The 113153-nt window shown below is 70.1% G+C and carries 98 protein-coding genes and 2 tRNA genes (2 of these 100 cut by a window edge); 58 read left to right on the top strand and 42 right to left on the bottom strand.

Going from position 1 to position 113153, the window contains the following annotated elements:
* On the top strand, positions 1 to 373 hold the final stretch of the coding sequence (locus tag ACT3T9_RS02060) for a phosphoglycerate dehydrogenase (protein WP_444605858.1). 569 nt of this gene lie to the left of the window's left edge; the window shows 373 of its 942 coding nt (coding positions 570-942); its start codon lies off the left edge, out of view; its stop codon occupies positions 371 to 373.
* A gap of 25 nt (positions 374 to 398) precedes the next feature.
* On the opposite strand, the gene ACT3T9_RS02055 is transcribed toward ACT3T9_RS02060, so the two are convergent.
* Together ACT3T9_RS02055 and mtnN are read right to left on the bottom strand one after the other, a co-directional pair.
* Positions 399 to 2228, bottom strand: a complete 1830-nt coding sequence (locus ACT3T9_RS02055; RefSeq protein WP_444605857.1) for a BCCT family transporter — start codon at positions 2226 to 2228, stop codon at positions 399 to 401.
* Between the two features lie 197 nt (positions 2229 to 2425).
* On the bottom strand, positions 2426 to 3202 hold the full coding sequence (gene mtnN, locus ACT3T9_RS02050) for a 5'-methylthioadenosine/S-adenosylhomocysteine nucleosidase (RefSeq protein WP_444605856.1): 777 nt from the start codon (positions 3200 to 3202) through the stop codon (positions 2426 to 2428).
* A 107-nt stretch (positions 3203 to 3309) separates the two neighbouring features.
* Here mtnN and ACT3T9_RS02045 point away from each other — a divergent pair, with 107 nt between their 5' ends.
* Positions 3310 to 4218: an alpha/beta hydrolase fold domain-containing protein gene (locus ACT3T9_RS02045; RefSeq protein WP_442332446.1), complete on the top strand. Its 909-nt coding sequence runs from the start codon at positions 3310 to 3312 to the stop codon at positions 4216 to 4218.
* Positions 4219 to 4239: 21 nt separating this feature from the next.
* On the opposite strand, the gene ACT3T9_RS02040 is transcribed toward ACT3T9_RS02045, so the two are convergent.
* A complete protein-coding gene (locus ACT3T9_RS02040) occupies positions 4240 to 4947 on the bottom strand; it encodes a lysoplasmalogenase family protein (protein ID WP_441445283.1) in 708 nt (235 codons plus the stop codon).
* A gap of 175 nt (positions 4948 to 5122) precedes the next feature.
* Entirely contained in the window at positions 5123 to 6904 is a 1782-nt protein-coding gene (argS, locus tag ACT3T9_RS02035) for an arginine--tRNA ligase (RefSeq protein WP_444502492.1), read from the bottom strand.
* Positions 6905 to 7044: 140 nt separating this feature from the next.
* On the opposite strand from argS, the gene ACT3T9_RS02030 reads away from it, so the two are divergent.
* The 8 genes from ACT3T9_RS02030 (at position 7045) to ACT3T9_RS01995 (ending at position 15160) form a co-directional block, all read left to right on the top strand.
* Entirely contained in the window at positions 7045 to 7464 is a 420-nt protein-coding gene (locus ACT3T9_RS02030) for a YccF domain-containing protein (protein WP_441445286.1), read from the top strand.
* A 9-nt stretch (positions 7465 to 7473) separates the two neighbouring features.
* Positions 7474 to 7962, top strand: coding sequence for a flavin reductase family protein (locus tag ACT3T9_RS02025; protein ID WP_441445287.1), 489 nt, complete (start codon positions 7474 to 7476; stop codon positions 7960 to 7962).
* 83 nt (positions 7963 to 8045) lie between these two features.
* Positions 8046 to 9017: an alpha/beta hydrolase gene (locus ACT3T9_RS02020; protein WP_441445288.1), complete on the top strand. Its 972-nt coding sequence runs from the start codon at positions 8046 to 8048 to the stop codon at positions 9015 to 9017.
* Positions 9014 to 10501 (top strand): alcohol acetyltransferase, encoded by a 1488-nt coding sequence (locus ACT3T9_RS02015; RefSeq protein ID WP_441445289.1) that lies wholly within the window; start codon positions 9014 to 9016, stop codon positions 10499 to 10501. The genes ACT3T9_RS02020 and ACT3T9_RS02015 overlap by 4 nt, the downstream gene beginning before the upstream one ends.
* Complete coding sequence (locus ACT3T9_RS02010; RefSeq protein ID WP_441445290.1) at positions 10498 to 11163, top strand: DUF6320 domain-containing protein; 666 nt, start codon at positions 10498 to 10500, stop codon at positions 11161 to 11163. The genes ACT3T9_RS02015 and ACT3T9_RS02010 overlap by 4 nt, the downstream gene beginning before the upstream one ends.
* 198 nt (positions 11164 to 11361) lie before the next feature.
* A complete protein-coding gene (locus ACT3T9_RS02005; RefSeq protein WP_441445291.1) occupies positions 11362 to 13224 on the top strand; it encodes a DUF7937 domain-containing protein in 1863 nt (620 codons plus the stop codon).
* 78 nt (positions 13225 to 13302) lie between these two features.
* The gene (locus ACT3T9_RS02000; RefSeq protein WP_442332444.1) at positions 13303 to 14601 is read left to right on the top strand and encodes a uracil-xanthine permease family protein; all 1299 of its coding nucleotides are present in this window, start codon (positions 13303 to 13305) and stop codon (positions 14599 to 14601) included.
* Between the two features lie 4 nt (positions 14602 to 14605).
* Positions 14606 to 15160 (top strand): AAA family ATPase, encoded by a 555-nt coding sequence (locus ACT3T9_RS01995; RefSeq protein ID WP_441446119.1) that lies wholly within the window; start codon positions 14606 to 14608, stop codon positions 15158 to 15160.
* On the opposite strand, the gene ACT3T9_RS01990 is transcribed toward ACT3T9_RS01995, so the two are convergent.
* A complete protein-coding gene (locus tag ACT3T9_RS01990) occupies positions 15135 to 16163 on the bottom strand; it encodes an ornithine cyclodeaminase (protein ID WP_441446118.1) in 1029 nt (342 codons plus the stop codon). The two genes, ACT3T9_RS01995 and ACT3T9_RS01990, sit on opposite strands and share 26 nt — an antisense overlap.
* A gap of 250 nt (positions 16164 to 16413) precedes the next feature.
* Between ACT3T9_RS01990 and ACT3T9_RS01985 the strand changes: the two genes are divergently transcribed.
* The 3 genes from ACT3T9_RS01985 (at position 16414) to ACT3T9_RS01975 (ending at position 20556) form a co-directional block, all read left to right on the top strand.
* Positions 16414 to 17304 (top strand): ABC transporter ATP-binding protein, encoded by an 891-nt coding sequence (locus tag ACT3T9_RS01985; protein ID WP_444605855.1) that lies wholly within the window; start codon positions 16414 to 16416, stop codon positions 17302 to 17304.
* Between the two features lie 154 nt (positions 17305 to 17458).
* The gene (locus ACT3T9_RS01980) at positions 17459 to 18502 is read left to right on the top strand and encodes an iron-siderophore ABC transporter substrate-binding protein (protein ID WP_444502494.1); all 1044 of its coding nucleotides are present in this window, start codon (positions 17459 to 17461) and stop codon (positions 18500 to 18502) included.
* Positions 18499 to 20556 carry an iron ABC transporter permease gene (locus ACT3T9_RS01975; protein WP_444605854.1) on the top strand — a complete coding sequence of 686 codons (2058 nt, stop codon included), beginning with the start codon at positions 18499 to 18501 and terminating at the stop codon, positions 20554 to 20556. The genes ACT3T9_RS01980 and ACT3T9_RS01975 overlap by 4 nt, the downstream gene beginning before the upstream one ends.
* Before the next feature lie 87 nt (positions 20557 to 20643).
* On the opposite strand, the gene exaC is transcribed toward ACT3T9_RS01975, so the two are convergent.
* From exaC to ACT3T9_RS01960, 3 genes are all read right to left on the bottom strand, one after another.
* Positions 20644 to 22167 (bottom strand): acetaldehyde dehydrogenase ExaC, encoded by a 1524-nt coding sequence (gene exaC / locus ACT3T9_RS01970; protein WP_444605853.1) that lies wholly within the window; start codon positions 22165 to 22167, stop codon positions 20644 to 20646.
* Between the two features lie 360 nt (positions 22168 to 22527).
* The gene (locus ACT3T9_RS01965) at positions 22528 to 23733 is read right to left on the bottom strand and encodes a helix-turn-helix domain-containing protein (RefSeq protein WP_444605852.1); all 1206 of its coding nucleotides are present in this window, start codon (positions 23731 to 23733) and stop codon (positions 22528 to 22530) included.
* A gap of 249 nt (positions 23734 to 23982) precedes the next feature.
* On the bottom strand, positions 23983 to 24972 hold the full coding sequence (locus tag ACT3T9_RS01960; protein WP_444605851.1) for a C2 family cysteine protease: 990 nt from the start codon (positions 24970 to 24972) through the stop codon (positions 23983 to 23985).
* Between the two features lie 297 nt (positions 24973 to 25269).
* On the opposite strand from ACT3T9_RS01960, the gene ACT3T9_RS01955 reads away from it, so the two are divergent.
* Positions 25270 to 25710, top strand: coding sequence for a hypothetical protein (locus ACT3T9_RS01955; RefSeq protein ID WP_444605850.1), 441 nt, complete (start codon positions 25270 to 25272; stop codon positions 25708 to 25710).
* Here the strand turns inward: ACT3T9_RS01955 and ctlX are convergent.
* Both ctlX and ACT3T9_RS01945 read right to left on the bottom strand, forming a co-directional pair.
* The gene (ctlX, locus tag ACT3T9_RS01950) at positions 25641 to 26624 is read right to left on the bottom strand and encodes a citrulline utilization hydrolase CtlX (RefSeq protein WP_444605849.1); all 984 of its coding nucleotides are present in this window, start codon (positions 26622 to 26624) and stop codon (positions 25641 to 25643) included. The two genes, ACT3T9_RS01955 and ctlX, sit on opposite strands and share 70 nt — an antisense overlap.
* Positions 26625 to 26626: 2 nt before the next feature.
* Positions 26627 to 27655, bottom strand: coding sequence for an ornithine cyclodeaminase (locus ACT3T9_RS01945; RefSeq protein ID WP_444605848.1), 1029 nt, complete (start codon positions 27653 to 27655; stop codon positions 26627 to 26629).
* 180 nt (positions 27656 to 27835) lie between these two features.
* On the opposite strand from ACT3T9_RS01945, the gene ACT3T9_RS01940 reads away from it, so the two are divergent.
* Positions 27836 to 28267 (top strand): Lrp/AsnC family transcriptional regulator, encoded by a 432-nt coding sequence (locus ACT3T9_RS01940; RefSeq protein WP_441446108.1) that lies wholly within the window; start codon positions 27836 to 27838, stop codon positions 28265 to 28267.
* Positions 28268 to 28271: 4 nt separating this feature from the next.
* A complete protein-coding gene (locus ACT3T9_RS01935; RefSeq protein WP_441446107.1) occupies positions 28272 to 28664 on the top strand; it encodes an NUDIX domain-containing protein in 393 nt (130 codons plus the stop codon).
* Positions 28665 to 28765: 101 nt separating this feature from the next.
* Here the strand turns inward: ACT3T9_RS01935 and pulA are convergent, their stop codons facing one another.
* From pulA to ACT3T9_RS01920, 3 genes are all read right to left on the bottom strand, one after another.
* Positions 28766 to 35065: a pullulanase-type alpha-1,6-glucosidase gene (pulA, locus tag ACT3T9_RS01930; protein ID WP_444605847.1), complete on the bottom strand. Its 6300-nt coding sequence runs from the start codon at positions 35063 to 35065 to the stop codon at positions 28766 to 28768.
* A gap of 219 nt (positions 35066 to 35284) precedes the next feature.
* The gene (locus ACT3T9_RS01925; RefSeq protein ID WP_444605846.1) at positions 35285 to 36067 is read right to left on the bottom strand and encodes a metal-dependent hydrolase; all 783 of its coding nucleotides are present in this window, start codon (positions 36065 to 36067) and stop codon (positions 35285 to 35287) included.
* Positions 36068 to 36203: 136 nt separating this feature from the next.
* Positions 36204 to 36602 carry a hypothetical protein gene (locus tag ACT3T9_RS01920; RefSeq protein ID WP_262425657.1) on the bottom strand — a complete coding sequence of 133 codons (399 nt, stop codon included), beginning with the start codon at positions 36600 to 36602 and terminating at the stop codon, positions 36204 to 36206.
* A 176-nt stretch (positions 36603 to 36778) separates the two neighbouring features.
* On the opposite strand from ACT3T9_RS01920, the gene glsA reads away from it, so the two are divergent.
* Genes glsA through ACT3T9_RS01900 form a run of 4 tightly spaced genes read left to right on the top strand, consistent with a single transcriptional unit; the run spans position 36779 to position 40856 of the window.
* The gene (gene glsA, locus ACT3T9_RS01915; RefSeq protein WP_444501806.1) at positions 36779 to 37822 is read left to right on the top strand and encodes a glutaminase A; all 1044 of its coding nucleotides are present in this window, start codon (positions 36779 to 36781) and stop codon (positions 37820 to 37822) included.
* A complete protein-coding gene (locus ACT3T9_RS01910) occupies positions 37819 to 38670 on the top strand; it encodes a GNAT family N-acetyltransferase (RefSeq protein ID WP_444605845.1) in 852 nt (283 codons plus the stop codon). The genes glsA and ACT3T9_RS01910 overlap by 4 nt, the downstream gene beginning before the upstream one ends.
* A 9-nt stretch (positions 38671 to 38679) precedes the next feature.
* The gene (locus tag ACT3T9_RS01905; protein ID WP_441446090.1) at positions 38680 to 39510 is read left to right on the top strand and encodes a DUF5926 family protein; all 831 of its coding nucleotides are present in this window, start codon (positions 38680 to 38682) and stop codon (positions 39508 to 39510) included.
* Entirely contained in the window at positions 39507 to 40856 is a 1350-nt protein-coding gene (locus ACT3T9_RS01900; RefSeq protein WP_444605844.1) for a glycosyltransferase family 2 protein, read from the top strand. Before ACT3T9_RS01905 ends, ACT3T9_RS01900 begins: the two co-directional genes overlap by 4 nt.
* Before the next feature lie 20 nt (positions 40857 to 40876).
* Here ACT3T9_RS01900 and ACT3T9_RS01895 read toward each other — a convergent pair whose 3' ends face one another.
* Positions 40877 to 42916 carry a hypothetical protein gene (locus ACT3T9_RS01895; RefSeq protein ID WP_444605843.1) on the bottom strand — a complete coding sequence of 680 codons (2040 nt, stop codon included), beginning with the start codon at positions 42914 to 42916 and terminating at the stop codon, positions 40877 to 40879.
* Between the two features lie 85 nt (positions 42917 to 43001).
* Here ACT3T9_RS01895 and ACT3T9_RS01890 point away from each other — a divergent pair, with 85 nt between their 5' ends.
* The 8 genes from ACT3T9_RS01890 (at position 43002) to ACT3T9_RS01855 (ending at position 49989) form a co-directional block, all read left to right on the top strand.
* Positions 43002 to 43436 carry a GntR family transcriptional regulator gene (locus ACT3T9_RS01890; protein ID WP_442331835.1) on the top strand — a complete coding sequence of 145 codons (435 nt, stop codon included), beginning with the start codon at positions 43002 to 43004 and terminating at the stop codon, positions 43434 to 43436.
* A gap of 23 nt (positions 43437 to 43459) precedes the next feature.
* On the top strand, positions 43460 to 43996 hold the full coding sequence (locus ACT3T9_RS01885) for a GNAT family N-acetyltransferase (protein WP_444605842.1): 537 nt from the start codon (positions 43460 to 43462) through the stop codon (positions 43994 to 43996).
* On the top strand, positions 43993 to 44508 hold the full coding sequence (locus ACT3T9_RS01880) for a GNAT family N-acetyltransferase (RefSeq protein ID WP_441446095.1): 516 nt from the start codon (positions 43993 to 43995) through the stop codon (positions 44506 to 44508). Before ACT3T9_RS01885 ends, ACT3T9_RS01880 begins: the two co-directional genes overlap by 4 nt.
* 688 nt (positions 44509 to 45196) lie before the next feature.
* Positions 45197 to 46597 (top strand): DUF222 domain-containing protein, encoded by a 1401-nt coding sequence (locus ACT3T9_RS01875; protein ID WP_442331833.1) that lies wholly within the window; start codon positions 45197 to 45199, stop codon positions 46595 to 46597.
* Positions 46598 to 46644: 47 nt separating this feature from the next.
* A complete protein-coding gene (locus ACT3T9_RS01870) occupies positions 46645 to 47190 on the top strand; it encodes a GNAT family N-acetyltransferase (protein ID WP_444605841.1) in 546 nt (181 codons plus the stop codon).
* Between the two features lie 58 nt (positions 47191 to 47248).
* Positions 47249 to 48226 carry a prephenate dehydratase gene (gene pheA / locus ACT3T9_RS01865; RefSeq protein ID WP_444605840.1) on the top strand — a complete coding sequence of 326 codons (978 nt, stop codon included), beginning with the start codon at positions 47249 to 47251 and terminating at the stop codon, positions 48224 to 48226.
* Between the two features lie 87 nt (positions 48227 to 48313).
* Positions 48314 to 48853: a YdeI/OmpD-associated family protein gene (locus tag ACT3T9_RS01860; protein WP_441443917.1), complete on the top strand. Its 540-nt coding sequence runs from the start codon at positions 48314 to 48316 to the stop codon at positions 48851 to 48853.
* 182 nt (positions 48854 to 49035) lie between these two features.
* A complete protein-coding gene (locus tag ACT3T9_RS01855; protein ID WP_444605839.1) occupies positions 49036 to 49989 on the top strand; it encodes a universal stress protein in 954 nt (317 codons plus the stop codon).
* A 16-nt stretch (positions 49990 to 50005) separates the two neighbouring features.
* On the opposite strand, the gene ACT3T9_RS01850 is transcribed toward ACT3T9_RS01855, so the two are convergent.
* Positions 50006 to 51205, bottom strand: coding sequence for a diacylglycerol/lipid kinase family protein (locus ACT3T9_RS01850; protein WP_444605838.1), 1200 nt, complete (start codon positions 51203 to 51205; stop codon positions 50006 to 50008).
* Between the two features lie 44 nt (positions 51206 to 51249).
* On the opposite strand from ACT3T9_RS01850, the gene serS reads away from it, so the two are divergent.
* Both serS and ACT3T9_RS01840 read left to right on the top strand, forming a co-directional pair.
* A complete protein-coding gene (gene serS, locus ACT3T9_RS01845; RefSeq protein ID WP_444600844.1) occupies positions 51250 to 52521 on the top strand; it encodes a serine--tRNA ligase in 1272 nt (423 codons plus the stop codon).
* 94 nt (positions 52522 to 52615) lie between these two features.
* A complete protein-coding gene (locus ACT3T9_RS01840) occupies positions 52616 to 53482 on the top strand; it encodes an HAD family hydrolase (RefSeq protein ID WP_444605837.1) in 867 nt (288 codons plus the stop codon).
* A gap of 71 nt (positions 53483 to 53553) precedes the next feature.
* Here the strand turns inward: ACT3T9_RS01840 and ACT3T9_RS01835 are convergent, their stop codons facing one another.
* The 3 genes from ACT3T9_RS01835 to ACT3T9_RS01825 form a co-directional block, all read right to left on the bottom strand.
* On the bottom strand, positions 53554 to 56157 hold the full coding sequence (locus tag ACT3T9_RS01835) for a hypothetical protein (protein ID WP_444605836.1): 2604 nt from the start codon (positions 56155 to 56157) through the stop codon (positions 53554 to 53556).
* A 145-nt stretch (positions 56158 to 56302) separates the two neighbouring features.
* Positions 56303 to 57280: an NAD(P)H-quinone oxidoreductase gene (locus ACT3T9_RS01830; protein WP_444605874.1), complete on the bottom strand. Its 978-nt coding sequence runs from the start codon at positions 57278 to 57280 to the stop codon at positions 56303 to 56305.
* 2 nt (positions 57281 to 57282) lie between these two features.
* Positions 57283 to 58278, bottom strand: a complete 996-nt coding sequence (locus tag ACT3T9_RS01825) for an MDR family oxidoreductase (RefSeq protein WP_444605835.1) — start codon at positions 58276 to 58278, stop codon at positions 57283 to 57285.
* 151 nt (positions 58279 to 58429) lie between these two features.
* Here ACT3T9_RS01825 and ACT3T9_RS01820 point away from each other — a divergent pair, with 151 nt between their 5' ends.
* From ACT3T9_RS01820 to ACT3T9_RS01795, 6 genes are all read left to right on the top strand, one after another.
* Positions 58430 to 58834 (top strand): GntR family transcriptional regulator, encoded by a 405-nt coding sequence (locus tag ACT3T9_RS01820; protein ID WP_444605834.1) that lies wholly within the window; start codon positions 58430 to 58432, stop codon positions 58832 to 58834.
* Positions 58831 to 59703 carry an ABC transporter ATP-binding protein gene (locus ACT3T9_RS01815; RefSeq protein ID WP_345078663.1) on the top strand — a complete coding sequence of 291 codons (873 nt, stop codon included), beginning with the start codon at positions 58831 to 58833 and terminating at the stop codon, positions 59701 to 59703. The genes ACT3T9_RS01820 and ACT3T9_RS01815 overlap by 4 nt, the downstream gene beginning before the upstream one ends.
* 18 nt (positions 59704 to 59721) lie before the next feature.
* Positions 59722 to 60438 (top strand): hypothetical protein, encoded by a 717-nt coding sequence (locus ACT3T9_RS01810; RefSeq protein ID WP_441443907.1) that lies wholly within the window; start codon positions 59722 to 59724, stop codon positions 60436 to 60438.
* Positions 60439 to 60524: 86 nt separating this feature from the next.
* Positions 60525 to 60950, top strand: a complete 426-nt coding sequence (locus ACT3T9_RS01805) for a PH domain-containing protein (protein ID WP_441443906.1) — start codon at positions 60525 to 60527, stop codon at positions 60948 to 60950.
* A 95-nt stretch (positions 60951 to 61045) separates the two neighbouring features.
* Positions 61046 to 63766, top strand: coding sequence for an HAD-IC family P-type ATPase (locus ACT3T9_RS01800; protein ID WP_441443905.1), 2721 nt, complete (start codon positions 61046 to 61048; stop codon positions 63764 to 63766).
* Positions 63767 to 63792: 26 nt separating this feature from the next.
* Positions 63793 to 63880, top strand: a tRNA-Ser gene (locus ACT3T9_RS01795).
* A 2-nt stretch (positions 63881 to 63882) separates the two neighbouring features.
* Here the strand turns inward: ACT3T9_RS01795 and ACT3T9_RS01790 are convergent.
* Positions 63883 to 64701 carry a DUF1684 domain-containing protein gene (locus ACT3T9_RS01790; RefSeq protein WP_441443904.1) on the bottom strand — a complete coding sequence of 273 codons (819 nt, stop codon included), beginning with the start codon at positions 64699 to 64701 and terminating at the stop codon, positions 63883 to 63885.
* 200 nt (positions 64702 to 64901) lie between these two features.
* Between ACT3T9_RS01790 and ACT3T9_RS01785 the strand changes: the two genes are divergently transcribed.
* Positions 64902 to 65459 (top strand): hypothetical protein, encoded by a 558-nt coding sequence (locus ACT3T9_RS01785; RefSeq protein ID WP_444605833.1) that lies wholly within the window; start codon positions 64902 to 64904, stop codon positions 65457 to 65459.
* A 5-nt stretch (positions 65460 to 65464) separates the two neighbouring features.
* Here the strand turns inward: ACT3T9_RS01785 and ACT3T9_RS01780 are convergent, their stop codons facing one another.
* Positions 65465 to 66373 (bottom strand): SDR family NAD(P)-dependent oxidoreductase, encoded by a 909-nt coding sequence (locus ACT3T9_RS01780; protein ID WP_345078648.1) that lies wholly within the window; start codon positions 66371 to 66373, stop codon positions 65465 to 65467.
* A gap of 90 nt (positions 66374 to 66463) precedes the next feature.
* Here ACT3T9_RS01780 and ptsP point away from each other — a divergent pair, with 90 nt between their 5' ends.
* A complete protein-coding gene (gene ptsP, locus ACT3T9_RS01775) occupies positions 66464 to 68182 on the top strand; it encodes a phosphoenolpyruvate--protein phosphotransferase (RefSeq protein WP_442331839.1) in 1719 nt (572 codons plus the stop codon).
* Between the two features lie 80 nt (positions 68183 to 68262).
* Here ptsP and ACT3T9_RS01770 read toward each other — a convergent pair whose 3' ends face one another.
* From ACT3T9_RS01770 to ACT3T9_RS01755, 4 genes are all read right to left on the bottom strand, one after another.
* Positions 68263 to 68535: an HPr family phosphocarrier protein gene (locus tag ACT3T9_RS01770; protein ID WP_441443902.1), complete on the bottom strand. Its 273-nt coding sequence runs from the start codon at positions 68533 to 68535 to the stop codon at positions 68263 to 68265.
* An 83-nt stretch (positions 68536 to 68618) separates the two neighbouring features.
* Positions 68619 to 69686 (bottom strand): mannitol-1-phosphate 5-dehydrogenase, encoded by a 1068-nt coding sequence (locus tag ACT3T9_RS01765; protein WP_441443901.1) that lies wholly within the window; start codon positions 69684 to 69686, stop codon positions 68619 to 68621.
* A gap of 46 nt (positions 69687 to 69732) precedes the next feature.
* Positions 69733 to 70497 (bottom strand): TVP38/TMEM64 family protein, encoded by a 765-nt coding sequence (locus ACT3T9_RS01760; RefSeq protein WP_345078635.1) that lies wholly within the window; start codon positions 70495 to 70497, stop codon positions 69733 to 69735.
* 28 nt (positions 70498 to 70525) lie between these two features.
* Positions 70526 to 71365 (bottom strand): DUF1684 domain-containing protein, encoded by an 840-nt coding sequence (locus ACT3T9_RS01755; RefSeq protein WP_444605832.1) that lies wholly within the window; start codon positions 71363 to 71365, stop codon positions 70526 to 70528.
* 285 nt (positions 71366 to 71650) lie between these two features.
* Here ACT3T9_RS01755 and ACT3T9_RS01750 point away from each other — a divergent pair, with 285 nt between their 5' ends.
* Positions 71651 to 72277 carry a ClpP family protease gene (locus ACT3T9_RS01750; protein WP_441443898.1) on the top strand — a complete coding sequence of 209 codons (627 nt, stop codon included), beginning with the start codon at positions 71651 to 71653 and terminating at the stop codon, positions 72275 to 72277.
* Complete coding sequence (locus tag ACT3T9_RS01745) at positions 72274 to 72873, top strand: ClpP family protease (protein WP_441443897.1); 600 nt, start codon at positions 72274 to 72276, stop codon at positions 72871 to 72873. Before ACT3T9_RS01750 ends, ACT3T9_RS01745 begins: the two co-directional genes overlap by 4 nt.
* On the opposite strand, the gene ACT3T9_RS01740 is transcribed toward ACT3T9_RS01745, so the two are convergent.
* The 4 genes from ACT3T9_RS01740 to ACT3T9_RS01725 form a co-directional block, all read right to left on the bottom strand.
* Positions 72854 to 73348: a helix-turn-helix domain-containing protein gene (locus ACT3T9_RS01740; protein ID WP_444605831.1), complete on the bottom strand. Its 495-nt coding sequence runs from the start codon at positions 73346 to 73348 to the stop codon at positions 72854 to 72856. The two genes, ACT3T9_RS01745 and ACT3T9_RS01740, sit on opposite strands and share 20 nt — an antisense overlap.
* A gap of 79 nt (positions 73349 to 73427) precedes the next feature.
* Positions 73428 to 73742, bottom strand: a complete 315-nt coding sequence (locus ACT3T9_RS01735) for a putative quinol monooxygenase (RefSeq protein WP_444605830.1) — start codon at positions 73740 to 73742, stop codon at positions 73428 to 73430.
* Positions 73743 to 73911: 169 nt separating this feature from the next.
* Positions 73912 to 74832 (bottom strand): SDR family NAD(P)-dependent oxidoreductase, encoded by a 921-nt coding sequence (locus tag ACT3T9_RS01730; protein ID WP_444605829.1) that lies wholly within the window; start codon positions 74830 to 74832, stop codon positions 73912 to 73914.
* Between the two features lie 5 nt (positions 74833 to 74837).
* Complete coding sequence (locus ACT3T9_RS01725; RefSeq protein ID WP_441443894.1) at positions 74838 to 75356, bottom strand: MarR family winged helix-turn-helix transcriptional regulator; 519 nt, start codon at positions 75354 to 75356, stop codon at positions 74838 to 74840.
* Between the two features lie 108 nt (positions 75357 to 75464).
* On the opposite strand from ACT3T9_RS01725, the gene ACT3T9_RS01720 reads away from it, so the two are divergent.
* Positions 75465 to 76406: an EamA family transporter gene (locus ACT3T9_RS01720; RefSeq protein WP_444605828.1), complete on the top strand. Its 942-nt coding sequence runs from the start codon at positions 75465 to 75467 to the stop codon at positions 76404 to 76406.
* A gap of 74 nt (positions 76407 to 76480) precedes the next feature.
* Here the strand turns inward: ACT3T9_RS01720 and ku are convergent, their stop codons facing one another.
* Complete coding sequence (ku, locus tag ACT3T9_RS01715; protein WP_444605827.1) at positions 76481 to 77599, bottom strand: non-homologous end joining protein Ku; 1119 nt, start codon at positions 77597 to 77599, stop codon at positions 76481 to 76483.
* Between the two features lie 122 nt (positions 77600 to 77721).
* Here ku and ACT3T9_RS01710 point away from each other — a divergent pair, with 122 nt between their 5' ends.
* Positions 77722 to 80316: an ATP-dependent DNA ligase gene (locus ACT3T9_RS01710; RefSeq protein WP_441443891.1), complete on the top strand. Its 2595-nt coding sequence runs from the start codon at positions 77722 to 77724 to the stop codon at positions 80314 to 80316.
* Positions 80317 to 80942: 626 nt separating this feature from the next.
* The gene (locus tag ACT3T9_RS01705; RefSeq protein WP_299300980.1) at positions 80943 to 81146 is read left to right on the top strand and encodes a cold-shock protein; all 204 of its coding nucleotides are present in this window, start codon (positions 80943 to 80945) and stop codon (positions 81144 to 81146) included.
* 85 nt (positions 81147 to 81231) lie between these two features.
* On the opposite strand, the gene ACT3T9_RS01700 is transcribed toward ACT3T9_RS01705, so the two are convergent.
* Positions 81232 to 83667: a family 78 glycoside hydrolase catalytic domain gene (locus ACT3T9_RS01700; protein WP_444592520.1), complete on the bottom strand. Its 2436-nt coding sequence runs from the start codon at positions 83665 to 83667 to the stop codon at positions 81232 to 81234.
* 95 nt (positions 83668 to 83762) lie between these two features.
* Between ACT3T9_RS01700 and ACT3T9_RS01695 the strand changes: the two genes are divergently transcribed.
* From ACT3T9_RS01695 to ACT3T9_RS01685, 3 genes are all read left to right on the top strand, one after another.
* On the top strand, positions 83763 to 84473 hold the full coding sequence (locus ACT3T9_RS01695; RefSeq protein ID WP_441443889.1) for a M50 family metallopeptidase: 711 nt from the start codon (positions 83763 to 83765) through the stop codon (positions 84471 to 84473).
* 107 nt (positions 84474 to 84580) lie between these two features.
* Positions 84581 to 86089, top strand: a complete 1509-nt coding sequence (locus ACT3T9_RS01690; RefSeq protein ID WP_444501809.1) for a lipase maturation factor family protein — start codon at positions 84581 to 84583, stop codon at positions 86087 to 86089.
* A gap of 164 nt (positions 86090 to 86253) precedes the next feature.
* The gene (locus ACT3T9_RS01685) at positions 86254 to 86871 is read left to right on the top strand and encodes a biotin transporter BioY (protein WP_441443888.1); all 618 of its coding nucleotides are present in this window, start codon (positions 86254 to 86256) and stop codon (positions 86869 to 86871) included.
* Positions 86872 to 87008: 137 nt separating this feature from the next.
* On the opposite strand, the gene ACT3T9_RS01680 is transcribed toward ACT3T9_RS01685, so the two are convergent.
* Complete coding sequence (locus tag ACT3T9_RS01680) at positions 87009 to 88025, bottom strand: YdcF family protein (protein WP_441443887.1); 1017 nt, start codon at positions 88023 to 88025, stop codon at positions 87009 to 87011.
* 82 nt (positions 88026 to 88107) lie between these two features.
* Complete coding sequence (locus ACT3T9_RS01675; RefSeq protein ID WP_073884858.1) at positions 88108 to 89394, bottom strand: ISL3 family transposase; 1287 nt, start codon at positions 89392 to 89394, stop codon at positions 88108 to 88110.
* A 190-nt stretch (positions 89395 to 89584) separates the two neighbouring features.
* Between ACT3T9_RS01675 and ACT3T9_RS01670 the strand changes: the two genes are divergently transcribed.
* Positions 89585 to 90169: a DUF6328 family protein gene (locus tag ACT3T9_RS01670; protein ID WP_444501799.1), complete on the top strand. Its 585-nt coding sequence runs from the start codon at positions 89585 to 89587 to the stop codon at positions 90167 to 90169.
* Positions 90170 to 90275: 106 nt separating this feature from the next.
* On the opposite strand, the gene ACT3T9_RS01665 is transcribed toward ACT3T9_RS01670, so the two are convergent.
* Positions 90276 to 91709, bottom strand: a complete 1434-nt coding sequence (locus tag ACT3T9_RS01665; protein ID WP_444605826.1) for a tagaturonate epimerase family protein — start codon at positions 91707 to 91709, stop codon at positions 90276 to 90278.
* A 162-nt stretch (positions 91710 to 91871) separates the two neighbouring features.
* Here ACT3T9_RS01665 and ACT3T9_RS01660 point away from each other — a divergent pair, with 162 nt between their 5' ends.
* From ACT3T9_RS01660 to ACT3T9_RS01640, 5 genes are all read left to right on the top strand, one after another.
* Positions 91872 to 92885 (top strand): LacI family DNA-binding transcriptional regulator, encoded by a 1014-nt coding sequence (locus tag ACT3T9_RS01660; RefSeq protein ID WP_441443884.1) that lies wholly within the window; start codon positions 91872 to 91874, stop codon positions 92883 to 92885.
* Positions 92886 to 92963: 78 nt separating this feature from the next.
* A complete protein-coding gene (locus ACT3T9_RS01655) occupies positions 92964 to 93635 on the top strand; it encodes a DUF1801 domain-containing protein (RefSeq protein ID WP_441443883.1) in 672 nt (223 codons plus the stop codon).
* A gap of 164 nt (positions 93636 to 93799) precedes the next feature.
* The gene (locus tag ACT3T9_RS01650) at positions 93800 to 95530 is read left to right on the top strand and encodes a potassium channel family protein (RefSeq protein WP_444605825.1); all 1731 of its coding nucleotides are present in this window, start codon (positions 93800 to 93802) and stop codon (positions 95528 to 95530) included.
* 34 nt (positions 95531 to 95564) lie between these two features.
* Positions 95565 to 96101 carry a peroxiredoxin gene (locus ACT3T9_RS01645; protein WP_441443881.1) on the top strand — a complete coding sequence of 179 codons (537 nt, stop codon included), beginning with the start codon at positions 95565 to 95567 and terminating at the stop codon, positions 96099 to 96101.
* 102 nt (positions 96102 to 96203) lie between these two features.
* Positions 96204 to 96292 (top strand) — tRNA-Ser (locus ACT3T9_RS01640).
* A gap of 130 nt (positions 96293 to 96422) precedes the next feature.
* On the opposite strand, the gene ACT3T9_RS01635 is transcribed toward ACT3T9_RS01640, so the two are convergent.
* The gene (locus ACT3T9_RS01635) at positions 96423 to 97223 is read right to left on the bottom strand and encodes a GntR family transcriptional regulator (RefSeq protein WP_444605824.1); all 801 of its coding nucleotides are present in this window, start codon (positions 97221 to 97223) and stop codon (positions 96423 to 96425) included.
* Between the two features lie 289 nt (positions 97224 to 97512).
* On the opposite strand from ACT3T9_RS01635, the gene ACT3T9_RS01630 reads away from it, so the two are divergent.
* The 5 genes from ACT3T9_RS01630 (at position 97513) to ppc (ending at position 103804) form a co-directional block, all read left to right on the top strand.
* A complete protein-coding gene (locus ACT3T9_RS01630; protein ID WP_441443879.1) occupies positions 97513 to 98442 on the top strand; it encodes a transporter substrate-binding domain-containing protein in 930 nt (309 codons plus the stop codon).
* Positions 98443 to 98526: 84 nt separating this feature from the next.
* On the top strand, positions 98527 to 99363 hold the full coding sequence (gene ehuC / locus ACT3T9_RS01625) for an ectoine/hydroxyectoine ABC transporter permease subunit EhuC (protein WP_444592522.1): 837 nt from the start codon (positions 98527 to 98529) through the stop codon (positions 99361 to 99363).
* On the top strand, positions 99360 to 100019 hold the full coding sequence (gene ehuD, locus ACT3T9_RS01620; protein ID WP_441443877.1) for an ectoine/hydroxyectoine ABC transporter permease subunit EhuD: 660 nt from the start codon (positions 99360 to 99362) through the stop codon (positions 100017 to 100019). Before ehuC ends, ehuD begins: the two co-directional genes overlap by 4 nt.
* Complete coding sequence (gene ehuA, locus ACT3T9_RS01615; protein ID WP_441443876.1) at positions 100012 to 100809, top strand: ectoine/hydroxyectoine ABC transporter ATP-binding protein EhuA; 798 nt, start codon at positions 100012 to 100014, stop codon at positions 100807 to 100809. The genes ehuD and ehuA overlap by 8 nt, the downstream gene beginning before the upstream one ends.
* Before the next feature lie 166 nt (positions 100810 to 100975).
* Positions 100976 to 103804 (top strand): phosphoenolpyruvate carboxylase, encoded by a 2829-nt coding sequence (ppc, locus tag ACT3T9_RS01610; RefSeq protein WP_444592523.1) that lies wholly within the window; start codon positions 100976 to 100978, stop codon positions 103802 to 103804.
* A gap of 235 nt (positions 103805 to 104039) precedes the next feature.
* Here ppc and ACT3T9_RS01605 read toward each other — a convergent pair whose 3' ends face one another.
* The 4 genes from ACT3T9_RS01605 to ACT3T9_RS01590 are packed head-to-tail and all read right to left on the bottom strand — an operon-like array spanning position 104040 to position 107290.
* Complete coding sequence (locus ACT3T9_RS01605; protein WP_441443874.1) at positions 104040 to 105059, bottom strand: aldo/keto reductase; 1020 nt, start codon at positions 105057 to 105059, stop codon at positions 104040 to 104042.
* Positions 105060 to 105107: 48 nt separating this feature from the next.
* Positions 105108 to 105695 carry a GNAT family N-acetyltransferase gene (locus tag ACT3T9_RS01600; RefSeq protein ID WP_441443873.1) on the bottom strand — a complete coding sequence of 196 codons (588 nt, stop codon included), beginning with the start codon at positions 105693 to 105695 and terminating at the stop codon, positions 105108 to 105110.
* The gene (locus ACT3T9_RS01595) at positions 105692 to 106798 is read right to left on the bottom strand and encodes an App1 family protein (protein WP_441443872.1); all 1107 of its coding nucleotides are present in this window, start codon (positions 106796 to 106798) and stop codon (positions 105692 to 105694) included. The genes ACT3T9_RS01600 and ACT3T9_RS01595 overlap by 4 nt, the downstream gene beginning before the upstream one ends.
* Positions 106799 to 106804: 6 nt before the next feature.
* A complete protein-coding gene (locus ACT3T9_RS01590; protein WP_441443871.1) occupies positions 106805 to 107290 on the bottom strand; it encodes a GNAT family N-acetyltransferase in 486 nt (161 codons plus the stop codon).
* 157 nt (positions 107291 to 107447) lie between these two features.
* Here ACT3T9_RS01590 and ACT3T9_RS01585 point away from each other — a divergent pair, with 157 nt between their 5' ends.
* Entirely contained in the window at positions 107448 to 107966 is a 519-nt protein-coding gene (locus ACT3T9_RS01585; RefSeq protein ID WP_441443870.1) for an arsenate reductase/protein-tyrosine-phosphatase family protein, read from the top strand.
* Positions 107967 to 108063: 97 nt separating this feature from the next.
* Here the strand turns inward: ACT3T9_RS01585 and ACT3T9_RS01580 are convergent, their stop codons facing one another.
* The 4 genes from ACT3T9_RS01580 to ACT3T9_RS01565 form a co-directional block, all read right to left on the bottom strand.
* On the bottom strand, positions 108064 to 109359 hold the full coding sequence (locus ACT3T9_RS01580; RefSeq protein ID WP_441443869.1) for a hypothetical protein: 1296 nt from the start codon (positions 109357 to 109359) through the stop codon (positions 108064 to 108066).
* A 558-nt stretch (positions 109360 to 109917) separates the two neighbouring features.
* The gene (pgm, locus tag ACT3T9_RS01575; RefSeq protein WP_441443868.1) at positions 109918 to 111555 is read right to left on the bottom strand and encodes a phosphoglucomutase (alpha-D-glucose-1,6-bisphosphate-dependent); all 1638 of its coding nucleotides are present in this window, start codon (positions 111553 to 111555) and stop codon (positions 109918 to 109920) included.
* 109 nt (positions 111556 to 111664) lie between these two features.
* On the bottom strand, positions 111665 to 112495 hold the full coding sequence (locus ACT3T9_RS01570; protein ID WP_441443867.1) for a hypothetical protein: 831 nt from the start codon (positions 112493 to 112495) through the stop codon (positions 111665 to 111667).
* Positions 112496 to 112585: 90 nt separating this feature from the next.
* On the bottom strand, positions 112586 to 113153 hold the 3' portion of the coding sequence (locus ACT3T9_RS01565; protein ID WP_442332428.1) for an anion permease. The gene runs 449 nt beyond the window's last position; only the last 568 of its 1017 coding nucleotides appear in the window; its start codon lies off the right edge, out of view; it ends in the stop codon at positions 112586 to 112588.

The raw sequence follows: 113153 nt of genomic DNA, 5'->3' as shown, positions 1-113153 counted from the left end.
GCACGCCGCGCTGCCCGAGGTGGACGTGCTGATCAACATCCTGCCCGCGACGGAGCAGACCTCCGTGATCGTGGGCCGCGAGGTGCTGGCCGCGCTCCCGGACCATGCGCTGCTGATCAACGTGGGCCGCGGCGCCACCGTGGACCAGGTCGCACTGCGCGAGGCGCTCGAGGCGGGCACCCTGGGCGGCGCCGCAGTGGACGTCACCGATCCGGAGCCGCTGCCGGCCGAGGACCCGCTGTGGGATGCCCCGCGCCTGCTGATCACCCCCCATGCAGCCGGCGGCCGTCCGGTCGGGGCCGACGCGCGGATCAGCGAGAACCTGCGCGCCCTGGTCCAGGGCGCGGAGATCCTGCACGTGGCGGCCCGCTGAACGGGATCGCCACGTGCAGCAGCGCTCAGGAACCGCGGGTGAAGGGGTTCTTCCGGCTGCGGCGACCGGGGGCGGCACCGCTCCCGGGGGCCTTGCTCGAACCATCCATCGGCGGGAGCTGCATCTCCCCGGTGAAGGTCTGCAGGTGCTCGGCGACCTGGACGTCGACCCGTGCGTCGACGCGATCGCCGATCTCCTCGGAGTAGCGCTCGATGAACTCTCGCTGACGAATCCGCAGCTCGAGCCGCTCGATGACCTCGACCTCCTTGCTCAGGGACCGCCAGAGCGAGATGCACATGCCGATCATCACGATCGAGAACGGACGTGCTGACAGCAGCGCGAGGGACTGCAGCGCCGTCATCCCCGAGGCTTCGGCATCACCGGACAGCGAGCTGACCCAGATCAGGGAGGCCGCGATGACACCGGAGGCGGAGGCCCAGAAGATCCGGGTGATCCGCGGGGGGTTCGGGTCACCCTTGTGGGCGATCATGTCCATCACGAAGGCACCGGAGTCGGCGCTGGTGATGAAGAAGATCGAGACCAGGATGATGGCGATGCCCGAGAGCAGCGCGCCGGCCGGCAGCTGGGCGAAGGTGTCGAACAGCGCGGTGTTCGCGTCGATCGACCCGTCCTCCCCGGTGAAGTCGATGCCCTCGATGACGGACTTGTACAGCGCGGTGCCGCCCATGATGGTGAACCAGAGGAACGTCAGCGCAGTCGGGACCAGCAGCACGCCGGTGACGAACTGGCGCACGGTGCGGCCCTTGGAGATGCGGGCGATGAACACGCCGACGAAGGGCGACCAGGAGATCCACCAGCCCCAGTAGAACGTGGTCCAGCCGTTGATCCAACTGGCGCCCTCCTCACCGCGGAACGGCAGGGTCTGGAAGGCGAGCTGGAGGAAGTTCTGCAGGTAGTAGCCGATGTTCGAGACCACGTCGCGCAGCAGGAACAGGGTCGGGCCGAGGATCAGCACAGCGATCAGGAGGATCGCCGCCAGGCCCATGTTCAGGTTGGACAGCAGCTTGATGCCCTTGTCGACGCCGCTGGCGGCCGAGAGGGTCGCCAGCGCCGTCACCACGAGCACGATGATGACCTGGACCGTGGTGGAGTTCGGGAGCACTCCGAGGTGGTCGAGCCCGGCAGCGATCTGGTTCACGCCGAAGCCGAGCGAGGTGGCGATGCCGAAGAGGGTGCCCACGAGGGCGATGATGTCGATGACGTCGCCGATCCAGGTATCGGTGCGCTTGCCGAGAATCGGTTCGAGCGCCCACCGGATGGAGACCGGGCGGCCCCGCCGGTGCACCGCGTAGGCGACGGCGAGGCCGACGATGACGTAGATGCCCCAGGCGTGCAGGCCCCAGTGCAGGAAGGTCTGGCCGAGCGCGCGCTCGGCCCGGTCCGGATCCGCCAGACCCGCGGCGTTCGGCGGTGCCCCGGCCTCGCTGTAGAAGGTCAGCGGTTCCGCCGCCCCCCAGAAGACCAAGCCGATGCCCATGCCGGCGGCGAAGAGCATCGCGAACCAGGAGAAGAGGCTGTACTCGGGCTCGTCGTCGTCCTTGCCGAGCTTGATATTGCCCATCCGGCTGGCCGCGACCACGATGCCGAAGCCCACGAAGGCCGTGACGATCAGGACGTAGTACCAGCCGATCGAGCTCACGACCGTCGAGTTCAGGGTCGAGATCGCTGAGTTGAAGACGTCCGGCAGCAGCAGCGCGAAGGCCACGGCGAGCAGGATGATGCCTCCGGCGGTGAAGAAGACCGGCTTCGAGAGGGAGTACCCGCCCACAGGGCGCGGCACGTCATCGGAGGGGGAGGAGGGCGGGGGAGAGTTCGGTGTCGTCGGAGTGGACACGGTGCCTCTTTCCGGAAGGGGACGGGGACAGGCCCGACCGCCGCACCGCACACCACGAGGGTGATCCAGGTCACGAAATCGACGAACCGGGCCTCTGAACCTTAACGCGGACATCGAGGGCGGGGCCCTGCAGGAGCCCTTCAGACGGCCTGCGGGTGCGCCGTCACACAGCACACCGGCCGGGGCGCGGGCCGGCGTCAGCCCTGCGACAGCAGCGCCGCGAGCTCCTCCACCGCGCGCGCAGAGATCTCCGCGACCAGGTCCAGCTCGAGATGGAACTGCTGACCGGCGGCCGGCCCGCACAGGTCCGAGACTGCGCGCAGCGCGATGAAGGGAACCCGGAGCACCGCGGCGGTGCGGGCGCTCGCCGTGGTCTCCATATCGGTGCTCACCGCTGCCGGGAACCGCGCACGCATCGGCTCGGCGATCTCGGAGGTGACGAAGGCGTCGCCGGAGAGCATCAGGCCGCGCCGCACCCCGCGGCGCTCGCCCTGGGCCGCCTGCGCGTCGGCCCGACGAGCCGCCTGCTCGGCCAGATCAGCCCAGGCCGCCTCGGCCTCGAAGCGCTCGGGACCGCCGGGGACCTGCCCCGGGGCGTAGCCGAAGGCCGTGGCATCCGCGATCGAGTAGGTGAAGGTCTCGCCCACCACCAGCGTGCCCACCTCGACGTCGGCCGCGAGACCGCCGCAGGAGCCGGCGGCGACGACCAGGGCCGGGGCAGTGCTGAGGATGCCCCAGGTGGCGGCCGCTGCGGCGGCGGCGATCCCGATCCCGGTGGTGACCACCACGGTGTCGATGCCCTGCAGGGCACCGCGCACAGCGGCGACGCCCCCGGTGAAGGGGACCTCGAGTTCGGAGGCATCATCGAGCCGGGCGACCACCGGCGACGCCTCCTCGGGCATCGCGACGAGGATCAGCAGGGGGCCGGGGAGCGGGTGGGAAGGCGCCGACGGAGACAGGGGCGATCGAGGCATGGGGGAAGGCTACCGGGGCGCGGCGGCGGCCAGGTCCCAGCTCGGTTCGTTAGTCTGGACGCATTCGCCAGCGAGGCGGCCTTCGAGGTCGCGGACAGGAGGCACTGATGGGACGCATTCGAGACGTCGTGGTGACAGGGGCACGTGCCGCGCGACGGATCCCGATTCCCGCGGTTCTGTCCCACCAGGCGCTGAGCGAGGCCCGCCGCGCCAACCCGCCCGGCCACGTGCTGAAGTCCCACGCGATCGAGCCCGAGATGATCGGCCGCACCCGCACCGTCTGGCTCGACGAGCACCGCGCCGACAACGGCATCATCATCTACCTCCACGGCGGTGCTTACGTCTCCGGCCCGTTCGCGAGCGACTGGGCCTGGCTCTCCCGTCAGGCCGAGGCCAGAGGCTGCGCCGGGCTGATGATCGACTATCGCAACGCCCCCGACCATCAGCACCCGGTGGGTCGGGATGACGTGGAATCGGTGCTCGCCGCGCTCGCCGCCGACGGCCGCCTCACGGACCGTCCCTGGGTGCTGGCCGGTCAGCACTCCGGCGGCGGCCTGGCCTTCGTCATCGCGCGGCGGCTGGGGGAGCAGAGTGACATCCCCGCCCCCGTCGCGCTGATCGCGATGTCCCCCTGGCTGGACCTCGAGCTGTCCAACGCCGGGATCACCGAGACGGATCAGACCGATCCGGTGCATGAGCGGCGCCTGCTGCGGGACGCGGCGCGCCGCTACGCGGGGCGCACCGCGCTGGACGATGCGGATCTCTCCCCGATCAACGCCCGGCTCGACGAGCTGCCGCCCATCCACCTCAGCGTCGGGATGCGGGACCTGTTCCTCTCCGATGTGCGGGTCGCGAAGCTGCAGCTCGAGGAGAACGGGGCGGACCTGTCCTATCGCGAGGTCAGCGGCCGCCTGGGCCTGCAGCTGATCGCCCGCAAGGGCGAGGACATCGAGCGGCTCCACCGCGAGCAGGCGGAGCTGTTGGAGCGGGTGCTGGCACCCTCGCCGCGGTTCTGACCGGCAGAGCCCAGGCTGGCCTCAGTTCTCGACGATCACGAGGGCTGCGGTCGGCGCGCAGGCGGTCCAGCGGCGGCGCGGCAGCGCCTGGACCATGCCGGCGATCAGGAGGGCGTGGCCCACGGTGTACGTGAGCATCACCAGCTCGGTGCTGTAGGCGATCGAAGCGCCCGGCAGGAACCAGTCCATCGCCAGCAGCGAGCTGGACATCAGGAACAGGGTGCCCCCGGTCCAGGTCAGCCCGTTGCCGCCGGCCGAGAGGAAAGCCATCGTGGCCAGCGCCACCGCATAGGCCGCGACCACCGGCAGCAGGGGACCGGCGCCGTCGGCGCAGGCCACGAACAGCCCGATCACCACCCCTGCATAGGGGATGGCCAGGGCGATGCGCATCGCATCGCGGCTGCGCGCCCAGATCGGGGCCAGCGCCGCCGAGTAGAAGACCAGCGCCCCCAGGAAGCCGAACACCGTGAGGAGCTGGACGGCAGCGGGCAGCAGCTGGCCCAGCGTGTCTCCGGCCCAGGCGCACAGCAGCCCGCCGAGCAACAGGGTCGTGGTGCGGGAGCGCTGCGGCGCGGCGGTGAGCAGCACCGCCATCAACAGCGGTGCGAACAGGGGCTGGGTCAGCCGCTGGGCGACGTCCGCGTCCATCATCACGGCACCGATGTGCACGATCACCGTGAGGGCGTAGAGCGCCCAGAGCAGGTGGTGGACGGAGCGGATCGGCGGCACTGCTCAAGCGTAGGAACCGCTTCCCGTCCGGACCAGGGCATGAGCCGCTCGGATCGGGCACGTTTGGATAACGTCGGGCCACGTTTCGGTCACGACGGCCGACAGCTGTATGAATTGCCGCGGGTTGCCCGCCGGAGGCGTCACTCCGGCGGGGCCCAGAGCTCACATCCGGAGCTCACATCTGCTGAGGCGCGTTCACCCCGAGGGCGTCGAGACCGTCGACCAGCACCTGCTCGGTCAGCTGGGCGAGGGCGAGTCGGCCGGCCCGGATCCCCTCGTCGGACTCCTTGAGGATCGGGGAGGCCTCGTAGAACGAGGTGAATGCCTGCGCGAGCGAGAACAGGTAGGCGCACAGCCGGTGCGGTTCGAACTCGGCGCCGACCGCGGCGAGCGTCGGCCCGAACTCCAGCAGCGCCAGCGCGAGCGCCCGCTCCGCATCGTTCTCGACCTGCGGGGCGGCGGCCGCCGTGATCCCCTGGGCGGCGGCCTTGCGGCTGATCGAGCGGATCCGGGCCACCGCGTACTGCAGGTACGGGGCGGTGTTGCCGGTCAGGGCCAGCATCCGGTCCAGGTCGAAGGTGTAGTCCGAGTCGTGCGCGGTGGAGAGGTCGGCGTACTTCACACCGCCGATGCCGATGTCGTGGGCGATCTGCTCCCGCTCCGCCTCGGGCAGGTCCGGTCGCAGTTCCTCGATGACGGTGCGGGCGGTGGCCACGGCCTCCTCGAGCAGCGCCATCAGCCGCAGGGAGGAGCCGGAGCGGGTGCGCAGGATCTTGCCGTCCTCGCCGAGCACCGAGCCGATCTTCACGTGCTGCGCCTGGACGTCCTCCGGCAGCCAGCCGGCCTCGCGGGCGACGCTGAAGACCATCTGGAAGTGGAGTTCCTGGGCGGTGCCGACCACATAAGCGATGCGGTCGGCGCCGAGCGTCGTGGTCCGGTGGCGGATCGCGGCGAGATCGGTGGTGGCGTAGCCGTAGCCGCCGTCGGACTTGCGGATGATCAGCGGCAGCGGCTGCTCGTCCCGGCCCAGGAAGCCCTCGGGGAAGACGCACAGCGCGCCGTCGGAGATCCGCGCGATCCCGGCGGCCTCGAGATCCGTGCAGACCGCCTCGAGCAGGTCGTTGTAGCTGGACTCGCCGGCCAGGTGCTCGTCGGTGAGGGTGACGCCGAGCATGTCGTAGATGCGGTGGAAGTACTGCTTGGACAGCTCCACGAGGTTGGTCCAGATCCGCAGCGACTCGGCGTCGCCGGACTGCAGCGTGGACACGCGCTGGCGAGCGCGGGAGGCGAAATCGCCGCCCTCGGGTCCGGGGGTCCCCGCGCCCGCCTCCTGGGCCGCTTCTGCGGCGTCGAACTTGCCGCGCGCTGCCTGGTAGAAGGCGTTGGGATCGGTCTTGAGCAGATCGGCCTCGGCGCTGTCCTCGCCCACCTCGAGGAGGTGCTCGATGAGCATGCCGAAGGGGGTGCCCCAGTCGCCGATGTGGTTCTGGCGGATCGCGGTGTGGCCGAGCTTCTCGAGCGTGCGCACGATCGAGTCGCCCACCACGGTGGTGCGCAGGTGCCCGACGTGCATCTCCTTGGCGACGTTCGGCGCTGAGTAGTCGACCACCACGGTGTCGGGGGAGGCGGGGGAGGGGACGCCGAGGCGCGCATCGGCGGCGAGCTCGGCGGCCTGCGCGGCGATCCAGTCGGTGCGCAGGCGGATGTTCAGGAAGCCGGGCCCGGCGATCTCGGGGGTCTCGGCGATGTCGTCCAGGTCGACCGCGGCGAGGATCTCGGCGGCGATGTCGCGGGGCTTCTTCCCCAGGCGCTTCGCGAGTCCCATCGCGGCGTTGCACTGGAAGTCCGCGAACTGGGAGGGGCGGATGATCGGATCCGCGTCGGCGAACTCGGGCCCGAAGGCGGCGGTGAAGGCGGACTGGAAACGCTGGGTCAGCGCGATCTCGGGAGCTGGCATGGCTCCAGGGTAATCGGCGCGGCGAGCTGATCCTGCGCGGCGGAGCGTGATGCTGGACGGACCTCCCGGCCGCTGCCCGCAGGCTCGCCGAGGGGGACATCCCCATGGCCACCGCCGCAGCAGATCCCTAGGCTGGTGCCATGCGCTCCGTACTGACTCTGATCCTCAACCTCATCTGGCTGCTGACCGCTGGCTGGGCTCTGTTCCTGGGCTACCTGGTCGCCGGCGTCCTCGCCTGCATCTTCATCGTCACGATCCCCTTCGGGATCGCCTCCTTCCGGATCGCCGGCTTCGTGCTCTGGCCGTTCGGCCGTGAGGTCGTGGACACTGGCGGCGGCGGAGCGATGAGCACCCTGGGCAACGTGATCTGGTTCGTGATCGCGGGCTGGTGGCTGGCCCTCGGGCACGTGGGCACCGCGCTCGCACAGGCCGTCACCATCATCGGCATACCGCTGGCCTGGGCGAATCTCAAGCTGATCCCGGTGACCTGCTTCCCCTTCGGCAAGGAGGTCATGGACTCGAGCTCGGCCCGGGCCCGGATGTTCCCGACGGCCCGCTGAGCCGCGCCGATGAATTCCGTGGACCAGGACGAGTACCGCCGCCTCAGCGACCTGCTCGCGGTGGGGCTGGCCGTGGTCAGCACCCGGCAGGGCTCCCATGATCTCGCCGTGACCGTCGACTCCTATCTCGACCTCTCCTATGACCCGCCCACCATGCTGATCGCGCTGTACGGCATGTCGCGGGCGGCGGAGGCGGTCGAGGAGGCCGGGCACTTCTGCCTGAACCTGCTCGCCGAGGATCAGCACGATCTCGCGGACCGCTTCGGCACCCCGGCCGCCCCGCTGCAGGGGATGTTCAACGGTCTCGAGGTCACCCGCACCGGTGACGGGGACGCGATCCTGCCCGGCGTGCTCGCCCACTTCGCGATCCGCATCGAGCAGGCGGTCGACGCCGCCACCCACCGCCTCCTGATCGGCCCGGTGATCGAGATGGGCGAGGGCCGGATCGAGGCCGGTCCCGCAGTGCGCTTCGCCGCCGACAGGGCAGATCTGTGCTGAGCGACGAGGTCGAGCGGACCGGCCCTCAGCGCTGACTATCCTGGAGGCATGGACCTGTTCCCCGCCGTCACGGGCTCCCGCCCGTGAACCCGCTGCTGAGGCTCGCGCTGCGCCTCGTCTCCCTCGCCCGCTTCGATGTGCGGGAGGACTACGAGCGGGTGCGGCATCTGCAGCGACAGCTGGCCGCGCTGCCTGCCGCGCGCTACCGCACCCCCACCTGGGACACCTTCTCCGACAGCGGGACCGGCAGGCGCGTGCCGGTGCGCGTGTTCACCCCGCGCGTGCAGCGGCGTGACGAGCTGCTGCTGTTCTTCCATGGCGGCGGCTGGGTCACCGGAGATATCGAGAGCTACACCCCTGCCTGCGCCACCATGGCCGACCTCACCGGCTGCCGGGTGGCGTCGGTCGACTACCGGCTGGCGCCCGAGCATCCGTTCCCGGCCGCGCTCGAGGACTGCTACGGCACCGCGCGCCGGCTGCTCGAGGATCCCCGCCGGGCCGGGCTCGAGGACGCGGACCAGATCGTGCTGATGGGCGACTCCGCCGGGGGGAACCTCGCCGCGGCGGTCTCCCTGCTGCTGCGTGAGCGCGGCCACCGCCCGCCCTCGCGTCAGATCCTGCTGTACCCCGTCACGCACTGGGATCACGATCCGGAGACCTCGCCGTTCCCCTCCGTGCGCCATCACGGCGAGGACTACCGGCTGACCAACACCGAGATCCAGGACTACTTCGAGATGTACGCCCCCGATCCCGAGCAGAGGAAGAATCGCCTGGTCTCCCCGCTGATGGCCACCGACCTCTCCGGGCAGCCGGACACCCTCATGATCACCGCCGAGCTGGACCTGCTGTGCGATGAAGGCGAGGCCTACGCCCGGGCGCTCGAGGCGGCCGGCAACCGGGTGCGCCTCCACCGGGTTCAGCGGGCGCTGCACGGCTTCATCACCCTCCCGCGATTCGCCCGCCCGCTGCGGGAGGCCTACGAGGTGATCGACGAATTCCTGGAGGCAGGCGTGCCCAGCACCGCCCAGGACCCCCCAGTGCAGGTGAGCCCATGAACCGGCCCGTGCGCCGCCGGCACTGGGTCCGCCTGGACAATGCCTCGAACATCTTCCCGGCGGCCCGCAGCGACGCGGATCCCAAGGTGTTCCGGATGAGCGCCGAGCTGGACCACGAGGTCGACCCGGCCCTGCTGCAGGAGGCGCTCGACGAGACCTTCGAGCGCTTCCCGCTCTATCACGCGGTGCTGCGCCGAGGGGTGTTCTGGTACTACCTCCAGGACAGCGACCTGCAGCCGGTGGTGGAGGAGGAGGTGCTTCCCAGCTGCGCCGCGATCTACCAGCCGGACCGGCGCACGCTGCTGTTCCGGGTGCTCCATCACCGCCGGCGCATCATCCTGGAGATCTTCCATGCGCTCTCCGATGGCACCGGGGCACTGTGGTTCCTCACCGACCTGCTGGCCGGATACACCCGACGACGCTTCCCCGAGGAGGCCCCGCCCCTCTCGGTGGCGGCGGCCGAGGCGCGTCCGGGGGCTGCGGAGCGCCCGGATCCTCCGCTCGGGGCAGTGGGCACCCGGACCGGCGCGCTGGCCGCCGAGGAGGTGCATGAGCTGACCACCGACTCCTTCGCCCACTACTTCCGGCGCCGTCGCCGCACCGTCGATGCTGACGAGGACGCCCACCAGGAGGAGTTCAGCCGAGAAGCCGCACCTGCGGTGCTCACGGTCCCGGAGGCTGATGAGCCGCCGACGGAGGAGACGCCCGTCGAGCCCGCCGCTGCCCGTCCCGCCCGGCGCCGGATCCACCGGGTGCGCGGCACCCGCACCCCGGATCACCGCACCCGCATCATCGAGCTGACGATGCCGGCGCGGCCCGTGCTGGGCCTCGCGAAGGCCGAGGGGGTGGCGCTGACGATGTACCTCACCGCACTGTTCTTCGAGGCGATCCGCCGCGCCGACGAGGGAGCGCACGGGGCGCCGACGATGGCGGCATCGGTGCCGGTGAACCTGCGCCAGTTCTTCCCCTCGACCTCCGCCCGGAACTTCTTCGCGACCATCCGGGTCGAGCACACCTACGGCCACGGCGACGACGCGCCCGGGGCGGTGGCCCGCGGACTCCAGGAGAGCTTCTCCGCGGAGGCCACCCCCGAGGCGCTCGAGCAGAAGCTGCAGCGGCTGATCCGCGTGGAGCGCCTGCCGCTGGCCCGGATCGTGCCCAGGCCGGTCAAGGACCGGCTGCTGAGCATGATCAACCATGCGAACAACCGCCGGCTGACGGTCGCGGTCTCGAACCTGGGCCGGGTCACGCTGCCCGAGCCTGCCGCGTCTCATGTGGGACGGATGCTGTTCCACGTCTCCGCCGTGCGCCCGCAGTTCTGCGCCATCTCGCACGCCGGGCTGCTCACCCTCAGCTTCACCGCTCCCTTCGTGCAGACCGATCACGTGCGGGAGTACGCCGCACTGCTCACCGAGGCGGGAGTCGAGGTCACGGTCTCCGCAGCCCGCGTCTCCGAGGACGAGCTGCTGGAGTTCGGGACATGAGGCGCTGCCCCGACTGCACGGTCCAGGTCGAGGGCGACTGGATCCGCTGCCCGCTGTGCGGGACCACCCTGGTGGGCGCGCCCGTCCCCGGCCCCTACCCGGCGGTGCCGCTGCGCTTCTCCCGACGCCGGGTGCTGAGGGTCCTGGCCCTCACCTCGCTCGGCGTGATCGTGCTGTCCTTCATCGCCCAGCTGCTGTTCGGGCCCGACGATGACGGCATCGGCGCGCTGCGCAGTGTATGGCTCGGCATCGCCACGACCTGGCTGGTGGTCGTGATGGCGGTGAGCAAGCGCCGCAACCTCGCCAAGTTCATCGTCTACCTGGTGGTGGCGGCGGGCGGGGTATGCGTCTACTGGGACTACCTCTCCGGCTGGGACGGCTGGTCCCTGACCTTCGTGGTGCCGATCGTCTGCGCCGCCTCGATCGTCGGGCTGCTGATCACGGCCCGCGTGATCCGGATGGAGGTGGGCGACTACGTCGTCTACAGCGGGCTGACGGTGCTGCTCGGGCTCACCCCGATCGTGTTCCTCGCCCTGGGCTGGGTGGACCCGGTGATCCCCTCCGCGATCTGCGGCGGTCTCAGCCTGGTCGCGGTGGTGCTGCTGCTGACGGTGCGCGGCGGGGCCGTGCGCCACGAGCTCGCCACACGCCTGCACCTGTGAACAGCCGTCCGGGAGCCCGCCGCACACGCGCGGGCGCCGAGCGCTGCTGTGAGACGACCTGAGACGCACTGCGCACCCGCCCCACGGCGCGCCGACGGGGGGAGCACCCCTCCCGTCCCTAGGATGCAAGACGCACACCCGCGCATGGAGCGCAGTCACGGACGGCCCCAGGGCGTCGCACGGCAGGAGAGAAGGTCGATGGACAGGGAGCCACGGGACAGTCAGCACCGGGACCAGGACGCCGACTGGATCTTCGCGGTCGACGACCCGCACAGCCTGCCCACCGATCGGCTGCCGGATCGTGCTGCCTTCGATCGCTACGCCACCCCGCTGCTCGCCCGTCGGGGAGTCTCGCCCTCGCTGCCGGTCGGCGAGAACGAGACGGTCGACCTCAGCAGCCTGGATCTCGCGGCGGAACCGGCTGCGGTGACCGGAGCGATCCCGGTGCTGGATCCCGCCGACGGCGCCGACGACACCGACGATGCAGCCGGCACTGACAGCATCGACGGCCCCGCCGACCGCTACCCGGCCGACCGCGACCCGGCGGCCGATGCCGGCACCCCTGCAGCAGCCGCTGCAGCGGATGCAGCGGAGTCGGAGCGAGAGCATTCGGAGCGAGAGCTGGTCTCCCCGCTGTCGCGCCCGGGCACCGTCTCCTATGCGCGCTCGGGCACCACCCCGAACGCCGAGGATGACGAGATTCCGCTGAACGGATTCGTGCTGCCGAACCGCTTCAAGGAGCTGGGCGTGTTCGACGCCCTGCGCGATGTGTTCGCCCTGGTGTGCCTGGCCACCGCGCTGACCACCACCTTCACCCTCGCTGAGAGCCCGCTGCTGGATCTGCTCGGGAAGATCGCGATCGGCACCGGGCTCGCGACGCTGCTGATCGTGCACCTGCTGCGCTGGGTCCCCGAGAAGCCGCCGCTGGTCGCCGTGCGCATCCTGCGCCTGGTCGGCCTGCTGCCGGCACTGCTCGTCTCCATCACCGTGATCGGCGCGGACCTGGTGCTCTCCCTGCCCAAGCTCTTCGCGTCCCTTCCCGACGGGCCACCGGTGGGCATCGGCATCGGGGTCTCTCTGCTCCTGCTCGGTGCGATCCTGGGCATCGAGCCGCGCGTCCACGAGGGCTACCTGCCCCAGGCGCGAGCCCGGCGCACGGCCCGGATCGCGCTCCAGGGCGTGGCCGTGGCCACGGCGCTCTCCCTGCTGATCGCGACCGTGATGATCGTGGGCCGCGTGTTCACCACCGGCTGGGCGTTCTCGCTGATGACCTTCGCCAACGCTCTGGTCTCCGCCCTGCTGCTGGGGATCGTGCTGGCCTCCGCGCTGCGCCGGGAGCGATCCTGGTACGTCTCCTCGACCGCGGTGGTGGCCGCGCTGGTGATCGCTGCGCTCGCCGACAACAGCCTCGGGCTGCAGTTCGCGGCGCCGCTGAGCTTCGCCTCCGGCTTCGTCTACCTGCCGTTCCTGGTCGCCGCCTTCGGGCTGATGATCTCCCGGTCCTTCGTGCGGACCATGCCGGTCTCGTTCCGCCGCACCGACTGGCTGGTCTACACGGTGCGGGCCTTCGAGCTCAGCGCGATCATGCACACCGCGGCGGTGATCTGGCACCTGCTGGCCGCGATCGTCGCGACCACGGGGAAGGCGCCCGGAAGCTCGTCGCTGCACCTGATCGATGCGGTGGTCTGCGGCTGCTTCGTGGTGGTCTCGCTGTTCGGGCGCACCTCGCTCCTCTCACGTCCGGCCGTGAGCGCCCGGGCCAGCGGCGTGGTCGCCGCGCTGGTGCTGACGGTCGTCGGCTTCCTCGACGTGATCGTCAACTCCCTGGCGATGGCCGCCGGGGCAGGGCTCGCCACCGGCGGAGTCGCACTGTTCATCGGACTCGCCGCAGCGCTGATGCTCACGGTGCCCGCCCCGGTGCGTGACGAGTTCGGCGCCCCGGACGTCACCCGGATGTTCGCCGACTTCCGGGCCCGTGATGGCGGGCGCGTCTCCCTGCTGGACCGGGTCCCGGATGTCACCGAGGAGACGGCCCGCCGGAAGAACTTCCCCAGCGCCTGACCGCGCTGCAGCGCGCTCCTCCCCGCGAGCCGCCTGCCTCCGCCCCACCCCTTCACCCTCCTCACCCCCTGGAGAATCATGTTCCGCTGGAGCCTGCACGGAGATGGCCGCACCATCGCCCCCGACGCGATCGTCCTGCCCGAGGAGCGGCTGGCCTGGCCGCTGACCATCGGCATCGGCGCCCAGCACGTCATCGCCATGTTCGGCGCCACCTTCCTGGTGCCGCTGCTGACGGGCTTCCCGCCGTCGACGACCCTGCTGTTCTCCGGCATCGGCACCCTGCTGTTCCTGATCATCACCCACAACAAGGTGCCCAGCTATCTCGGCTCCTCCTTCGCCTTCATCGCCCCCATCACCGCCTCCACTCAGGCAGATTCGATGGGCGCGGCGCTCGGCGGGGTGATGGTCACCGGCATCCTGCTGGCACTGCTGGGACTGCTGGTCCAGAAGATCGGCACCCGCTGGATCGGGGCGCTCATGCCGCCGGTGGTGATGGGCTCGATCGTCGCCCTGATCGGCTTCAACCTCGCTCCGACGGCGTACCTGAACTTCAAGGAGTCGGCGGTCACCGCCACCATCACCCTGTTCGCGGTGGTGCTGTGCACCGCCCTGTTCAAGGGCCTGCTGGGGAGGGTCTCGGTGCTGCTGGGCGTGCTGGTCGGCTACGCCGTGGCGGTGCTGCGCGGCGAGGTCGACTTCTCTCCCGTCGCCGACGCCGCCTGGCTCGGCCTGCCCGAGTTCCATCACCCCGAGTTCAACCTCGGCCTGCTGCCGATGTTCCTGCCCGTCGTGGTGGTGCTGCTGGCGGAGAACGTGGGCCACGTGACCAGCGTGGGCCTGATGACCCATCGGAACCTCGACCACATGGTGGGCCGCACCCTCAGCTCCGACGGTTTGGCCACGGCGCTCTCGGCCGGCTTCGGCGGCTCGCCGACCACCACCTACGGCGAGAACATCGGCGTCATGAGCGCCACCCGCGTCTACTCCACCGCCGCCTACTGGGTGGCCGGCATCGTCGCGATCCTGCTCTCGCTCTCCCCGAAGGTCGGCGCCATGATCTTCACCATCCCGCCGGGCGTCCTCGGCGGCGTGACCTTCGTGCTCTACGGCCTGATCGGCATCGTCGGCGTGCGCATGTGGGTGGACGGCAAGGTCGACTTCTCCCGCCCGAAGAACCAGTTCACCGCCGGTGTCGCCCTGGTGGTGGGCATCGCGAACGTGACCTGGACCTTCGGAGGCATCCAGCTCACCGGCATCGCGCTCGGCACCGCGGCAGCACTGGTCATCTACCACCTGATGAACGTGCTCGGGCAGATCACCGGCACCGAGCCGGAGACCACACCCGCCGAAATGGTCGAGCCCTCCCACGGAGCGTGACCCGGTGCCTTCCGTGCTCGTGATTCTGCGCGGGAACTCCGCGTCCGGCAAGTCGACGATCGCCCGCCGCGTGCAGCGCTCGCTCCCGCGAGGGCGGGTCGCCGTGATCGGGCAGGATCAGGTGCGCCGGGAGATGCTTCGCGAGCACGACGCCCCAGACCCCGAGGCCGCCGACCTGCTTGCGGTCATCGTGCGGCACTGCCTTGGACTTGGGCGGATCACGATCCTTGAAGGCATCCTCCCGGCCGAGTACTACGGCGCGATGTTCGAGCGCCTGCTGGCCGAGCACGAGGGTCCGAACCTCGTGTACTACCTCGACGTGAGCCTCGAGGAGACCCTGCGCCGCCACGCCGGCAAGCCTCTGGCGGTGTCCGTCGGCCCCGTCGAGGTCGCCTCCTGGTATCGGTCGCGGGATCTGCTCGGAGCGACGGAGGAGCAGGCTCTCGGGGAGGAGCTCGATGAGGACGGCCTGGTGGCGCGGCTCCTCGCGGACCTCGAGCGGGCGGACGCCGAGCAGGTCTCCGGCCGGCCGCTCAGCCCGCCGGCGTCTGCGCGGTGAGCAGCGAGAACAGATCCTTCGGATCATCCGGATCGGCGATCACATCGATCCACTCCAACAGATCGGTCCCGTCGGTCGCCTGCTGCGCGTAGCGCAGCGCTGAGAAGTCAGCGAGGGCGAAGCCGACGGAGTCGAACACCGTGATCTCCTCATCGTCGGTGCGGCCGGCGACCTCCCCGGTGATCACCTGCCATAGCTCGGCGACCTCGAACTCGGGTGGCAGCTGCTGGATCTCGCCCTCGATGCGGGTCTGCGGCTCGTACTCCACCACCACCCGCGCAGCCTCCAGCAGCGCGGGATCGAGCTCGGTCTTGCCGGGGCAGTCGCCGCCGATCGCATTGACGTGCGTGCCGGGCCGCACCTGGTCGCGGTGCAGCACGGCGGCGCGGGCCTTGTCCGCGGTGCAGGTGGTGATCACGTCGGCGCCCTGGACCGCTTCGTCCACCGATTCGCACAGGTGCACCTCGAAGCCGAGCGGTTCGAGATTGCGGCGCACCTTTTCCACCGCGGCCTCGTCCAGGTCCACCACCCGCAGCTGATCGATCCCGAGCACCGCGCGGAAGGCGAGGGCCTGGAACTCTGCCTGGGAGCCTGCTCCGATCAGGGCATGGGTTCGGGCCCCGGGGCGCGCGAGCTCTCTGGCCGCGAGCGCCGAGGTCGCGGCGGTGCGCAGCGCGGTCAGCAGCGTCATCTCCGCGAAGAAGATCGGGTAGCCGTTGTCCACATCGGCCAGCATCCCGAAGGCGGTGACGGTCTGCAGCCCGCGGGCAGGATTCAACGGGTGGCCGTTGACGTACTTGAACGAGTACAGCTCCCCGTCGGTGATCGGCATCAGCTCGATCACGCCGAACGGGGTGTGGCTGGCCAGGCGGGGGATCTTCTCGAAGGAGTCCCACCGGCGCAGGTCCTCCTCGAGGATTCGGGTCAAGCCGGTCAGGACGTTCTCGGGGCCGTCGCGCTGGATCCAGCGGCTCATGCCGGGCACATCGAGCAGGTGGGGCATCGTTCTCATCTCCCGTCGTGGGGCGCGTCATCGCGCAAGGTCGAGGAGTGCTCTGGCCCCCAGGGTAGGCCGGGAACGACGGACGTGACGGGAGTTCCGGCTCGAGAGCCGCCGGGCGGCGTTGCAGCCGCTGAGCCGCCGGGCATCCTTACGGCCGCCGTGCCCCTGCTGATCAGCCGCCGTGCCCTCCCGTCGTCCACGATATGTGCAAGTGTGGACGAGCCGAAATGGCTAAGGGTAGGCTTACCTTGTGTCAATCGCCCCTCCCGAGCCCAGCCGCGCTGCCAGCTCCGTTCCCTCCTCTGTTCCCGGCCCCGCTCAGCACCCGGCTCTCCTCGGTGACCAGCTCACTCTGAGCTACGGCGGCAGTCCCGTCGTCCATGAAGTCTCGCTCGCGCTGCGGTCGGGAGCCGTTACGGCGCTGCTCGGCCCCAACGGCAGCGGGAAGTCCACGGTGCTGCGTGCGATGGCCCGCCTCCATCCGCTGCGCTCCGGCGGGATCCGTCTGACCGACGGGGAGGGCGAGCGCAGTGTCGATCTGCTCGGTGCCAAGGAGTTCGCTCGGGCGCTGACGCTGTTCACCCAGACCCGCACCGCCCCACAGGGGCTCTCGGTCCGCGATGTCGTCGCCTTCGGTCGCCATCCCCACCGGCGCCGCTTCGCCGGACTCGATGCCGCCGACCGCGCCGCGATCGATCATGCGATGCGCCTGACCGGCATCACCGATTTCGCTCCGCGCGCCGTCGGCGAGCTCTCGGGAGGCGAGATGCAGCGGGTCTGGCTCGCCTCCTGCCTCGCCCAGGACACGGGGATCGTGCTGCTGGACGAACCCACCAATCATCTCGACCTGCGCTATCAGATCGAGACGCTCGACCTGGTGCGGGAGCTCGCCGAGGGTCACGGGGTCGCCATCGGCATCGTGCTGCTCGACCTCGGCCACGCCGCGCGCATCGCCGATCAGGTGGTGCTCCTGCGCGAGGGGCGCGTGCACGCCGCCGGGCGGGCCGCCGAGGTCCTCACCTCAGCACACCTCAGCCACGTCTACGACATCCCCATCGACGTCACCGCGGACCCCCTCGACGGCCGTCTGCGGATCGACGCGCGCAGCCGCCGCAGCCTCCCCGCCGCCGCTCCAGCCTGAGGCTGAAGCGCCTCCGCCGGAGGGCACGAACTGAGGATTCTCCGTCTCCGGGGACCCTGTCTCCGGGGACCCTCATCTCCCGCTGCCCGCCTCTCACACCTTCCATTCCCTGTTCTGCCCCCTCCCCTTTCTGCCCCCTCCCCAGGAGCCCCTCATGATCCGTACCCCTCGCCGCGCGCGTGTCGCGGCCACCGCCGCACTGGCCCTCACCGCACTCGCCGCCTGCGGCACGACCGAGGTCCCCGACACCGCGAGCGGGGCCCCGTCGGACGCCGCTGCGATCAGCGAATCCTGTGCGGCCGACGAGACCTCCACCGCGACCGGCCCGGTCAGCGTGACGGACCACCTCGGTCGCACCGTCGAGCTCGAGGCGCCCGCCGAGCGGGTCGCCGTGCTGGAGTGGCAGCAGACCGAGGGCCTGCTGAGCCTGTGCATCGCCCCGGTCGCAGCGGCGGACGTCGAGGGCTTCGGCACCTGGGTCACCGCAGAGACCCTGCCCGAGGGGACGATGGACGTCGGCACCCGGGGCGAGCCGAACCTCGACGCCCTGCTCGCGGCCGATCCGGATCTGGTGATCGTCGAGGCGACCGGTCCGGAGGACGAGATCATCGCGCAGCTCGAGGAGCGGGGCGTGCCGGTGCTGGCCACCCTGGGCGCGGACGCCTCTGATCCGCTCGGCCACATGAAAGACCTCTTCACCCTGATCGCCGAGGCCACCGGGCGCACCGAGCGCGCTGAGGTGGTGCTCGGCGAGTTCGAGGCGCACGTCGCCTCGGCGCGGCAGGAGATCACCGCCGCCGCCCTGCCCACCACCGATTTCGTGTACTTCGACGGTTGGGTCGAGGGCGGCAACGTCTCCCTGCGGCCCTTCGGCGAGGGCGCGCTGTTCTCAGCGATCGGTGCGGAGCTCGGCCTCACGCCGGCCTGGACCGGTGAGGTCGATCCGGCCTATGGCCTGGGGCAGACGGATATCGAGGGGCTCATCGAGGTGGGGGAGGCGAACCTCTTCTACACCGGGACCGACGATCCTGCCGGGGACTACGTCAGCGAGCTCGAGAAGAACCAGATCTGGACCTCCCTGCCTGCGGTGGAGGACGGCCGTGCCCATGCCTTCCCCGAGGGCATCTGGACCTTCGGCGGACCCCGCTCCGCCGAACAGGCGATCGACGCCTACGTCGGCTCCGTCTCGGCCCCGTGACCCGGCCGGCCGCCGGGGGTCTCCTCGCGGGAACCGCCACGGTGGCGGCACTGGCGGTCGCCGTGGCGCTGGTGGGGCTGTGGCACCTCACCCAGGGCACCTCCGACATCGGACTCCTCGACCTCGTGCGACACCTCGCCGGTGCCCGGAGCGACGAGCGGACGGTGAGTGTGGCCGAGGTGCTGCTCGCCTCCCGCCTGCCCCGCCTCGCCGCCGGAATCGCTGTCGGCATCGCGCTCGGCGCCGCCGGGGCGCTGCTGCAATCCATCTCCCGCAACACCCTGGCCTCCCCGGACACGCTCGCGGTGACGGCCGGCTCCTACTTCGCGATCAGCGCCGTGGCCGCCTTCGGCCTCACCGTGCCGCTGTGGGCTTCAGGAGCTGTCGCCTTCGTCGGCGGGCTGCTCGCGGCCGGGCTCGTGCTGGCACTCGCGGGAGGGGCCGGCTCCTCGACCACGCGCCTGATCCTGGCTGGCTCCGCGGTGGCGATGGCGCTGCAGTCCGGCACCACGATGCTGCTGATCCTCTTCGAGGCGGAGACGACGGGCCTGTACGCCTGGGGCAGCGGCTCCCTGTCCCAGCTGAACCTCGACGCCTCGCTGCGGGCGCTGCCGGTGATCGGGCTCGTGCTGCTGGCCGCCCTCCTGCTCGCCCGGCGCCTGGACGTGCTGGGGCTGGGGGACGACGCCGCGAGCGCGCTCGGCGTGCCGGTCGCCCCGACTCGCGCGATCGCCGTGCTCTGCGCCGTGCTGCTGACCGCGGTGGCCGTCACCGTCGCCGGGCCGCTCGCGTTCGTCGGCCTCGGAGCGCCGGTGCTGGCACGGCTGCTGGGCGGTCTCGTCGGCGCCGTGCACCGTCATCACCTGCTGATCCCGGTCTCCGGGCTGCTCGGTGCGCTGATCGTGCTGCTGGCCGACGCCGGGCTGCGTGCCCTGCTGACCCCGCAGGGCGCCGCCGCGATCCCCACCGGGATCCCGACCGCGCTGCTGGGTGCGGTGATGATCGTCGTGCTCGCGCGGCGCCTGCGGGACTCCGGACCGACGGCGCAGCCGCCCCAGGCCCGCTCCGGTCTGCGCTCGCGGCGGCGGTTCCTCCTGGTGCTGGCCGTGCTCGGCGCCGGCTTCGCGGCGGTGGTCGTGCTCGGGATGCTCGCCGGCAGCCTGTGGCTGCGCACCGGGGACATCGCCCTGTGGGTGCAGGGCGCGGCCCCCGACCTCGTCGGCCGCGCCCTCGGGGAACGCCTGCCGCGGGTGGGCGCTGCCGTCCTCGCCGGCGCCGCGCTGGCCCTGGCCGGCACCGTGGTGCAGTCCACGGTGCGCAATCCGCTCGCGGAGCCCGGACTGCTGGGCATCACGGCCGGTGCCGGGCTCGGGGCGGCGGCCGTGGTGACCCTGCTCGGCGGCGGGCGGCCGCTGATGATCCTGTGCGCCGTCGGGGTCGGGGTCGTCACGTTCGCGGCGATCGCGCTGCTCGCCTGGCGGGGCGGACTGGCCCCCGAGCGCTTCGTGCTGGTCGGCATCGGCACGGGCTACGGGATGAGTGCTCTGACCACGTTCCTGCTGCTCAGCTCCAATCCCTGGGACACCCCGAGGATCCTCACCTGGCTGTCGGGGACCACCTACGGCCGCGGCCTCGGCGATGTGCTCCCTGTCCTGATCGCGCTCGTGGTCATCGCCCCGCTGCTGGCGGGCTTGCACCGCGAGCTGGATCTGCTCGCGATCGACGAGGACACCCCGCGGGTGCTCGGCGTGCGGCTGGAGCGCACCCGCTTCGCGGTGATGGGGCTCGCGGCGGTGCTCGCCTCGATCAGCGTGGTGGCCGTCGGGGTGGTCGGCTTCGTGGGACTGGTCGCCCCGCACCTGGCGCGGGCGCTGGTGGGCGGCAGGCACCTGCGCACGCTCCCGGTCGCGATGCTGCTCGGCGGCGTGCTGGTAGGTCTGGCCGATGCGCTCGGCCGCTCCCTCATCGCCCCCGCGCAGATCCCGGCCGGGCTGATGGTCGCCCTGCTCGGAGCGCCCTACTTCGTCTGGCTGCTCTGGCGCTCGCGCGCCTGAGACCCGCAGAGCGCGCAGGGCCCACAGAGCCCGACGGCCCCTCCGCCGCAGGGCGGAAGGACCGTCGGACCGTCGGGCCGGGCCGGCTCAGAAGAAGCCGAGCTTGTTCTCCGAGTAGGAGACCAGCAGGTTCTTCGTCTGCTGGTAGTGGTCGAGCATCATCAGGTGGTTCTCGCGGCCGATGCCGGAGGACTTGTACCCGCCGAACGCGGAGTGCGCCGGGTAGGAGTGGTAGTTGTTCACCCACACGCGACCGGCCTGGATCGCGCGCCCTGCCCGGTAGATGGTGTTCTGCTGCCGGCTCCACACGCCCGAGCCGAGCCCGTAGAGGGTGTCGTTCGCGATCGAGATCGCCTCGTCATAGTCGGAGAAGCGGGTGAGTGCGAGCACAGGCCCGAAGATCTCCTCCTGGAAGATCCGCATCGAGTTGTCGCCCTCGAAGATCGTGGGCTGCACGTAGTAGCCGCCGGAGAGCTCCCCGCCGAGATCCGCACGCCCGCCGCCGATGAGCAGCTTCGCGCCCTCCTGCTTCCCGATGTCGATGTAGGACAGGATCTTCTCCAGCTGATCATTGCTGGCCTGCGCACCCATCATGGTGTCGGTGTCCAGCGGGTCGCCCACCTTGATGGCCTCGACCCGCTTGATGCCGTCGGCGACGAAGTCGTCGTAGATCGATGCCTGCACCAGGGCGCGCGAGGGGCACGTGCACACCTCGCCCTGGTTCAGGGCGAACATCGTGAAGCCCTCGAGGGCCTTGTCGTAGAAGTTGTCCTTCTGCGCGGCGACGTCCTCGAAGAAGAGGTTCGGGCTCTTGCCGCCCAGCTCCAGGGTCACCGGGATCAGGTTCTGCGAGGCGTACTGCATGATCAGGCGACCGGTCGTGGTCTCACCGGTGAAGGCGATCTTCGCGATCCGCTTGTTCGAGGCGAGCGGCTTGCCGGCCTCGACGCCGAAGCCGTTGACGATGTTCAGCACGCCGTCCGGCAGCAGGTCACCGATCAGCTCGGCGAGCACCAGGATCGAGACGGGGGTCTGCTCGGCGGGCTTGAGCACCACGCAGTTGCCGGCCGCGAGGGCGGGGGCCAGCTTCCAGACCGCCATCAGGATCGGAAAGTTCCAGGGGATGATCTGCCCGACCACGCCCAGCGGTTCGTGGAAGTGGTAGGCGACGGTGTCGTCGTCCAGCTGGGAGAGTGCGCCTTCCTGTGCCCGGATGGCGCCGGCGAAGTAGCGGAAGTGATCCACGGCCAGGGGCATGTCCGCGTTCAGGCACTCGCGGATCGCCTTGCCGTTGTCCCAGGTCTCCGCCACGGAGAGCATCTCGAGGTTGTCCTCGATGCGGTCGGCGATCTTGTTGAGGATCACCGCGCGCTCGGCGACGGAGGTCTTTCCCCAGGCCGGGGCTGCCGCGTGGGCGGCATCCAGAGCCTTTTCGATGTCCTCGGAGGTGGAGCGGGCCACCTCGGTGAAGACTTTGCCGGTGACCGGGGTCGGGTTCTCGAAGTACTCGCCCTTCGTGGGCGGGACCCACTGGCCGCCGATGTAGTTCTCGTAACGGGGCTTGAAGGTGACCTTCGCGCCCTCGGTGCCGGGGTGTGCATAGGCAGTCATGGCGTTCCCTTCGCTGCGGTGCGATGTGAGGCGGAGCCGACGACGACGTCGGATGCCCGGCACCGTAACCCAGGTCACGTTGCACGAAGGTTGCAGACGAGCCGTCCGCGCCCGGTGCCCGCCCCCGCCCCGCCCTGTCCGCCCCGCTCCGGCCCGCGCGTCCCCGCCGGGCCGCGCCACGCCCACCCCCGCCCTGCCCAACCCTGCCTCGCCCCGCCCTGTCCGCCCCAGCCAGCCGAGAACGTCACGAACCAGGTGAATAGACGGTCCGAAAGCCCCATGTCTGTGACTCTCGGGGTGGTGGCTCGGGGCGTGGCATGGCGTGGCCCGGAGCGGGTGCGGTGCGTGACTGCGCAGTGCTCAGCCGGTCTCGCCGCGCAGCGCCCGTGCCCGGGCGACCGCTGCGGAGCGTTCGGGGGCCTCCGCCGGTGCGATCGCGAGGATCGCCATCAGCACCTCGAGGTCATCCTCGGCCTCGGGCCGCTGGGCGTACTGCCACAGCTGGGCCGAGGTGCCGGTCTCGAGGAGGAGCTCGCGGAGGTGGGCGGCGGTGCGTCGACGCTGCCGACGGATCGCGGGGGATTCGGAGGCGGGCAGGAGATCTCCCGTGGCGTGGGCGAGCGCGTCCTCGAGGTCGCCGTGTTCGAGCGCTGCCCGGGCCCGCAGCAGATCGCTCGAGATCGGACCCTGCAGACGGTACGGACGTGAGGCGATCTCGAGGTCCGGGAAGGCGGCGAGCACCTTGCGCAGCCGCACCATCTCGGCGCGCACGGTGCCCTCCGCGGCGATGCTCCCGTGCAGCTGCTCGGCCAGCTCACCGCCGCTGATGCCCTCGGGGCGCTGATGCAGCACCGTGAGCAGTTCGGCGTGGCGGCCGCTGAGCTCGAGGCTGCGGGCCCCCTGGCGCAGCAGCGGTGGGCGACGGCCCGTGACCAGCAGCTCGACCGGGACCGCGGGGGATCGGGGCAGGATCCGCGGCCGACGGGCGGCGGTGGGAGCCTGCTCTGGTGGAGCGAGCGGCAGGCGGGTGCGCAGCTCCTCCTGCACTGCCCTGGCGGTGGCCTCCAGCAGCGGGAGGACCAGCGGGGAGACGGCCTCGGTGCTGCCGGTGACGTCCAGGACGCCGAGCGTCTCGCGGGTGTGCGGGTGCAGTACGGGGACGGCGCTGCAGCTCCAGGGATGCACCGCCTCGTGGAAGTGCTCGGCCCCGACCACCTGCATCGGGGTGGCGGTGGAGAGTGCGAGCGCAGGGGCGGAGGTGCCCATGGCGCGCTCGGACCAGTCCGCACCGGCGGCGAACCCCATGTCGTCGGCGCGGGAGATCAGCTGGGGCCGGCCCTCGACCCACAGCAGGCGGCCGTCCGCATCCCCGAGCGCGACCATCAGCCCGGCCTCGACGGCCGGGTCGATCAGCCGCGAGCGCAGCAGCGGCAGCACGGCGGAGAAGAGATGGTCGCGGCGCGCTGCGGCGAGCTCATGACCCTCGAGGGCGGCAGGGGCCGTGCCGCCCGCCTCCGACACTGTGGCCAGCGACCGCTGCCAGGAGGCGAGCACCGCGTCCCGCACGGGCCCGCCCGCTCGGGGCGGACGGGTGCTCGAGCGCAGCTCCTCATGGGCGCGCAGGAGCCATGCCTGGTAGGCGGAATCCGTCGGTGACCAGCTGGTAGCGGTTACACGGACTCGCTCTCCCGGGTCGGGGAGGCAGGGCCTGCATCGCTCACGATCCACCTCGTCGTCGCTCGTGTCTGAGCTGAGGCGACCGTACCCCGTGGGGGCGGGGCGGGCAACGGTCGCGGGCTGAGATCCGTCGTCGACTCACGAGTCGTGGGCGACGGTGTTGCGGGAGACGAAGTTCGCCGCGTACTCCTCCTGAGTCAGCTCGAGGACAGGTGGCTTCGACGCCGGTGGCTGCGGCGTGCCCCAGGGGTTGACGAGGACTATGACCTCTTCGCCCTCCTGGTTCGTCGACAGGCCTTCGACGATGTACACGTGGCCGTCGACGACGTCTCCGTCCGGTGCGCCGCCGAGCAACCACCCCGGCGGGGTGCTGGTCACCACGGACTTGCCGTCCTCGAGATCCGCTCGGATCGAGTCGAATCCGGCGTTGATGGAAAGGCTCCCGCTGTCGCCAGTGATCATGTCGAATCCTTTCCCGGCAAAATTCGCCTCGAGGTCGCCATAGTCTCCGCCCACGTGTTCGACTGCGGCCCGTTCGTAGATGCTCATCCAGGAGATGCGTTCGGAGTAGGAGCCGGTGTCATGGTCGATGCGTCCGCGGACTCCGTCCTTGACGAGTTCGTCCTGCGTCACGACGTGCTCGACAGGTTCGCCGTTCTCGTACAGCGTCACGATCCAGTAGTCCTCGTCCGGGGTGGGGCCGTGGACCAGCTCGATGTTCTCCGCGATGAGCTCAGGGTTCTGTGCGGCCACCGACGCGAGTGTCGCGAGGAACCAGCAGTCGCCGAAGCTGTCGCCCTGGACAGTCGTTCTCGGGTCGAACGCTTGAATCGTCTCGAGGTCCACGCCGATGGTGCGTGAGCTGACGTGCCGAGGGTCTTCGAAGCCGCCCAGCGAATCCTCGGTGGAGCCGCCGGAGGCTCCGAAGAGGTGGCGCAAGAGGTCTTCGGCATACTTCGGGGAGCCGTCCTGTCCGAGCAGGGATCGCAGCGAGCCCATGGATGTCGGGATCGTGGGAGCGTCCGCAGTGGACGCTAGCTCCTGCTCGTGCGCATGCTCCGAGAGCTCGTCGGCCATCTCGCGCATACCTCGTGAGACTGCGTCGAGCTGTGCCCGCAGGGCATGCATCTCCTGATCGAAGCGGTCCCGGTCGTGACCGACCCAGATGCGCGGGTCATCAGCGCGGAGGACCCGACTCAGGACTTCGCGCAGTTCGCCCGCACGTCGTCCGGCGGTTGTCCCCAAGGTGGAGAGGGCATCGGTGTCTGCACCCAGCATCAAGTACGCTCCAAGATCGAGACTGTGACTCGGATCATGTTAGGTCGGGTCGCCACGCCTGCGAGGAAGTGATGGGTGATTGTGGATGAAGCATCGGAAGGACACCGCGCCCGGTCGCGCCGCACATGCCTCCTCGGGGTGGCGGCGATGATCGCTCTGGCCGGATGCACACCCGCAGCGCCCGAGCCCGTCCCGGTGGACGAGGCCCGTGCGCAGTACGAGGAGATGCTCCCGTCGCTGCAGGTGTCGATGCTGCAGGGGGCGGAGGCGGGCTGGGAGGGCGACTCGGAACGGGTCCGCCTCGACGAGGACGGAATCTGCCGCTGGTCGCCCGGGGATTCAAGCGCCGAGATCACGCTCCCCGAGGATGACCCTGCGGCCTGGGATGCCCGGCGGGAGGCGATCAATCCGGTGCTCGTCGAGCACGGCTTCGACGAGGTCGGGGACGCGATGCGTCGCAACGGCGCTCCGGCCTACGGGTTCTTCAGCGATCGGGAGGACGGCGCCGGGGTGCACATCTACACCGCGGCGGGCACCACCGTGGTGAGGGTGTTCGGGATCCCGGTCGAGGAGACGGCCTGCCGCTGAGGCAGGTGGATGCCGGCGAGCATGCAGCGCACCGACCCGCCGGCGGCCTCGATCGTGGGCACGGGCGCGGAGAGGATCGTGCAGGAGCGCTCGATCCGTCGTCGCTGAGAGGGGGTGAGCTGCGCGGCGGCCCGCTGCGACATCACGAGCAGCCGGTCCTCGCCGCCGAGCCCGCCCCGGACCTCGAGGCAGTTGCCGAGGAAGCCGTGCACCTGGGACTCCGTGAGCTCCACGATCTCGCGCCCGCTCGCCCGCAGCGACGCCAGCAGCCGGGCACGGTCGTCCGGGTCCCGGATCATCCCGCTGCCCATCAGAGCGACCTCGGTCCCCACGCTCATCAGCACGTTCGTGTGATAGACGGGCACGCCGCGGGCGTCGGACGCATCGACCAGCAGCGGCCGGTATCCGAGCTCCTCGCAGATCTCGGTGAACAGTCCCGGGTCCAGGCGGAGGGATCGGCAGGCGTAGGCGACGCCTCCGGGGTGATCCAGCACCATCGCCCCGGTTCCTTCGAGGAATCGGCCCGCGTGCTCGTATCCCGAGAGGTCCAGCACTCGGCGCACCGCGAAGTGCTCCCGCAGGTGCGCGAGCACGTCGGCCCGGCGCTCGGCCCGACGGTTCGCGGCGTACATCGGATAGAGCACGACGGTGCCGTCCGCGTGGGTGGAGAGCCAGTTGTTGGGGAACACGCTGTCGGGGGTCGTCCTCTCCTCGTCCTCGAACACGCTCACCCCGACGCCGGCATCGCGCAGCACGGCGGCGAGCCCGTCGACCTCCTCCCGGGCGCGGGCGGCGACCTCGGCCGGAGCCGAGACCAGCCGGTGCTGGAAGGCGTTGTCTCCCTCGGTCTGCGGGTTCGGCCGGAAGTGGTGGGGGCGGACGAGGACGACATGCCGCGGCGCCTGTCCGGTCATCGTCAGCTCACCGGGGCCAGGACGTCCACCAGGGAGAACAGATCCTTGGGGTCGTCGGGCTGGGCGACGAGGTCCACCTCGTCCTGCAGGGCGCTGCCGGCGGTGGCGTCGCGGGCGCAGCGCAGCGCGGCGAAGTCCGAGATCGCGAAGCCGACGGAGTCGAACAGGGTGATCTGCTCGGCGTCGGTGCGCCCCGGGGCGGCGCCGGTGAGCACCTCCCACAGCTCGGTGACCGGGAAGTCGGGGGCCATCTGCTGGATCTCGCCCTCGATGCGGGTCTGGGGCGTGAACTCGACGAACACGTCGGCCCGCTCGAGGATCCGGGCGTCGAGCTCGGTCTTGCCGGGGCAGTCCCCGCCGATCGCGTTCAGGTGCACGCCGGGCCGCACCTGGGAGGTGTCGAGGATGGTGTTCTGGGCCTTGTCCGCGGTGCAGGTGGTGATGATGTCCGCGCCGTCGACCGCGTCGTCGACCGAGGTCGCGGCGTGGACGCGGAATCCGAGCGGGGCGAGGTTGCGCCGCACCTTCTCGATCGCGGCCGGGTCGATGTCGAAGACCCGCAGGTCCTCGATGCCGAGCACGCCGCGGAAGGCGAGGGCCTGGAACTCGGACTGCGAGCCGGCCCCGATCAGGGCGAGGGTGCGGGAGTCCGGGCGGGCCAGCACCTTCGCGGCCATCGCGGAGGCCGCAGCGGTGCGCAGCGCGGTCAGCAGCGTCATCTCCGCGAGGAAGGTGGGATAGCCGTTGTCGACGTCGGCGAGCACACCGAAGGCGGTGACGGTCTGGAAGCCGCGGGCGGGATTCGAGGGGTGGCCGTTGACGTACTTGAAGGAGTACAGCTCGCCGTCCGAGGTGGGCATCAGCTCGATCACGCCGAGCGGCGTGTGGCTCGCGATCCGGGGGATCTTGTCGAACTTCTCCCAGCGGCGGAAGTCCTGCTCGAGGTACTCCGTCATCCGCACCAGGATCTTCTCCGCGCCGTCGCGCCGGATCCACCGGGCCATGTTCGCCACGTCGAGCAGCTGGGTCATCGTCTCGCCTCCTGAGTACGCGTGGGGGCCGACGGGCCGGCGTCGGCTGGGGCCGACGGGTCAGCATCGGCGCTGGTCCACCTCAGCCTAGAGTTCGCAGATGGCAGGCGACATGGCGGGAACGCAGAACTTCTGCGAAGACTCTGCGCGGTCTGCACAGACGGACTTAGCATGATGCGCATGGAGCGCCTCACGGACCTCGACGAACGCCTGCTCGCCGCTCTGCGCAACGACGGACGCGCCCCGATCGCGAGCCTCGCCACCCGGCTCGGGGTCTCGCGCGCCACCATCACCAGCCGGATCGACAAGCTCACGGCGGCCGGGGTGATCGTGGGCTTCACGGTGCGGGTGCGGGACTACGCCGAGGCCTCGACCGTGCGCGCCACCTCCTTCATCGAGGTCGAGGGCCGCAGCACCGACCGCGTGATCGTCCACCTGCGCGGGTTTCCGGAGATCCAGGCCCTGCACACCACCAACGGCGGCTGGGACCTGGTCGCCGAGATCGCCTGCCCGGACCTGCCGGCCTTCGACGACGTGCTGCGCCGCATCCGCTCGATCGACGGGGTCGTCAACTCCGAGACCAGCCTGCTGCTGAGCTCCGTGCTGCGGTGACCCGATGAGGATCCGCAGCACGGCGGTCGTCGTCGAGGACGGGCACGTCCTGGTGATCGGCCGACGGAAGAACGGCCGGGAGTACTCGGTGCTCCCGGGCGGCGGTGTCGAGGACGGGGAGACGCCTCGCGAGGCGTGCCTGCGCGAGCTCCGGGAGGAGACCGGCCTCGTCGGGATCATCGTCGCCGAGCTCGACGCGGTGCGCACCGATCAGCAGTCCGAGGTGTACTTCCACGTGCGCGCCCCGCGCGAGGAGCCGGTGCTCACGGGTGGTCCGGAGGCCGACGGGGCGGACGAGGACAACGTGTACGCACCGGCCTGGATCCGCCTCGACCAGTTGGAATCGATCACTCTGGTCCCGGACCGCGCCCGGGCGGCGGTCCGGGCGCTGCTCTGACCGCGACCGCGCAGCCCGAGTTCCGTCCTACCTCCCTGGCACACGGTGGACGTGCGGAGAAGGTGCCGGATGACTGGCACCTTCTCCGCTGTGGGTGCTGCTCAGCCCCGACTGCGGGCGCGGGCTGTCAGCGCGATGCCGACCCCGATGGCGAGTGCCGCCGCGAGCGCCCACGGCAGGACGTCGTACCCCGTGCGGGCGAGCGGCCCGCGGGAGCCGTCGGCCGACGGATCATCCTGGGAGCCGGAGCCGGAGCCGGAGCCGGAGCCGGAGCCGGAGCCGGAGCCGGAGCCGGAGCCGGAGCCGGAGCCGGAGCCGGAGCCGGAGCCGGAGCCGGAGCCGGAGCCGGAGCCGGGGGCTTCGCCATCACCCGCGCCGCCGTCGCCGGGAGCGGGGCTCTCGCTGCCTCCGCCGGGCTGCTCGCCCTGGTCCCCGTCACCGGGCTGCTCGCCCTGGTCCCCGTCACCGGGCTGCTCGCCCTGGTCCCCGTCACCGGGCTGCTCGCCCTGGTCCCCATCTCCCGGCTGCTCGCCGCCGTCACCGCCGCCCTCGCCATCATCGTCGCCGCCGCCATCGTTCCCACCGCCGGGCTGTTCGGCACCGGCCTGCGGGGCCACGAAGACTGCGACCGTCTGGGCGGGGATCGTCACCGTGCCGCTCGCGGCCTCCCAGGTCGCGCCCTTGACCACCTCGTCGGCGCCGTCGGCCTGCACCTCGTGCAGCTGGTACTCGAGTCCGGCCATGCCGTCGATCGCCTCGGTGATCGGCTCACCGGTCGCGTTGAACACGGTGACCAGCCCGTCGAGCGCCGGATCCGCGTCCACGCCCACGGTGTCGTCGACCCGCATCACCAGCAGACCGGCGGTGGCGTCGGCGCCGGCGTTGGGGAAGCTGACCTTCTGCCGGATCAGCTCCGCGTCGCCGAGGGTGAACAGGGTCGAGGAGGAGCGCATCCGCAGCAGATCCAGGGTGACCTCGCTCGAGAGTCCGATGTCCTCCGGGGTCGGGGTCTTCGCCGGATCCTCGAGCATCGGCACCATCAGATCCCAGGCCTCGCCGTTCTTCTCCTCCGGCGGCAGGCCGTTGCCGAACCCGTTGGTCTGCTTCGTCCAGTCGATCGTGTTGAAGTGGTCGCCGGAGTTATAGCTGTCGCGGTCCAGCGACTTCGAGCGCAGCAGATCTGTGCCGCCCGCCCAGAACGAGGGGGACTGGCCCAGGGTCACCGTGGCCAGGGACAGCGTGTTCATCCGCAGCCTGGTCTCCAGGGTGGCATCCTGCGGCAGCTTCCACACGTTCATGTCGTACAGCGCCTCGTTGTCATGCGCGTCGACATAGTTGACCGCCTCCTCGGGACGGGTGGCGTACCCGGCGGGAGCGCCGTTGTAGTCCAGCTGATCACCGCGCACCACCTCCCCGGTCGAGCTCAGCAGCTCGTAGTCGGCGAGGTTGCCGGCCATCCCGATCCGGATCAGGTCGGTGCGGTGGCGCAGGTCGGTCAGCTGCTCCTCCTCGCCCACCTCCGCGAACCCGTTCGGCATCGTGGACAGGCCGTTGCCGAAGCCCTGCACGGTGCGCTTGTCGGTATCGAAGGGGCTGCCTCCGTGAACGGCATCCCGCAGCCGGTCGTTGAAGGTGCCGATCGAGGTGCCGCCCAGCTGTCCCTGGGTGGCCTGCGTGAAGCGGGCGTTGCCGGCGATCTCGCCGAAGTCCCAGCCCTCGCCATAGAGGTAGATGCTCTTCCCGTCCACCCCGTCGGCCTCGAGCGTCAGCTCGTCCAACGCTTCGCGCACGGCGAGCATGTTGTCGGCGCTGTGATGGCCCATCAGGTCGAAGCGGAATCCGTCCACGTGGTACTCGCGGGCCCAGAGCACGGTGGAGTCGACCATGAGCTTCTGCGCCATGTCGTGCTCGGTGGCGATGTTCGAGCAGCAGGTGGAGTTCTCCACCCCGCCGTCGAGATTCAACCGCTGGTAGTAGCCGGGAACGATCCGGTCCAGCACCGAGGTGTCGGCCTGACCGTGCGCGGCGGTGTGGTTGTAGACCTGATCGAGCACCACCTGCAGGCCCATCCCGTGCAGCTCGCCCACCATGGAGCGGAACTCTGCGGTGCGCTCACCACCGATCTGGTGACCTGTGGTCGCATAGGAGCCCTCGGGGCTCATGTAGTGCAGCGGGTCGTAGCCCCAGTTGTAGGGGTCCTGGTCCGCGACAGCGGTCACCGCCGCCTGCTGCTCGGTCGAGGAGGGTCCGGCGTCGGCCGGAAGATCCGGCTGGACCTGCGCGGCGCGGTCCTCCTCGATGGTGGCGATATCGAAGGTGGGCAGCAGATGCACGGTGGTCACGCCCGCCTCGGCGAGCTCACCGAGCCGTGCCGACCCTGCCGAATCCGGGTGCCCGAAGGCGGCATAGCTGCCCCGGACCTCCTCGGGCAGAGCCTCGTCACCGGCGGAGAAGTCCCGCAGGTGCAGCTCGTAGATGGTCTGATCGGCGAACTGCGCGACCGCCGGGGCGGAGGTGTCGGTCCAGACCTCCGGCGCCCAGCGCGGATCTGCGAGATCCAGCAGCACCGAGTGCTGCGAGTTCAGGGTCAGGCCCACGGAGTACGGGTCGGTGACGGTGTTGGTGACCACCTCGCCGAGGGAGGGGACGAAGACGTCCACGGCGAAGGTGTAGGCCTGATCGGTCCAGTCGGCCTCGCCGGTCGCGGCCCACACGCCGCCGGCTCCGCGCTCCATCGCGATCTCGGTTGCGGCGACGGCACGAGCGGCCGACGGATCAGCGGCCGACGGATCACCCGCCGCCTCCGCCGGGCCGTGCAGCTGCAGCGTCACGTTCTGGGCGGTCGGTGCCCACAGCGACAGGGTGGGCACTCCATCGCTCCAGCTCACGCCGAGTTCCTGCTCGGCGGCACCTCCCGCGTAGAGATCATCGAGCACTCCGGGGATCTGCAGCCCGGTGAGGACTTCGATCCCGTCCGGGCCGTACTGGGCCAGTGCCAGCTCACCGCGCAGCGCCTCCTCGAGCACTGCCCGGTCCAGCGCCGGCAGCTCGAGCGCGAGGAAGTCCTTCAGGTGCCCGCGCCCGGCGAGCTCGGCCTCCTCCAGACCGCCGTCCCGCAGGGTCAGCTCGCCGAGGCTCTCGCCCCCGGTGACCTCGCCGTCTGCGACGGTGAGCCCGCCGGTCGGCGCCGTGAACAGCTCCCAGCGGGTGTCCTCGCCGGCGGTGACCAGGTTCGTGGGCCAGGCGATGGTGCCGGCGTCCACGAAGTGGCCGAGCTGCTTGCCGGAGCCGGCGGTCAGCGGATCGGCGGCCTCGATGGTCAGCTGATGGGTGGCCAGATCGTAGGTGAAGGTCACGATCTCTCCGTCCTGGGTGGAGAAGGTGTAGTTGCCGCCGCCCGGCTCACCGTCCACGCCGTAGCTCTCATCCCAGGATCCTCCGTGAGCGGCCTTCACCTCGTAGGACCCGCCGGGGATCGCGTCGGTGGTGAAGGTGTGCACGCCGTCGCCGTCGACATCCTGCATCCAGGTGCGCATGCATCCGGGCATCCAGTCCTCGGGGCAGCCGAGCGCGGCGTTGAAGGAGCCGGGCAGGGTGATGAACGGACCCTGGGCGCTGTTCTGCACGACGTGCGTGGCCGGGTCGTACCAGAAGGTCAGCGGCCCACCCTCATGGGTATAGGTGATGTCCTCGCCGCCGGGCACGCCGCCCGCGCCGTAGTTCTCGTCCCAGCTCCCGCCGACAGCGACCTTGAAGGCGAAGTCGCCGGCCGGGATGTCGAAGGTGCCGGTGTACTTCCCGGAATCGGCATCCAGGGCGAGCTGGGCGGCGGTGCAGTCCGGCTGCCAGTCGCCCGGGCAGCCCATCGCGGCATTATGCGAGCCGGGCAGCGTCACGGACAGCTCGTCGATCGCGCCCGGGCCCTCCTCGGAACCGGCGGCGGAGAGGTCCGCGCCGACGACGGCCGTGGTCGAGTCCGCGACCCGGTCCCCGGCCGCGTCGGTGGAGACCGCGCGGTACTCGAGCAGGGTGCCCACGGGCAGCGAGCTCACGTCGTGGAACACACGCGGGGTGTCGTCCTCCGCGGTGCCGAGCGCGGTCCAGGTCGCTTCGCCGGCGAGGCGCCAGCTGAAGGAGGTCTCGGCCCAGCGGTCGGCGGTGACGTCGGCGCTGATCGGTGCCTGACCCTCGACCTTCGCGCCGTCGGCGAGATCGAGCGTGATCGCCTGCGCGTCACCGGCGGCGACGACGGGCGCATCGGCGACCAGCACCACGGCGCCGAGTGCGGGCACCGTGATCTCGACGGTGCCGTCCGCCGCGGCGGTCACCGGGGCGTGGTCGCCGTACAGCGAGGTAAAGCTCGCGCCCGGGGTGAGGGTGGTGAGGGTGACGGTGCGCGCCTCGGGGGAGTTGTTCAGCGCGACCAGGTGCTCGAGCTGCTCCTCGCGGTCCACGCGGGAGAAGGCGTAGATGCCGGCGCCCTCCTCCGCGTGCAGCTCGATCTGTGCGCCGGTGGCGAGCGCCGGGGTGGAGTTGCGCAGCGTGGCGAGCTCGCTGATCAGCGGGTACAGCTGGGCGTCGGTCGAGAAGTGCTCGCCGTCGCCGTAGGGGCTGCCGTCGATCAGGGTGTCGTCGAGATAGGAGGGGACCTGGCTTTCGAACATCGACTGGCGGGCGTCCTTGTCGTTGCCGTCGCCCGCGAAGCCCTGCTCGTCGCCGTAGTAGATCACCGGCTGGCCACGGGTCAGCAGCATCGTCTCGTGTGCGAAGGCGGTCCGCTCGCCGAGCCGGTCGGAGCCGGCCAGCAGGTAGCCGATGCGGCCCATGTCGTGGTTGCCCACGAAGGTGGGCAGGTCCGCGGCGGAGGAGTCTGCCGTCGTGTAGTGGTCATCCGCGGCGAACAGGCCGGCCATGCCCTGCGCGGTGAACCCCTTCGCCCAGTTCGTCGCGGTGGACTGGTAGGCGAAGTCGAGCACCGAGTCCATCTCGGTCTCGCGCACATAGGGGGAGAGCTTGGTGGCGTCGGCGTCGTACACCTCGCCGAAGGTGAAGAACTGCTCCCCGGCCGGGGCCGCGCCCTGGTGATCGACGAGGGTCGAGGTGAAGGCCTGCCAGAACTGGAAGTCGACGTGCTTGGCGGTGTCGATGCGGAAGCCGTCGATCCCGAAGTCCATCCAGGTGGTGTAGATGTCCTCCATCGTGGCCAGCACCCGCGGATCCTCGGTCATCAGGTCATCCAGGCCGTCGAAATCACCGAAGGTCACCGACTCGCCCTCCCACGTCGAGTTGCCGCGGTTGTGGTACATCGTCACGTCATTCAGCGCCTCGGGGACCATCACCTGGTTCTCCGCCGAACGCACCGGGGTGTAGGGGAACGAGCTCGCCGGATCCATGGCCGGGAACTCCGCGGACTGCGCCAGCGCGGTGACGTCCACCGGATTTCCGGCCGCGTCGAGGTACGGGCTGGTCGCCTGGTCGACGTAGCCGTACTCGCCCTCCTCGTAGTCGATGAGGTCGGCGGTGTGGTTGGTGATGATGTCGAAGTAGACCTTGATGCCGCGCGCGTGGGCATCGTCGATCAGCGCTTTGAGCTCCTCGTTGGTGCCCAGGTGCGGGTCGATGGTGGTGAAGTCGGTGACCCAGTAGCCGTGATAGCCGGCGCTCGCGTCCTCGCCCTCGCCCTGGACCGGGTTGTTGGTGAAGGACGGGGTCAGCCAGATCGCGCTCATCCCCAGGCCCTCGATGTAGTCCAGCTGCGAGTGGAGCCCGGCGATGTCGCCGCCCTGGTAGAAGCCCTTGTCGGTAGGGTCGAAGCCGTGATCCAGGCGCTCGCCGTCGATGCCACCGGTGTCGTTGGAGGTGTCGCCGTTCTCGAAGCGGTCGGTGAGCACGAAGTAGAAGGTCTCGCCGCCGCCGGGGTGGCGGTAGGGGGCGTGCGCGAGCTCGGCATCCTGCTCGGTGTACTCCCCGCCCTGCTCCGCGAGCGCGACGGAGAGCCGGGACGTCTCTTCGTCGAAGCGGAAGGTCACGCGGGTGGGCGCGGCGACGGCCAGCGGGATGTTGTCCTCTCCGCCGTCCAGCCCGTAGGCCGTATCCCAGCTGCCGCCGATCGCCGCCTTGACCTCGTACTGCCCGGCGGGGACCTCGAAGGTCGACTCCCACTGCCCGGCCACAGCGGTGGGGGCGAGCGCGCTCGCCTCGCACGTCGGGTCCCAGTCCGCCTCGCAGCCCAGCTCGTCCTGCAGGGAGCCGGCGAGCACCGGCTGATCGGGGCCGAGGGCGAACACCAGCGGGGCGGTGCCGAGGATCGTGGCCGTCGCCATCAGCAGCGAGGTGACCGCCGCGAGCAGGCGGGAGCGGGTGGCAATGCGGGTGGGATGGGCAGACCGCGGGACCGACATGCGGGGACTCCTCTGTCCGAGCAAGGGCGCCGGCCGGGGCCGACGGGGGAGGGCGCGCAGGAGCCGACGGAGAACGACGATCCTGCAAGAACTGCAAGGCGAAACCCGCGACCGAGCGGTGTTTGCCGTCTCCACCGTAGGGGGTGCAGGTCACATGCTCAAGGGTGAGAGTAGAACCTGCAAGATCTTTCAGGATTCTGGGCTCTGTTCACCCGCGTTTCAGAGGCTCAGCACCTCGGGTGCCCCGGCGATGGTGGCGATCGTCGTGACCGCGGCGTAGCCGGTCAGCACCGTGCACAGCAGCCATTCGCGCGCGCTGCCGGCGTTGCCCAGGAGCGGCAGGGCGATGTCGCCGCTGCGCTGCCAGAAGGGTGAGGCGAGTCGCTTCGGCGGTTTCACCGTTAGCGGCCAGGTGGGGAAGGGGATCCCGTCGGTCGTGAGCAGGTCGCCGACGAGATGGGCCAGCGCCCCCACCGCCACGGCGGCCGGGAGCCAGATCGACGTGTCCGGCGCGACGACTCCGACCAGCAGCCCGGAACCGGCGCCTACGACCCACGGCAGCAGTCTTCCCTTGACCGCCTTCAGCGCCCGGGTGCCGAAGGCGCACATCACGGCGACCAGGAGCGCGGCGCCAGCCTGCACCTCGCCCAGCACGGGCACCTGGATCTGCCAGTCCAGCCCGTTCACGAGCACTGCCAGGGCGGTGAAGGCGGCGATGGCGAGGAGGGTGTGGGTCGCTCCGCGGTGCCCGGCCAAGGAGCCGACCATCCGGGTGAGCGCCTTGGTGAGGCCGCTGCCGGAGCGGGAGATCGTGGCACTGGGATGGTCGATGTCCGGCAGCAGGGCCGCGCCGGTGGCGACCACCGCCCCGGCGATCACCTGCGCGGGCGTCAGGTCCCACAAGTCCAGTCCCGCCGCGTGCCCCATCATCGAGGTGGAGCCCGCCAGGGCCATCCAGGCGGCGGTGCCGCTGATCGCGTGATGTCCACCCATCATGGGCATCGCCCTCCTCGGGAGTCGTCCTGTGCGGTCCCACCTGGGAAGTGGGCGGGGAGCCGCTGGTGGGACGCAGGACGTCACCGGGGGAGGAGGACCGCTGGGAAGACTACCGGCGGGTCATGACAGCGGACGGCGTTCGTCAGCCTCGCGGGCTGCTCTTGGAGCTGCTCCGCTGATGCAGTACCTCCGCCACATGAAAGGCGCAGACCGCGATGCCGATGCCGACGATCACTCCGATCAAGCGTCCGGTCCACGAGAATCCCTCGGACACCGACATCACCAGCATCAGAGCGAGCAGGAGCGCCACGATGAAGCCGCTCTCGGACCAGGAGCGCGGGACCACGGGATCGAAGCCGCGGGAGAGCACCACCAGGGCGAACGCGATTCCTACCGCGCCGCCCACGAAGCTGACGACCAGGGTGAACGTCGCCGAATAGGGGAGCAAGGTACGGACCAGGATCACCCCGATCGCGATCACGAACAGGCTGCGATACGGCTCGGGCACACGCACCGGATGTCGCCATTCCACAATGTTCATCGCGTCACGCCTCCAGCAGCAGCAGGAAAGGGGAGGCGTCGTGCGCGAGGGTGTGGCGGGCGATGACATCGGTGTCGAGCAGCGGCGTAACGGTCATGCCTCACGGTATCTCGCGAGGTCGGGGCGGGCGAGGCAGTCTCTCATGTGGCGAGGCGGAGGCCTGTACGGTCGGTGCCGTGACGAGCGCATTGACCACATATCTGAATCGCCTCACCGTCGCCCTCTCCACGGCGACGGTGCCCGAGACCTCCGAGGAGCTCGGGGCGATCCTGCCCGATCGGGGCATCTCGGGCAGCGCCGAGGAGGTCGGGGACATCCCCGAGCTCTCGTATCTCTCCGGCGCGCGCGATGACCACCTCGGCGTGGCCGTCTGCTCGATCGACGGGGAGATCACCTCCGCCGGCACCGAGCACGCCTTCCCCATGCAGTCGATCTCCAAGGCGTTCGCGTACGGTGCGGCGATCGACCTGCACGGCATGGAGTATGTGGATTCCGTGGTCGACGAGGAGCCGACGGGGGAGGAGTTCAACGCCCTCAGCCTCGATCCGTACTCCAAGAAGCCCAAGAATCCACTGGTCAACATCGGTGCGATCCGCACTCATGCAATGCTCGGCCCCACTCAGGAGGAGCGCACGCAACGCCTGCGTGAGGTGCTGGACGCCGCCGCCGGCCACCCCCTCGAGCTGCACCGGGAGACCCGGGATGAGGAGCTGACCACCGCCGACCGCAACCTCGCCCTCGCGTACATGCTGCGCGCGGCCGGATCGATGAGCGAAGACGCCGCCGAGGTGGTGGGCGGCTACATCGAGGGCTGTGCGGTGCTCACCACCGTCACCGACCTCGCGGTGATGGCCGCGACCCTCGCCTCCGGCGGCACCAACCCGCTGACCGGGCAGAACGTGTTCTCCCGGGTCGCCGCCCGCCAGGTGCTCTCGGTGATGCTCACCTGCGGGATGTACGACAACGCGGGGGACTGGGTCGGGGACGTGGGCCTGCCCGCGAAGTCCGGGGTGGGCGGCGGGATCATCGCTGCTCTGCCCTCCCGCTTCGGCGTCGCCAGCTACGCCCCGCAGCTGGACCTGCACGGCAACTCCGTGCGCGGCACCTACTTCTTCGAACGGCTCAGCCAGGACTTCGCCCTCCACATGCTCGACGGCGTGGTGCCGCGGGATCTCGAGGAGTGCGCCCAGGAGCTGATGGAAGTGGGCACGCACCCGTGATCGCGGCACGTCAGCTCGCTCCGGGCGAGTGGCGGCTCTGGCGCGACCTGCGGCTGCGAGCCCTGGAGGATGCTCCCTGGGCCTTCGGGAGCACGCTCGCCGAGATCCGCCATCGCGACACCGAGGCCCACTGGCGCGAGGGGGTCAGCTGGCCGAGGGTCCCCCTCGTGGTGGAGGTCGACGGACAACCCGCCGCGATGGGTCGGCTCCTGTTCGGTGACGATCCCGTGTACGGGGACGTCCCGGGGGCCCGCGCCGAGCTGATCTCCGTGTGGGTCGCCCCGGAGCACCGCGGTCGCGGCGTCGGCCGTGCCCTGGTCGCCGCCGCGGTCGAGCATCTCGCCGCCCATCACCCGCAGACCCGCCTGCTCCTGGCGGTCGTCGAGACGAACCTGCCCGCCCGCCGTCTCTATGAGAGCTGCGGCTTCGGGACCGGCGGCCGAAACCCTGACGACGACACCGAGCTGTTCATGGAGCGCCGCGCCGCCCCGATGGAGCAGGAGAGTGTCGAGCTGCCCACCGAGCTGGTCGCGCGCTGCCGGGCGGTGGACCGCGAGCTCGTCGGGTCCCCGACCTTCGAAACCCCGACGCACCTGGACCGTCTCGAAGCGCAGATCGCACGGGACGGCATGCGCACCCCGATCGATCTGGCCTTCCACGAGGAGTTCGCGACGATCGACGGCAATCACCGCATCGCCGTCGCCCTGCGCCTGGGACTGGAGACCGTGCCCGTCCACCTCACCCGCCGCCCCCGGCATCCGCGCCCGGACCACGGACGGGACCTGCGCCCAGGCGACCTGGCGGTGCTCGAGGCCGCCCTGCGCGAGGAAGCGCCCGTGGATCGGTAGACTCGTCCCATGAGTTCCACCTCGAGCAACGACCTGGTCCGCCGCCCCTTCGAGGGCCTGCCGAACGAACAGGACCTGGTGGCCATGCGCCAGCTGATCCCGGCCGCGACCATGGCTGCGAAGACCACCGCGGAGTACGGCTCCCTCGACGTCGAGCTCGCGACCATCTTGCCGATGGCCTGGCCCGCGGTGCGCCGCACCGACGGCTCCGTCACCGTCGGCATTCAGGCCGGCTATCCCGGCAACGATCTCTCGCGCGGAATCGGCCAGGCGATCAAGCTCGCCGCCGCGCTCGAGCCCGGCAACCCGATCACCACCGTCACCCTCGACGAGGACGCCCCGCGCCTGCAGGACATCCTCGACCTCACCGGCGCCTTCGAGATCAAGGTCCAGGACACCTTCGAGTTCTGGCTCGATCCCAGCGCCGAGCGCACCGGTGAGATCGACCAGGCCATCTCCCAGGCGAACGACTCGATCATGCAGACCCGCGCGGTCGCCGGCCTGCCCCACGCCTACTGGGTCGACGCCGGCGCGAAGGAGCACGTGCGCTGGGTGCTCGACGCCGATGAGGAGAAGGTGATCGACGCGGTCACCCGCCTCCACGCCCGTCGTGAATCCGCGATCTGCGAGGGCGCCAAGTACGTCGGCTCCTTCCGCGCCGAGGGCCTGTCGATCCCGGTGTGGGATCTCGCGAAGGGATCCGGCGTCGAGGCCGCCGAGGCCGAGGCAGAGGCGTTCCGCACCCGATTCGAGGAGGCGCTCGCCTCGACCGAGCCGCTCACCACCCTCGAGCGTCGGGCACGGGGCGGCATCGTCGCCCGTCAGGTGACGCTGCGATGAGCACCGCGGGGCCGCTGACGGCCCACCGCCCCGAGCGGGTGGCCGTCGTGATCCCCGCCAAGAACGAGGCGGAGCGGATCGAGGCGACCATCGAGTCCGCCCGCAGGATCACGGGCGTGGACCTGGTGGTGGTCGTCGACGACGGCTCCACCGACGCCACGTCCGCCGTCGCCATGGGGGCGGATGCCCTGGTGGTGCGGCACAAGACCAACCGCGGCAAGGCCGCGGCGATGGCGACCGGTGCCCAGATGGTCGCGATCCGCGAGGACGCCGAACGGGCCGACGGGGGTGCGAGCTTCTCCGAGGAGCTGCACGCCGAACCGCGTTCGCCCGGCCACACCGGCCCGCTGCCGGTGATCGACGCCGCCGAGACCGTGCCGCGCGCCCTGCTGTTCCTCGACGCGGATATGGGCGGCTCCGCCGAGGCCGCGCAGCCGCTGGTCGATGCGGTGCTCGACGAGGGCGTGGACATGGCCATCGCCCTGCTGCCCCCGCAGGAGGGCGCCGCCGGGATGGGCATCGTGGTGCGGACCGCGCGCCGCGGCATCCACCGCGCCACCGGTTGGGAGCCGAACCAGCCGCTGTCCGGCACTCGCTGCATCACCCGGGAGACCTGGGAGGCCTGCCTCCCGCTCGCTTCCGGCTGGGGCGTGGAGACCTCGCTGACGATCGATGCGCTCAGCAGCGGGTTCTGGGTCAAGGAGATCCCGGCCGAGCTCCATCACCGCGCCACCGGCAAGGATCTTCGCGGCCAGCTGCATCGTGCCGCGCAGCTGCGCGATGTGGTGCGGGCGCTCGCCCGTAAGCGCCACCTGGCCCCCGACCTCGAGGAGGATGGGCAGGCCGAGTCGCCGGAGGATCCGGAGCCGCTGGAGGTCGCACCGCTGCCGCCACTCCCGTCGGCACCGACGGACCATGACGAGGAGAAGACCTGGACCGTCGTCCCGGAGCCTGCCACCGAGTCCGAGCGTGCAGAGCATGCCGAGGCCCGTCGGCTGACCCTCGCGGACCTGCCCGTCACCGGGGAGTTCTCCGACGACGAGACCCGAGCCCTCGGCGACGTGGACGCCGCGGAGCTCGACGCCCTGCTGCGTGACCTGCCGGTGGACGGCGACTTCGCCCCCGATGACGTCGTCTACCTCGCGGAGACCGACCTCGAGACGCTCGCGACCCGGCTCCGGGGTGCGCCCGTCGAGGGCCGCTTCACCCCGGAGCATGCGGTGATCATCGCCTCGCACCTCGAGGTCGGAGAGCCCACGATCCCGGAGTCCCTGCCCACACCGCTCAGCCCCGACGAGTACACCTCGCTCGTGGTGCACGCCGCGGTGGACGCGGAGAACCTTTAGCCAGCGTTCTGGTTCTGGTCTCAGTCCCGTTCCTGACCCAGGTCCTGAGGCGCCGGCAGCACCGCGGGCAGGTAGCACAGCCAGATGCCGAACATGGCTGCGACCAGCACCGGCCCGGTGTCGTTGACCGCGTAGCCGACCCAGGTGCCCACCACGAGCGCGACCCGCACCCAGTACGAGGCGGGGTGCTCGGCATCCAGCGCCACGAGCCGCCGCCAGCGCAGTCGGCCCGGGATCAGCAGCGCGATCGACGCCACCACCGCGAGCACCATCACGACCGCCAGCGACGGGTATCCGGTGGTCATCGCGACGTTCTGGGCGAGCTTTCGGACCACCACCGAGATCACCTCGCCGCTGAGGAGCTCGTCGATGAAGCGTCCCAGGTGGGTGCGGTCCTCGGCGGGTCGCAGCCAGTCCAGGAACGAGACCCCCAGCACCGCGACCGCGCCGCCCGCCCCGAGGGCGAGCAGATGCCACAGCCGCGGCCGGATCCCGGAGACCAGCAGCGCCAGCAGCCCGAAGGCGGGAATCGTGGCCAGCATCGACCCGAAGTCCGCGCCCATCGACGGGGCCACGCAGACGATCGCGACCAGAGCGCCGACGGCCACCGTCCACACCACCCGTGCACGCGGGGTGCGCACCACCGCGAACAGGCACAGCAGCGCCATCAGCGCCGCCGCGAGCACCATCCCGAACAGATGGTTCGACAGCCCGTAGAAGCGCCCGCCGGAGATCGGCTGCGCCCCCAGCGGTGAGCCCAGCTGGAACCGCGACCCGGTGGCCGATTCGCCGAGGATCAGCAGGGCGACCAGCGCCGCGGAGATCCCGACGGGGCCCAGGCGATGGTGGCGCCAGGGACCGGCCAGCACCAGCGCCGACAGCAGCGCGCAGCCCGCCCACACCACGCCCGTCAGGGCCAGCGTCGGATGCTCCGCGCGCCACCACGGCACCAGGGAGGCGAACATCCCCACCGGCAGTGCGAGCGGCGCGATCGCCGCGAGCGCCCGGCCGACGGCGGCGAGACGCGGCCGACGTGCCAGCGGCGGGACCAGCAGGATCACGATCCCGATCACGCCGAGCGCGAACCAGGAGCCGAGCGCGGGCACGGTCGCCGCATCGACCTGCGCCGCGGCCTCGGAGCGATCCAGGGCCAGCTGCTGCGGGTCGTCGTGCGCGGTGCCGCGGAACGGCTGACCGGGGATCAGCCCGTCGGCGGTGGCGTCATAGGAGGTGAGGATCGTGGCGAGCACATCGGTGAGCACCACCACGCCGGTCTGCTTGGTGGCCCCGCTGGTGAGGGCCTGGCCGGAGAAGGCGGTGTCGAGGGCGACCTGCAGGCCCGCCGTGCGCGAGGCGACCGGCCCGGGGTGCTCGGCCGACGCCGGATGCTCGGGATCGGTGGCCGCGACGGAGACCAGCAGGGTGCGGGGGAGGTCCGCGCTCTGGCAGCCGCCGAGCTCGTCGAGCGTCGCCCCGACGACAGCATCGAGGGAGACCAGGGCCTGGGCACGGGCCGGGCCGTCGGCCTGGGGCAGCGAGGGGACCGTGACCTGGACCAGGTCGCCCGCGGCGAGAGCATCGGCGATCTGGGTGTACCCGGACTCGCGCTCCGGCGCACCGCCGCCGCCTTCATCCCCGACGGTGAGCTCCACCGTCGACGGACCCGAGAAGTCGAAGGTGCTGACCGGGACCCCGAGCTGCTCCCACTGATCCTGCGCCGGCGTCGGGATGCCGCTGGTGCGCGGCGCCTCCTCCGCCAGGCCCCGGTATCCGGAGTGCAGCGTCTCCATGCCCTGCCGCTTCGTGGAGACGACCGAGGTCGAGGTGGTGTTCATGGCACCCGCGCCGGAGCGCTCGGCGAGGCACTGAAGATTCGGTGTGGCCTGCGGATCGATGTCCTCCCAGCCGAGCCCCGCGGTGGCGATCACCAGCCGCACGGGATCGTCGGGATCGTCGGCGGAGGCAGTAGGCGCGCCGGCGAGGACCAAGGCGCCGAGCAGCAGTGCGAGCAGCACGGCGAGCGGCGTTCGACGCACGGGGGCGGGCAGTTCCTGGGGCACGTCCCGATGCTACGGGGAAGGCCTGCGCCGCGCGGCCGGCCGTTGCAGACCCTCCACCTATCTCTCACGCTCTATCGTGGTCGCCATGCCTTCTCCACAGCCTCCGTACGAGCAGGTTCGCCGCGAGATCCTCGAGCAGGTCCGCACCGGCGAGCTGACGCCGGGTGACCGCCTGCCGGCGATCCGCACCTACGCCGCCGATCTCGGCCTCGCCCCCGGCACGGTGGCCCGCGCCTACAAGCTGCTCGAGGAGTCGCAGATCCTCCTCACCCGTCGCGGGGCGGGAACGACGATCGCCCCCGGTGCGGCGATGGAAGCCCGCAAACTTGCGACCACGGCCCAGCGCGAGCCCGGCGGTCCGGTCGACGCAGGCCTGGTCTCGCTGTTCGCCGGACCGATCGCCGCCGCCCGGGCCCGTGGCGCCCGCGATGTGGAGATCCTCGCCTCGGTACGTGCGGCACTCGCGGGCGAGAGCGGCGAGAACGGCGGGAGCGGCGGGAGCGGCGGGGGCGCGGCGTGAGGCGTGGCCTCGACCCGGTCGAGGTGCGCATCGCAACCCACCGTGCCGACGCCGCCGCGGCATTCCGGGATCGCGTGCTCGAGGTGTGGACGACGGCTTTCGGACCGGTCGACGATGCGGAGGACTGGCGCAGCCGCTTCTGGGAGCAGCACCGCTCGCGCGACGGCTTCCGCTTGGTCACTGCCTCCATGGGGGAGGAGCTCCACGGCTTCGGCTGGGGGTACACGGGCGAGCGCGGGCAATGGTGGGCCGACCGGGTGGCGGATGCACTGGCGGCCGACGGTCTGGGGGCTGGTGGACTGGCGGCCGACGGAACGGAGTGGGTGGGCGGCCACTTCGAGTTCGTCGAGCTCGCAGTCCGGCCGACGCATCAGGGACACGGCTTGGGCGGTCGTCTCCACGATGCTCTGATGGAGGGCCTCCCGCACGCGCGGTCGCTGCTGCAGACCGACGCCGACCCGCAGGGGAGCGGTCATCGCCTCTACCGTGCCCGGGGATGGAGCGTGCTTGGGGAACTGGCTCCCGGCAAGGTCGTGATGGGAAAGCGCCTGGGGGCGTGATCCGCCTCGAGAGGCTCGAGCCTCGCCACGGGCCCGAGATCCTCGCCGGGCAGGACGCGGCGCTCGCCGCAGAGATCGTGGGGGAGCGCTGGACGGAGAGCTCCCTCGAGTCCTTCCTGGAACGCTGCGCGCGCTGGCGCGAGGACGGACCGGTCCAGGAGCTCGCAGCGGTCGACGCGGCCTCGGGCCGGCTGCTCGGCGGAGGTGGGCTGAACCGGCTCGCTCCCGAGCTCTCCCGCGGCCAGGTGGCCGTCACCTACTGGGTGCTCGAATCCGAGCGGGGCCGCGGTGTCGGAACGCAGATCGCCTCGGCCCTGATCAGCCGGGCGCGCCGCGACTCCCGCCTGCGACAGGCGGTGCTGCTGATCGCCGACGGCAACCCTGCCTCGCGCGCGGTGGCCCACCGGCTCGGTGCGCACCCGGAGGAGGACCTCCTGCGACACCCGGCCGACGGCACCCGGCATGTCCGGCGCTGGATTCTCGATCTGGATGCGGGGGCGGGGCAGGCGTAGGCGGAAGTGCAGACACCGGGGTCGGGGCACGCGTAGGGGCCAGGGCGGGAACCGGACGAAGCCCCTCCGGATCCGGAGGTATGCAGTCGCGTCCGATATGCGCAGGCGTCCCGTGCTCGCCGTCGCGACGAGTTCGTTGTCAAGGCCCTCCCGGAAATGGGGATTATCGGTGGCTAGAAATGTGGATAAGGACGTCCGTTCCTCCCCACTCCGAGTTTTCCACAAGTTTATCCCCAAGTAGTGCCGACCCTTGTCTACGTCAACTCTTCGGGGGTAAAATAAGGGGCCAGAGAGAAGCAGTCTTAGAGAATGCTGATGTCCGAGGTCTCGAATGCGTCATGCGACGTTACTGTGGGCATCGGTGCCCAGTATGAATGTTCGCCATGGCGGTATGCCCCGGCGATGACTCGACGAGGAGGTGGAGATCGTGACGATGGAAGTGCCGCACCCCTCCCTGCGTCCTGCCGGGTCTCAGTCCGCGCCCCAGCCGGCAGTCCAGCCCGAGTTCCAGTCCCAGTCCCAGTCCCAGTCCCAGTCCGCGCCCCAGCCCCAGTCCCGTGCCGGTCGATCCGGCGACGATGGGCCCCCTGTGGTCCGCGTACGCGCACGTTCGACGCTCACGGAGGATTCCCTGGCCGTGCGGGGGCGTCTCAAGCCCGGTAGCGCTGACGCGGCCGCCATTACCCGGATGATGGAGGAGGAGCGCGAGGAGTCGCGGCGTCACGCGCGGCACCTTCTCGAGCTCGCTCCGTTCTGGATCGACTACGAGAACCCGGACCTCACGGATGACCGTGAGGAGCGGAGTCTCGCGATCGCCATCGCCCTGCGCACCACCACTGCGCTCGCGGCCTTTCGGATTCGCGACGCGCGTATCGCGCTTCACGAGATGCCGCGAACATTCGAACGCCTCGCCGGAGGTGACATGCCGAAAGATTGGCATCAGAGAATGCTGAAGGCCGTCAGGGATCTCACCCCCTTTCAGCGCTCTCAAGCTGATGAACATATCTCCGCCTGGGACCTCGCCTCCATTCCCGCTGATCGGTTCCAGGATGAGCTGCGCCAACTGGTCTCCTGGTTCGAACGTGAGGAGCCACGGCACTGCCCAGAGCACTCCCGCGATGTCACCGTCGAGTCCAGCGGGCGTGATGACGGCATCGCCTGCCTCCGCGTGACCGGCCCGATCCCCGAAATCCTCGCCCTCTCCCGCCGGATCGACGCCTCGGCGAAGGCAGTCCAGGCCGCGCAGCGCCATGCGCTCGAGCAGGGCGCCCCAATCCCCTTCGACCTCGATGGGGACGTCGCCCGCGACGGCGGCGCCATGACCCTTGCGGCCCTGCGCTACGCGATCATCCACCGCACCCTGCTCGATACCGCCGGCGTCGAGGTGCCCGCGCCCCGGCACCGCATCAACATCGTCATCCCCGTCCTCACCCTGATGGGCCTGGATGACACCCCCGCCACCTATGGCGGCATGACCCCGCTGCCCGCCGCGATGGCCCGGAAGCTCGCCGAGTCCGAGCCGGTATGGCACAAGGTCTTCACAGAGCCGATCGCCGGAGGCTTCCTCCCGCTCCCTGCCCAGCGCTACCGCCCCACCCCCGAGATGGTCGAGCACCTTCGACTGACCACACCCCGCTGCGCTGTGCCCGGATGCACGAAGAGCACCACCGACGATGCGGAGAACGACCACATCGAAGAGTTCGACCACGCACACCCCGAACGGGGAGGCCCCACCAGCATCGACAACCTTCACCGACTGCACTGGGGGCATCACGACCTCAAGACTGCGAGACGTGTCGATCCCGTCCGAGAACCCGACGGCGACACCACTTGGACGGTCGGTTCGCCACCCCTGGTCACCACGAGGGTTTCACCACGCCCTGACCTGGCTACGCCCCGCCTCGCGACCGCCATGATGGAGTCGTGGGAGCACTTCCAGTGGCTCTGCATGATGGAAGAGATGGACCGCAATGGCGAGAACGCACGGATCCACCAGGAATGGGGGCCCGTCGACCCCGTCATTGAAGGCGAGTACGACGATGAGGACGCCGCACGGCGCGCACGCTGGGACACCGATCCACCCTTCTGACGACCCACCCTCCTGATTGGTCGCACCCACCGTGGCACCATGTCCCGATGCCCCGCGCGATCAGCCTCGTCCGACCGGACACCACCCGTTACTCCGCCTACATCGACTGCGTCACCGACTTCGCCGGCACCTCGATGGACGGGTCAGGCATCCGTGATCCCCAGCGTCCTCCCATCGCCCCGGGCGACGTCACCGAATTCGTCACCGCCCGCATCGAGGAGGAGGACCCGGCCACCGAGCTTCCCGACGGCTGGGTGCATTGCACCAGCCGCTGGATCCTCGACCCCGAGACGGACGAGATGCTCGGGTTCATCGCCATCCGGCACCGCCTCACCCCGTACCTGCTCGAACAGGGCGGCCACATCGGCTACTCGGTGCGCCCCGCGGCCAGGCGGCAGGGGATCGCCTCTGCCGCCCTCGAACTCGCACTGGTCCATGCGCAGGAGCTGGGCATGGACCCGGTGCTGGTCACCTGTGACGACGACAACCACGGCTCCCGTCGGACCATCGAGAAGGCAGGCGGTCAGCTCGAGGACATCCGCGACGGTAAACGCCGCTACTGGTTCGGCGACGGACCGCGACCCCGGGCCTGAACATCCCCGGGCCTGAACGCGCCCGAGCCCGCCGTGGTGCGCCGAGTACGATTTCACCATGCGGTACGGATTCCTTGGTCCAGAGACGACCTTCACCCATCAGGCACTCCTGCAGGCACTCGCGGAGACGCCCGAAGAGTTCGCCGCAGCCGAGCCGGAGCTGGTGCCCTTCTCGGCCGTCGCCACCGCGACCACCGATCTGCTCGCCGGTGATATCGATGCGCTGATGGCGCCGATCGAGAACTCGGTCGAAGGCGGCGTCTCCGGCACCCTGGACGTGCTCGCCGCCACTGACTCGATCGTCATCGTCGCCGAGCAGACCGTGCAGATCACCTTCGTGCTCGCCGCTCGAGAGGCCACGCCCCTCGACCAGTTGACCACCGTCTCCTCCCACCCGCATGCCCAGGCACAGGTCCAGGGCTGGCTGCGGAAGAACGTGCCCGGCGCGAACATCGCGGCCGCCTCGTCGACAGCAGCCGCCGCTCGAGACCTCGCCGCGGTCAGCGCGGAGGAGGCCCGCGGCCGGGCCGCTGTCTGCTCCCCGCTCGCAGCGAAGCACTTCGGCCTGGAGATCCTCGCCGAAGGTATCGAGGATTACGACGGTGCTGTCACCCGCTTCGTGCTGGTCACCCGCGAAGGCCGGATCCCCGCCCGCACCGGCGCCGACAAGACCACGCTCGTCGTCCAGCTGCCCCACAACCGCTCCGGCGCCCTGCTCGAGGCCCTCGAGATCCTCAGCTCCAACGGCGTGAACATGTCCCGGATCGAGTCCCGCCCCGTCGGAGACTTCCTGGGCCGGTACTCCTTCTCCCTCGATATCGAGGGACACATCGAGGACCGCCGCGTCGCCGCCGCCCTGCGCTCGCTCCATCGGCTCTGCCCGGTGGTGCACTATCTCGGCTCCTACCCGCGGATCGATGGACAGCGGGCGGAGATCCGCGAGGACTTCGCCGACCATGCCTACGACGACGCGCGCGACTGGATCGAGCGGCTGTCGGGAATGATCACCCCGACGGACCCCGCCACAGCGATCTGAGAACGAGCAGGGGATCTGAGCACGCACAGAATCTGAGACGCACAGGAACTGAGAGTGCACAGGATCTGAGGACAGAGGAGAGTAGAAATGGCAGCGAAGACCAGCAGCCCCGTCGACGGCACCGCCGAGGTCCGTGCGATCGATGATCGGCTCCTCATCCCATTGCCCGAAGCGGCCAGCGCTGCGCTGCCCTCCCGCGGTCAGGTCGCCGTCGAGGCCACGTTGAACGGTCATCAGCTGGACATGGTGGTCGAGCCAGACGGTCGCAAGGGGCACTGGCTGCGCGTCGACGATGCGCTGGCAAAGGCGCTCGACCTCAGCGAGGGCAACGTCGTCGACTTCACCCTCGTGCCCACGAAGGTCTGGCCCGAGCCGGAGGTCCCAGAGGATCTCGGTGCCGCGCTCGACGCGGCCGACGACCTCGAGGAGACCTGGGCATCCATCACCCCGATGGCGCGCTGGGAATGGGTGCGCTGGGTCGGGTCGACCCGCAACGCCGACACCCGTGCGCGCCGTGTGGAGGTTTCGATCGACAAGCTGCGGAACGGGAAGCGTCGCCCCTGCTGCTTCAACCTCGCCTCCTGCACCGACCCGGAACTCGCCCGCAGCGGTGTGCTGAAGGACTGAACGGCGCGGCCCCCGGTGTGCACCCCGACCCGCTCTCACCGACCTGCACCCCGCACCGGCGCCTCAGACCCGCGCCTCAGACCCGTGCTTTCACCTGAGGGGTAGGGTGAGGAGCGACGAGGATGGACTCGACAGCGGGGCGTCATCGTCGTCCGTGCCGGCAGCCCCGCGGAGGGCTTGCCATGAGCACAGAGGCTCATCTTGAGCAGAACACGATCCCCGTCGACCCTGCCACGCGTGACCTCGGTGTCGCGGTCGGGTTCGATGGCTCCCCGAACTCCGAGGTCGCACTGGCCTACGCCGCCGGCATCGCCGCCCGCCGCGGGAGCAAGCTCAGCGTCATCACCACCTATCGAGCACCGCTCCCGGTGTACGCCAACTACGCCTCCCTCGGCGCGGAGCCCGAGGACGAGGCCCGCAAGCTGATCGCCGGGTACGTGCTGGAGGGGGCGGCGTCCCGACTCGCCGAGCATCCCGGCGAGGTCTCCTACCTGACGATCGAGGGAGACTCCGTCGGCGCGCTCGCGGAAGCCTCGGCACGGGCGCACCTGATGGTCGTCGGTGCCCGTGGCCGGGGAGGTTTCCTAGGCCTGGTCCTGGGCTCGGTCTCCACCGCCCTTCCCGCTCATGCGCAGTGCCCCACAGTGGTGGTCCCCGCGGTGGCTGAGCGCTTCACCGGGCCGGTGGTCGTCGGCGTCGACGGCTCGCCCCACAGTCGCCGGGCCGCGCTGCATGCCGCGCGGGAGGCGGCCGATCGCGGAACGTCGCTGGTGCTGCTGACCGCACAGCAGAGACCCGACAGCGGCGAGTACTGGTTCCCGCTGCGCCCGCGCGACGCCCAGGAGCTCGTGGACCGTCGTCGCGCCGACCTCGAGGCGGATCTGGCGGCAGAGGTCGCCTGGGTCACGGAGCACGTGCCCGGCATCGAGATCTCCGGCGAGGTCCAGGAGGGAGCGGCCGCTGCGATCCTCCATGACGCCGAAGCCGTCGCGCAGCTGATCGTCGTCGGTTCCCATGGCCGGGGTGCCCTGAGAAGTGCGCTGCTCGGCTCGGTGTCGCGCGCGATCCTCCACGGGGCCGAGCGGCCGGTCATGGTGGTGCCGCCGCTGCAGGACGACCGGGTCGAGCGGGCTTAGCTGTTGCCCCGCGGGCCTAGCTGTTGCCCTGCGCCGCGCCCTTCCCCTCCGGCACGCGCAGCCGCAGCACCCCGGGATCGACGGTCGCGATCAGGTGGGTGGCGTCGACATCGGTGTCGCCGTCCAGCTGCACCGGCTGCGGCTTGGTGGTGGTCACTCGGATCCCGGTGGTCAGGTAGCGCTCCATCGTGGCGAGCTTGGGACCGTACTTCGGGACCAGTTTCGGGTTCATGACCTGGGCGGCGACCTGGCTGAATCCTGCCGCTCCCCGCCAGCCCGCGACCACCACTTCGAGGCGGCCGTTGTCGATCGTGGCGTCGGGCATCAGCACGAAGCCGCCCGGCAGCTTGCCCACGTTGCCCAGCAGCACGGTGCGGGCCTTGTGGGCGTGGCGGGTGTCATCCGGCAGCTGCACCACCACATCCACCGAGCGGCCCAGCACGGTGCGGATCCCGCCGAAGATGTACGCGATCCAGCCGATCCGCTTCTTCATCTCCGGATCGGTGTAGCCGATCATCTCCGCGTCGGCGCCGAAGCCGGCGATCACCAGGAAGATCTGGCGCTCGGCGGAGCGGGCCGCGGCGGCGGAGTCACCGGCACGGAGCCAGCCGACGTCCACCTGGTGGTCCTCACCGGTCAGCGCGGTGATCATCGCCGCGGACGGGTCCTCCAGCGGGATCTCGACATTGCGGGCCAGCAGATTCCCGGTGCCGGCCGGGATGATGCCCATCCGGGTGTCGGTGCCGGCCAGCACCGAGGCGACCAGACGCACCGTGCCGTCGCCGCCGGCGGCCATCACGAGATCCGCGCCGTCCGCGACAGCCTGCTCCGTCTGGCCCTTGCCGGGATCGTCGATGGTGGTCTCGTAGAAGACCGTCTCAGCGCCCTCGATCCGGTCCACCACCTCGGTGATCTTCCGGCGGAAGGTGTCGGTCTCCTCGAACTTCGAGGGATTCAGCACCACGGCGACCTTGCGGAGCCGGCCGTCGTCGGCGGGGGAGTCGGCGTCATCGTCCGCGGCACCCTCCGTCGAGTCCCCCGCGCCGTCGGTGCCGGGCGCCCTGCGCGTGCTCGACCGGCGGTCCGCGGCGGCGCGCAGCTCGCTCAGCTCTCGGCGGTGCCGGCCCAGTCGGCGCAGCACGATCACCAGCAGGGCGATCGTGATCGCGGTGGTGAGCACTGAGGCGATGCTCAGCAGCAGCAGGGTGAGGTCCATTCCGTCAGCGTACTGGCAGGCGTGCGCGCGGGTACCCTGGTGCAATGATCGATCTGCGGCAAATGCGCGAGAACCCTGAAGCCGTCCGAGACGCCCAGCGGGCGCGTCGGCGAGACCCTGCCATCGTGGATGCCGTGCTCGAGGCCGATTCCCGCTGGCGCGAGACCACCGCCGCCTTCGAATCTGCGCGCGCCGAGCAGAAGGCCTTCGGCAAGCAGGTCGCCCAGGCCAAGGGCGATCAGAAGCAGGCGCTGCTGGCCGAGGTCAAGCAGCTCGCGGCCGACGTCAAGCGGCTCGAGGGCGAGGCGAACGAGGCCCTGAGCACCCGCGACGCCGCGCTGCGCGAGATCCCGAACCTGGCCGAGGGCGCCCCCGAGGGGCTCGAGGCCGACTTCGTGGTGCGTGAGCACGTCGGTGAGGTTCCGAGCTTCGACCACCCGGTCAAAGACCATCTGGAGATCGCTGAGGGGCTCAAGGCGATCGATATGGCGCGCGGGGCGAAGGTCTCCGGCGCACGCTTCTACTTCCTGCGCGGCGTCGGCGCCCAGCTCGAACTCGCGATCCTGAACTCCGCGATCTCCCTGGCGACCGATGCGGGCTTCACTCCGATGATCACGCCCACCCTGGTGCTGCCCGAGTCGATGGAGGGCACCGGCTTCCTCGGCGAGCACGCCGATGAGGTCTACCACCTCGACAAGGGTGATGATCTCTATCTCGTGGGCACCAGCGAGGTCGCGCTCGCCGGCTATCACAAGGACGAGGTCATCGACCTCTCCGACGGCCCGCTGCGCTACGCGGGCTGGAGCGCCTGCTACCGCCGCGAGGCCGGCAGCTACGGCAAGGACACCCGCGGCATCATCCGGGTGCATCAGTTCCACAAGGTCGAGATGTTCTCCTACTGCCGCATCGAGGACTCCTACGAGGAGCACGAGCGGCTGCTCGGCTGGGAGCGGGACATGATGGCGCGCATCGACGTGCCCTACCGGATCATCGACACCGCCGCGGGGGACCTCGGCACCTCCGCCGCCCGCAAGTACGACTGCGAGGCGTGGATGCCGAGCCAGAACACCTACCGCGAGCTCACCTCCACCTCGAACACCACCCAGTTCCAGGCACGGCGGCTGAACATCCGAGAGCGCACCGAGAACGGGCTGCGGCCGGTCGCGACCCTGAACGGCACCCTGGGCACCACCCGCTTCATCGCCGCGATCCTCGAGAACCACCAGCAGGCCGACGGATCGGTGGTCGTCCCGGAAGGGCTGCGGCCCTTCCTCGGCGGGCGCGAGGTCTTCGAGGTCGTGGGGGGCGCTGCCTGAGATGCCGGCCCCCCGACCCCTGCGCCGCCTGCTGGAAGCACTTCGTCACCGCCGGTTCACCCGTTCGTCGGATGCGGGTGCCACACTGCCGGGCATGACGACCCAGACCTCGACCACCGACCGTGACGCGACCCGTGCGCGCCTCCAGGAGCACCTCACCGGGCTCTCCGGACAGAACCTGCTGATCGGGCTGGATGTGGACGGCACCCTGGTCGACCACGACGGGGTGATGAGTCCCGAGATGCATGACATTCTGCAGCAGGCGGCAGAAGCGCACACCGTCGTCATCGCCACCGGCCGCTCCCTCGGGGCCACGCTGCCGATCGTCGAGGCCGCCGGAATCACGCGCGGCTACGCCGTCTGCTCCAATGGGGCGGTCACCGTCCAGATGGACCCGGAGCTCGAGGGCGGCCACCGCATCGTCGACACCCGCTCCTTCCAACCCGGTCATGCCCTGCGCACGTTGCGCGAGGTCGCGCCCGACGCCCACTACGCCGTCGAGATGGTCGACGGCAGCTTCCGCTCCACCACCGGATTCCAGGACGCGAGCTTCGGCGTGCAGGCGATCGAGAGCGATCTCGACCAGCTCATGGAGCTCGAGGCCGTGCGCGTGGTCGTGCACGTCCCGGACCTCTCCCCGCAGGAGTTCAGCAAGGTCATCGCCGAATCCGGGGTCCACGGCGTGGAGTACTCGATCGGCTGGACCGCCTGGCTCGACATGGCCGCCCCCGGCATCTCCAAGGCGAGCGCCCTCGAGGCGCTCCGCGGCCGTCTCGAGATTGACAGCGCCAACACGGTCGCGGTCGGCGATGGCTTCAACGACGTCGAGATGCTCACCTGGGCCGGGGTGGGAGTGGCCATGGGCCAGGCCCCGCAGGGCGTGAAGGACGTGGCGGATGCCGTCACCGACTCGATCTACGAGGACGGCACCGTGCTCGTGCTGGAGCAGCTGCTGGGCTGACGCGGCCCGCCCCGGGGTCGGCCTGAAGCCGACGCCCGGAGCGAGGCACTGCAGTGCCCGTCAGCGCGTGCTCACATCCCTGCGCAGTCCCCGGTGGCCGGACCGCGCACCGTGTTCGGTACGCCGTCATCGTCCGGGGCGACGGCGTTTCCGGTGCAGGAGAGCGGACCCTCGACTCGCGACGCGGTGAGGATCGGGGTGACCCCGTCTGCGGTGTCGTCGATCGTCAGCGGACCGCTGACGGTGGACCCGCTGATCTCGACGCTCCCCGTGGTGCCGGTGAGGCTCACCGGCCCTCGGATCTCGCTGTCCTGGATAGAGATGACCTCGGCGCCGGCTGCGGTGACCGGGCCGCGCACGAAGGCTCCGGTCAGCTGCAGACCGGCACCCTCGGCGACGGTCACGGGACCTTCCACGGCGGCGCCTTCGATGCAGGTCGTCCCCGCAGTCACGGTAAGGGGGCCGCTGTGGTCCTCGGTGACGGTGTCATCGCAGGTGACTGCCGCCTCGACGGGGTAGCGGAAGAGGTGCGCCCCGGCGCTCAGGTACACATCACCTGCGCCGTCGACGACGCTCCAGCCGACGCCGTTGGCGAGTCGGGTGGTCTCGCCGGTGGCGGGGTCATGGACCGAGAAGCGTGAGCCGGCGGTGACGTAGATCCGTCCATCCGCTGTGGACTGGTGGACGTTGCCGTAGGCCCAGTAGGTCGTGCCCTCGGAGTAAGCCCCGCCCACACTGCCCTCGACCGTGGAGACGCCGGTGGTCGGGTCGTAGCGGAACAGCGACTGCTCCGCGACGCCCCACACCGCTCCTTCGTCGTCGACCATCAGGCCGGTGATGCCTTCCTGCTCCTCACCGGCAGGATCGATCCGTTCTACGACTGTGCGGGTATCCGGGTCGAACACCAGCAGCTTGCCGGCGGTGTTCCCGCTCGGAGTAGAACCGAGGCCACCGTCCACTGTGGTGCCGATATAGACCATGCCGTCGGACTCGTTGTGCACGACCGAGACGACGTTCTCGTCGGCACCGATCTCTTCGGTCAGCACCACGTGCTCACCGGTGCTGCCCTCCCAGATCGCGAGTCCGCCTTGGGTCTGTCCGTAGATCGCGACGGACCCCATGTAGATCTCGTCGCGCTCCGGGTTGTACGCCATCCCGAAGGGACGGTCCTGTCCCTGGTTCACGCCTTCGAAGAGGCGGGGCACGGTGCCCGGTTCCGCGGGGTCGAAGGTGGCGGGGTCCAGTTCCTCGAACTTCGCGTGCCCGTAGGCACCCAGGTACATCTTTCCGTCACGCACCGTCGCGGACTCGTACTGGCCGCGCTGCATGGTCGGACCGTGATCCGCGCCGGTCCTATCGATGTCGTTCAGGCCCACCATGTAGCCCGACGCCCAGACGGAGTCGTCGGGACCCAGCAGGAGCTTCTGGATCAGAGTCGGCTGGGCGAAGTCGATCGGGCTATCGGACAGCAGAGTCTCGGACTCGAGGTCTGCGACCACCACGCCGAGCGATGACGTGCCGTAGAGCAGCGGAGTGCCGCTGGAGTCGTCGACCACGCCGTCGGAGAGGTAGCCCCCGAGAGTGATGTCCGTGGTCCGGAATGAGTTCTCTTCGAGGTCGTAGACGACCAGGCCCCAGCCCTCGGTCGAGAAGAGCGCGGTGCCCGGCTCAGCGCCGGCGATGATGTGATGTCCGAAGAAGAAGCGGGTCTGCTCGGCATCCCAGTGGATGACCTCACCGTCCAGATCGAGCACGATCATCCGCAATCCGACCTGGGCGATCACGCGATCCTCGATGATGTCCATCCGGCCCACGGTGGTGGCACCCTGGTTCAACCCGGGGGCGTTCTCCTCGGAGGCGATCAGGGTCTGCTCGCCGCGACCGCCGTCCTCGATCATCCAAATCTGAGGGGCGACACCGCCGGTCCCGACGTACACCGTGTCGGTCTCCTCGTAGTACGCGATGGCGTGGATGTACTCAGCACCCGGATCCATCTCGCGCAGCAGTTCGATCTCATCGGTCTCCGGGTCCACCAGGTACAGGCGGCTGTCCGGGTACACGCCGAGGAACATCGAGCCGTCGGGCCCGGGGGAGAGCCCGAAGGCATGGTCCGCCACTTCACCGCCACTGATCCGGCCGAGGTCCTCGCACTCACCGGTGGCGGGATCGTAGCGCCAGAACTTGGAGTCATAGTAGGTACCCCAGTACACGCGGCCGTCGGTGGCGACGTTCAGATTCCGCACGTGCTCGGCGCCGGTGACTGCGCAGGTGTCCAGCTGCTCGCCGCTTTCGATATCGGTCATGGCGAAGGTCGCCGGATAGTCGGTGTCGGGAGCGCCCTTGAACACTTGGTAAGAGACATGACGTCCGTCGACCACACCCTGGGCGGCCTGGCTGGGGATCTGGGTGGTCACCGGGGTACCGAGATACTCGAGGTTCTCGTCCTGGGCGAGCAGATCGAGCACCCGCGGGTCGTCGCTCGGCACGCCGGCGGGGGCGGGATCGGCCGGTGGTGGTGGGTCGTCGGCCAGGGCGGGGGAGGATCCGCCGACGAGCAGGGCGCCGGTCAGGGCGGCGGTCGCAAGCAGACCGCCGAGGCGGCGGAGCCGGTGGATGGGAGCTGGTCGATCGGGGACTCGATCATTGGCAAGCGGCGTGGGGGACTGCGCGTGCATGGTGAACCCTCCATTGGGTCAGTGATGCGGCGAGTGAGAAATGCTCTTCTACCCTAAGGTTGCCGCACCCTGGAAGGCAACCGGTTGCAAACTTCCGCCTGAAATGACCGTGTTGAAGGCAAGGGTCTGGTGCGCCCTGCGCGAGCTACCCCCGCCGGCGCCGCCCGCCGCCGGAGTTGTTCGCCGGGGCTGCGACCTCGAGGATCACCTTGCCCAGATGGCCGCCTTCGCGCAGGATCGCGTGGGCATCCTCGGCACGCTCCAGCGGCAGGCGCGCGTGGATCGGGACCCGCAGCTCACCGGACTCCAGCAACGGCCACGCCAGGTACCGGACGGCCTCGAGGATTCCGTGCTTGGTCTCCAGCGGGCGCGAACGCAGGGTGGTGCCGACGACTCGGCCGCGCTTGCTCATCAGCTTTCCGATCGGCAGCTCGCCGTTCGCTCCGCCGAGGGTGCCGATGATGACCAGCCGACCGCTCTCCCGCAGCATCCCCACGTGATCGGCCAGCGCCGATCCGCCGACGACGTCGAGGATGACGTCGACCCCGCCGGTCTCCCGGACCGCCTCGAGCAGATCCGTGGTGTGACGGTTCCAGGCCATGTCGGCACCGAGCTCGCGCGCCGTCGCGATCGCGGCATCGGAGCCGACGGTGGTGAGCACCCGTGCCCCCAGATGCCGGGCGAGCTGGATGGCGATGCTGCCGATGCCGCCGGTACCGCCCTGGACCAGGATCGTCTCGCCCTCGTGCAGGCCGGCCTCGAGCACCAGGTTGGAGACCACGGTCGCGGCCGCCTCGATCACGCCGGCGGCGTCGACCAGGCTGAACCCTGCAGGCGCCGGGAGCAGCAGCTCCGTCGGCACCGCGACAACCTCCGCATAGCCGCCGCCCGCGAGCAGCGCCACGACCTTCTCGCCGGTGTCGCGCCGATATCCGGAGACCTCCAGGCCCGGCAGCTCGGAGGCGCCGGGCGGCGGCGGATACTTCCCGGCGGTTTGGGCGAGATCGGCGTGGTTCACTCCCGCGGCGACGACGTCGACCAGCACCTCGCCGGGGGCGGGGACGGGTTCGGGAAGCTCGATCAGCTCGAGCCGATGCTCCGCCGTGATGGCCATCGCGCGCATGGTCACTGGGTCACCTCCACGACGGTGCGGCCGCGGACTTCGCCGGCCAGGATCCGCTGGGCATAGGGGATGGTCTCGGACAGGCCGATGCTGGTGGTCATCGAGTCCAGTACATCGCCGTCGAGCTCACGAGCCAGCGCTTCCCAGGCACGCTCACGCAGCGGCAGCGGGCACTCCACAGAGTTGATGCCGGCGAGGGTCACCCCGCGCAAGATGAACGGGAGCACCGTGGTGGGCAGGTCCGGCCCCTGAGCGAGGCCGTAGGCGGCGACTGTGCCGCCCCAGGCGGTCTGGGCGAGGATGTTGGCGAGCGTGGTGCTGCCCACCGCGTCAATCGCGCCCGCGAAGCGCTGGGACTGCAGCGGCCGGCCCGGCTCCTCGGAGAGCTCCCGACGGTCCAGCACGTCGGCCGCGCCGAGATCCCGCAGGTACTCGCCGTTCTCCTCGACCCGGCCGGTCGAGGCGAGCACCCGGAAGCCGCGGCCTGCCAGCAGCGCGACCGCGATCGAGCCCGCGCCCCCGGAGGCCCCGGTGACCAGGATGTCCCCGGCGTCCGGGGTGAGACCGGCATCTTCCAGCTTCAGCACCGCGAGCATCGCGGTGAACCCCGCGGTGCCGATCGCGGCGGCGTGCTCGGGGGAGAGGCTGGCGGGAAGGCGAACGAGCGTGTCGGGGCGCACCCGGGCTCGGGTGGCGAAGCCGCCATGGAGGGATTCGCCGATGCCGTCCCCGTTGAGGAGAACCAGGTCTCCGGCGGAGAATCGCTCGGTGGCCGAGCCAGCCGAGCCAGCCGAGCCAGTCACCCGTCCCACCAGGTCGATGCCCGGGATCAGGGGATGGGCACGGGCGATGCCCTTACCGGCCAGGGCCATGCCGTCCTTGAAGTTGACGCTGGAGGCCAGCACGTCCAGCTCGACGTCCCCGCTGAGCAGGGACTCGTCGGCGTGCTCCAGCAGGCGCGGGGCTGCGCCCTCGGATTCGATCACTATGGCGCGCATGGGGCGCTCCTCTCGCTCGGGGGCGGATCGCTCCAGCCTATGCGCGCTTCCCTGACCGGTGCCCCCATGGGCCGGTATCGGGAAAGCTGCCCGGCGGGGAGCCTGTCGACCTCTTGACGGCTCTACGGTTCTGAGGTACATTAGTGGAGTAATGAACCAACCGGCCGAGATGGCTGGCGGTCCTCACGACTGGGAGGCTTCTGTGCTGGATGAGACGAAGCCGCTCTACATCGCGGTGGCGGAGCAGATCGAGGACGGGATCCTCAACGGGACCCATCCGGAGGACGGCCCGGTGCCCTCCACCAATGAGCTGGCCGCGTTCCTCCGCATCAACCCCGCCACCGCCGGCAAGGGGCTGAACCTCCTGGCCGACGCCGGCGTCCTGGTCAAACGCCGAGGAGTGGGAATGTTCGTCGCCGTCGGCGCGACCGCGCTGCTGAGACAGCGCAGGCGCGACGACTTCGCCCGCGACTACCTCGCCCCACTGCTGCGCGAAGCCGCGCACCTGGGCATCGACCACCGAGAGATCACCGAGATGATGGAGGCACTGCAATGAGTGCTATCGAGACCCGCAACCTCACCAAGCACTTCCGTGACGTCGCCGCGATCGACGACGTCTCCCTCGACTTCGCCGCAGGCCGGGTGCACGGACTGCTGGGCCGCAACGGCGCCGGCAAGACCACGCTCATGAAGCTGCTGACCGGACAGATCTTCGCCACCTCCGGTGAGATGCGGATGCTGGGCCAGAGCCCGGTCGAGAACGCCGAGGTGCTCTCGAAGACCTGCTTCATCCAGGAGAGCCAGAAGTACCCCGACGGATTCCGGCCGTCGGACGTCCTGCGCATCGCCGAAGGGCTCTACCCCGCGTGGGACCAGGGGCTCGCCCGGGAGCTGGTCGCCGACTTCCGGCTGCCGGAGAAGCGGGCCATCAAGAAGCTCTCGCGCGGGCAGCTCTCGGCCGTCGGCATCATCATCGGCTTGGCCTCCCGAGCCCCGCTGACCTTCTTCGACGAGCCCTACCTGGGCCTCGATGCGGTGGCCCGCCGCCTGTTCTTCGACCGGCTGCTGGCCGACTTCTCCGAACACCCCCGCACCGTGATCCTCTCCACCCATCACATCGACGAGGTCTCCAACCTGCTCGAGCACGTGGTGCTGCTGGACGAGGGGCGGGTCGCGATCTCCGCCGAGGCCGAAGAGCTGCAGAGCGCGGCGATCGAGGTCTCCGGCCGGCTGGACGAGGTCACGGCCTTCATCGCCGGGGCCGATGTGCTCCGCGTCCAGGAGATCGGTGCGCTCGCGACCGCCACCGTGCATGCCGAGCCGGGCAGTGCGGACCGCGCCCGGGCAGCCGGACTCCAGGTCGCCCCCGTCTCGCTGCAGAACTACATCGTCCACCGCACCACCGCCGCGGCTGCTGCCCGGTGACCTGAGAGGAGAACCCTGATGCGCTCGCGCAACGTCATCGACATGCACCTGGTCAATCGGATGCAGGCCTTCGGATGGCCCCTGGTCGCCGTCACCTTCGCCTTCGTGGTCATCCTGGCGGTGGGCCTGATCGTCGGGTCGCAGGGGCCTGAGGCCCAGGCTGGGATGTACTACGGCATGCAATGGAACGGGGCGATCTTCGCCCTGCTGGGGCCGCTGATCGGCTACGGCTTCACCTCCATGGGTCAGTACTTCCCCCTCGCGCTCGGCCTCGGACTGACCCGCCGGGAGTTCGCCACCGGTCTGAGCGCGGTGTTCCTGGGAAACGCCGTGGTCTACTCCGTCCTGGTCACCATCGGGAAGACCATCGAACAGGCCACCGACGGCTTCGGCCTGAGCATCCGCTTCTTCGACGTCTTCTACACCGGCACCGGCGCACCGTGGCAGACCCTGATGCAGACCTTCCTGCTGATCCTGGGCACGCTGTTCCTCGGTGCCGCCATCACCGCCGCCTTCCTGCGGTTCGGTCAGGCCTTCCTCTGGGTGGCCGGAGCGATCCTTGCGCTGATCGGCGTGGGGATCCTCGCGGGTGTGCTTCTGCTGGATGGCTTCGGGCAGAACCTGCTGGAGGTCATGACCATGGGCTGGGGCCCATGGATGGTGGTGATCGCCCTGATCGGGGCGGCCTCGGCGGGAGTGTGGCTGCTGCTGGTGCGTCGCACCCAGGTGGCGTGACGGCAGTGGTGGCGGAGATCAGGTATCGGGCGCTGAAGACTGGTTGGGTCCGCGGGGCTCTGGGCTGTGTCGCGGGATTCGCCGGCTTGGTCCTGCTCGGAATGGGTGCGATGCTGCTCACCCTGGACTCCGTCATCGGTGTGCTCGGTGCGGTGATGTGTGTGGTGGTCCTGCTCCTCGTCATCGCGATAGTGGTGATCGGCACCCGGCTCCAGTTCATCGTCGACGACGACGGACTCACCCTGGTCCACTACCTACGCACCCACCGGATCCCGTGGGAGCAGGTTGCCGTGATCGAGCAGAGCAGAACGTACTGGACCACAGGAGCCGTCGTCGTGGTGCTCAGGCATCCAGCGGGCCGCCGGATCACGGCGCTCGCGACCACGGATCGGATGGCTCTGTACCGCGGGGAGAACCCCTTCCGCTTCATCGACTCCTTGGCCCAGCTGCGCTGTCCCGCCCAGGCCGCCATCTCAGCGCATCGGCGCTGGCTCGCGAGCTCGACGCGGTAGGCCGCCGCTTCTCGGGCGTCGCCCGGTCGGCACCCAGGCTCCGGTGACGGAAGTCCTCGTGATCCCTCAGCTCACGGGGTGATGATGGAGGGACGATGAGCACCGTGACCACGTCCCCCCAGCCACCCACCTCCTCGTCGGCCGGCGAGCAGCCCCTGATTCCCACGCCGCACGCGGTTCCGGTCGATCAGGTCCTCGAGCAGCTCGGGACCGCGGCCGACGGGCTCCCGGCGGACGTGGCCTCCCGGCGTCTCGAGCACCACGGCCCCAACGCCCTGCCGAGCGGTCAGCAGGAATCGGCTCTGCGACGGTTCCTGCGCCAGTTCAAGGACCCGATGATCTACGTCCTGCTCGGCGCCGGCGTGCTGACCACGCTCATGGGGCATGTCGTCGACACCGTCGTGATCCTCGCGGTCGTGCTGATCAACGCCGTGATCGGGTACGTCCAGGAGGGCAAGGCCGCCGACGCCCTCGAGGGCATCCGCTCCATGCTCTCCCTGGACGCGCAGGTGCGGCGCGACGGCTCCTGGTCGACGATCCCGGCGGAGAACCTGGTCCCTGGGGATGTGGTGCGGCTCGGCGGCGGGGACAAGGTCCCGGCCGACGTCCGCATCCTCGAGGCCACCAACCTCACCGCCGAGGAGTCCGCCCTGACCGGCGAGTCCCTCGCAGTGGAGAAGTCGCCGCGCTCTGTCGAGGTCGACGCCGCGCTCGGCGATCGTAGCGCGATCGCCTTCTCCGGCACCACCATCGCCTCCGGCTCGGGCCGCGGCGTGGTGGTCGGCACCGGACGCCATACCGAGATCGGGCACATCACCTCAATGCTCGACGAGGTGGAATCGATGGAAACCCCGCTGACGCGGCAGATGTCCTCCTTCTCCACCAAGCTCTCGATCGTCGTGGTCATCGCCGCCGCGTTGATGTTCGTGGCCGGCTGGGCGCTGTACGAGTACGGGCTCGGCGAACTCGTGATGGCGGCCATCGGCTTCGCGGTTGCCGCGATCCCTGAGGGGCTGCCTGCGGTCCTCACCATCACCCTCGCGCTCGGCGTGCAGAAGATGGCCGGCCGCAACTCCATCACCCGGCGTATGAACTCGGTGGAGACCCTGGGCTCCGTCACCGTCATCGCCTCGGACAAGACCGGCACGCTCACCAGGAACGAGATGACGGTGCGCACCGTGGTCACCCCCGCCGGCACCTATGACGTGCGCGGCACCGGGTATGCGCCCGAGGGGGACATCGAGCTGGACGGGCAGGTCATCGACGCCGAGGACCGCGGGGACCTGCGGATGCTCGCCGAGGTCGCCGCACGCACCAACGACTCCACCGTCTCGCGGAAGGACGACCGGTGGGTGCTCTCCGGCGAGCCGACGGATGGCGGACTGAGGACTTTCGCGATGAAGGCCGGCATTGAGGGCGACGACGAGCACCGCCTGGCCGTGGTGCCCTTCGACTCCGCATACAAGTACATGGCGACCCTCGACGAGATCGAGGGCGTCGGCCGGGTGGTGAACCTCAAGGGAGCCCCCGACCGGCTGCTGGACCGCTCCGAGTTCCAGGGGATGGGCCTGGACGAGCGCGAAGCGCTGGATCGCGAGCACTGGGACCGGGTGATCGACGAGCTGAGCGGCCAGGGCCTGCGGGTGCTCGCCGCGGCGGTGCGCCGGGCCGGAGACGCCACCGACTCGCTCGCCCCGTCGGACGTCGATTCCGGCGGCTTCACGTTCCTGGGTCTGTACGGGATCATCGACCCACCCCGCCAGGAGGCCATCGAGGCCATCCGGCTCGTCCAGGGTGCCGGCATCCGGGTCATGATGATCACCGGTGACCACGCCGGCACCGCCACCGCGATCGGTCGCGAGATGGGCATCGAGGACGAGCACGGCGCCGTCACCGGCGCGGAGCTGGACGCCGCGGACGACGAGGAGTTCGCCGAGCTCGCACACACCCGCTTGATCTTCGCCCGCACCAGTCCTGAGCACAAGCTGCGGCTGGTCACGGCGCTGCAGGACGGCGGTGACGTGGTCGCGATGACCGGAGACGGCGTCAACGATGCCCCCTCGCTGAAGAAGGCCGACGTGGGGGTGGCCATGGGTATCAAGGGCACTGAGGCCACCAAGGAGGCGGCCGATGTGGTGCTCGCGGACGACAACTTCGCGACCATCGCGGACTCCGTCGAGATGGGCCGCACCATCTACGACAACCTCCGCAAGGCGATCGCGTTCATCCTGCCCACCAATGGCGCGCAGGGCTTGGTCATCCTGGTCGCCGTGCTGATGGGGATGACGCTCCCGCTGACCCCGGTGCAGGTGCTGTGGGTGAACACCATCACCGCCGTCACCCTCGCGCTCGCGCTCGCCTTCGAGCCGGGGGAGCCCGACATCATGCGCCGCCCGCCCCGCAAGCCCGGCGGGTCGATCATCCCGCTCGCTGGCATGATCCGGATCGTCTACGTCTCGCTGCTGCTGGGCGGGATCACCATCGGGGTGTTCCTGCTGGGCCAGGCCCAGGGCGTTCCGCTCGAGGTCTCCCGCACGATCGCGGTCAACACCCTGGTGGTGGGCCAGATCTTCTATCTGCTGGCCTCGCGCTTCACTCGCACCACGAGCCTGCGCAAAGAGCTGCTCACGACGAACCCGATCTCCTGGGCCTGCATCGCGATCATGCTTCTGCTGCAGCTGGCCTTCGTCTATGTCCCGTTCATGCAGACCGCCTTCGCCTCCGGTGCGGTGGGCTGGACGGGCTGGCTGGTCCCGATCGCCGCCGGAGTGGTGGTGTTCGCGGTGGTGGAGGTGGACAAGGCGCTGCGGCGGTAGACTCTCGCGGGTGCCTCCGGGCATGAGGAGGGTTGTCAGAGCGGCCGAATGAGTTGGTCTTGAAAACCAATGTGCAGTGACCCTGTACCGCGGGTTCGAATCCCGCACCCTCCGCGTCACCGCTCCGTGCGCGTCACCCGCTTCTCCCCGGCCCGGATCGCGGCCGCGAGGTGGTTCGCGGCGGGCGGGCGCGGGCAGGTGGCCCAGGCGCTGAAGGCCGCCGGGAAGTTCACGGCCCGGTTGAAGTCCACCGTGATCGTGTCCCCGTCGAGCTCCGCGGTCACCACCCGCCAGTCGGCGCTGGTGGTTCCCGAGGTCTCGTCGGTGAACAGGACGTTCGCGTCGCCGGTGAGCACCAGCTGCACGCGCTTGCCCCCGATCTCGAGCGAGGCGACGCCAGGGGAGGGGAGACGCTGCTCGAGCCAGGGCAGCGCGGAACCGACGGTCACCTCGGTGGGCCGAGCGGTCCAGGTGCCGGTGAGCACGAGCCCCGGGTCGTAGGGATAGGTGGGGACCTCGGAGAACGTGGTGCGTCGGGGCGCAGCCGGGTCCAGGAGGCGCAGCCCCGTGCGGCCGCCGCGACGGATCACGTCGATCTGCACGTCCGCGCCGTACCGCGCCACGCGCACATCTCCGGGAGTCGTGATCGTCGCGCGGTGCAGCTCGCCCTCGCGGGTCTCCTCCACCTCCGGTGACGACGCGAGGAGCTCGAGCTCCTCGCCCTGCCAGGTCACCGTGAGCTGATTGCCCGCGATCTCCCAGCTGCCGGGCACGTCGTCGAAGGACCGGGCCGCCTGCTCGGGATCCACCCAGTGCAGACCCACCTGGGCGAGGATCCCGTGAGGGTCGGCGAGGGAGCGGTGGCGCCGGCTTCGGAAGTCCGACCAGGAGGAGGGCGCGGTGCCGTGGTCGGTGATCTGGTCGGTGGTGCTCATGGCGTGCTCCTCGATCGTCGTGGTCTGCGAGGAGTCTTGCGCGGGGCGGGCACCGGCGTCGACCCCTGCGTCACAGGCGGTCACATCGATGAGAACGGCCTCATCCGGATCTTGGGCTGGTCTCATCCGGGCGGTGTTTCCTGAGGGCATCACAGAAACGGAAGCAGCCCGGAGCACGGGCCGACGGAGGAGAGATGACGATGCGGGCGAAGACGATCTGGACAGTGGCGGCCGGGACCACGGCAGCAGTGCTCATCCCGGGAGTGGCCTACGCGATGACCGCGGGCGGGCCCGTCGAGGGTGTGGACGACACCACCGTCGAGCAGAGCACCGTGCAGGCTGCCGAGCGTCCTGCCGAGGACGCCTCCACCCTCTCGGTGCCGAGTCCGGCGAGTGAGGACCTGGTGAGCGAGGGCGCAGTGAGCGAGGACCTGGCGAGCGCGGTGCCGCCCGTCGAGCTGATGCTGACGGCCAACAGCCCCGTCTCCGCGCAGACTGCGGTCTCGGCGCTCTCGGCGCAGTCAGCCCCGACGGCGGTGTCGGCGGTGTCGGCGCAGTCTGCGGTGTCCGCGCAGTCCGCTCGGTCGCCGGTGTCGGCGGTGTCAGCGCAGTCAGCTGTGTCCGCCCAGTCCGCCCCGTCGGCCCCGTCGGCCCCGTCGGCACAGTCTCCTGTGTCCGCTCAGTCGCCGGTCTCGGCGCAGTCGGCCCCGAGCCCGGTCTCGGCGGATTCGCCGCAGTCCCCGGACTCCGCGAACTGATGTCCTCAGACCGCCGCCACCTCTGACCGTGCCCAGGCCGTGACCTCACGCGCCAGGTCGCGGTCCAGCGCCGGGCCGGAGCGGCGCAGGAGCGTCGGCCGCCCCCGCAGCGCCCTGGGTCCGTCGGGACCGAGGTAGGAGCCGGGCGGGAGCGGCTGGGTCGCGGCGAACAGCACCGCGGCGGCGCCTCCCGTCGGCGGCATGGCGAATGGCCTGGTCACCTCGGTGACCAGCCGATCCAGACGGGCGGAGCCGGTCGCGTTCTGCAGGTTCGTGAGCACCCAGCCAGGGTGCACGAGCTGCAGGTCCACCGGCCCGCCCCGTTCCTGCAGCCGCTCGGAGAGCTCGCGCCCCCACAGCATCGTCACGAGCTTCGAGCGTCCATAGGCGGCGCGCAGGGACCAGCCGCTGCGGGAGAAGTAGGGATCGGACAGGTCGATCTCACCGAAGGCGTGCGCCTGCGAGGCCGTCACCACGACCCGCCCCCGCACCAGCGGCAGCAGCAGATCCGTCAGCAGCAGCGGCGCCAGGGCGTTCACTCCGGTCATCAGCTCGAAGCCGTCCGCGGTGAGCCCCCGGCGGCGGGTCACCAGTCCCGCGACATGGATCAGCAGATCGATCCCGCGGGCGTCCGTGAGCTCCGCGATCTGAGCGGCCGCGGAGCGGACAGAGGAGAGCTCCGCCAGGTCGAGCTGGACCAGGCGGACTGCCTCCTCCCGGCCGGTCTCGCGCACGATCCGGGACTGGACCACCTCACCTTTGGACCGGCTGCGCACCGCGAGGACCAGGTCCGCGCCCCAGCGGGCGAGCTGGAGCGCCGCCTCCCGCCCCAGGCCGTCGCTCGCTCCCGTCATCACGACGGTGCGCCCGCGCAGATCGGGTTCGTGCAGATGCTCCCAGGCCATGGCGTTCATCGCGCCATCGTAGGGGCGCGGACGACGTCGTGCTCCGCGTACGATGACGGCCAAGAACCCCTTCCGACCTCCTCAGAGGAGATGGCAATGATGGCTCAGTACACCGGTGTCGCAGTCAGCCCTGGCCGGGTGATCGGCACCATCCGCGCGATGGCGCCGCCGGTCGCCGAGCCTTCGTCCGGCGACACCCTTGCCGAAGGTGCGGACCGCGCTGCCGAAGCCGAGCGGATCCCGGCCGCAGCCGCCGCCGTGCAGGCCACCCTGATCCGGCTCGCCGAGCGCGCGGCGGGGGACGGGAAGAAGATCCTCGAGGCCACGGCGCAGATGGCCGCGGATCCCTCACTCACCCAGACCGCCCAGGGCTTCGTCCTCACCGGCGGAAAGACCCCGGAGCGGGCCGTGTGGGAAGCCGGTGACCAGGTCGCCAGCATGCTCGAGGGGCTCGGCGGGTACATGGCCGAGCGCGCCACCGACGTGCGCGACGTGCGCGCCCGCATCGTCGCCGAACTGCGCGGCGAGCAGGCCCCCGGCATCCCCGAGGTCGACGAGCCCTTCGTGCTCACCGCCATCGACCTCGCCCCCGCGGACACCGCCACGCTCGATCCCGCACGCGTGATCGCGCTGGTCACCTCCGACGGCGGCCCCCAGTCGCACACCGCGATCCTCGCCCGTCAGCTGGGCCTGCCCGCGATCGTCGCGGCCAAGAGCATCCACGAGTTCGCCGACGGCACCGAGGTGTTCGTCGATGCCGGGCTCGGCACCATCACCGATGAGGTCACCGAGGAGCATCATCGGTTCGCCGCGGCCTGGACCGAGCTGCAGAAGAATCCGCTGAGCTACGAGGGCGGCGGCGGAGTGCTCTCCGACGGGACCCGGGTGCAGCTGCTGGCCAACATCGGCGGCGCCAAGGACGCAGAGAAGGCCGCCGCCGCGAACGCCGACGGGGTGGGCCTGTTCCGCACCGAGTTCCTGTTCCTGGACCGTGAGGACGAGCCGTCCGTCGAGGAGCAGACGAAGGCGTATGTCGAGACCTTCGCGCACCTTGCCGGCAAGAAGGTCGTGGTGCGCACCATCGACGCCGGCGCGGACAAGCCCCTGCCCTTCCTCACCGACGCCGACGAGCCGAATCCCGCTCTCGGGGTGCGCGCTTACCGCACCTCCTGGGAGAAGCGCTCGGTGCTCACCAACCAGCTCGACGCGATCGCGGCGGCCGCGGCGCAGTCCGAGGCCAAGCCCTGGGTGATGGCCCCGATGATCGCGACGGTCCCGGAGACCGAGGACTTCGTGGCGATGTGCCGGGAGCGCGGGCTCGAACCGGCCGGCATCATGGTCGAGACCCCGGCGGCCGCGATCACCGCGGATCGTCATCTCAGCGCCTGCGACTTCGCCTCGATCGGCACCAACGATCTCACGCAGTACACGATGGCCGCCGATCGTCAGCTGGGCTCTCTGGCGCATCTGAACAAGCCCTGGCAGCCGTCCGTGCTCTCGCTGGTCAAGGCGACCTGTGAGGGGGCGCGGAGCGCCGGAGGGGATCCGGAAGCCTTCGGTGAGAGCGCGAACAAGCCCGTCGGCGTGTGCGGCGAGGCGGCCGGTGACCCCGGCCTCGCGGTGGTGCTGGTGGGCCTCGGGGTGAACAGCCTGTCGATGACCCCGCGCTCGCTGCCGGCGGTCGCGAAGGTGCTCTCCACGGTGACGCTCGAGCAGGCGAAGGAGCTCGCAGCGAAGGCCGTCGCCGCACGCACCGCGGAGGACGCGATCAGCACCGTCCGCGCCGGCCTGCCGATCCTCGGCGAGCTCGGCCTGTGACGCGCTGATCTGCTCTCTGCAGGACGAAGGGCGCCCCACCAGGATCGGTGGGGCGCCCTTCGTCGCTGTGCGCGGCCTGCTCACGCCTCGGCGTCGAGGTCCTTCTCCAGGAGTGCGGCGAGTGCGTTCACGGACTCCTCGGCGCCGTCGCCCTCGGCCCGCAGGGTCACCTCGTCGCCGTTGCCGGCCCCGAGGGTCATAAGCATCAGCATGCTCGATGCCTGCACGGCGCTGCCGCCGGCCTTCTCGATGGTCACGCTTGCGGGCTGCTCCGCTGCGGCCTGGGCGAAGATGCCGGCCGGACGGGCGTGGAGCCCGGAGGAGCTGGCGATCTTGACGGTGCGCTCTGCCATGGTGTGTGCCTTTCGTGGGGTCACGTGTGTGTGGGGAATATACCGTGCCCAGATGGGCAGGGCGGGGTGGACCGGACGGGTGCTCAGCGCGTGGTGCGTGCAGCGATCAGTGCACGCACCTCGGGGAACAGCGGATGGGTGGGCTCGAGGCCGGTGATCTCCGCGGCGGCGGCGTCTGCATCGCCTCCTCGCAGGATCTCCTGCAGGCGGTCCACCTCCTCGTCCCCTTCCGGGGTGAAGGCGAGTGCCGCGCCGAAGGCGGCCAGCAGGCCGTCATGCTGCATCCCCCGCTCGGCGAGGGCGGCCGCCGGGCCGACGATCCGGTCCTCGCGGGAGAGCTTGCGCAGCGGCGCCCTGCCCACGCGCTCGACGGGGTCCGGCAGCGAGGTGTTCGCGAAACGGCCTAGCACCTTGTTCCGGTAGGAGGCCATCTCCTCCTCGGAGAAGCCGTGCACGGCCACCAGCAGCGAGGAGGTCTCGGCGAGCACCGATTCGACCTCGACCGCGACGGCAGGATCCGAGATCGCTTCCGCGATCGTCGCGTGCCCTGCCGCCCAGCCGTGCCAGGCGGTGGTGGCATGGCCGGTGTTGACCGTGAACAGCTTCCGTTCGATGTACGGCCCCAGGTCATCGACCCAGGTGATCCCCGGGACCTCGAGCTCGTGACCGTTGAAGGGGCCGCGCTCGACCGCCCACTCGTAGAAGTCCTCGACGGTGACGTCCAGACCTGCGCCTTCCGCCTGGACGGGCACGATCCTGTCCACTGCGGTGTTCGCGAACAGTGCCTTCTCCTCGAGATCGTCGCCCTGATAGGCGTTGCGGATCTCCTGCTCGAGCAGATCCGTGGCATTGATCGCGTTCTCGCAGGCCAGCACCGCCAGCGGCGGTGCCCCGGCGGGGCGGGCAGCGATCCCGGCGGCGATGTTCGGCGCCACGAACCGCAGGATATGGGCACCGACGGCGGTGGTCACCAGGTCCGCGGAGGCGATCTCCTCGGTCAGGGTGTCCGGGTCCTGTGCCGAGTTGATCGCACGGAATCCGTCGACCGTGGTGCTGGTGGGCTGCTGGCCCACGGTGCGCACCTGGTAGGAGTCCGCCTGCGACGCGCGCCGGCTGGCGCGCTGCGACCGATCGGGGCCTACCCCGGACATCGTGCTGAGGGGTGCTCCGGCGGCGTGGGAGCAGTCTAGACCGGAATCAGGCGTTGTCAGTGGTAGCAGAGGGGATGGCGTCCTCGGGATGCTCCGTGCTGCGGGTGGCCCTCCACCGGCGATAGGACAGCAGCGTCAGTGCGATCACGATGGTCCAGGAGATCGCCACCACCGCACCGGAGGCGATGCCCGGCTCGACCAGGAACGCTCCGACGGCGATGAGGGAGATCTGACCCGGCAGCGCCGAGAGCGCAGTGGCGATGAGGAAGTCGCGGCTGCTGATGCCCAAAGCGCCGCTGCCGTAGTTCACCGGCCAGTAGGGGATGCCGGGCATCAGTCGCAGCGTGCACACCGCATAGAACCCGCCGTTCTCGAGGCGGTCCTCGACCAGCTCCGCGTGCGATCCGAGAGCGCGCATCACCGTGTCCCGGCCCAGGCCCCGCGCCACCCAGTAGCCGCCCCAGCAGCCGAGCGTCACCCCGATCATCGACAGCACGGTGCCACCGGGCACCCCGAAGAGCATCCCGCCGGCCACCGCCATGATCGTCACCGGGATCGGTGTCAGGGCCACCGCCGCGTAGAGCGCGATGAAGGCGAGCGGACCCCAGGCACCGAGCTCGGCGATGTCCGCGCGCAGCTCGTCCACGGACGGCAGGCGCACGTTCAGCGCGAGCCACACCATCACCAGCACGGCGAGCACGAGGGTGACGTTGCGCAGCACGGAGCCCCAGGGCACCCCGCCGCGCGTGCGGGCAGGGCCGTCGGAGACTTCGGGGGTCTCGCCGGTCTCGGGATCGGGACGGTCTGGCATCCCGCGATCCTAGAGGCTCGGCAGCCGCTCAGCGCTCCGTGGGCTCGACCCGGGCCTCCCCGGCGCGCACGGCCAGCGGCAGGTGGTTGCCCGCCGGCGGGCGCGGACAGGTGCCCCAGGCGCTGAAGGCGGACGGGAAGTTCAGGGAGAAGTTGAGATCCACGTGCACCCGGTCGCCGTCCAGCTGTGCGCTGACCTGACGCCAGTGGGCGCTCTCGGAGCCGGAGGTCTCGTCGGTGAACAGGATGCTGGATTCGCCGGTGAGCACGAGATCCACCTCGGTGCCGGCGATCTCGAGGGTCACGACCCCGGGGGAGGACAGCTCCTGCTCGAGCCACGGCAGCGCCGAGCCGACTCGCACCGTGGCGGGCTGGGGCCGGAAGGTCCCGGTATGCACAGAGGCGGGGTCGTAGGGAAAGGTCGGCACCCCGTCGAAGGCGGCCAGTCGTGGCGCCGCCGGGTCGAGCAGGCGCAGGCCGATCCGCCCGCCCCGACGGATCACATCGATCTGCACGTCCTCGCCGAAGCTCGCCAGGCGGACGTCACCCGCGGAGGTCACGGTCGTGACGACGACCCCGTCATCGGCGCGGACGCCGATCTCCGAGGAGTCGGCGAGCAGCGTGAGCTCCGTGCCTCCGAAGCGCACGACCGGTCGATCCTCGACGATCTCCCAGCTGCCGGGGACCTCGCCGAGATGCTGCGGCCCGGCCGACGGGTCGATCCAGTGCAGCGCGACCTGGGAGAGGATGCCGTGGCGTGCGGCCAGGGATTCGTCCCGGCGGCGCCGGAAGTTGGTCCAGGAGGCGGGGACGTCGGCCCGCTCGGCATCGGCCCGCTCGGCGGCGGCGGTCGGGGTGTGCTGCGTCATCGGGCTCTCCTCGGTCAGGGCGGTGGCGCGAGTCTCCTCCTCGTCGCGGGGTCCTGGCGAGCCTGCCGTGATCTGCGTTCACACGGCGGGGGACCCGCGCCGGGCCGGCCTCCGCCCAGGGCTGATCAACGCTGCCCTATCAACGCTGGGCCCCTCAACGCTGGGCCGATCAGCGCACAGCTAATGAGCGCACAGCTGATCAGCCCTGAACTGATCAGCGCAGGACTGATCAACCCAGAGCGGAGATGCTGGCGCCGCGCCACCGGCCCGGCGAAGACTCGCCACATGACCACCACCTCACCTCCAGCCACGACCACCGCCGCCCTCACCGACCGCATCGATCTCGGCCTCCTCCACCAGCGCGTCCTGCTGCTGGATCGGGAGCTCGATCAGGACAATGGCGCCCAGCTCAGCGCCGGACTGCTGCTCCTGGCCGCCGAGGACCCCGACAGCGACATCACGCTGCTGATCAACTCTCCTGGCGGGCTGGTGCCCGCCATGCTCGCGATCGGGGACCTCATGGACCTGGTGCCCTGCGATGTGCGCACCGTCGCTCTGGGCATGGCCTACAGCGCCGGCCAGTACCTGCTCACGCACGGCACCCCCGGCAAGCGGAGCATCCTCCCGCACGGGCGGGTGCTCATGCATCAGGGATCCGCGGGCTTCGGCGGCTCTGCAGCCGACATCGAGATCCAGGCCGAGGACCTGCGCGCGAACCGCGATCTGCTCATCGACATCACCGCAGAGCGCACCGGGCAGCCGCGAGAGACGATCGCCCGCGACTCGGAGCGCGACCGCTTCTGGTCCGCAGCCGACGCGGTCGCCTACGGATTCTGCGACCAGGTGGTCGCCGACCTCCGCGAGATCCTCCCGATGCGGTCCGCCACCACGACGACAGGACTCGGACGATGAGCAGCTACACCATCCCCAGCGTCATCGAGCGCACCGCAGGCGGCGGCGAGCGGACGGCCGACATCTTCTCCCGCCTGCTCAGCGACCGCATCGTCTACCTCGGCACCGAGGTGGACGACGGGGTGGCGAACACGATCATCGCCCAGGTGCTGCACCTGGAGAACGAGTCGCGGGACACCCCCATCCAGATCTACCTGAACTCCGCCGGCGGGGACGTGCAGGCAGTGCTCGCCATCCACGACGCGCTCGCCTATGTGCGCAGCCCGATCGCGGTGACCTGCGTGGGCCAGGTCGTCGCCGCGCCGGTGCTGCTGCTGGCCGCGGGAACTCCCGGGATGCGGGCCGTGCTGCCGCACTCGCGCGCGGTGCTGCGACCGCTCGAGGCCAGCGGACGCGGAGCGATCCCGGACCTGATCCTTGCCGTCGAGGAGGTCGAACGGGTGCGCCGCCAGCTGGAACAGCTGCTCGCAGAGTCGACCGGCCGCGACGCCTCGCAGGTGAGGCAGGACCTCGAACGCGAGCGGGTGCTGGATGCCGCGGCGATCGTGGAATACGGGCTCGCCGACGAGATTCTGCTCAGGCGGCCGACAGCATGACGTCGCGCGGGCGGAGCGGGCGGAGAGAGGGTCGGTGCCGTCCGCTGACGACGGACCTCGCCCCGAGCTCGAGCTCAGGCTCGATCTCGAGCTCAGGCGGCGCCGAGCGCGGAGCACGGGCGAGGTCGAGCAGGACGGGCCGGGCGTAGGGCTGGGCCGACGACCGGGCTGCGGGCGTGGCTGCGGGCAGAGCCGAGGACTGAGCTGAGGACCGCGCTGCGGACTGCGCTGAGGACCGAGCCGAGGGCTGTGCCGCTTCGGACATCAACTGGGCGGCCGTCACGCCGAGCGCTCCGCAGATCGCAGCGAGGATCTCGCTCGAGGCGTCCTTGCGCCCACGCTCGACGTCCGAGAGGTGCTGCATGCTCACCCCGGCCTGCCCGGCGACATCGGCGAGAGTGCGTCCGCGCTCTCGTCGGCGACGGCGCAGGGCGCCGCCGATCAGCTCTCGCAGCAGAGGCTCCAGCGTGGTCATGGGATGACGGTACGCCGCCTGCGACGACCCCGCCGGAGCCTCTGCTGTGGGCAGAACCAGGCTCCGGCGGGTTCAGAGGTCAGAGCTGTCCCTGCGCCTCCGTGCCTGCGGGGATGGGGGTCATGCGGGTGACCAGGCCCGGCTTCTCGACCAGGTCCGCCACATCGGCGCGCAGGATCTTGACCTCATCGCTGTCGCCGTGGATGTCGAGCGCCTCGACGGAGGACCACTTCTCGATCATCGTGATGGTGCCGTCCTCGGCGTCGTGGATCGCATAGAGCTCGCAGCCGTTCTCTCCGTGCACGGCGGCGATGCCGCGATGCATGGCCTCGGCCAGCTCCTGCTTCTTGCCGGGCTTGGGGTAGAAGATCGCGGTGACGACGACTGCGGTCATGGGGGGCTCCTGGTGCTGATCGGGGTGGGGTCCTGACCGCCCATCCTGCCCCGTCCGGCTGGGTGGCTCCACACCGTCCGAGCGCTGGGCGCTCAGCAGTACGCGATCGGCAGCCTCGGTCACCGGGCATCACCGGGCGTCACCGGGCGTCACCGGGCGTCACCGGGCGTCAGCGGGTGGGGGACAGACCCACCAGCTCGGCGCTGCGCTGCCACAGCCCCTCGGCGAGAGCGAGGTCGTCGGCCTGCGGGTTCACGCGCGTGGTGGGCCGGTCCTGGTCGTAGTAGCGCCCGGAGGTCCAGGTCGAACCCGGCACGCCGGTGAGGAACCAGGCCAGGGTCGCGCCGCCCTGTTCGGGGCTGATCATCGGTGCGAAGCGCGCGAGCGGCGACTGATAGAACCAGCGCATCGAACTCGCCGATCCGGCGGAGAAGCTCGTGCGCACCAGCCCGGGGTGGAATGCCGCGGAAGAGAGCCCTTGGTCGTGGAACTTCGCGTGCAGGCTGCGGGTGAACAGCACGTTCGCGAGCTTTGCATCCCCGTAGGCCTTGCGCGGGCTGTATCTCCGCTCGTTGCCGAGGTCGGAGAGGTCCAGGTGCCCGAACAGCCGGTTCGCCATGCTTGAGGTGTTCACGACCGAGGCGCCCCCGGGCAGCAGGCGTGGCAGCAGGAGAGTAGTCAGCAGGAACGGGGCGAGGTGGTTGACCTGGAGCGTCTTCTCGAAACCGTCGACGGTCGGGGTGCGGTCGCCGAAGATTCCGCCGGCATTGTTGGCGAGCACGTCGATGCCGTGCTCGGCGGTCGCCGCTGAGAGCTCCGCCGCGAGGCGGCGCACGTCATCGAGACGAGCGAAGTCGGCGATGAAGTGTTCGGCGTCGATCTCCCGCGCGACGGCCGCAGTCTTCTCCGGTGAGCGACCGACCACGAGCAGGCGGACGCCCGTGCCGGCGAGCTGACGGGCTGCGGCGGCGCCGATCCCGTCGGACGCGCCGGTGATGACGATGGTCGTCGGTGTCTGGGCCTGTGTTTGGGACGGCTCGCCAGTCGTTCTCCGACCCGACGCATTCTGGTGGCTGAGGTTCTTGCCCATGCGGGTCAGTCCTTGCTCGTGTCGTGGGTGGAGACGTCGCCCGAGTTCTCCAGGAAGCGTTCCAGCAGCTTCGCCAGCTGAGTCTGCTCCTCGCGCGTGAGCCGGGCGTCCAACAGTTCCTGCTCGGCGTTGACATGGGGGACCACGATCTCGTCGACCAGCTCCCGCCCAGCGTCGGTGAGGCGCACCAGCACGCGGCGCCGGTTGGAGGGGTCCATCGTCCGCTGCAGCAGCCCTTTGTCCTCCAGACGCTGCAGGCGGTTGGTCATCGCGGCGCCGGTGACCATGCTCGAGGCGGCCAGCTCGCCAGGGGTGAGGGTGAACGGGGACCCGGACCGTCGCAGGGCGGCGAGGGTGTCGAATTCCCCGCGATGCAGGCCGACGCCCCGGAACGTCGCCTGCAGCGTGCGGCCGGCAATCTCGTCGACCCGCGAAAGGCGTCCGATCACCCCCATCGGGGTGGCGTCGAGATCCGGTCGCTCCCGGGCCCACTGGGCGAGGAAGTCGCTCACGCGGTCTGCCATGTCATTCCCTCCTGGCGCGGATGGATCGCTCGCGGTGGGGCCAGCGTGAGCGAACCTTCGACATCTAACTGTTTGACGGGACTCTATCGCAGGCATACATTCTCAACCATGAAACAGTTAGACATCGAAAGATCGCGGGGCGGGAATGCTTCCGCGAGTGGCACGCCGTCGGCACCGCGCCCTGGGTCGGCCGCCGCGCTGACTGTCGCGCTGACGGCGATCGCCCCGATCACCTGGGGGACCACCTATCTCGTCACCACCGAACTGCTGCCTCCGGATCATCCCCTGTGGTCCGGGGCTCTGCGCGCTCTGCCGGCAGGCCTGCTCGCCCTCGCGCTCGGCCGCGCCCTCCCGCACGGCCACTGGTGGTGGCGCTCCCTGCTGCTGGGCACGCTCAACATCGGCGCCTTCTTCCCGCTGCTGTTCCTCGCCGCCTACCTGCTGCCCGGGGGAGTGGCGGGAGTCTTCGGCGCCACCGGGCCGCTGCTGGTCGCGGTGCTCGCCGCTGTCCTGCTCCGGGAGCGGCCGACGGTGCGTCGGCTGATCTGGGGAGTCCTGGCTGTGCTCGGAGTCGCAGCCACGGTGCTCGGGCCCGATGCCGCGCTCGATTCGCTCGGCATCCTCGCGGGCATCGGTGGCGTGGCTTCGATGGCGGTGGGCACGGTGCTGTCCAAGCGGTGGCGGCCACCCGTCGGCCCCATCGCCTTCGCAGGCTGGCAGCTCACCGCTGGCGGCCTGATCATCCTCCCTCTCGCCCTTGCCGTCGAAGGCACGCCGCCGGCGCTCGACGCGCAGGCGACGATGGGCTATGCCTGGCTCGCGCTTGTGGGAGGGCTTCTCGCCTACGTGCTGTGGTTCCGGGGCTTGGGTCTGATGCCAGCGGGGAGCGCTGCGTTCCTCCCGGTGCTCTCCCCACTCGTTGCGGCTGTGCTCGGCTTCCTCGTGCTCGGCGAGCAGCTCACGGCCGTCCAGCTGGGCGGCTTCGCCCTCGCCCTGATCGCCGTGGTCGCAGCCCAGGGATCCCGTCGAGCGCGGGAGATGTCGCCATGAGGATCCTCGGTGCCGACGGCGCCTCGCCCCTGCGAGAGCAGGGCGGAGGCGGACGGTGCCCTGGGAGGTGAGGCCTACGCCGACTTCTTCGAGCGCTCCGCCGACGAACCGGAGGACTTCTTTGCAGCCTTCTTGGCCTTCGGAGCCTTGGTCTTCGTGCCTGTGCTCTTGGCCGAGGACCCGGACTTCTTCGAGGAGCCGGAACTCTTGGAGGCGCTGGACTTCTTGGAACCGCCGGACTTCTTGGAACCGCCGGACTTCTTGGAGGCACCGGAACTCTTCGCGCTCGACGCCGTGGAGTGCGAGGACTTCTTCGCCGAGTCCGACTTCTTCCGCGTCGGGCCCGACCCCTTCTTCTCCGTCTCGTCCTTCTGCTGTGCCGGCGATGATCCCGATCCGCGGCGCTTCTGCACGCTGCGTTCCAGTGCGTCCATCAGGCTGATGACCTTCCCGCCGCCGCCAGCCGCGTCGGCCTCGTCTTTCGAGCTGTCCTTCCCGAAGGTCGCGTCGGTGTCCACGGAGTCTCCCTGCTCGAGCTTGGCGTCGACCAGCTCGCGAAGCTGCGCCTGGTACTCGTCGGTGAACTGCTCAGGGTCGAAGTCATCGCTGAACTGCTCGACCAGGGACGCCGACATCGCCAGCTCCTTGCTGCTGATCTTCGACTTCTTGGGGCCGAAGTCGACCTCCTTGAGGTCTTTGGGCCAGCGCAGGGTCTGCAGCGCGAGCAGGTCCCCGTGGATCCGCAGCACCCCGAGGCGGGTCTTGGTGCGCAGGGTGAAGGTCACGACAGCGGTCCGCTCCGTCTCCTCCAGCGTGCGCCGCAGCAGCACATACGCCTTCGCGGAACGCCCCACCGGCTCGAGGAAGTACGAGGTGCCGAGCAGGATCGGATCCACCTGATCCGAAGGCACGAACTGCACGACGTCGATCTCGTCGTTGTCCTCCGCCGGCAGCGCGTCCAGCTCCTCGTCGGTGAGCACCACCGTTTTGTCGCCATCGTCGTAGGCCTTGTCGATGTGCTCGTAGTCGATCTCTCGGCCGCACACCTCGCAGGTGCGCTGATACCGGATCCGCCCGTGATCCTCATCGTGGACCTGATGGAAGGAGATGTCGTGCGAGCGGGTGGCCCCGTAGAGCTTCACCGGCACGTTCACCAGTCCGAAGGTGATCTCACCGCTCCAGATTGCGCGCATGCCCCATGACATCACGGAGAACCGGCGGTGACCAGGAACGAGCGGTCGGACGGTTGTGCACCTATGGGAGATGAACGATCCCGGGGCGTGACGAATGCGGCGATCGGGGGCACAGTGGGCCCATGGCCATCCCCGCACAGCACGTCGAGGTGGACGGACGGAGGGTGAAGCTGTCGAACCTCGACAAGATCCTCTACCCCTCCACGGGCACCGCCAAGGGCGAGGTGATCGACTACTTCCACCGCATCGCGCCGCTGCTGATCCCGCAGGCCGCGCGTCGTCCCGCGACGCGAAAACGGTGGGTCGACGGGGTCGGCACCACCGAGCGGCCCGGCAAGGCGTTCTTCCGCAAGGATCTGGAGGATCACGCACCGGACTGGGTGCCGCGCGCCGAGATCCGGCACAGCGAGGCCACCGCCACCTACCCGCTGGTGGACGAGGTCGCGGTGCTGGTCTGGCTCGCCCAGCTCGCAGCCCTCGAGATCCATACCCCGCAGTGGCGCTTCGACGAGCACCTCGAACCCGCAGGTCCCGACCGGATGGTCCTGGATCTCGATCCCGGAGAAGGCGCAGGGCTGGCGGACTGCGCTCTCGTGGCGGGATGGTGCCGCGAGATCCTCGCCGATATGGGCCTGGACTCCTATCCCGTGACCTCCGGATCCAAGGGGATCCATCTGTACGCGCCGCTGGACGGCAGCAGCACGGCCGACGAGATCGCACAGGTCGCGCATCAGCTGGCCCGGGCTCTCGAGCAGGACCACCCCGAGCAGGTCGTGAGCGAGATGAAGAAGTCATCGCGCCGCGGCAAGGTGCTCGTGGACTGGTCGCAGAACAACGGGCAGAAGACCACCATCTGCCCGTACTCGCTGCGAGGAAGACTGCGGCCCACCGTCGCCGCCCCGCGCACCTGGGAGGAGATCGAGGACCCCGGCCTCGAACAGCTCGAGATGGCCGAGGTGCTCGAGCGGCTCGAGGAGGGCATCGACCCGATCGCACCGCTGGGCATCGCGGCCGCAGGGAAGGCACCCGCGGTAAAGCGCGCCCGGGACCGGCTCGAGGTGTATCGCTCGAAGCGGGACCCGGAGAAGACCCCCGAGCCCGTCCCCGCGCCGAAGCGCGACCCGGACACCGGCTCCGCAGCTGCACAGGAGGCGCTCGAGGCTCTGCACTCCGAGGAGCCGATGTTCGTGATCCAGGAGCATCACGCCTCACGCCTGCACTGGGACTTCCGTCTCCAGCACTCCGGGGTGCTGGTCTCCTGGGCGGTGCCGAAGGGCCCGCCGCTGGAGACGGACCAGAACCGGCTCGCCGTGCAGACCGAGGACCATCCCCTCGAGTACGGCACCTTCGAAGGCACCATCCCCGCACAGGAGTACGGCGGTGGGGAGGTCGCCCTCTGGGATACCGGCACCGTCGAGATCGAGAAATGGCGCGAGGGCAAGGAGGTGATCGTGGTCTGCCACGGTCGCCCGGACGGCGGCCTCGGCGGGGTTCCGCGACGCTATGCCTTCATCCACACCGGCGGGATGGGCGGATCAGGGAAGTCCGCCGCCGCGAAGGAGAAGGCGGCGGCGAACTGGCTGCTGCACCTCATGAAGGACCAGCCCGACGGTGACGGCGACAGCGAGGGCGGAGAGGGCGGCGGGTCTGCACCCCAGAGCGCGCCGACCACGCGGTCGCGGAAGCCTCCGCGGCGCAGCGAGGACGAGGAGCCGGCCGGGTCGAGCGCGGCCGGCATGGGAGAGCCGCTCTCACCGATGCTCGCGACTCTCGGCACTCGAGGCGACATTCGCCAGGAGGACGAGTGGGCCTTCGAGATGAAATGGGACGGGGTGCGCGTCATCGCGACCGTCACCGAGGGTGCCGTGCGGCTGACCAGCCGTGGCGGCAACGACCTCACCGCGACCTTCCCCGAGCTCGCGGAGCTGCACGACGCCGTGGACCCGGAGCTCAGGGTCGCTGGCGAGACCGTGCTGGATGGGGAGATCGTGGCGCTGGATGGGAGCGACCGGCCGTCCTTCTCCCGGCTCCAGCAGCGACTCGGGCTGACCCGCGAGCGCGACGTCGCCCGAGCGCGGGAGGAGGTCGAGGTCCACGTGATGCTGTTCGACCTGCTGGTCCGCGGCGGTGAGTCGCTGGTGCGAGCGTCCTATCTGGAACGCCGGGAAGCGCTGTTCGACGCCGTCAGCGTGACCGAGCACGTCCAGCTGCCCCACGCCGACCACGGTGACGTCGAGCATGCGATCGAGATCTCCCAGCAGCTGCAGCTCGAAGGGGTGATGGCGAAGAAGGAGAGCGGCATCTACCAGGCCGGGAAGCGCTCGCGCACCTGGATCAAGCTCAAGAACGCCCACCACCAGGAGGTCGTGGTCATCGGGTGGCGACACGGCAAGGGGGAGCGCTCTGGGACCCTCGGCTCCCTGCTGCTCGCTGTCCCCGACACCGAGGGTGTCCTGCGCTATGCGGGACGGGTGGGCAGCGGCTTCTCGGGCCGAGATCTCGAACAGATCGCCACCGCCCTCCGCTCCCGGACCCGGAAGACCCCTGCGGCGAACAACGTGCCAGCAGCGGATCGCCGTGACGCCGAGTGGGTGCGCGCGGATCTGGTGGGCGAGGTGCAGCACGCCGAACGGACCGAGGACGGTCGCCTGCGCCATCCGGTCTGGCGCGGATGGCGCCCGGACAAGGAGCCCGCACAGGTGCGCTGGGAGGACTGAGGGCCTGGGGCCCCGGGGGCGATGCCGTCGCGATGTCCCGGACGTACGGTGGGTCACATCGGGGTTCGAGCACAAGGGTTCATGCCGTAGTCTTCTCGAAGTCGTCCACACGGCCCGGTCATATGGCAGGATCTGTGGAAGACACGCACGGCGCAGGATGCCTCCCTCGGAGGCGACCGACGACGGTCGCGCAGCACTTCCGACGAAATTGGGACTTCATTACCTCCTCCGCACCGCCTTTGTACGACGACGCTTCTGCGTCACACCTCACGATCGCGCCGATGACTGCCACCGCAGCCGTTGCAGCGCACCAGACCCTCTCCTGGCTCCGAGCCGATGACGACGTCCACGTCGCCACGCTCGCCGGAGAGTTCGCCGGCCATGTCGTCAGCACCTCCGCTGACGCGCCGGTCCACACGGCCTACGGGCCCCAGTTCGGCCGCATCGGCGACTTCGTGTCGCTGGCCGCGGCTCAGGCGGCCCTCGTGGCCGCACCCGCCCCCCAGAACGGCAGCGGTGACCGCATCGGTCGCCGTGACGCCAGGGGCACAACCCATCCGCGGCGGCGCCGTCGTCACGGATACCCGGGCCACGAATGTGGTTCACGACAACGAAGGAATATCGCCATGGCTACTGGCATCGTCACCTGGTTCAACTCCGACAAGGGCTACGGCTTCATCGCCCCCGAGGACGGCTCCGCCGATGTGTTCGCTCACTTCAGCGCCATCGCCGGCACCGGCCGTCGCGACCTCGAGGAGAACCAGCGCGTGGAGTTCGAGACCGAGCAGGGCCCCAAGGGTCTGCAGGCAGTGAACATCCGCGCCCTCTGAGCGCTCCGGCCGATCTACGTATCGGCCGCATGACCTCGACGCCCGTCGGGTCCGGCTTCGGCCGGGCACGGCGGGCGTCGTGCTGTCACCAGGTCACGACGTGGCGCCCTGCCTCGCAGACCTTCTCGGTTCCGGGCAGGAGCACCCGTGCACGGGCTCCCTCAGGGACCACCAGCGTCATCACGCGCTCCTCGCGGACCACCTCGATCACGATCTCCCCGAGATCCGTCTCGCGGGAGAAGGCGATGTGGGCCACCGGCACCCGCGGATCGGGCTCGACCACGAAGTCCCGCCATCCGTCGGGCCCTCGCCGCAGCCCCACCACCCATTCATGGAGCCAGGTCGCGGGGGTGCCCATGAAGTAGTGGGAGCAGGAGCGGGGGTTCTCCCACATCTCCATGAAGGTCGAATTCCCCGCCTCCAGCCACGCCTTCCATCCCGGCGCGGTCGGCGAGTTCAGCACCCGCCAGGCCAGCTCGCCATGACCGTGCGCCGACAGCACCGGCAGCAGGAAGCGCACTCCGATGTGCCCGCAGTCGTGGTGATCCCCGCGCGCCTCGATATCCGCCACCAGATTCGCCACCACCGCCTCGACGTGCTCGGGCGGGACCGTCCCGAAGGCAAGGGGCAGCAGGTTGCTGGTCTGGCGGTAGGCGGGTGCGGCAGCGCCCGCAGGGCCGGGAGAATCCGCAGTGTTCGCCCTCCCGCCCTCGGCGCGAGTGCCGGAATCTTCGGGAGCGGCGGAATCCTCTGGAGCGGCGGAATCCTCTGGAGCGGTGGAATCTTCTAGAGTGCCGGGATCGCGGTAGCGACCCGCGACGGGGTCGAGGAAGACGGCGTTCACCGCCTCCTCCAGCGCGGTGGCGTCGGCCCGCAATGCTTCCGGATCCGGCACCCCCTCGATGCTCTCGCCGCTCGCGGTCCAGGGGTCACCACCCGCACCGCCGCTCTCGAGCGTGGCCAGGTCCACCGCATGGGCGAGGGAGCGCAGGGCCCTTGCCACGAACAGCGAACCGGACAGGCGCTTGTCCTCCGGGGCAGGGCCGGGGCTGCCCGGGCTGAGGTAGTCGCCGAGCACCCCCGAGATCAGCCCCTCCTGGTCACGTCGGGAGAGCTCATGAGCGAGATAGCTCGCCGCCGCTGGACCGTGCAGCGCGACCAGCCCCACCTCGCCGTACTCGGTGACCATCTCGTCCAGTAGCGTCGGCAGCAGGCAGGTCCACTCCGGGGCGGGCGAGAGCTCGTCATACCCCCAGTCCGGATTCGGCGAGATCACCGCGAGGGATCCGTCCGCCCGCTGCCCGTCGACCTGGTCCGCCAACCACTTGCGCAGCATCCGGCGCATATCGAAGCTCGTGGTCATCGCCGCGAGCGCCGTCAGCGCATCACCGGTCCACCCGTTCTTCTCCTGGATCGGGGTATCCGTGGGGACGTGATGCATGTTGTTCAGCAGGGAGGCGCGCATCGCCGCGTCGAACTGTTCGAGATACGGATCCGACGAGCTCAGCCTGCTGACCTCGCGAAGATCCGCATGGGCGAGGACCCCGGTGACCTGGAGCCCAGCCAGGTCGCCCGAGAGCGGTTCGAGCTGCACATAGCGGAACCCCTTGTAGCTGTGCCGCGGGGCGAAGGAACGTGCGAAGGCAGGCTGCAGCAGCACCCGGTCCTGCTGGAAGCGATCGGTGTGGATGTGCTGGTTCACGTCATCCACTGTGCCGTCGGCCAGGAGCTTCTCCCCGTGCCGTGCCACGAACTCGACCGGGGGCGCCCACGGCCCCACCTCAGCGGGGAGCGTGAAGCGGCACCAGCCGGCGATCACCCGTCCCATATCCAGCACCACCCGCTGCGGAGTGGAGGAGACCAGGGTCGGGAGGAGCTCCTCGCGCACCACCACGGGCTCCTGCACCTGGTGCACCAGCAGCGGTTCAGCAGACCTCTGCGCCCGGCGGGACCCGCTGCCGGGACGGTCCACCAGCACCGGCGCCCAGCCGGCATCGTCATAGCCCGGCAACCGCCATGCGGCCGGGTCCTCGGTGGGAGCGAAGGTCTCACCCTCGTACATCGAGTCGAAGACCACCGGGCCCGGCCGGGTGCGCCACCCTTCCCCGGTGGACAGCGCCCGGGTGGTGCCGTCGGCCAGATCGATCCGAAGCCGCGCCCAGGCCCGCACCGGGCCCCGCCAGGGCGCCAGATGCCAGCGCCATTCGTTCGGGGTGGTCGTCGCATGGAAGCCGCGGCCCAGTTCGATGCCGAGCACGTTCTCGCCGCGGGTGAGCAGCTCCGCAGCGTCCACCTCGCACACCTGCACCCGTCGGCGAGGATCCGTCAGCCCCGGGTCGAGCAGACCGTCGCTGATCGGAGCGCCGTTGAGATAGGCGCGGAAGGTGCCCAGGCCCGTCACCAGCAGCCGCGCCGCGACCGGCGGCGAGGCCAGCTCGAACGACATGCGCAGGAGCGGATTCTGCGGATCCTCACCGGGGGCGGTGATCCATCGGGCGAGGGCGGGGTCGATGTCCGGCATGCGGTGCCACCAGGTCCTTCGAGTCGTCGTCGACGGGTGCGGACAGTCTGGCACGCTCCCAGCGCGCTCCAGGCCGGAGCTGTCACCATGGCTCCATGACCCTCGAGCAGATCGGCCGCGAGATCACGGGCCGCCTCATGCCCGACGCTGCGCCCGCCACCGGCTGGTGGACACTGCTCGCGCTCGTCCTCGCACTGGTCGTCGTGGTGCTGCCTCCGCTGTGGAGGTTCGCCCGGCTCGCGGTGACGATCGTGCACGAGCTCGGCCACGCGGTCATCGGGATCCTGATGGGACGACGCTTCACCGGCTTCGTGGTCAGCGCCGACATGTCCGGTCACGCGGTCACCGTCGGCCCGCGGCGCGGCGTCGGCCGGGTGGCTTCCACCTGGGCCGGATACCCGGCCCCCGCCATCGTGGGCGCACTGCTGGTCCAGATCTCCCTGCACGGCTGGGCGCGCACCGCCCTCTCCATCGCTCTGGTGGTGCTCGTGCTCTCGCTGTTCTTCTCCCGCTCGCTGCACACCCTGGCCGCGGTGCTCGGCACTGCTGTGGGCGTCGGCGCCCTCTGGTGGTGGGGCAGTCCCGCGCTCGCCGCGCTGCTGACCCTGGCCACCGGGGTGTTCCTGCTGCTGGGTGCCTGGCGTCACCTGGGGGCGGTGATCACCGGCGGCGGTAGCTCCGACGATCCGGCCCAGCTCGCCCAGCTGACCCCGGTGCCAGCCTGGATGTGGACCGCGAGCTTCGCCCTCGTGCTCGGCGCCTGCAGCTGGTGGGCGGCCAGCACCCTCGCACCCTTCGTGCTGTGAGCGCGGGAGTCGGCGCCGGGACATGGGCGCGCCCGTGACAGTTCCGGCCCGGCGGCGGATGATCGGAGGCGGAGACCCCGAGCCCGGAGGTGGACGCCGTGGACGCCATGGAATGGACGAGCTGGCTCGCCCTGCTGGACGGGCACGACCATCTGATCGCCCGCGAGGTGATCCAGCGGGGGGTCGCGGCGGTGTTCATGCTCGCCTTCCTCTCGAGCTTCCACCAGTTCCCCGTGCTGCTGGGGGAGCGGGGTCTGCTCCCGGCGACTGAGTTCCTCGAGCGTGTCGGCGACCGCGCCGGGCCGACTCTGTTCCGCTGGCGCCGGACCCCGTACAGCGATCGCCTGCTGCGGGTGATGTGCCTGGTGGGCATCGTGCTCGGTGCCGCGGTGGTGGTGGGTCTGCCGCAGCAGGGGCCCGCATGGTCCATGATCGCGGTGTTCGGCGTGATGTGGCTGCTGTACCTGTCGATACATTCCGTGGGCCAGGTGTTCTACGGCTTCGGCTGGGAATCGATGTTGCTGGAGTGCGGGTTCCTGGTGGGCTTCCTCGGCTCCCACGCGGTCGCGCCGCCGCTGCTGATCCTGTTCTTCCTGCGCTGGATGCTGCTGCGCCTCGAGTTCGGGGCAGGGATGATCAAGCTGCGCGGCGACGAGTCCTGGCGGGACCTCACCGCGATGGATCATCACCACCAGACCCAGCCGATGCCCGGTCCGTTGAGCCGCCTGGCCCACCTCGCGCCGCGCTGGTGGCACCGACTCGAGGTGCTCGGCAGCCATGCCGTGCAGCTCGGGGTGATCTGGTTGATCCTGCTGCCGCAGCCGTTCGCCTCGATCGCGGCGGTCGCGGTGATCCTCACCCAGCTCTTCCTCGTGCTGACCGGCAACTACGCCTGGCTGAACTGGCTGACGATCCTGGTCGCCTTCGCGGCGATCAGCGACTCGTTCCTGCGCTGGGCGACCGGCGGGCCCTGGCCGGGCTGGGGATGGCAGCATTGGCCGCGATGGCCGAGGAGCGGGGATCCCTTCGCAGCCGGCGCCCCGCCCGCCGTCGATGCCTCGCCGCTGTGGTGGCAGCTGCTGATCCTCGCCGTGTTCGCGGGGCTGCTCGTGCTCTCGTGGAAGCCGCTGCGCAACCTCTTCTCGTCCCGGCAGCTGATGAATGCGAGCTTCAACCGCTTCCACCTGGTCAACGCCTACGGGGCTTTCGGATCGATGACGGAGAGACGCTTCGAGGTGGTCATCGAGGGCACCCGCGCCCCGGACCCGGACACCGCTGACGAGGAGGAATGGCTGCCGTACGAGTTCAAGGGCAAGCCCGGGGACGTGCGCCGGCGCTCCAGGCAGTTCGCGCCCTATCACCTGCGGTTGGACTGGCAGATGTGGTTCCTGGCGCTGCGTCCCGGCCCGCAGGCCTGGTTCGTGGCGCTGCTCGAGAAGCTGCGCAGCGGCGACCCCGGCGTACGGCGCCTGCTGCGCACCGATCCGTTCGAGGGTCGGGCGCCGACGGGGATCCGGGTGCGGTACTTCGAGTACCGCTACGCACGGCCGCCGGAGCGGCGGGGGAGCGGTGCGTGGTGGGTGAGGACCGACCTGGGGGTGATCGCCAGACTGTGATCGGCAGACTGTGATCAGCAAGGGGTGATCGCGAGGTGGTGAACACCGGGGTCTGTGCGCCGGACTGCGAACGCCTGGCTCGCAGCGCGCTGGACCGGTCGCGACGGGATGCGGTCAATGCGTAGGCTGGCCCCTGCTGCATCCGACCGTTCCCGAGGAGCCCCATGTCCGCGATCGCCATCCCGGCCCGCCGCCCTGTCCTGGCCGACGCCCTGGCCCCGCACCGCACCCGCCTGCAGGACGCCGGCCTGGTGCTCGCGGGCGCCGGCATCGTGGCCCTGCTCGCCCAGGTCACGATTCCGCTGCCGCTGGTGCCGATCACCGGTCAGACCCTCGGCGTCATCCTCGTCGGCGCCGCGCTGGGCTCCCGCCGCGGCGCGACGGCCCTGCTCACCTATCTGCTGGTCGGGCTGGCAGGTGCGCCGGTGTTCGCCGAGTTCACGGGCGGGCCGGCCGCGGTCCTCTCCCCGAGCTTCGGGTTCATCCTCGGCTTCGTACCCGCCGCCTTCGTGGCGGGCTGGTTCGCCGAGCGCGCCTGGGACCGCAAGCCGTTCCTCGCCATGGCCGGCTTCGTCGCCGCGAGCGTGGTGCCGTTCCTGCTCGGTGTGCCCTACCTCGCCATGATCCTCAACGCCGTGATGGGTGCGGAGCTGGGCCTGGGCGGCATCCTGGCCGCCGGGGTGTGGCCGTTCGTCGCCGGTGGCCTGGTCAAGGCCGGTATCGCCGCCGTGCTGATCCCCGCCGCCTGGCGCGGGGTGCGCTCGCTCGACGAGCGCCGCTGACGTGACGCGGCGCCGCTGACGTGACGCGGCGCCGCTGACGTGACGCGGCGCCGCTGACGCGACGCGGCGCCGCCCGGACGGGGGAGTCCTCAGCCGGGGGAGTACCCAGCCGGGGGAGTGCCTAGCCGGCGGAGTGCTCAGACCGCGAGCGTCGCCGCTCGCACCAGCAGCGCCACGAAGACCAGTGAGGGCAGGAAGCCCACGCTGAGCCAGAGCTTGCGGTAGGACAGGATCGCGAGGAACTCGCGCAGGGTGGCGCTGGGCACGAAGTAGAACGCCGTCGGCCCTCCGATCGCTTCATCGGCGTACCCGAGCGACCGAGCGAGCAGAGCGGCACGGAACGCGTGATACCTGCTGGTGGAGACGACGTACGGGCCCTGATGACCGGCTTCGTCGAGGATCTGGTGCGAGAAGCGCAGGTTCTCCGCGGTCGTGCGGGACGCGGCCTCGACCCGGATCCGCTCCGCCGGCACCCCCACCTCCTCGATCAGGTACTCCGCCATCGCCTCGGCCTCGGCGCGCGGCTCATCGTCGCCGCGGCCGCCCGAGGGCACCAGCAGAGGATCCAGCCCGGCGCCGAGCAGCCGCTCGCGCTCTGCAACTGCGCGGTCCAGCCGGCTGCGCAGCAGCTTCGGGACCTTGCCGTCGATCAGCCCGGAGCCGTGGATGATCACGCCGCTGGTCGCCAGCTGCCGCGGGAACAGCTGGTACGGGATCGAGGCGCACAGGAACACAAGGAACGCCAACCCCACATGGAGGGCGAGCAGAGCCAGCAGCGCCCCGGCGCCGAGGCCCAGCGGGGTCATCGTGAGCACCGCTGCCGCGGAGCCCACCGGCGCTCCCAGGAGTGCCAGTCCCGCCAGCGCAGAGAGCAGGTTGCCCAGAGAGCGTCCCTCCTTGCGCACCATCGTCAACCCGTTCCAGACCAGGAAGACGCCCAGGACCAGCACGCCCAGCAGCGCCACGCCAGCCCCGACGAGCACCAGCAGATCGCCCAGGGGCAGCGCGGTGGAGACCAGGCGAGCCAGCGTCGAGAGGCTCGAATAGAGCGCGATCAGCAGCAGCACCCCGTTGCGCACCCGTCGGCGATCCCGACGGAACACCAGCAGATACACCGCCCACCAGAAGGCGGTCCCGATCAACGCACCCAGCATCCGCGACTCCTCATATCGTCCTGGCACCCATCGTTCCAGGCTCTTCGCGGTTCGTGGTGAATGACCCTGCTGTGGCGGGTATTCACGCTACGGTTCTCGCGGCGCTGGTGAGCAGGATACGCGTCCGGTAGTTCTCCGCGTTGCGGAATCCGCGGCCGGTGCGTTTGATGTTCTTGATGCCGGTGTTGCCCGCTTCGACCTTCGCGGTGGTTGCGCCGGTGACGATGAGGACCTCGATGGCGTCCCACCAGGTCACGACGGTGTCGTAGAGCTTCGTGGCCTCGGGCATGTTCGCGATCTGGACGAAGTAGCCCATCCGCATCCGCTCCTGCCAGGCCTGGGCGAGAGTGTCGGTGGCCAGCAGGCGTCGGAGCTGCTCCTTGATGCCCCAGGAGGCCGAGAGCTCGTCGGTGGGGTCGTCGGTGCGGAACACCCTCTCCAACCGCTCCCACGCCCTCGGGGTCAGGGTGTCGCCGCCGCGCAGCAGCAGCATCCGGTGGGCCCAGGCCGGGTCGTCCTTGCGGCCCCGACGACCGCGATGGGTGCGGGCCAGGCGCTGCCTGACGGTGGTGACCATGTCGTTCCCGAGCTTGACCAGGTGGAACTTGTCGACCGAGACCGCGGCGCGAGGCAGCCAGGTCCGCAGCGCCTTGCGGAACGCGGCCGAGGGATCGATCGCGACGATCTCGATCCGCTCCCGCCACTGCTCAGAGCGCTGCGCGAGCCAATCCCCGACGGCCCTGGAGTCCCGGCCGTCGACGATGCCGAGGACCTGCCCGGTGGCCAGGTCGACCAGCGTCGTCATCCACGGCTCGAACCGTCTCCAAGCGCCCTCGTCGGTGCGGAACCAGCGCACTGACCGGTAGCGGTGCTCATCGACCCCCAGACGCCTGACCCGCACGTCGTCGACGTCAGGCAGGACCACTGCGGCGGCGCTGAGGGCGGCCTGGACCAGCCACCACGAGACGCCGTGGGCCCGGGCCACCTCGGAGGCTGCACGGCCGGAACGGATCACGGCAGAGACGACCTGGTCCCGCAGTCGGGTCGTCGAGCGTGCGTATCGCGGGATCTGCTCGGTGGCCTCGGCGAACGTGCCCCGGGCACAGGCCGGCTCCAGACAGAACCAGCGCCGCTTGGCCCACACCACCACCGCTGCGCCAGCGACGGGAACGTCCCGGACCTGCTGTGACCGGCGGGAATGGACCTTCGTCGCCAGCACGCCGCAGGACGGACAGCCCGGCGGGACGGTCGAGGCGATCACCACCCGCCGGCCCCCGTCGGGCAGGTCGACGGCATCGATGACGCGGTAATTGGGCAAGTTGAAGATCGTGCTCGCAGCATCACGCTGCGAACCAGTACTCTCGTGCACAGGCTCGTGGTCCTCTGAGATTCGGATGTCTTGACAACACCCATCACAGCAGGACCACGAGCCGTTCTACGTCAACGACGCGACGCTCCCCATCACCACGAACCGGGAAGAGCCTCGTTCCACGGCCCGCACACCGGCCGTGCCGCCGGGGCGGGTCCTGCACCGCCGACGCTGGTTCTACACTGAGCCGATGGGCGTCCACGAGGTTCCAGACGAGGTTCCAGACGAGGTTCCAGACGAGGGTCCAGACGGGGTTCCAGGCGAGGGCCCGGACAAGGTCTCGCCCGCCGCGCAGGAGCCGACCGCGGGGCGTTACCAGCGTGAGGAATCCGCGGCCGAGCGGCTGGATCGCAACTGGAACGAGCTGCTCCAGGAAATCCGGGGGCTGCAGACCGGTTCCCAGATCCTCGCAGCGTTCCTGGTGGTGCTGCCCTTCCAGTCGCGCTTCGAGGAGCTCGACCCGGTCCAGATCGGCTGGTATCTCGGACTGTTGCTGCTCGCTCTGCTGATCGTCGCTCTGCTGCTGACCCCGGTCGGGATGCACCGTCGACTGTTCCGCCAGCGGGCCAAGGACGAGATGGTCAAGACCGCCAACACGTTGCTGCACGCCGCCATCCTGCTGCTCGGGGTGCTGCTGAGCGCCGTGGCCGGCTTCGTGATCGATGTGGTGCTCAGCCGGGGTATCGCCGTGGGAGTCAGCCTGCTGCTGCTCGGCCTGATGGCCGCGCTGCTGATACTGCTGCCGCACCGGATCGCGCGGAAGACGCGGGGCTGAGACGAGGACCCGCGGCTCGGCGGGAACGCCGGGCTGCACCGCTGCCATACGCCGGAGGGCCGGTCCGCGCTGAAACGCGAACCGGCCCTCTGAGGATGCTGCGGGATCAGCGAGCCAGCGGCGCCGCGAACGGCGAGACGTGCTTCCCGATGTGGGCGGCGAGGACGTCGGTGTGCTGGGCCTGGTTCGCCGCGACGACTGCGAGGAAGCGGTCGTGGATCGAAGCGCCGGAGGCGTCCTTCCCGTTCAGCGAATCGCCATAGCCGACGTGCAGGATCTGGCGGGCGTCGTTCGAGCGGATCAGCTCCAGCAGGTCCACGCCCTCCAGCGACGTCGGGGTGCGATCCTCGTGGGCGGAGACCTGGTAGCTCGCGCGGGCCTCGACGTAGGAGGCGCGGGAGATGTCCCAGATGGCTGAGAAGAGCTCCGCGTCATGAGCGGCGACGATCTCGACGCCGCACAGGTAGCTGGTGCCGGAGGTCTTCAGGTGCACCAGGCCCTGGGTGGCCTCGACGCACAGCGGGTAGATCGAGAACTTGTCCGAGCCCGAGTGCAGCGAGATCTTGTAGCCGCCGAACTGCTGCGAGATCGCGTGGTGCGCCTCGAGGTTCGTGCGCAGCTCCTCGGCGTCACCCAGGAAGTCCAGGCCCTTCTCGAAGCCGTCCACGTAGCGGGGGGCGAAGCTGAACCAGGAGGCGCCCAGGCGCTTGAGCTCCGAGGCCATGTAGAAGTGCTCGAAGAAGGTGGTCAGCCAAGCGGTCTCGTCGACGGCGAACTCGATCTCGACCTCGTGCTTCGCGTTCTCGGTGACGTGGCGGTACAGGCGCATCGACTCCACGACCGCGCGGCCGTACTTCACGGCGGCGGTGAGGACGTCCTGCTCGGTGACCTCGATCTGCGAATGACCGACGTCCAGGGCCATGCCCACGTAGCGCTGCTTGAGAGCCTCGAGGGAGTCCTCGAGCTGGTCCCAGGGCAGCGCCGCGGCGTCGGCCTCGGAGACGCCGGCGGTGACGTCGGCGACCATGTCGCCCGGATCGAGGGTGAACATCACGAAGCCCGCGTCGAGGCCGCGGTCGATGCCCTCGGTGGTCTTGATGTGGTCGCAGTCGGCGCCGAAGCCGCTGTCCCAGCCGGCCTCGACCAGGCCGAAGATCGCGTCATCCATCACGGACTGGGCGTTGCGGCCCAGGCGGTCCATCTCGCGGATCGACTGCTGGGCGAGGACCGGCATCACGCCGGCGCCCTGGGTGGCGAAGGCGCGCGCCTGGCCGGGAGTGGCGAGGCCGGTGCGGTCGCCGGTGCCGATCGAGGTGCGGTGGCCGCCGATCTTCTGGGGGCGCAGCGCGGGGAAGGCGGCCTGCAGCGCCTTGGCGTTCGCGGTGGACAGGGGGCCGGTGAGCACGTGGCCCTCACCGGCTGCAGCGGCCTCGCCCTCGAAGGAGCTCAGCGCGGTCGCCGCGGAGGCGATGAGCTGGAGCGAGCGGGCAGAGCCGTCGTAGCGGATGCTCGCCTCGAGGGCGTCGTTGCGCAGGGTCATGAAGTTCTCCATTTCGGATGGGTGAGGGACGTCCGCTGTCCCGACGGCCACCATCGCCGTACATCGTAAACGATTGCATACATTTGGCCTGGGTGGAGGGCCATGTTTCGGCTATGCTCTCCGCAGTGACTGCAAACTTTGCAGGTCGCAGAGGAGGCGAGCATGGCGGTGACGCTCAAGGACGTGGCCCGGCAGGCAGGGGTCTCCATCGCGACCGCGTCCCGCGCCTTCCAGCGCCCCGAGATGGTCGGCGCGAGCTCGCTGGCCCGCATCCGAGCAGCTGCGGCCGACCTCGGGTACAGCCCCAATCGCACCGCCCGCGCGCTGATCACCGGCCGCGCCGGGGTGTACGGGGTGATCGTGCCCGATCTCGAGAATCCCTTCTTTCCTGCGGTGCTCAAGGGAGCCCAGGCGCGCGCCCACCAGCTCGGCGCCCAGCTGCTGATCACCGACGCGGGGGAGTCCCCGGACGGTGAGCTGCCTCTGGTGCGCACTCTCGCCCCGCAGGTCGACGGGATCATGCTGTGCTCGAGCCGGATGGATGAGGACTCCCTGCGCGAGGCCGCAACTCTGACCCGGCTCAGCCTGGTCAACCGGGTCTCGCCTCAGCTGCCCGGCGTCTACGCCGATCCCGAGCCGGGGATCCCCGCGGCGGTGCAGCATCTGCGTCGGCTCGGACACCGTCGCCTCGGATACGTGGGTGGACCCGCCGTCAGTCGTTCGGACCGGGCGCGCCGCTCCGTGATCAGCCGTATCTGCGCCGAAGCCGAGCTGGACTGGGTCGAGATCGGTCCCTTCCCTCCCACCGCGGACGGCGGCCGCGCTGCGGCCGAGGCGCTGCTGCAGACCGATGCCACCGCAGTGCTGGTCTACAACGACCTGATGGCGCTGGCGCTGATGGAGCGCCTGCGCAGCTACGGCGTGGACGTGCCTGGCCAGATCAGCGTGGTGGGCTGGGATGACATCCCGTTCGCCGCCATGGTCACCCCGGGCCTGGCCACCATCCGGGTGCCGCGCTACGACATGGGCGCGCGGGCGATCGAGATGCTCCACGAGGGCACCCTCCGGGAGGCGGACCCCGCACATCTCGGGCTGCCGACGCAGTTCGTCCCCCGGGCCTCCATCGCCCGGGCCGACGGTGCAGGTCTCAGCGGCCTCAGCGGTCTCGCCGGGTGAAGACAGCCGGGTGAAGACAGCCGGGGGAAGACCGGCGGGTGCAAGGTGCGGCGGGAGCCACTGCTCTACGCTCCCTCCATGAGTGACCTGTCCACCTCCATCGGAGACGTCCCCGGCGTCGGCCGGCCTGCTGCTCGCGCCCTGGCCGGCTCCGATCTGCACACCGTCGGTCAGCTCGCAGGCCTCGACTGGCAGCAGCTCGCGCAGCTGCATGGAGTGGGTCCGGCGGCCGGGCGTCGGCTGCAGGCGGTGCTCGAGCTCCATGGGGTCCCCTTCCGCAACCCGCCCGCGCCCGCACAGCGACAGGACGTCGTGACCAAGGGTGCGACGGGCACGGGCGCTGCGGACATCACCACCCACGCCACGGAGGTCGACCCGGCGCAGTACGTCGCCGGGCTCGATGCGCGCCGCCGCCGCGAGGGCGCCATGCTGCTGGAGATGTTCGGCGAGGCCACGGGGGAGCGGGCCACCATGTGGGGGCCCAGCATGATCGGCTACGGCGAGGTCCACTACCGCTACGCCAGCGGCCGCGAGGGTGACACCTTCCAGCTCGGCTTCAGCCCCCGCAGGGCCGAGCTCGCGCTCTACGGCATCCAGGGCTTCCCCCGTTCCGAGGAGCTGCTGGACCGGCTGGGCAAGCACCGGCGGGGTGCGGGCTGCGTCTGGGTCAGGAAGCTCGAGGACATCGACACCGCGACGCTGGCCGAGCTCGTCGCCCATGCCTGGGAGAACGGGCCCGACACCGCCTGAGCACAGCCGGCCGAGCGCACAGCCCGGCGGTGACGCTCCGCTCAGCGGGGCCCCGTCGGATGCGCCCTGTGCCCAGTGAGGCCTACTGTGCACCGAGGGACCCCGCGAGCCGGGTCAGAGCACCGGACGGGCGAGCAGCCCGAACGGCCGTGGAGAGGACAGCAATGGGCCTGTCGACAGGTGAGCGCACGCGCGTGGAGCGGCTTCTGTTCGTCGGCCGACGGTCGAAGGCCGGAGTCGTGATCCTCGGGATCGGCGCCCTGATGGTGATCATCCATTCCGCGGTCTTCAAAGTCCTGATGGCGCAGGAGGTGACGGATCACTCCTGGGCCAGCGCGGTCTACTGGACCATCACGACCATGTCCACCCTGGGCTATGGGGACATCACCTTCACCTCCGACCTGGGCCGGCTGTTCTCGCTGTGGGTGCTGCTCAGCGGGGTCGTCTACATGCTGGTGCTGCTTCCCTTCTTCGTGATCCAGTACGTCGTCACCCCCTGGCTGGACCGGCGCCGTGCCGCACGGACCCCGCGAAAGGTTCCGCCGACCCTGCGCGATCACGTGCTGCTGGTGGGCTCCGACGCGGTCAACCAGGCCTTCGCCGCCCGGGCTGAGCGGTCGCAGGTGGCCGCCGTCGTGGTCCTCGAGGACATCGCGCTCGCCGGAGAGCTGCATGACCAGGGACGACAGGTGATCGTCGGTCCCTTGGACTCCGCGATGACCTATCGCAACGCCGGAGCATCGCGGGCGCGCCTGGTGGTCTCGACGCTCTCGGACACCGCGAACACGAACGTCGCCTTCACGGTGCGCCAGGCCGCCGCCAGGGTGCCGATCGCGGTGACCGCCTCGAAGCCGGTCTCCGTCGACGTGCTCGATCTCGCCGGCGCCGATCACGTGCTCGAGCTCGGAGCGGTGCTGGGCAGGGAGATGGCCTCTCGCGTGCTCGGCTCGACCGGGCGGTTCCACGCCATCGGCTCCTTCGGCTCCACCCTCATCGCCGAGGCGGCCGCCCGCGGCACCTCGCTGGTGGGCCTCACGCTGGGGGAGGCGATCCCCCTGCTGCGCTCACGGGTGCGGATCCTCGCGATCATGCGCAAGGGCAGGCTGCGAGCGATGACGCCGGATCTGCGGATCACCGACGGCACGGTGCTGGTGCTCGCCGGGCAGGCGGCCGATCTCGCCCAGTATGACGAGCAGTTCCAGAGCGAGGAGGTCTCCGAGGAGCCCGTCGTGATCCTCGGCGGCGGCCGGGTGGGGAGATCCGCCTCCCGTGCGCTGAGCGACGAGGGGATCCCCAACACGATCGTCGAGGTGATGCCGGGCCGGGTCGAGAACTCGTACTCGGTGCTCGAGGGGACGGCGAGCTACGCCGTGGTCGAGGGGGATGCCGCCGATCAGCGGGTGCTGCGCCGGGCGGGCCTCGAGAACGCCTCGGCCGTGCTGGTCACCCCGCGCGACGATGACCTCAACGTCTACCTCACGCTGTTCTGCCGGCGCCTGCGGCCCGAGCTGCAGGTGGTCTCCCGCGCCACCTACGAGCGCAACGTCGCCACGCTCTACCGGGCCGGCGCGGACAGCGTGCTCTCCTACGCCACGACCGGCGCGACCGACCTGTGGAACCACGCGGGCCTCAGCCATCGCGTGCTGGTCGCCGAGGGCAACGAGCTGTTCCTGGTGCCTCGGCCCGCCTCGCTCGTGCGCCGATCGGTGCGCGATGACGCGGTGCGCCGCAGGACCGGCTGCCACATCGTCGCGGTCCTCGACGAGGACGGCACCGTGGGCTATGACACCGAGTCGATCCCCTCCGCCCCCGGGCAGCTGCTGCTGCTCGGAGATCGGCACGCCGAGCGCCGCTTCCGGCAGGTCTACCTGGGACGCCGCAGACTGCGCCGCTAGGCTGAGCAGTCACCTCATCGTCGTCAGGAGACCCATGCCGTCCGCACCCGAGTCGTCCGCAACCGCGTCGTCCGCGCCCGAGCCGACCGCACCCGCGTCGTCCGCGCCTGTGAAGCTCGCCGTAGGCGATGCCGCCCCCGCCTTCGACCTTCCCACCGCCGGCGGTGGGCGGGTGGATCTCGCCGCGCTGCGCGGCGCCCCGGTACTGCTGTGGTTCTACCCGGCGGCGAACACCTCCCTGTGCACGAAACAGGCCTGCGATCTGCGAGACAACCACCAGCTGTTCCTCGATGCCGGCTACCGCGTGATCGGGGTGTCCCCGGACCCGGTGGCAGAGCTCGATCGCTTCGTCGCCGAGCAGGAGCTTCCCTACACGCTCGCCTCGGATGAGACCCACCAGGTGATGGAGGCCTACGGCGCATGGGGCGAGAAGAACATGTACGGGAAGCTGGTCCAGGGCACCATCCGTTCCACCTTCGGGATCGATGCTGAGGGCGTGCTGACCTTCGTGAAGTACCGCGTCGGCACCCCGAAGCACATCGCGCTGCTGCAGGAGAAGCTCGGCCTCTGAACGGGTTGCTCACAGATGTGACGTGATCTGCGCGCTCTCGCTTTGGTGCACTCCCCGGCCTCCCGTATGCTGTGGCGGCGTGCTGCGCGAGAGCCAGCACCAGGAGACGTGGCAGAGCGGCCGAATGCGCTCCCCTGCTAAGGGAGTAGGCGACCAAAATCGCCTCGGAGGTTCAAATCCTCTCGTCTCCGCCGATGGCCGATTCTGATCGGCCGGATGATCGGCACGAAGAAGGCCCCGACCCTGCGGCATGACCGCGGGGGAGGGGCCTTCTCGCATCCCGGACGGACCTGTCGGACCGGTCGGGGACGGCGGCAGCGCTCAGGAGAGCTGGCTGTCCTCGCCGAGGGTGGTCCACTCAGGACCGTCGGACTCCAGCAGATCGGGGTCGCGCACCACGTCCTGCTGGCTCGCCCCGCTGCGCAGGCGGGTAGCCAGCTCCTGCAGGGTCTCGCGGAGCACCGCGCGGGCACGTGAGGCATCGCCCGCCGAGAGAGCGTCCAGCAGCGCTTCGTGGGCGGCCGTGATGTCGGCCCGCACGCCGAAGCCGCGCGGGTCCGAGAAGCTCCCCATCCGGGTGAGGATCACGATCGTGCTCATGGCGGAGATCAGGAACCGGTTCCGGGCGAGCTCGGCGATCTGCTGGTGCAGCTCGAGGTCCGCGTTGCCTGCCTCGATGACCTCCTCCGCCTCGAGCGCCCGCCGGGTCCGCTCCAGGGCATCGCGCAGCGGGGCCAGCAGCGACTCGACAGCGCCGTCGTCGCCTTTCGCCCGCAGGGTGCTGACGCGATCGGCCACGATCGAGACGGCCTGCATCTCGATCCCCAGCCGGTAGTCGATGAAGTCCGACATGGTCTCGGCATCCATCATGGTCACGAAGAGGCCGCGTCCCGGGATCTGGGTGAGCAGACCGTCCCTCACCAGGCGCTGGCAGGCCTCGCGCAGCGAGGATCGCGAGATCCCCATCTGCTTGGACACCTGCACCTCGGGGATGGTGTCACCAGGGCGCAGGTCGCCGTAATAGATCGCATTGCGCAGCTCGAGCTCGGCCTGATCGATGATCGAAGGGCGGCGGATGGGCTGCATCATCGGCAGCCGGACCGTTTCCTGGCGAGGTGGCATCGCATCCTCCTGTGCTCGAGCGCGATACGCGCGGGGCGTCATCTAATCATCCGCCCTCCGACCGGTGCAGGCATGCACGTGGCGAGTCATCGCTGTCACATCTCGGCTCGGGGCCGGCCTGCCGCACGGGTCACGACACCATCACGAAAGCGGTTCGAGGTCGATCTTCACCCCTTGGGCACCGTTAGCGTGGGTGTGATCCGAATTGATGATCTGCGGATTGTCGGACAGCAGGTAGTGTCGTACATCACCGCAGAGCACGAGACATACACGCCAAGGGAGCATCTCCATGCAGAACCGCCGACACTTCATCCGAGGAAGCGGTCTGGTCCTGTCGGCCGCCGCACTGGGCGGGCTGGCCGCCTGCAGCCGCACCAGCACCGGAGGCGGCGAGGACACCGGGGCCGGTGGCAGCGACGGCGGCGGCGGGGGAGACCTCCTCAGCCAGCTGCAGGACGCCGGGACCATCACCGTCGGCTTCGCCGGGGAAGCTCCCTACAGCTTCGAAGAGGGCGGCGAGCTGATGGGCGCGACCCTCGCCCTGCACCGGGAGATCTTCGGAGAGCTCGGCATCGACAAGGTCGAGGGCAAGCTCACCGACTGGGGCTCGCTCATCCCGGGCCTGAACTCCCGGCAGTTCGACGCGGTCAGCGCTGGCATGTCGATCCTCCCGGACCGCTGTGCGCAGGCCGCGTTCAGCGAGCCGGAGTTCCAGTACACGACCGCGCTGATGGTGCCCATGGGCAACCCGGAGGGCCTGGTGGACATGAACTCCTTCGTGGACTCGGGTCTGACCGTCGCCACCATGTCCGGCGCGGTCGAGTCCGACTATGTCGCCGCGCTCGGCCTGGACAGCATCGAGGTGGGCGGCCCGCAGGACGGCGTGGATGCGCTCAAGGCCGGCAATGCCGCGGCCTTCGCCCTCACCGCGATCTCCCTGAACTGGCTCGCCGACAACACCGTCGACGACGTCGAGGTGACCGAGAGCTTCGTCCAGGAGATCGACGGTGTGAAGCAGGTCGGCGCAGGCGGCACCGTCTTCCGCCAGGAGGACACCTCGCTGCTGGACGCCTACAACGAGAAGCTCGCCGCGATCATCGGGGACCCCGAGCGCTACCTCTCGATCGTCGGCGACTTCGGCTTCAGCGAGGAGGAGCTGCCGCCCGAGGAGATGACCAGCGAGATCCTCTGCAGCGGTGACCTGTCCTCCCTGCAGTGACCCCAGCTCCATCGATGACGGCGTCCCGGCGCGGCCCCTCGCGGGTCGCGCCGGGCCGTTCGTCGACCGAGAGGTGATGTACAGATGGATGGAGTGATCGGCTTCTTCCAGGACCTCGGCCCGAACCTCCAGCTGGTGCTGGACCGGATGCCGTTGATCCTCGACGGGCTCCAGGTCACCCTGCTGACCACGGTCCTGGGAGCGCTGCTCGCGCTGGTGATCGCGTTCGTGTTCGGCCTCGCGCAGCTCTCGAAGGTCCTGATCGTGCGCGGCGTGGCCCGCGTGTTCGTGGAGTTCTTCCGCGGCACCTCGCTCGTGGTCCAGCTGTTCTGGCTCGCCTTCGTGCTCCCGCAGCTGCCGTACCCGCTCGGGTTCCGGCTCGAGCCGCTGCTGGTGGGCGTCCTCGCCCTCGGCCTGAACTACGGGGCCTATGCCGCGGAGGTCGTGCGCGGATCGATCGGCTCGGTGCCCACGGGGCAGTACGAGGCGGTCAGCGCGCTCAGCCTGAGCCCGGCCCGTGGCATGTTCCGGGTGGTGATCCCGCAGGCCTGGGCCTTGATGATCCCGTCCCTGTCGAACCTGTGGATCCAGCTGCTCAAGGGCAGTGCCATCGTCAGCACGGTGCTGCTGTACGACATTTTCTTCCAGGTCGAGCAGCTGCGTGACCGCACCGGCACCTGGTTCGCGTACTCCTTCGCGCTGCTGGCCTACTACCTGATCGCCTGGCTGATCGTGATCCTGATGAACGGACTGGAGATCCGCGCCAAGCACCAGATCGGGCGCGGCCCGGCATTGCGCACGGCATGGCGCTCGCTCTTCCAGGCACCCGGCACCACCCCCTCAGGAGGGCGCACGGCGCGCGTCGTCCGTGATCGCTCCGTCGCGGCCTCCGGCACGCCGATGGGAGGTGGTCTGGCATGACCCCGCAGAATTCCTGGTGGAGCTGGGACCACGCCTTCGCAGTCCTTCCGGACCTGCTGTTCGACGGCTTCAAGATCACGCTGATCGCCACAGTGCTCGGCACCCTCATCGCCCTTGTCCTCGGACTGGTGGTGGCGATCATCCGGCGCAGTGCGCCGAGGATCATCAGCACCCCCTTCACCTGGGTGGTCGAGTTCATCCGCATGACGCCGCTGGTGGTCCAGCTGGTCTTCGCGAACCTCGTGCTCTCGCCGTACGTCGACTCCTCGCTCTCCATCGGCATCTGGGTGCTGGGCATCCACTACACGACCTATATGGCCGAGGTGTACCGCGCCGGCATCGACTCGGTGCCCAAGGGCCAGTGGGAGGCGGCCACGGCACTCTCCCTGCCGCGGATGCGCACCTGGCGAGCGGTGGTCGTCCCCCAGGCGATCCGCAACACCGTGCCGGCCCTGGGCAACTACGCGATCTCCATGTTCAAGGAGACCCCGTTCCTGTTCGTGATCTACGTCCCGGAGCTCCTGAACGTCGCGCAGAACTACGGCTCGACCTACTTCCGGTACACCGAGGCGATCACCCTGGCCGGCCTCATCTTCCTGGCGGCCAGCTATCCCACCTCCCTCCTGATCCGACGACTGGAGAAGAAACTTGCCTGAGAACACTGCGCACCCCGGCGTGCCCGGCGTGCCCCACATCGAGTTCCGCGACGTGGTCAAGAAGTTCGGTGACAACACCGTGCTCGACGATCTGAACTTCACGGTCACCAAGGGCGAGCGCGTCACCCTGATCGGACCCTCCGGCTCGGGCAAGACCACCATCCTGCGCCTGGTGATGACGCTCGAAGAGCTCACCGGTGGGTACATCCACATCGGAGGCACTCCGCTGCAGTACGAGGAGCAGGGCGGCAAGCGCGTGCGCATCCCGGACAAGCGCCGCCGCCGCACCACCACCGACATCGGCATGGTCTTCCAGCACTTCAACCTGTTCCCCAATATGACCGTGATGGAGAACATCATCGAGGCCCCGGTCCACGTGATGGGTCTGAAGAAGGCCGAGGCCGAGGCGAAGGCGGAGGCGCTGCTGGACAAGGTGGGGATGGGCTGGAAGAAGGATGCCCGCCCTTCGGAGCTCTCCGGCGGCCAGCAGCAGCGCATCGCGATCGCGCGCGCCCTGGCGATGGATCCGGAGATCCTGCTGCTGGACGAGGTCACCTCGGCGCTGGACCCCGAGCTGGTCGGAGAGGTGCTCGCGGTGCTCAAGGACATCGCCGCCGAGACCGACATCTCGATGCTGATCGTCACCCACGAGATGCAGTTCGCGCGGGAGGTCTCCGACCGCGTGATGATGTTCGACAAGGGGTCCGTGATCGAGGAAGGCCTGCCGGACAAGATCTTCAGCGAACCCGAGAACCAGCGCACCCAGGACTTCCTGCGCGCCGTGCTCTGAAAGACCCGTCGCGGACCGCAGGCTGACCTGCTGCGGTCCGCGGACTGTCCCCTGCGGGTGCGCCGACGGCTCCTCGCTGTAGTCTGTGCCCGTTCGTTCCGCGCCGACGCGGTCGCCCTGCTTGTGTCGGCGGCCGCTACTCGGCGTGCCGACCCCAGGAGGCCCTGTGCCAGATACCGACGCCATCGCCGTCCCGACCTTGACGAGCGAGTTCCCCGTCGTCGGCGACGATCCCCATATCGACGCCCCACTGCGAGCGACCGTCCGACGACTGTCGACCCTGCTCGGCCGCACGCTGGCCGACCAGCACGGTCAGGAGATGCTCGACCTCGTCGAGCAGGTCCGCAAGCTCACCAAGGATGCGAAGTCCTCGGACTCCGAGGCCAGCGCCCAGGACGTCCAGAACCGTCTCGCCGAGCTCCCCATCGAGCAGGCCACTGCTCTGACCCGGGCGTTCGCCCAGTACTTCCTGCTGGCCAATGCGGCCGAGCAGGTCTACCGCGTGCGCTCCCTGCAGGAACGTCCGGCCTCCGAGTCCTGGGTCCCGCGCACCGTCGCGGCCGTCCACGAGTCCGTCGGCGCTGAGGGCCTGCAGGAGGCCGTCGACTCGCTCGACGTGCGCCTGATCTTCACCGCTCACCCCACCGAGGCATCCCGTCGGGCGGTGCTGACCAAGCTCCGCAAGATCTCGGACATCCTCGAGAACGACACCGAGGACGGCACCCCCGAGCGGCGCAGGCAGGATCACCTGCTCTCCGAGCTCATCGAGTCCCTGTGGCAGACGGACGAGCTGCGCCGCCAGCGTCCCACCCCCCAGGACGAGTCGCGCAATGTGCTCTACTACCTGACCCAGCTGTACCGCCAGACCATGCCGGGCTTCCTCGACGACCTGCGCGAGGAGCTGCGTGCCCATGGCGCCGACCTGCGCGAGCGCCAGGTGCCGCTGCGCTTCGGCTCCTGGATCGGCGGCGACCGCGACGGCAACCCCTATGTCACCGCGGAGGTCACCCGCGAGGTGCTCCAGATGCAGGCCGAGACCGCGGTCGAACTCGCGATCGATGTCGTCTCCGAGCTCATCGGCGACCTGTCGATCTCCAGCGAGATGACCGGTCAGGACGAGGAGCTGCGCGCGAGCATCGACGCGGACCTCGCCTTCCCGTCCGAGGTCGACGAGGTGCAGCAGCGGATGTTCGAGCAGGAGCCCTACCGCCTCAAGCTCGGCACCATGCGCGCCAAGCTCAAGGCCACCGGCGAGCGGATCCGCACTGGCGCACCGCATGTGCACGGCAAGGACTACTACGACTCCGAGGAGCTGCAGGACGACTTCAGCGTCCTGCGCGGCGCTCTGGCCCGCCACGGCGGCCGCCGCGCGGCCGACGGTGCGATCGCCGTCGCCCAGCAGGTCCTCGCCGGATCCGGCCTCAACCTCGCGGTCCTCGACGTGCGCGAGCACTCCGAGAAGCACCACGACGTGCTGGCCCGTCTCTTCGACCGCGTCGGAGAGCTGGACCGGCCCTACATGGAGCTCAGCCGCGAGGAGCGCACCAAGGTGCTGGCCGCGGAGCTCGCGAGCCGGCGCCCGCTGGTCGGCACGGCGCTCGCCGAGGACGAGACGATCCTCGATGACGCCACCCGCACCACCTACAAGGTGTTCGGCGAGATCCGGGACGCTCACCGGCAGTACGGCCAGTCCTCTATCGAGACCTACATCGTCTCGATGACGCACGGAGCCGACGACATCCTCGCCGTCGCCCTGCTGGCTCGCGAAGCCGGCCTGGTCACCCTGCCCGGCGGCGACCAGAACCGATCGGACATCAGCTTCGCGCCGCTGCTCGAGGAGGTCGCCGAGCTGCGTCACGCCGGGGAGATCCTCGACGAGATGCTCAGCGATCCGTCCTACCGGGAGATCGTGCGCCTGCGCGGCGACCTCCAGGAGGTCATGCTCGGCTACTCCGATGGCAACAAGGACTCCGGCGTCATCACCAGCCAGTGGGAGATCCACCAGGCGCAGCGGCTGCTGCGCGATGCCGCCGCCCGCCACGGGGTGACCCTGCGCCTGTTCCATGGCCGCGGCGGTTCCGTCGGCCGCGGCGGCGGCCCGACGTACGACGCGATCCTAGCCCAGCCGTACGGCGTGCTCGAGGGCGAGATCAAGTTCACCGAACAGGGTGAGGTCATCTCCGACAAGTACACGCTGCCCACGCTGGCCCGGGAGAACCTGGACCTGTCGCTGGCCGCGGTGCTCGAGGGCTCGGCGCTGCACACCACCCCGCGCTCGACGCCCGAGCAGCTGGACCGCTTCGGCGAGGTCATGCAGCAGGTCTCCGATGCCTCCTATGCGCGCTATCGCACGCTGGCGGACGACCCGGACCTGCCGGAGTACTTCGTGACCTCGACCCCGGTCGAGCAGCTCGGAGACCTGAACATCGGCTCGCGGCCCTCGAAGCGCGCCACCTCCGAGAAGGGCCTGGACGGCCTGCGGGCTATCCCGTGGGTGTTCGGCTGGACCCAGTCGCGGCAGATCGTGCCCGGATGGTTCGGGGCCGGCTCCGGCCTGAAGGCCGCACGCGAGGCGGGGCTCGAGCCCGATCTGCACGAGATGTACCGCAACTGGCACTTCTTCCGCACCGTGATCAGCAACGTCGAGATGACTCTCGCGAAGACGGACATGGCGATCGCCGCGCACTACGTGCACTCGCTGGTGCCGGAGCGGCTGTGGCCGCTGTTCGACCGCATCAAGGCGGAGTACGAGCTCTCGGTCGCCGAGATTGAGCGGCTCACCGGGGTGCTGGGCCTGCTGGACAATCAGCCGGTGCTCAAGCGCACCCTCGCGGTGCGCGACCGCTACCTGGATCCGATCTCCTACATGCAGGTCGCGATGCTGCAGCGGGCCCGTGCCGCCACCGAGCGCGGTGAGGAGCTCTCCCCGGAGCTCCAGCGTGCACTGCTGACCACCATCAACGGCGTCGCGGCGGGGCTGAAGAACACCGGCTGATTCCCGCCCGCGGCAGCCCGCCCGCCGCAGCAGCTCATCCGCCTACGGCAGCCCCTCTGCCCGCGGCAGTCCCTCTGCCCGCGGCAACTCATCGAGTCGTAGGTTCTGTGCACCACTGGACACCCAGAGTGCACAGAACCTACGACTCGATGTCGTGCGGGAGCGGTTCAGGGGTCGGGCAGGGGTCGTGCAGGGGCAGGACCGGGATCCGGATCGGGCGTCGTGCAAGGGCAGCTCAGCGCCTGGCGGTGCCGTCGATGGCGAACTCATCGATCCGGGTGAGCTCTTCGTCGGTCAGCTCGAGGTTCTCGAGGGTGGCGACGTTCTGCTCGAGCTGCGTCACCGACGAGGCTCCGACCAGCGCGGTGCTGACCTGCCGGTGCCGCAGCGCCCAGGCCAGCGCGAGCTGGGCCAGGCTCTGGCCGCGCTCGTGGGCGATCTGGGACAGACCGCGCACCCGCGACTGGTAGTCCTCGCCCAGGACCTGCTGCTCGGAGAGGGAGGACGAGGTGCCGGCGGCGCGCGAGCTCTGCGGCACGCCGGAGAGGTACCGGTTGGTGAGCAGACCCTGCTGGAGCGGGGAGAAGGCCGCCAGGCCCACCCCGAGCTCGCCGACGACATCGAGCAGGCTGTTCTCGATATGCCGGTTGAACATCGAGTACGAGGGCTGATGGATCAGCAGCGGGGTGCCGAGATCCGCAAGGATCCGCGCGGCCTGCCGGGTCTTCTCGGGGGAGTAGTTCGAGACGCCGACATAGAGCGCCCTGCCGCTGCGCACCGCATGGGCGAGCGCGCCCATCGTCTCCTCGAGCGGGGTCTCGGGATCCTCGCGGTGGTGGTAGAAGATGTCCACGTCCTCCAGCCCCAGGCGCTCCAGGGACTGATCCAGCGAGTTCAGCAGGTATTTGCGAGACCCGCCGTCGCCGAACGGCCCGTCCCACATCCGGTATCCGGCCTTGGTGGAGATCACCAGCTCGTCGCGGTGATGGCGGAAGTCCTGCGCGAGGATGCGGCCCACATGGGTCTCGGCGCTGCCGGGCGGAGGGCCGTAGTTGTTGGCCAGGTCGAAGTGGTTCACACCGAGGTCGAAGGCACGGCGGACGATCGTGCGCAGGGTGAGCGGGTCGCGGTTCTCGCCGAAGTTCTGCCAGAAGCCCAGTGAGATCGGGGGCAGCAGCACGCCGGATCGGCCGACGCGACGGTATGGGGTGCGGTCGTAGCGGGCTGCGGAGGGGTGATGGACGTCGGTGTTCATCCTCTGAGACTAGTCGGAGAAACCGCCTCTGGACAGGGGGTTCTCCGCTCAGAGTGCGCAGAGTGGCCGCTCCATGACGTCCATCCCGAGCCCCTCGACCTTCAACCAGTCGGCCTCGCCTGCGAAGGGGACGCTGTGCCCGGTGGGAACGAAACCGTGGCGCTCGTACCAGGCGTGCAGCTCTGGCCGGGACTGCAGCACCTGGATCATGAGCATGTCCACCCCGGCGGTGCGCTGGTGCTCGGCCTGCGCCTCGAGCAGGCGGGCGCCGAGGCCTCGGGACTGTACCGAGGGGTGCACGGCGAACAGGCCCAGCTCGGCACGGTCTACCCCGTCGGCGTCGGTGGGTTCGCGGCGGGTGTAGCAGCAGCCCACCACCTCACCGGCGGGCCCGGAGGAACCGTCGGGCCCGGCGAGCTCAGCGACCAGCAGCGACACCGCGGGGTCCGCGAGCATCCCGCGGACCTCCTGCGCATCGGTGCGCTGACCGTCCACCAGATGCGCTTCGGTGGTCCAGCCGCCCTCGCCTCGGTAGGCGGCCTGCACAAGGACGGCCACGGCGTCTGCGTCGTCGTCGTGGGCGGTGCGCAGCAGGATCTCTCTGTGCTTCCCGGTCTCGAGGGATGACGTCGTCATGAGGAGATCTTCCCGGCCCTCTGGAACTCGGCGAGGAGCCCGTGGCCGTCGGGAGCGGCGAGGGTGAGCGGAGAGCCGTTCGCGGGCGCCGCGTCCTGGAGCGGGCGGCGCGAGCCGTGCGCGAGCAGCTGCTCGGGCTCGGTGAGCTGGCGGATCGCGATCGTCTCGACCAGCTCGGGGTGGCGCGCGGCGAACTCGGCGTAGATCGTGGGGTCGTGCTGCCCGTCGTCACCCACCAGGATCCACCGCATGTGGGGATATTCGGTGGCCAGCTGCTCGAGGGCGCGATGCTTGTGCTCGGGACCGGAGCGGAAGAAGCCCGTGTTGGTGGGGCCCCAGTCGGTCAGCAGCAGCGGGCCATCGGGATAGCCGTTGCGGTAGAGGAAGCGCTTGAGCACGGGGAAGACGTTCCACGCGCCGGTGGACAGGTAGAACACCGGCATCGCCGGGTGCTCGCGCACCAGGCGCTGGTAGAGCATCGGCATTCCCGGGACCACCTGGCGGGAGGACTGGTGGACGACGAAGGCGTTCCAGAAGGCCAGCAGCGGGCGCGGCAGCCAGGTCACCATCACGGTGTCGTCGATGTCGCTGACCATGCCGACCTCGGTCTCCGGCGCGAAGACGGTCACGTCCGCGGTGACCTCGTTGCCGGCGACGGTCCAGAGCACGGCCTGATGCTGGCCGGGGGGCAGGGAGACTTCGAGCATCGCGTCCACGATGCCAGTGCGGTCCGCGCGCGCGGTGAACTGCTGATCACCCAGCAGGATCTGTACGGTGCGGTGCGGCGCGACCTGCCCGGCGAAGTTCCGCCAGCCGCGCACCGCCATCGTGCGCAGGTCGTGGACCGGCTGGTCGTGGAAGTCTGCGGGGGTGCCGGGGGAGGCGTACAGCACCTTCGCCAGCACCCGGACCCGCTCGGTGGAGCCGTAGCCGTGGAAGGGCTGCAGCCGCAGATCCCAGCTGAGCCGACGCAGGGCATGACCGACGGCGGTGTTCTTGACGTTCTCGATGCGTGCCGCCCAGTGCGGACGGTCGTCACCGCCGCGCGCGGCCAGCGAACGGAGCCCGGCGCGGGCGGAGGTCAGCCGAGTGCTGATGCCCACCGGGCGTCAGAGACCGCGGGCCATCTTCAGCCAGGCCCCATCGGGATCGTCCTCGACGATCTCCCAGCGGTCACCGGTGTCGGCGAATCCGAGGCTCTCGTACAGGGCGCGAGCACCCGTGTTCCGGGGGCCCACGTACAGGGTGATCGTGTCTGCGCCGTCCTCGCGGGACCAGTCGAAGATCGCCTCGGCGAGCTTCCCGGCGATCCCGGAGTGGCGAGAGTTCGGGGTGACCCACATGGCCTGGAGCTCGCGCTCGTTGGCGGGGGAGTCCTCCTCGCGCCGGGCCGCCACCACGGCGACCGGCTGTCCGTCCTCGACGGCCAGGAACCAGGCGGCATCGCGCACGCGCTGCTCCCAGACCGAGTCCTCATAGGTGGATTCCTTGTCCCAGCTCTGCCCGAAGGCGGCCGGGTCCGTGCTGAGGGACCGAAGACGGATCTCGCGCACGAGCGACCAGTCGTCGTCGTGGGCGCGGATAATGTCGGCCATGGGTGTCCTCCTGAGCCGTCGTTGCGTGGTCACGGGCCATCATGCCCTGGCGATCATGCTCTCGCGCTGCCGCGGGCACCGCATGCACTCCCGTCACCAGTGTACGTTCCCCGGCGGTTCTGCGCGCGCAGCGCCCCGAGCTTGACACAATAGGGGGATGTCGCCCATTCGCCTGCTCACCGTCTGCACCGGCAACGTCTGTCGATCCCCGGCCGCCGCGGTGATGCTGCGCGCCGCGATCCTGGAGAGCGACCTGGTCGGGAAGGTGGAGGTGGGGTCGGCCGGTACCAGCTGGGAAGCCGAGGGGATGCCGATGGATGACCGCACCGAGCTCGCTCTCGAGCGATCAGGTTATGTGCGGCCCTTCGAGCACACCGCCCGCACGATCCATCTGACGGAGCTGCTGGCCTGGGATCTGGTGCTGCCGATGACCGCCGATCACGCGCAGCGGCTGCGGCGGATGGTCGAGCAGGCACCCGAGGGTTCGGCCGTTCCCCAGATCGCGATGTGGCGGCGGTTCGAGCCGGGCGCGGACCCGGCGGCGCTGCCCACGGAGCTTGCCGTCGAGGACCCCTGGTACGAGGGGCAGGGAGCGTTCGACCGCACGATCCGCGAGATGCGCGAGAGCGTGCCGGGCATCATCGCGCGCGCCCGGGAGCTGCTCGAGGAGCGCTGAGCTCACCTGCTGGGGGCTCGCTGTGGAGCCCACGACGGCATTGTTCACCTCGGGGAGCCGGGGGCGTCGGGGCCTTGTCGGGGCTTTCAGGCCTCGGTTACGCGTCGGTGTCGTGCTTCCCGGTGCTGGCGCGGTGATGCCAGGTCGCGCCGACGAAGCCGGCAGTGGTCAGGAAGCCGATGCCGAGCGCGGCGATCAGCACCTGGCGCATCTGGCCAAAGCCGGAGCCGCTGTCCTCCGAGATCGCGTTGAACAGCCGGACCACCGGGCCGCCTTCATCATGGCCGGCGCCGGACTGCGGTGACGGCGGAGGGGGAGAGCTCGGTGTCTCGGCGCCGACGCCGCTGATCTCAGTGGTCTCGTTGCTCTCGCTCTCCACCGCGGAGCTGCTCGTCGGAGGCGCCGACGGCTCCTCGGGGGCGGGCGGGGCAGTGTCACGCTGCGCGTTGTCTGGCTGAGCGGTCTCGGGCTGCGCGGAGGGTTCGACGGGTTCGACGGGTTCGACGGGTGCGGATTCGGGATCCGTGGGCGTCGTCTCCGGCTCTGCATCGGCACTGGCGTCGGGGGCGGGCTCCTCGGTGGGAGTGCCCTCGGTGGCGTCGTCGGTGGCGGGCTTCTCCACGGGCGTCGGCTCTTCCGAGGGGGTCGGGCTCTCCGGCGGCTCCTCGGGATCCTCTGTGGGCTGTTCGGGAACGCTGGGGTCCGGTGGATCGGGCTGGTCAGAGCCGTCCGTCGGGCTCTCACTCGGGCTGGGTGCCGGCAAAGAGGTCGAGGGTGAGGTGTTGGGCGATGTCGACGGCCCTGGAGTCAGGGATGGCTGTCCGGTCCCGCTCCCGTTGGTGCCTCCGCTGGGAAGGCTGCCGGGGGTGCTGATCGTGGGCGGGGTGCTGCTCGACGTTTCGGCGTCCGTGACAGATTCCGTGCCGTCGGCTGGGGGTGACTGCTCCTCGCCGGAGCACTCATCGTCGAGGGTGGTGAGCAGCAGCGCCGGGATGACCGAGTCGTCCTCGCAGTCATCCTCGATGACGGGGTCCTCGACCGGGTGCGTGGGCTCGTGCTGAGTGTCGTCATCAGTCTGTGAGTCGTCATCAGTCTGCGAGTCATCATCGGTCTGTGGATCGCCGTCGTGCTGCAGATCGTCATCGGTCTGCGGATCCTCTTCGGGTGCTGCGGATGTTTCGGGAGGCTCTTCGTCCGGGAGCGGCTCGGGGGCGTCGCCCTCCACGGTGGGCTTCTCGCTCGGGAGCTCCTCGGTCTCGGCACTCTCCTCATCGGGGGGCTCCTGGTTCGAGCCTTCCGGTGGGGTGCTGTCGGGCTCGGCGGGGGCGGACTGAGTGGTCTCGAGGTCCAGCATCTCGGCCAGAGCGGGTGCCGTCGCGACGGGAAGAGCCATGGCGAGAGCGGCGGAGCAGGCACACAGACGTGAGCGCAGTCGCATAGTCGTGGTCCCCCTCCTCCATGGTCGCGAGCTCGGTGGCTGCGGTCGGCATCATCTTCGGTGGGCCCGACGGAGCACATTACCCTACCGAACCTTTACTTTCGACCCCATCGTTCATCGCCTCCGGGGTGGGCGCAAGGGTGCTGTGCATGGCGCCACGCCAGCGTGATCCACGCAATGTTGACCTTGGCTTGACCAAGGCTTTGCCGTCGACCTGCATGGATGCTGGTCAGCCGTCGATTTGCGCTCGCAGCGTCGGTCGCTGAGGTCATCGTGATCGCCCCGGGCGAACCTCGGAGAAATGTTCCGGAAGCACCACGGGAGCACGGAGACGAACAGGCACCTGCCCAGTCGTCACCATGGACAAGCGGCCGCGGAGGCCGATGCGGAGGAAGGGCCGATGCGGAGGAAGGGCCGGGGAAGCGAAAAGGTCGGGGAAGCGAAAAGGCCGGAGCGGAGAAAAGACGGAGCGCCGAGACCCCTGCGGGGACCCGGCGCTCCGTCACAGCACTGTCAGTCTGCGAGCACCTCGTCGACGAGGGCCTTCGCAGCGTCCTGCACCTGGCTCAGGTGCTCCTCACCCTTGAAGGACTCGGCGTAGATCTTGTAGATGTCCTCGGTGCCGGAGGGTCGCGCGGCGAACCAGGCCGACTCCGTGGAGACCTTCAGGCCTCCGATCGCGCCACCGGCAGGAGCCTCGGTGATCGCCGAGACGATCGGCTCGCCGGCCAGCTCGGTCGCACTGACCTGCTCGGGGCTGAGCGCCTTGAGCTTCGCCTTCTGCTCGCGGTTGGCCGGAGCGTCCATCCGGGCGTAGGCGCTGCTGCCGAATTCCTCGACCAGCTCGGCGTGCAGCGTGCTGGGGGAGCGGCCGGTGACTGCCAGGATCTCGGAGGCGAGCAGCGCCAGGATGATCCCGTCCTTGTCCGTGGTCCACACCGAGCCATCGCGCCGCAGGAAGGAGGCACCGGCGCTCTCCTCGCCGCCGAAGCCGACGGAGGAGTCGATCAGACCCGGCACGAACCACTTGAAGCCCACCGGCACCTCGTACAGCTCGCGGCCCAGGGAGGCCACCACGCGATCGATCAGGCTCGAGGAGACGACCGTCTTGCCGACCTTCGCGGTGGCCGGCCAGTTCGGGCGATGCGCGAAGAGGTAGCGGATCGCGGTGGCGAGATAGTGGTTGGGGTTCATCAGCCCGCCATCGGGGGTGACGATGCCGTGGCGATCCGCATCCGCGTCGTTGCCGGTGGCGATGTCGTACTCGTCGCGCTTCTCGAGCAGCGAGGCCATCGCCCACGGGCTCGAGCAGTCCATGCGGATCTTCCCGTCGCGGTCCAGCGTCATGAAGGACCAGCGGGGATCCACCTCCGGATTGACCACTGTCAGGTCGAGATCATGCATCTCCCCGATCTCGGCCCAGTAGTCCACCGCGGCGCCGCCCAGCGGATCAGCGCCGATCCGCACCCCGGCGCGACGAATCGCCTCGATGTCGACCACGTTAGGCAGGTCCGCCACATAGGTGTGCAGGAAGTCGTAACGCCCGGCATCCTGGAGGGCCTTCTGTCGGCCATGCCGGCGCACACCCCGCAGCCCCTCCGTCAGCAGCTGGTTGGCCCGGTCAGCGATCCAGGAGGTCGCGTCGGTGTCCGCGGGACCGCCATGGGGAGGGTTGTACTTGAAACCACCGTCACGCGGCGGGTTGTGGCTCGGGGTGATCACGATGCCGTCTGCACGGCCCGGATCGTTCGCAGCCCGACCTCGGTTGTGCGTGAGGATCGCGTGGGAGACGGCAGGGGTGGGGGTGTAGCCGTCCAGCGAGTCGACCTGGGCGGCGACGTCGTTGCCGATCAGCACCTCGAGTGCGGTGTCGAAGGCGGGACGGGAGAGGGCATGGGTGTCGCGGCCGACGAACAGCGGCCCGCGGATGCCCTCCGCGGCGCGGTACTCGACGATGGCCTGCGTGGTCGCGGCGATGTGGTCCTCGTTGAAGGCCGTGTCGAGCGAGGACCCCCGGTGCCCGGAGGTGCCGAAGGAGACGGCCTGATCGGGGTCCGCAGGATCCGGGTGGAGGTCGTAATACGCGTCGAGGAGCGCATCGACGTCGACGAGATCCTCCTCAAGTGCCTTCTGGCCTGCACGGGGGTGCATGATCACCACTCCATCCTCGAGTTCGGGGTCGTCACGACACTCTAGGTCAGGGCGACGCTCCCGGCACCGAGTGTGACTGCGGGCTGAGACGGCTCGTGGTCCCGAGACCTCAGGACCGCCGCGACTTCACCAGCAGCACGATCCCGATGATCGTGAGCACCAGCCCGATCAGGCCCGCGATCACGCCGATGACCGGGCCGATCAGCAGCGGGGCCGCCATCGAGAGCATGCTGTACGGGCCGAGGTGGGCGGGGGCGTCGGTCCCGGTGCAGGAGACCGTCACCGTGGTGTCCTCCAGAGCGGCGACGCCGAGCACCTGGACGTACTGCGACCCGTCGCCGAAGGTGGTCTCGGTCGAGCTGGGCACCGTGGTCACCGCGCCGGGCGTCGAGCCCTCGGCGGTGCATTCAGCGGCGGCCGCATCTGCCAGGGGGACGTACACGATCAGCATCTCGTTGGCGGGCACCTCGATGTCGGCGGTCGCCCCCTGCATCGGGACCGGGCCCTCGGTGGCGTCGCCGACGAGCGAGCCGACCGACCATACGATCCCGCCGATCGTCGCGGCGGGACCGATCACGACCAGCAGCACCAGGCCGATGATCAGCGGCCACAGCCCGCGTCGCCTGCGAGGGGCGGCGCCGGATCCGCCGGGGGCACCGGGGCCCGAACGGACGGAGGCAGGCAGCGGGCCGGTCTGCGGCGCGTAGGGGTCGGTGCCGAAGGAGCCGTAGCCCTGAGTTCCGGAGTTCTGGCTGCCGTAGTTCTGGCTGCCGTAGCCCTGGGATCCGTAGCCCTGCGTGCCGTAGTTCTGCTCGCCGTCGTTCTGGGGGCCGAACTGCGGCGCCGCGTCCGCTCTGGGAGCGGAGGTCGGCGTCGGCCCGGGCAGTCCGTAGCTGGGGCGCTGGCGCGGCGCAGGCGTCGTGGACTCACCGTCGGACATCGGGGCTCCTTCTGGGTACGGCACGGAAGGCCACAGGATAGTGGTCGATCCTCCGAGGACACCGAGTCCCCGCTCCGCAGGCGGGCAGGTTCAGCGGGAGCTCATCGCCAGCATCGTCCCCACCAGCGCCGCGCCCACCACAGCGCAGGCCAGCGGGGTGGCCAGCCAGATCAGCAGAATCTTGCCGGCGACCTGCCAGCGCACATTCCGCAGCCCCTGGGCGACCCCCGCACCGACCACGCTCGATGCCAGCGCATGAGAGGTCGAGACGGGAGATCCGACGCCGAACAGGCCCAGCGACATGGTGACCGCGGCGGAGGTCTCCGCAGCGAGGCCCTGCGCGACGTTCAGGTCGGTGAGGTGGCGGCCGAGCACGCGGATGATGCGATGACCGCCCACCAGTGTGCCGAGCCCGATCGCGAGGGCGACCGCGACCATGAGGGTCACCGCGAACGACGGGGGGCCGCCGGTGGCGGCGAAGGCGATCACGATCACCGCGAGCGGCAACCGGGAGTCGTTGAGCCCGTGCCCCGTGGCGACCGCGCCGGCGGAGACGGTCTGGGCGAAGCGGAGGTGTCCCCGCAGCAGCCGCTCATGCCGGCCCAGGACCAGCACGAGCTGCATCAGCAGGTAGGCGATCACCGCGGACAGCACCGGG

This window comes from Brachybacterium sp. AOP29-B2-41 (assembly GCF_052378395.1).
GTDB lineage: Bacteria > Actinomycetota > Actinomycetes > Actinomycetales > Dermabacteraceae > Brachybacterium.
This window is presented reverse-complemented; position numbering and strand designations above follow the sequence as displayed.

Coding starts and splice junctions, on each gene's coding strand:
- ACT3T9_RS01825 (WP_444605835.1), bottom strand. CDS start 58,278: ATGCGCGCCATAGTGATCGAATCCGAGGGCGCAGCCCCGCGCCTGCTG.
- ACT3T9_RS01600 (WP_441443873.1), bottom strand. CDS start 105,695: ATGACGACGTCATCCCTCGAGACCGGGAAGCACAGAGAGATCCTGCTG.
- ACT3T9_RS01785 (WP_444605833.1), top strand. CDS start 64,902: ATGCGGGCGAAGACGATCTGGACAGTGGCGGCCGGGACCACGGCAGCA.
- ACT3T9_RS01700 (WP_444592520.1), bottom strand. CDS start 83,667: ATGCCGGACATCGACCCCGCCCTCGCCCGATGGATCACCGCCCCCGGT.
- ACT3T9_RS01590 (WP_441443871.1), bottom strand. CDS start 107,290: ATGGCCGACATTATCCGCGCCCACGACGACGACTGGTCGCTCGTGCGC.
- ACT3T9_RS01665 (WP_444605826.1), bottom strand. CDS start 91,709: ATGACCCTGCGCAACGACGCCCTCGAGGCGAGCATCCGCTACGACGGC.
- ACT3T9_RS01660 (WP_441443884.1), top strand. CDS start 91,872: ATGGCGGTGACGCTCAAGGACGTGGCCCGGCAGGCAGGGGTCTCCATC.
- mtnN (WP_444605856.1), bottom strand. CDS start 3,202: ATGCCTCGATCGCCCCTGTCTCCGTCGGCGCCTTCCCACCCGCTCCCC.
- ACT3T9_RS02005 (WP_441445291.1), top strand. CDS start 11,362: ATGGACAGGGAGCCACGGGACAGTCAGCACCGGGACCAGGACGCCGAC.
- argS (WP_444502492.1), bottom strand. CDS start 6,904: ATGCCAGCTCCCGAGATCGCGCTGACCCAGCGTTTCCAGTCCGCCTTC.
- ACT3T9_RS01935 (WP_441446107.1), top strand. CDS start 28,272: ATGAGGATCCGCAGCACGGCGGTCGTCGTCGAGGACGGGCACGTCCTG.
- ACT3T9_RS01695 (WP_441443889.1), top strand. CDS start 83,763: ATGACCCTCGAGCAGATCGGCCGCGAGATCACGGGCCGCCTCATGCCC.
- ACT3T9_RS01655 (WP_441443883.1), top strand. CDS start 92,964: ATGAGTGACCTGTCCACCTCCATCGGAGACGTCCCCGGCGTCGGCCGG.
- ptsP (WP_442331839.1), top strand. CDS start 66,464: ATGGCTCAGTACACCGGTGTCGCAGTCAGCCCTGGCCGGGTGATCGGC.
- ACT3T9_RS01710 (WP_441443891.1), top strand. CDS start 77,722: ATGGCCATCCCCGCACAGCACGTCGAGGTGGACGGACGGAGGGTGAAG.
- ACT3T9_RS01840 (WP_444605837.1), top strand. CDS start 52,616: ATGACGACCCAGACCTCGACCACCGACCGTGACGCGACCCGTGCGCGC.
- ACT3T9_RS01685 (WP_441443888.1), top strand. CDS start 86,254: ATGTCCGCGATCGCCATCCCGGCCCGCCGCCCTGTCCTGGCCGACGCC.
- ACT3T9_RS01650 (WP_444605825.1), top strand. CDS start 93,800: ATGGGCCTGTCGACAGGTGAGCGCACGCGCGTGGAGCGGCTTCTGTTC.
- ACT3T9_RS01605 (WP_441443874.1), bottom strand. CDS start 105,059: ATGAACACCGACGTCCATCACCCCTCCGCAGCCCGCTACGACCGCACC.
- ACT3T9_RS01690 (WP_444501809.1), top strand. CDS start 84,581: ATGGAATGGACGAGCTGGCTCGCCCTGCTGGACGGGCACGACCATCTG.
- ACT3T9_RS01740 (WP_444605831.1), bottom strand. CDS start 73,348: ATGACCACGCTGGAGCCTCTGCTGCGAGAGCTGATCGGCGGCGCCCTG.
- ACT3T9_RS01580 (WP_441443869.1), bottom strand. CDS start 109,359: ATGGCTCTTCCCGTCGCGACGGCACCCGCTCTGGCCGAGATGCTGGAC.
- ACT3T9_RS01830 (WP_444605874.1), bottom strand. CDS start 57,280: ATGCGCGCGATGGCCATCACGGCGGAGCATCGGCTCGAGCTGATCGAG.
- ACT3T9_RS01810 (WP_441443907.1), top strand. CDS start 59,722: ATGCGCTCGCGCAACGTCATCGACATGCACCTGGTCAATCGGATGCAG.
- ACT3T9_RS01990 (WP_441446118.1), bottom strand. CDS start 16,163: ATGCCCCACCTGCTCGATGTGCCCGGCATGAGCCGCTGGATCCAGCGC.
- ACT3T9_RS01635 (WP_444605824.1), bottom strand. CDS start 97,223: ATGCCACCTCGCCAGGAAACGGTCCGGCTGCCGATGATGCAGCCCATC.
- ACT3T9_RS01835 (WP_444605836.1), bottom strand. CDS start 56,157: ATGCACGCGCAGTCCCCCACGCCGCTTGCCAATGATCGAGTCCCCGAT.
- ACT3T9_RS01890 (WP_442331835.1), top strand. CDS start 43,002: ATGCCTTCTCCACAGCCTCCGTACGAGCAGGTTCGCCGCGAGATCCTC.
- ehuD (WP_441443877.1), top strand. CDS start 99,360: ATGACCCCGCAGAATTCCTGGTGGAGCTGGGACCACGCCTTCGCAGTC.
- ACT3T9_RS01905 (WP_441446090.1), top strand. CDS start 38,680: ATGAGTTCCACCTCGAGCAACGACCTGGTCCGCCGCCCCTTCGAGGGC.
- serS (WP_444600844.1), top strand. CDS start 51,250: ATGATCGATCTGCGGCAAATGCGCGAGAACCCTGAAGCCGTCCGAGAC.
- ACT3T9_RS01630 (WP_441443879.1), top strand. CDS start 97,513: ATGCAGAACCGCCGACACTTCATCCGAGGAAGCGGTCTGGTCCTGTCG.
- ACT3T9_RS01720 (WP_444605828.1), top strand. CDS start 75,465: ATGAAACAGTTAGACATCGAAAGATCGCGGGGCGGGAATGCTTCCGCG.
- ACT3T9_RS01960 (WP_444605851.1), bottom strand. CDS start 24,972: ATGCATGCCCTGCGGGCACAGCTCGACGCAGTCTCACGAGGTATGCGC.
- ACT3T9_RS01760 (WP_345078635.1), bottom strand. CDS start 70,497: ATGCCAGACCGTCCCGATCCCGAGACCGGCGAGACCCCCGAAGTCTCC.
- ACT3T9_RS01850 (WP_444605838.1), bottom strand. CDS start 51,205: ATGGACCTCACCCTGCTGCTGCTGAGCATCGCCTCAGTGCTCACCACC.
- ACT3T9_RS02000 (WP_442332444.1), top strand. CDS start 13,303: ATGTTCCGCTGGAGCCTGCACGGAGATGGCCGCACCATCGCCCCCGAC.
- ACT3T9_RS01870 (WP_444605841.1), top strand. CDS start 46,645: ATGCCCCGCGCGATCAGCCTCGTCCGACCGGACACCACCCGTTACTCC.
- ACT3T9_RS01955 (WP_444605850.1), top strand. CDS start 25,270: ATGATCGCTCTGGCCGGATGCACACCCGCAGCGCCCGAGCCCGTCCCG.
- ACT3T9_RS01925 (WP_444605846.1), bottom strand. CDS start 36,067: ATGCCCATGATGGGTGGACATCACGCGATCAGCGGCACCGCCGCCTGG.
- ACT3T9_RS01820 (WP_444605834.1), top strand. CDS start 58,430: ATGAACCAACCGGCCGAGATGGCTGGCGGTCCTCACGACTGGGAGGCT.
- ctlX (WP_444605849.1), bottom strand. CDS start 26,624: ATGACCGGACAGGCGCCGCGGCATGTCGTCCTCGTCCGCCCCCACCAC.
- ACT3T9_RS01920 (WP_262425657.1), bottom strand. CDS start 36,602: ATGAACATTGTGGAATGGCGACATCCGGTGCGTGTGCCCGAGCCGTAT.
- ACT3T9_RS01900 (WP_444605844.1), top strand. CDS start 39,507: ATGAGCACCGCGGGGCCGCTGACGGCCCACCGCCCCGAGCGGGTGGCC.
- ACT3T9_RS01730 (WP_444605829.1), bottom strand. CDS start 74,832: ATGGGCAAGAACCTCAGCCACCAGAATGCGTCGGGTCGGAGAACGACT.
- ACT3T9_RS01755 (WP_444605832.1), bottom strand. CDS start 71,365: ATGACGCAGCACACCCCGACCGCCGCCGCCGAGCGGGCCGATGCCGAG.
- ACT3T9_RS01750 (WP_441443898.1), top strand. CDS start 71,651: ATGACCACCACCTCACCTCCAGCCACGACCACCGCCGCCCTCACCGAC.
- ACT3T9_RS01680 (WP_441443887.1), bottom strand. CDS start 88,025: ATGCTGGGTGCGTTGATCGGGACCGCCTTCTGGTGGGCGGTGTATCTG.
- ACT3T9_RS01745 (WP_441443897.1), top strand. CDS start 72,274: ATGAGCAGCTACACCATCCCCAGCGTCATCGAGCGCACCGCAGGCGGC.
- ACT3T9_RS01800 (WP_441443905.1), top strand. CDS start 61,046: ATGAGCACCGTGACCACGTCCCCCCAGCCACCCACCTCCTCGTCGGCC.
- ACT3T9_RS02030 (WP_441445286.1), top strand. CDS start 7,045: ATGCGCTCCGTACTGACTCTGATCCTCAACCTCATCTGGCTGCTGACC.
- ACT3T9_RS01645 (WP_441443881.1), top strand. CDS start 95,565: ATGCCGTCCGCACCCGAGTCGTCCGCAACCGCGTCGTCCGCGCCCGAG.
- ACT3T9_RS01945 (WP_444605848.1), bottom strand. CDS start 27,655: ATGACCCAGCTGCTCGACGTGGCGAACATGGCCCGGTGGATCCGGCGC.
- ACT3T9_RS01860 (WP_441443917.1), top strand. CDS start 48,314: ATGGCAGCGAAGACCAGCAGCCCCGTCGACGGCACCGCCGAGGTCCGT.
- ACT3T9_RS01705 (WP_299300980.1), top strand. CDS start 80,943: ATGGCTACTGGCATCGTCACCTGGTTCAACTCCGACAAGGGCTACGGC.
- ku (WP_444605827.1), bottom strand. CDS start 77,599: ATGCGCGCAATCTGGAGCGGTGAGATCACCTTCGGACTGGTGAACGTG.
- ehuC (WP_444592522.1), top strand. CDS start 98,527: ATGGATGGAGTGATCGGCTTCTTCCAGGACCTCGGCCCGAACCTCCAG.
- ACT3T9_RS01585 (WP_441443870.1), top strand. CDS start 107,448: ATGTCGCCCATTCGCCTGCTCACCGTCTGCACCGGCAACGTCTGTCGA.
- ACT3T9_RS01725 (WP_441443894.1), bottom strand. CDS start 75,356: ATGGCAGACCGCGTGAGCGACTTCCTCGCCCAGTGGGCCCGGGAGCGA.
- ACT3T9_RS01735 (WP_444605830.1), bottom strand. CDS start 73,742: ATGACCGCAGTCGTCGTCACCGCGATCTTCTACCCCAAGCCCGGCAAG.
- exaC (WP_444605853.1), bottom strand. CDS start 22,167: ATGACTGCCTATGCACACCCCGGCACCGAGGGCGCGAAGGTCACCTTC.
- ACT3T9_RS01780 (WP_345078648.1), bottom strand. CDS start 66,373: ATGAACGCCATGGCCTGGGAGCATCTGCACGAACCCGATCTGCGCGGG.
- ACT3T9_RS01875 (WP_442331833.1), top strand. CDS start 45,197: ATGATGGAGGAGGAGCGCGAGGAGTCGCGGCGTCACGCGCGGCACCTT.
- ACT3T9_RS01790 (WP_441443904.1), bottom strand. CDS start 64,701: ATGAGCACCACCGACCAGATCACCGACCACGGCACCGCGCCCTCCTCC.
- ACT3T9_RS01570 (WP_441443867.1), bottom strand. CDS start 112,495: ATGTCCGACGGTGAGTCCACGACGCCTGCGCCGCGCCAGCGCCCCAGC.
- ACT3T9_RS02025 (WP_441445287.1), top strand. CDS start 7,474: ATGAATTCCGTGGACCAGGACGAGTACCGCCGCCTCAGCGACCTGCTC.
- ACT3T9_RS01980 (WP_444502494.1), top strand. CDS start 17,459: ATGATCCGTACCCCTCGCCGCGCGCGTGTCGCGGCCACCGCCGCACTG.
- pheA (WP_444605840.1), top strand. CDS start 47,249: ATGCGGTACGGATTCCTTGGTCCAGAGACGACCTTCACCCATCAGGCA.
- pgm (WP_441443868.1), bottom strand. CDS start 111,555: ATGCACCCCCGTGCAGGCCAGAAGGCACTTGAGGAGGATCTCGTCGAC.
- ACT3T9_RS02045 (WP_442332446.1), top strand. CDS start 3,310: ATGGGACGCATTCGAGACGTCGTGGTGACAGGGGCACGTGCCGCGCGA.
- ACT3T9_RS01815 (WP_345078663.1), top strand. CDS start 58,831: ATGAGTGCTATCGAGACCCGCAACCTCACCAAGCACTTCCGTGACGTC.
- ACT3T9_RS01670 (WP_444501799.1), top strand. CDS start 89,585: ATGGGCGTCCACGAGGTTCCAGACGAGGTTCCAGACGAGGTTCCAGAC.
- pulA (WP_444605847.1), bottom strand. CDS start 35,065: ATGTCGGTCCCGCGGTCTGCCCATCCCACCCGCATTGCCACCCGCTCC.
- ACT3T9_RS01765 (WP_441443901.1), bottom strand. CDS start 69,686: ATGTCCGGGGTAGGCCCCGATCGGTCGCAGCGCGCCAGCCGGCGCGCG.
- ACT3T9_RS01940 (WP_441446108.1), top strand. CDS start 27,836: ATGGAGCGCCTCACGGACCTCGACGAACGCCTGCTCGCCGCTCTGCGC.
- ACT3T9_RS01770 (WP_441443902.1), bottom strand. CDS start 68,535: ATGGCAGAGCGCACCGTCAAGATCGCCAGCTCCTCCGGGCTCCACGCC.
- ACT3T9_RS02010 (WP_441445290.1), top strand. CDS start 10,498: ATGAGGCGCTGCCCCGACTGCACGGTCCAGGTCGAGGGCGACTGGATC.
- ACT3T9_RS01855 (WP_444605839.1), top strand. CDS start 49,036: ATGAGCACAGAGGCTCATCTTGAGCAGAACACGATCCCCGTCGACCCT.
- ACT3T9_RS02015 (WP_441445289.1), top strand. CDS start 9,014: ATGAACCGGCCCGTGCGCCGCCGGCACTGGGTCCGCCTGGACAATGCC.